This window comes from Bifidobacterium angulatum DSM 20098 = JCM 7096, from assembly GCF_001025155.1.
In the GTDB taxonomy this organism is placed as follows: domain Bacteria; phylum Actinomycetota; class Actinomycetes; order Actinomycetales; family Bifidobacteriaceae; genus Bifidobacterium; species Bifidobacterium angulatum.
This window is the reverse complement of record NZ_AP012322.1, coordinates 1,843,031-1,958,373: the sequence shown is the minus strand read 5'-3', so window position 1 is coordinate 1,958,373 and position 115,343 is coordinate 1,843,031. Positions and strand designations below refer to the sequence as shown.

The following is a 115,343-nucleotide window of genomic DNA, read 5'->3' as shown; positions in this document are numbered from 1 at the left end:
CGTTACCTTATGCCCCCCGTATTCGCCGCAATCGTGAATTGGGGCATGGTCGCTCCGGTGCTTATGGTGCAGCGCCCATGGACGTGGCTGACATCCATGTTCCTGCATGCGCCAAGCGTGCTGCATATCCTGTTCAATATGCTGGCACTGTGGTCGGTCGGTCCGATGCTGGAACGTATGCTCGGCCATTGGCGTTTTCTGGCGTTCTACCTTATTTCCGGTTTTGGCGGAGCCGCGGGCTTGATGGTATGGGCTCGCCTGACCGGCGACTGGGGGACCGCCGCGTATGGCGCTTCCGGGGCGCTGTTCGGCCTGTTTGCGGCGATGCTGGTGGTGTTCCGACGTGTGGGCGCGGATATTCGATCGATGCTGGTGTGGATGGCGGTGAACTTCGCCATGCCGTTCGTGATGGGCGGCATCGCCTGGCAGGCGCATGTGGGCGGGTTCGTGACCGGCGGGGTGCTGGCCGCGCTGTTGACGGCGGCCGTTCCGGGAACGCGGGGCCGCTCGCTGACCTGGCGCATGGGCGTATTCGGTGGTGCCGTCGTGGTGGTGTTGGTGGCCGTGGTGCTACTGTGCGCGCCGTCGCGTCTGTTGTGACAGGTTCGACTGGTGGCAGGAGCCGCTTGTCGCATATGAGGTTAGTTTCGATGCCCTGGCTGGTCTGAACGGCCGGGGCATCGCTGTATGCGCATTCGTACGGCGGTTGGAAACCACCGTCGCGTAATTACACACATGTAGTTTTCCACACCTGTGGAAAAGATTGTGGATAACCTGTGGGTAACTTGTGGGTAAGTGTGCTTTGGGTGTGGGTAACTGGTGGCCGGATAGTGGATAAGTGGTGGATAACATGTGGATAACTCGGTGTGGAAGTACAGAAAAGGCCTGAAACATAACGCTTCAGGCCTTTGTGGATAATGTGGATAATGTGGATAACATCTATCCGACAATCATCGCCACCACATTGTCATAAGGAAGCCGATCATGATGATGACGAAACCAACAGCCAGATTCCACACGCCGATGGCCGGAATCGGGAACTTGCCGGTCAGGTAATAGGCGACGACCCAGATCAGGCCGATCACCATCAGCACACAGAACAGGGGGACGAACCAGCGCGGATTCGACTTGGTGCCCTTAATGGACTCTTCCACGCGCTTGGTGCTTTCCGCCTGACGAGCCATCATGCGCTGCATCTGCGGGGTCATCATGTTCTTATCCGCAGTGGCGTTCAGCACGGCCTCGACCTGATCCATATCGACACTGTAATCGTCTTCGGAAGCTCTATCCGTATCGTCATCGGCAGCGTCGTCGATGAGATCGGTCTGGTCGGTTGCGGACTGCAGGTCCTTCTGCTCCTCCGCACCGTTTGCTTGCAGTTCTTCGTCAGCCATCAGTATTTGCTCCATTCAAGTAGGCTAGAAGTTATCATAGTGGCTACACTCGAAAGCAGCGAATAAGGCTTGCCCTATATCTCAAAAGATGTATGCGCAGCATCCGTATTGCCGTCGAAAGGTCGTGTATGAGCAGGCACAGCACTAAACACGGTGTCAGGCGCTCCATGGTGGGCAGCGTCGCAGTGCTGGTCGTCGTGGCAATCACCGGCTACCTGTTCGTCACCAATCTACGCGTGAACCAAACCAGCACCGTCTCGTCCGACACGGCCGGATTGGTCGAACAACGCGTCAAACAGGTCAACACCCTGCAAAAAGAAGTGAACGCGCTCAGCAACGACGTGAACACCATGACCAAACTATCGACCAACGACAACGAGCCCAACAACAAAGACGACGGCGGAGACTCCAGCACCGTGATGCCGGCCGTGGAAGGCCCCGGCGTAACGGTCACCCTGGATGATTCGCCGATGTGGAAACAGGCGGTGGACTCATCCGGGTCGTCGGCGGACATCGACAAATACGTGATCCACCAGCAAGACATCGAAGCCGTGATCAACGCCCTATGGGAAGGCGGCGCCGAATACATGAAGGTCATGGACCAGCGCGTGCTGTTCAACTCGGCGGTCATGTGCTCAGGCAACGTCATCTCACTGCACGGCAAAAAATACTCGCCGCCATTCACCATTTCCGCCATCGGCAATCCGGACGATCTCATCCAGGCTCTGGACGCTTCGCCTACCATTAAGATCTACAAGCAATACGTGAGTGCCTTCGGTCTTGGATGGAAGGTCGACCGGAAGAAGAACCTGCATTTCGATCAGTGCGCCAAGCTGCTGCAGCCATTGAAATACGCGAAGGCGGTAGGCGGCAGCCAGGAATCGGAATCGACGGACACCAACACGGCAAAGGGAGACGACGACCAGTGAAGCATGGAGCACAGCCGCAAGCACAACGCCGACCCGGCATCATGCGCCAGCTTATGGGCATAATAGCGGAGATACTCATCACCCTGGCCGTGATATGTGCCCTATACATCGCATGGCAGATGTGGTGGACCGGCGTGCAGGCGGAACGTGTGCAGGCGCAGACCCGCGAACAGACCAGCTGGTCCGACCCGGCTTCGGCAGCCAACGCGAAAATCGCCCAGGCACAGCAGGCAGACGCCCCCGTACAGCCGGAAAGCGCCAACTACGGCGATCTGGTGGCGCAAATCTACATTCCACGCTTCGGCCAGAACTGGGAACGCAATATCGTAGAAGGCACCGACGCCGCACAACTGGCCCGGCACGGACTCGGCCACTACACGGACACGCAGATGCCCGGGCAGGTAGGCAACTTTGCCGTGGCAGGGCACCGCAATGGCTACGGCCAGCCGCTGGGAGACGTGGACAAGCTCCAGACCGGCGACCCGATCATCGTGCGCTCGCAGGATTACTGGTACGTATACACCTATACCAAATACAAAATCGTGTCGCCCAAAGACACCGAAGTCATCGCCGCGAACCCCGAAAACCCGGGAGCCGCCGCAACAACACGCATGATCACCCTGACCACATGCGAACCCAAATACAGCACGCCGACCAGCCGATGGATCGTATGGGGCGAACTGAAATACTGGGCGAAAGTAGCCGACGGCATGCCACAGGAACTCGCCACCACCGGCAACGACGGCACAGTGAAATTCGCCGCCAACTCCACCGCATACCTCTCCCCGGCAGCCAAAATGGGCTCCCTCGCCCCCTACGTGCGCGGAGCGCTCCTCGCCTGGCTCATCTTCTTCATCGCGGCCGCAGTGGCCTGGCAGTGGCCGGCGATACGCGCCATCAGGCAAGGTGAGCGCCCGCAGCCCGACGCGAGCATCTACGGCACGCTGATGCGACTCCAACCGGGCGTGCTGCCCATCCGAATCCTACTGACGGCACTGCTGCTGTTCGCCGCCGCGGCATCACTGTTCGAATGGGGCTTCCCTTGGGCAGCGTCCCACATACCCATCATGCAGCAAATGAGCAACTACGTCGCATTGAACTAGTCGGCACACCGCCCGCACACACGCACACCAGCCGCCAAACCAAGCTTCCCAAAGGAGACACCATGACCGATTCGGCACGCATCCTCGTGATCGACAACTACGATTCCTTCGTCTACACCATCGTCGGCTACCTCAAGACGCTCGGCGCCACCGTAGACGTGGTACGCAACGACGCCATCGACCCCAGCGACGAAACCGTGACCGCGGACTACGACGGCGTACTGATCAGCCCCGGGCCGGGCGCACCCGCCGAATCCGGCGCCAGCGAAGACATGATCCGCCTATGTGCCAAACAGAACAAGCCGATGTTCGGGGTCTGCCTCGGCCTGCAGGCGCTCGCAGAGGTGTATGGATGCACCGTCAGCCATGCGCCGACGATCATGCACGGCAAAACCAGCCCGGTAGAGCATGTGGACGATGAGATCTTCGCGGGCATCGCCAATCCGATGACCGCCACGCGCTACCATTCGCTGGCCGTGGAACCGGACTCCGTGCCGGACACGCTGGAAGTGACCGCATGGACGCAAGGCGACCATATCGTGCAAGGCATTCGCGTGAAGAACAAGCCGATGTACGCCGTGCAATTCCACCCCGAATCGGTGATGACCGAAGGCGGGTACCGTCTGCTGGCGAACTGGCTGGCCGTGTGCGGGCAGACCACTGCAGTGGCCAATGCCGCAGGGCTTAAGCCGCGCGTCAACAAATAACGCCGATACGGCACCTATACGGCGCCATAGCACGCCGATATGAGTGATGCCGCCTGTTCCTCTATGGAAACAGGCGGCATCACTCATACCGGCCTTTTTGCGATTCTACATTGCAGCGATTGGAATCAGCTGTTGGAATTGTTGCCGGTATTGCCGTTCGTAGTGCCTGGAGTCGTGCCGCCGCCAGTGCTGCTCGACTTCGTGGTCAACGTGATGGTGGCGCCCTTATCGGCCTCACCGGAAGCAGGATTCTGGCCGATCACCTGATCGGTCTCATCGGTAGACCCCTGCTGCTTCACCGTGAACCCCAGCGATTCCAAGATCTGCTTGGCGCTGGAGAACGTCTGCCCGGTGACATAGGGAACCGTGACCTTCGGCGTGGGCTCCTTGCCCTTGGAGATCGTGATGGTGATCGTGGAACGTTGCGCCACCGACGTGCCGGAATTAGGATTCACGCTGATCACCATGTTCTCGGCCACCGAATCGGAATATGCCTCTTCGGTGATCACACTGAACTGAAGGCTCTGCAAGGACTTGATGACGGCATCCTTGGTCTGGCCGGCCAAGCCGTCCGGCACCTTGGTCATGCCTGAGGAGACGAACAGCAGAATCGACGTGCCCTTGGGCTGCGACGTGCCGGCGGCGGGATCGGTGCGAGTCACCTTGTCCTTGTCCACTGTGGCGCTGTCTTCGGAGTTCACACTGGTCTGCACCTTGAACCCATACGATTCGAGCCTATTGCGCGCCTCACTTTGGCTTAGTCCCTTCACATCGGGAATCTGGGCGTTCTGCGGGCCCGCGGAGAACCACACCTTGATCAGGGAACCCTTCTTGGCCTTGGCACCACCGGCCGGATTCTGCTTGGTGAACGTGCCGGCAGGCTCGGTGGAATCGTTGTCGGTCATGGCCTTGAACTCGAATCCGGCGGCTTCTATGGCGGCCTCCGCGCGATCCTTGGTCATGGACGAGGTGATGGTCGGCACGGTGACCATCTGCTCCGTCTTCGACTTGCTTGGATTCAGCAGGAACCACGCGCCGGCAATCACGCACAGCAGCACGATCACGCCGATCACCGAACCGATGATGATCTGCTTCTTGCGCTTGGCCTTAGCCGCCTGGGCGCGTTGCGCCGCACGGGTCTGCGCCAGCGTATTCGACGGCGAAACCTGCTGGAACTGGCCTGTCACCGGATTGAACGCCTGGGTTGCGGTCCCGCTTTCCCCCTGGTTTAAGGCAACGGTGGCAGCATCCTGTTCGGCCTGCTTGCGCGCCTTCATATTGGTCAGATCCGTGAGCGGGTTGAACGCGGCCGCAACCGGTTCGCCGCCGTTCATAAAGGTGAGGATGTCCTGCTTGAACTCGGTGGCCGTGGCATAGCGGTTCTGACGATCCTTGGCCATGGCCTTGGCGCAGATCGAATCCCACATCTTCGGCAGTCCGGGCACCACCGCGGAAGGCGGGGTCGCCACTTCGGACACATGCTGGTATGCGATAGCCACCGCCGAATCGCCGGTGAACGGCGGCTTGCCGGTCAGCATCTCATACAGCACGCAACCGGCGGAATACAGGTCGGAACGCATATCCACGGTCTCGCCGCGCGCCTGCTCGGGGGAGAGGTACTGCGCGGTGCCGACCACGCCCTGAGACTGGGTCATGGTGGCAACGGAGTCGTCCAATGCGCGGGCGATGCCGAAATCCATCACCTTCACGGCACCCTGATCGGAGATCATGATGTTCGCCGGCTTGATGTCACGATGAATCACGCCCATGCGATGCGAATACTCCAACGCGCTGAGCATGCCCAGCATCACCTGCGCGGCGTCGCGTTGCGACAACGGTCCGTTCACACGGATGATGTCACGCAGGGTCTGACCCTTCACATACTCCATCACCAGATACGGCAGGCGTTCGGACTGGCCGTTCTCGTCGGTGACCATCTCCTCGCCGGAATCGTAGATGTTCACGATATTCGCGTTGTTCATCTGGGCGACGGAATGCGCTTCACGGCGGAAGCGGGTCAGGAAGATCTCATCGTTCGCCAGATCGGCGCGCATAATCTTAATGGCGATTGTGCGGCCGAGACGGGTGTCAAGGCCGACGTGCACCTCGGCCATGCCGCCGCGCCCGATGAGCTGGCCTATCTGATAGCGACCGTTGGCCAGAGAAGAGGGCATGTTCATTGCTGCTCCTTCCAAAGATTATGTTTAGCGGGGGCGGAAGTGATGATGGATGGCAGATGCGGCGTGCTGGAAATCCTGCGCGGCATGCGCCCCGAGACGATGGTCGCCTCGTTGAGCTCGGTCTGCTGGTCGAGCAGTCGGCGTTCGATGCGGGCCAGGGTGCGGGAGACTACCAGCGCATCGGCAGGGCGGTCACGCGGATCCTTGGAAAGCATCGACATGATGAACTCACGCAACTGGAAATCCACGGCATCGGGCAACGGCGGCACTGTGTCGTTGACGTGCGCCGCGGCGATATCGACAGGCGTGGCACCGGTGAATGGGCGATGCCCGGCGATTCCCTCGTAGGCGACGACGCCCAGCGAGTAGATGTCGGACTGCGGTGTCGCCTGCTCGCCCTGCGCCTGCTCGGGCGAGATGTATTGCGCGGTGCCGACCACCATGCCGTCCTGAGTGATCTGCTCCTGATTGGTGGAATAGCTCACTCCGAAATCCGTGATTTTGACATCGCCATTGCTGCCGACCATGATGTTCGCCGGCTTGACGTCACGGTGCACCACACCATGGCTGTGCGCCACGAACAATCCTCGGGCCGTCTGGATAAGGATCGGCAGCAGCTGCAACGGATCCATACCGCCCGGATACTCGTGGTACAGATCAGCCAGCGACTTCGACGGCACATATTCCATAATGAGGAAGCCGATGCCGTCATGCTCGTAGTATTCAAACAGCGCGGCGATATTCGGATGCGCAAGATTGGCGGAATTATGCGCTTCCGCACGCAGACGGCGCAGTTTGGCCTCGGCGTTGGTGATGTCGGAACGCAACGCCTTGATGGCCACCGGGCGGTTCAGCTGGATATCCCAGCCCTTCCATACTTCGCCCATACCGCCTTGCGCGAGTCGTGCATCGAGACGGTATCGGCCGTGAATGAGTCGTCCTTCAACGAGTTTCATTGCTGCATCGCCTCCTGAATCATGGAACGGAAAATCGGGCCGGCCGCGTCAACACCATACCCGGTGGTGTTATGCACCACTACGGCTACGGCGATCTTCGGATCATCAGCCGGGGCGAAGCCCATCACCCAGCCGTCGATGGCATTGTTCGCAACACCGATCTGCGCCGTACCGGTTTTCGCGGCTACGCTGACGCCGCTGGGAGCCAACGACGGCGAATCCTTCGTAACCACCGATTTCATCATGGTGGTGAGCTTGCTAGCGGTATCGGAACTGAACGCGGTGCTCATCACCGAGGATTTGGTTTCGCTCAGCACGGAAAGATCATTGGCGCGTACGCGATCCACCAGCGTGGGGTGCATAAGCTTGCCGCCGTTGGCGATGGCCGAGGCGATCATCACGTTCTGCAACGGCGTTTCGGTCACATCGCCCTGCCCGATGGATGCCAGAGCAAGCTTGTCTTCGGTCATGGACGAGGGGAACACCGAAGCGGTGGCCTTCATCGGCGAGCCGGTCGACGACGTGCCGTCGACCACAACCGAACTGCCGAAACCAAGCTTGGTGGCCTGTTTGGCGATCGCCTCCTGACCGAGGCTTACGCCCAGCTGGGCGAACGCCGTGTTGGAAGAGTAGGCGAGAGCATCCTCGAGACTGATCTTGCCATTGGAACCGTTGGCCTGCCATTCCACGTTGGTCAGCTGTGTGACGGTACCGGGCAGCGTGTAGCTGGCGCCGGCCGGAATCTGCGTGTTCGTATCGTATTTGCCGCTTTCCAACGCCGCGGCGGCCACCACGGTTTTGAACGTCGAGCCGGGTGGGAACAGCTGGCTGGTCACATTGTTCACCATGGGGCTGGACGCGGATTGCGTCAGCCGGGCATAGTTTTCGTTCAACGTCTTGTTGTTGTGCGAGGTCAGCTCGTTCGGATCATAGCTGGGCGTTGACGCCATGGCCAGAATGCGGCCGGTCTTGACCTCCATGGCCACTGCGGCGCCGGACTGGGAGCCTAGTGCCTGGTAGGCCGCGTTCTGCAGCTTCGAATCGATGGAGGTTTCGATGGTGGCGCCCTTCGCCTCCGAACCGGTAAGCACCGATTTGATGCGCTGCCAGAACAGCGAATCGGATTCTCCCGACAGCAGCGAATTACGCGACGCCTCAATGCCACGGTCGGCACGCTGGCTGATGGAGAAGTAGCCGGTCACGGGCGCATACAACGGTCCGTTCGGGTAGGAGCGCTGGAATTTGAACGCATCGTTCGTCGCATCGGATTTGGCCATGATGGCGCCGTCGGACGTGAGAATGAACCCACGTTGGGTACCGTACTCGTGGTACAGCGCACGCACGTTGCGCGGGTCGGCATTCAGCTCGTTGGCTCGGATCGCGGTGATAATCGACGAGGAAAGCCCCAGAATGGTGAACAATACGATTACCGCGACGAACAATTGGCGCAGCATCTTGTTCATGATTGCGCACCTCCCTTTGCCCTGCGAGCGGTTTTGGATGCGCGTTCGGCTTCCCGTTCCTTCAATTCACGATCGCGCAGCGCGGCAAGCGCTTCATGCTGGAACGTTTCGGAAAGCGTCTCGGGAGCGGGCTTGTTCGCGGCGTTCGAAATGATAATCAGCAGTGTCGCCAACAGGTAGTTGGCGACCATGGACGAGCCACCTGCCGCCATATACGGCAGCGTAAGGCCGGTCAGTGGAATCACCAGCGTAATGCCGCCGACCACGGTGAACACCTGGAACGCCATGGTGAACACCAGACCGGAGGACAGCAGCTTGCCGAAACCATCCTTGACCTTCATGGCGGTGATGAATCCCGAGGCGATGATGATGATATACAGCAGCAGAATGCCGAAACAGCCGACCAGACCGAATTCCTCGCCCAACGAGGCGTAAATGTAATCGGAATTGGCGAACGGCGTAAGATACGGATGCCCCTGGCCCAGGCCGGTGCCGAACAGGCCGCCGGAAGCCAGACCGAACAGGCCTGTGACGATCTGATAGGACCCGCCGACGGCACGGTTGTACAACGTGTTGTCGAACGGATGCAGCCATGCCTCTACGCGTGCGCCGACATGGCTGAACAGCGAGGACGCCGCGACCGCTCCGGCGGCGAATGCAACGCCGCCGATCACAATCCAGCTGGCACGGCCCGTCGCCACATACAGCATCGAGACGAACATAGCGAAGAACATCAGCGACGTACCCAGATCATGCTGCAGCACCAGAACGCCCATCGAGGCGATCCACACGATGATGATCGGGCCAAGATCGCGGATTCGAGGCAATTGCAGGCCAAGGATCTTCTTGCCTCCGACAGCCAGCTGGTCGCGATGGTCGAACAGGTAGGCCGCGAAGAAGAACGCAAGGAACAGCTTGGCGAATTCACCCGGCTGCAGGGAGCCGAGACCGGGGATGCGGATCCAGATGCGCGCGCCGTTGATATTCTGGCCGAGCACGGGAAGCATGGGGGAAAGCAGCAACACCAGGCCGACCACCATGCTGACATAGGAGAACCTGCGCAGAATACGGTAGTCGCGCATGGCCACGATCAGTATCGAACTCAACACGATTGCCAGACAGACGAACATCAGCTGCCGTGTGGCGACCTCGGTGTCGTGCTCATGATCGATACGGGCGATCATCACCGTGCCGAGCCCGGTCAGCAGCAGTACGCAAGGTTGGATCACCTGACTCGCATACGGCAGGAAATGCAGCACCAGCCCCCAGAACACCAGCGACAGTGCGACGACCAGGCCAAGCAGCACCGCGAAATTCGTGGGTATGGTGCTGCCGGTGCGGGCGAACAGCTGGAAAAAGGCCATGCCGCAGATAAGAAAAGAGAACAGCAGCAGTGAAAGCTGGCGAAGACGGCGCATGATCATTGCTTGTCCTCGCTCTGCTTGGAGTTGGTCGAGCCGCTATTGCCGGTAGTGCCGCTCGAATCGTTGCGCTGCGATGAATCCTTTGCGCCGCCCTTCGAAGCGTCGCCGGAATCCTTGGAATCGCCGGAATTGCCGGCATCCTTGGTGCTGTGCAGCTTGTCGTTCTCGCTGCGCAGATACTTCACATGCGCCCGCGCCTCGTCGAGATTGTCGCGTGTAATGCCTTCGGTGAGTTCGTCGCGCCATGTCTGCGGAAGATCACTGGTGCTTATCGACGTGCGCTCCACCTCGTGAGACAGGCTGAACCCGAAAATATTCGTGGGAACGCCTTGGAAAATCGCCACTTTGCCGTTGGATTCGCCAACATAGTAGCGGGTTTGGCTCCACCGGTAGGTGGTATACCCTGCGCCCGCGCCGGCGAGCAGCAGCACCAGAATGGCAATGATCACGGTAATGCGCCTGTTGCGCTTATGCTTATGCGCGGTTTTGCGCTGCTTCTCCTGCTGGACCTCGATGGCTTTGGCCACCTGTGGGTCATTGGGGTCGGAAGACAACGCGCCATCGGCCTTCTGTACGATGGGAATCTCACCGGTATCAGGCGTGGATAGCGTGCTTTCCTCTTCGCGTGCCGCCGAAGGATGCGCGAGTTTCGGCTTGTCATCGTCGTCGTGACGCGCCTTACGCGCCTCGGAGGATTGCATCAGCGCCGCGGCACGCTGCGCGGGGGATCCTTCGTCGCGCAAGGCCGGAGCCGCAGCCACCGGTTCGTTGACGATATCCGCAATGGGTTCGAGGCTGGAGCTCGCCGCGCCACCGACAAGCGGGGTCTGATGCGGCAGGTCGAACGCATGCACGTCAAGAGCCAGGGTCGCATCCGCAATCACAGCCGTGACGTTATCGGTGCTTCCCGCACGCAACGCCATGCTCACCAAATGCTGCGCGCATTCGGTCAGATTCGACATGGACAACAAAGCGTCGGCAATGGTGGAATTCTCCAGCACGCCGCACAAGCCATCCGAGCACAACAGCCAACGATCGGCAGGATGCGCCTTCAGCACGGCGATATCGGGATGCGGGTCGATATCGAAATCGCCGAGCACGCGCATCACCACATTGCGCTGCGGATGGTTCTTCGCCTCCTGCTCGGTGATGCGGCCGGTATTAATCAGATGCTGGACATAACTATGATCCTGGGACACCTGGCAGAGTGCACCGTCACGCAGCAGATACGCGCGGGAGTCGCCGATATGGGAGAGCACCCAGTAATCGTCCACCAGAGCGACGGCGGTCACCGTCGTACCCATGCCGGAAAGCTTGCGCTCATGCCTCGCCTTGCCGACAATGGCGTCATGCGCCGCCATGACGGACGTCTCCATCATCGAGGCGATCGCGGCGACATCCTGCTCGCGATCCTCACGCTCGATATGCGCCAGCGACCGGATGGCGATAGTGGATGCCGTATCGCCTCCGGCATGGCCGCCCATACCGTCGCAGATGGCCACAAGATGCTCGCCGGCAAAAGAGGAATCCTGATTGTTCGCACGCACCGTGCCAACGTCGGACACGGTAGTGGAATATAGGAACAGTTGGCTCGTCGCAGCGGGGGAAGCCTGCTGCAATGGCAGGGTCTGCTGGGTGTCGTCAGTCATGCGCGTATCACCTCAGCTCGAAGGTCGTAGCACCGATGCGTACCGGCATGCGTGGCGGAAGAATCGTCGGAACGTTAAGACGCTGATCGTTGACGATAGTGCCATTGGTCGAACCGAGATCCTCGATGACCCACTGCCCGGATGCCGCATCAGGGTATATGCGGGCATGGTGCGAGGAAACGAATTCATCGTCCAACACCACGGTATTCGACGCGGAACGCCCCATGGTGATCGCCTCGCCGTTGAGAGGAATGGACGAGCCGACCAACGGCCCGTCGATAATCACCAGCAGTGTGGGTTCGTTGCCGGAAGCCGTTGGGCGCGGTGAGGAGACATTCGACCGTTGCGGTTCCGCCATGGCATTGGCTGTGGCGGAAGACGCCTGATGGGCGCGACGTTTCCGGCGCTGGCGCGAACGGGATGGGCGCGGGCTGAACGATTCGATATCCTTACGCAGGGACCGCACGGCAAGCCATGCGAACACCCATAACAGGATTAGAAAACCATATTTCAGCAGCGCAAACGTAAGTTCAGTCATACTAAGGCCTTGACGTCAGCGGCATCACTCCTGTTCCTGAGACGAAGCCCAGTAGAGGATGCGGGTACGGCCAATGGTGATGGTGTTGCCGTCCAGCAATGTGGCGGCGGGAACCTGATGGCCTTCGACATACGTTCCGTTGGTGGAACCCAGATCGCGGGCGATCACACCGTTGGGCGTGACGTCGATTTCCAAATGCTTGCGGGAAATGCCCGGGTCGTCGATAACGATGTCGCAGCCGGAGCCACGACCCAGAATCGTCTTCTCCTTAGTGAGCAGATACTGGCTGCCATTGATCTCCAGCAGCGGGCAATCCTGGCTCTGCTCGTCAGTGGTGACGGGAACGGCGTTGCCCTGCACGGATGCTGCGGTGAGCTTGAAACTTCCCTTGGCGAGATCGAGATCCTCCTCGAAAATCACCACAACAGGACCCACGAATGCATAATGCTGGCTGCGCGCATAATTGGTGAGGTTATCGGCAAGCTCATCTGCGAGCGTTTCGCTGCCCCACTGTTCGATATGGTCGAAGTCGGGTGTACTCAGCTTAAAGCGATACTCATTCGGGGCGACTGTACGGTCGCGGCCCACGGGCATGGCCTCGTTGTCAATCTCACGTTCCAGTGCGCTGGATAGGTCCACAGGTTGCAGGTCTTTGGAGCCGAACTTCGAGAACACTCCATTCACTGCGCCTTCCACGCTTTTCTCAAAACGGTCGAGAACGCTCATAGTCATCCCTTTCTATATCTTTCACCAGTGTACGCAATGGGCGCAACAGGTGCTAATTAATACGTTGAGGAATTGTGATTTTTTGCCGATGATTCGGTGGATTCCATGCTTGAAACGTTGCAGGCAGTCCGGAAATCGGGGAAGAACAGGCAGTCGTGGCCGACCTGGCGAAAAGAGCGGAAAATAGCCGTTTCTCTTCGGGAAATGCGGGTATTTCGCACGATAGGAGAGACCTGATAGGTAAGGTGGTGGTTATGAATGAGCAAGCGATTGACGAATACCCCCGTTTGAAGGCCCGCACCTTGCGTTTCACCTGCGGCGCCCCGCGTTCCGCGCAGGCGATAGGCGACGGTACGCGCGCCCTGTTCCTCCGTTCGGATGGGCCGGAAGACACCGTAACCAGCCTATGGATGAGCTGGTTTGACGATGCGGGTCAGCATCACGAGACGCTGATCGCCGACCCGCGTGTGCTGCTGGGCTCCAACGCGGACAGTGAGAACGTGCCAGCCGAGGAACGCGCCCGTAGGGAGCGTGCGCGTGAAGGCGGCTCCGGCATCGTCAGCTATTCGGTGGACGAGACGGGTTCACGCGTGGTGTTCACGCTGAACGGCCGCCTGTTCCTGGCTGAACTGGGCAATGTATGTAGCGCGGATAGCGCAGACAATGCGGGCGACGGCAAAGCCTCGGTGCGCGAACTGTGCGCCGGACGTTTGAGCGTCGAAGCCGGCACCGCACCCGTGCTCAACCCACGCATCAGCCCAGACGGCGAGCACGTGCTCTACACCACCGGCGAACGACTGCAACTGGTAAGCATCCGCGAATGGAAGGATGCCGACAACGGCGAAGCCGACGGCAACGTCACCCTGCTGACCGCCAGCGTCGAAGCGGACGATGACGATGACAACGACGATACCGTATTGTCCGATTCGGCCGAATCGGACAACCAGGGTGCGCAAACCGGCACGCACGAAGTCGCCAACACCTGGAAAGTCGGACTCGCCGAATTCGTAGCCGGAGAGGAAATGGACCGATACGACGGCTTCTGGTGGGGGCCGGATTCGCGCCAGATCATCGTCGAATCCTTCGACACTGCGCCCGAACCGATGTGGTACATCAGCGACCCCGCCAACCCAGGCAATCCAGCATCCGGACGCCGCTACCCGCGTGCACTGACCGCCAACGCCGACGTACACCTCGACCTGCTGCGACTCGACTTCGACGATCAGGGCCGTCACTCCATCGTTGCATTCCACGAAATCGAATGGGACTGCGAAGCCTACGAGTACGTGGCGCGCGTGGTATGGCAGAAGAACCGCTGCCCGCTGCTGCTCGTGCAAAACAGGCGCCAGAACCACGATCAGGTACTTGCCGTAGACGACAACGGCGCAACCTACCTGCTGGAAGAACATGCGAACGGCCAGTGGATCGACATCGTCGACGGACTGCCCGCACTCACCGACGACGGGCGACTCGTATGCGCGCTGAACGACATGGAAGCGAACACGAATCGACTGACCGTGGACGGCAAAGCCTTCACCCCGGTCGGATGGAACGTGCGCAGCGTGCTGGATGTGACCGATGGCGACGTGCTGTGCGTGGTGCAGCGTGATCCGGAGCTCGCGCCCGACGTGCCGGAAGCATGGCAGGAGACCGCGGAACTGCATGACGCCCGATGCCATGATGTGGTCAGCATCGACTACAACGGCAACGTGCAACCCCTGGTGGGAGAGCCCGGCGTATGGACCGCGTCACGCGGCATGCGCGGCGAAGTGGTCAGCGGCGGCATGATGGGCACGAATGCGACCACCATGATCCACGTGGCGCACCTGCCCGCAGTCCAAATGTCCGATTCTGGAGAATCGGACATCCAGACATCCCCCCAAGACTCCCAGATGTCCGATTCTCCCGAAAAGGACATCCCTACGCCATCCAATGTTGCTCAGATGACCGATTCGGCCGAATCGGACACCAGTGGCGCCTCCGATTCAGCACGCATGACCGATTCTGGAGAATCGGACATCCAGACGGGTGCAGAACAGGTATGGATGACCGATTCGGCCGAATCGGACACTCGGGATGTGGCGGCAGTGATCACCAGCAACGCCGCCGACCCAGGGTTCCTCCCCAACACCAGCTTCGCCACCCTGCCCGGCGAGCATCATCTGCTTGCCGCCATCACCATGCCAAGCGAAGCCAGCCCCTACGCGCATGCAGCCACCCTGCCCGTTCTGGTCAAACCGTATGGCGGCCCCGGCTTCCAGCAGGTCGTGTTCCGTTCATCCTTCTACTGGGACGCGCAATGGTGGGCCGATCAAGGCTATATCGTATTGACTGCGGACGGTCGCGGCACCACCGGTCGAGGCCCCAAGTGGGATCGTGAGATGTTCGAGGATATGAAGGGCGTCTCGCTCGCCGACCAGATCGAAGCGGTGAAGGCGCTGCCGCAGCTGGATTGGGAGAACGGCCCCAAGCCCGACCTTGACAAGGTGGCGATTATCGGCTGGAGCTTCGGCGGATTCCTCTCCGCGCTCGCGGTCCTCGACGCGCCCAACGTGTTCCATGCCGCCTGCGCCGGCGCCCCGCCTACCGACTGGACTCTGTACGATACCCACTACACGGAACGCTACCTGGGGCTCGATCCGGTCGTCTACGAACGCAACTCCATCATCGCCGACGCGCCGCGCCTCACCCGCCCGCTCATGCTTATCCACGGTTTTGCGGACGACAACGTCACCATCGCACACAGCCTGCGGTTGAGTCAGGCGCTGATGGCGGCCGGTCGTGAGCACACGTTCCTGCCGCTCACCGGCATCACGCATATGACCAACGACGAAACCGTGGCGGAGAACCTGCTGTTGCTGCAACGCGATTTTCTACGCAAGGCGCTCGCTGACTGACTCGCCGAATGGCTGCGGGCTGGCTGTGGGCTGGTTTATGAATCGGACTGGTGAACCGGATTGCAGGCCGGCCTGCTGGCTGAGTGCGAGTCGGCCTGCGACTGATGGGAGACGATTATGGAAGTGACCCTGCTCAAGGAGAACGATTACGCCGAAACCATGGCGAATACCGTCAAGCCGGCGCTTAAGGCATGTCTGACCGAAGGGCGTTTCGATCCCTCGCCTGCTGAACGCGGCGCGGGGATCAGGCCGTTGGGTGGGACCTTGCACTATCTCGCCTATGATGCCGCAAAGTTCGACGCGGAAAACAATCAGGGCGCTTCCGCCGGATTCCGCGGTTGCATCGTGTTGAGCCACGGGTTCACCGAGTTCGCCGAAAAATACGATGAAATGGTCTGGTATTTCCTGCTCGCCGGGTATTCGGTGTGTGCGATCGATCATCGTGGGCATGGCGCCTCCGCGCGCGACACGGATGACCGGTGCAACGTGTGGATCGACGATTGGCGTAGGTATGCGGCCGATCTTGCGGGATTCGCCGAAACCGTGGGGCAGGAATACGCGAACGGCCAGCCGCTGTACCTGTACTGCCATTCGATGGGCGGCGGCATCGGCGCTGCGGTGCTCGAACAGCATCCCGCTTTGTTCGACAAGGCGGTGCTTTCTTCGCCGATGATCGCCCCGCAGACCGGCATGCCGCTGTGGCTGGCCCGGCCGCTGGTCGGTGCGCTATGCGGCTTGGGGTTGGGGCGCAGGCCTGTATTCGGCAAGAAGGATTTCGATCCGTCCGCGCCTCTTGATCTTGATGAAAACCCGGGTGCCAGCGAGCCGCGTGAACGCTATTTCCACCGGTTGCGGTGCAACAATGTGGCGTACCAGACCTATAAGCCCGCATTCCAGTGGGTGCGTCAGGCGTTGAAGCTCAGTCGTGCCATACTTGCGCCAAATGCGTGCGGCAGTATCGAAACGCCGATCCTGCTGTTTCAATCCGGGCGTGACGTGTGGGTGCTCAACGAGCCGCAGGACAGGTTCGTCGAGCGTGTGCGCGCGGGTGGAAGCCCGATCGAAAAAGTCCGGTACGACGATTCGCTTCATGAGATCTTCTCCATGCCGAACGCGATACTCGGACCTTACGTTGAGCGGATTCTTGATTTTTTCGATACTCCGGCGCCAAGCCTGTAGCAGGGATTGGGGCAGTCTCGGCGGGCCTGTGATAGGGCATGGTGGTGAGGTTGGGACCTGGCATGCGGCAGCACGATCGACGCAGGTAATCTGCACGTCGCGCGCCTTGCATACAGTGGATGGCTAAATAGGGGGTATACCCCTCTATCGCAGGTGTTTTGTATCGCTTGTATCGTTCGTCTGAGCACGAAGAGAAGGGAATCTTATGCAATCGGCGAAAACACATCACCATAGCATTGCGACGGCAGCGGTCGCATTGGTTGCTGCATGCTCGATGCTTCTTCCGGCTGGGGTTGCATCGGCCGCGCAGGCTCCGGGGCTAAGCGTTAAGCAGGGCGCCGGTTATACCGCTACGAAGATCTCGCATCCGAACGCCGGTCTTGGCGAGAACGACGGCATCGTCAACGTGGACGCCAACGGCACGCCTACCGCCGCCGACGCGGATGCGGATCGTGGCCAGAATTATTCGTGGGCGTCCGTTGGCTATGGTGACTGGATGTATGTGGGCACGTGCTATTCGGCCATGGGCAGTACGCTTAAACTGATGGCCAGCAAGATGGGCACCACCTACAGCAAACTCAAGGCAGCACTTGATGTGGCGTTCAATGGTGAACTGTTCCTCGACAACGGCGAGAATCGCAGTTTGCTGCTGAAGATCAACACCGCTACCGGCGAAGTCAAGATCGTGGCCATGCCGGTGCAGAAATCCTTGGGCGACGACATCAATGTGAACGGGTATCGTGCGGCCATCGAATTCCACGACAAGCTGTATTTCTCCGCGGCCGCCACCGGCAAACCGTACCTGTTGGAGGTCGATCCGGCAACCGACGCGACCAAGATCGTCTACCAGTCCTCGCCACTGTCTCCGGCAGCCCAGAAGAAGGGCTACTCGGTCGGCATTCGCGGTCTTGCGGTGTTGGGCAACCAGCTTGTCGCCAGCATGATCGGTGATGACGGGGCTTACATCGTAGCCTCCTCGGATCCTTCCCAAGGCAAGGATTCGTTCAAGGTGATCGCCACGCAGAAGGATCTGCTCGACTATCCGGCATGTAGCTACGCCGATAACATCTTCGGCGGTGCGATCTGGGACATGACCGTATTCAATGGAAAACTGTACATCTCCGTTGTCACCGGCCGCGCGGGCACCAAGCAGTCGTTCGCGCTGTTCCGCGGCGAGCAGACCAACGACGGCAGCTGGAAGTACACGCCGCTGGTAGGCAGCCCGAAGGACGGCGCCCGCTACGACTATGGTTTTGGTGCCACCCGTTCCGGTGCGGCCAATCTGGTGGTGTATAAGAACCATCTGTATATCGGAGGGTATAACGATCCGATGGTGGCTTTGCCGGATGCGCTCAAAGGCAAGTTCGAAAACCTGTACAACGACATGGCCAACCCGGTCAACCTGTGGCGTATGGATGCGGACGAGAACTTCGAACTCGTGGCAGGCGAAGATAACAATAAGTACTTCGGCAATCCGATCGGAACCATCGACGGTGAGACCATGCGAGCCGGTCTTGCCGCGGAAAGCGATACGAGCCGCCACCTCAACCAGTACGTATGGCGTATGCAGTCGTATGACGGCAAGATGTATGCCGGCACCTTCGACATCAGCGACCTGTCCTACCCTGTGACCCAATTCGCCAACGGCGACATCCTCCACCGCACTCCGGAGCAGTGGAAGAAGCAGATCGAATACATCAAGAAGTTCCTTGAGGAGATCAAGGGCGACGGTTCCTCATCCGCGAACGCCTCTGCGGATGCCAAGGCCGGCATCGCCACGCAAAGCGCCGAATCCGATGCCTCCAATGGCGAGATCGCCAAGCTGGAGCGGATGGAATCCCTGATGGGCTCCATGCAGGAGGATCTGAACGCCAAACAGACCGACGCGAATGCCGATGGCATCGCCACGCTCTCCGCAGACAGCTATACGCTCGAAGACCGCATCCGATTCCAGACCATGCTTGAGGAACTGCTCAAGATCTACGAGTCCATCAAGCCCATGCTGCCGGATTCCGTCACCAGCGAGCTTGACAAATGGCTCAACCAGGAGAACGTCGACAACTTCGGCTACTTCGTGAACGTGTGCAAATACCTGCGTTCCGCAACGTCCGACAAGCGCGGCTGCGACCTGGTCGTCACCGCTGACGGCGTGAACTTCCAGACCATCACCCGTAACGGTTTCGGCGATAACAACAACCATGGTCTGCGCGTCTTTGCTGTGACCGATTCCGGGTTGAGCGTCGGCACCGCCAATCCGTACCACGGCACGCAGATCTGGAACCTGAACGACGGTACGACGGTGACTAGCGCCACGCTGAGCGCCGGCAATGCGTTCACCTACGATAAGTACGATGCTGCATCCAAGCGGCAGAATAGCGCCGGTCTGAACGTCGGCATCAACTTCAACGGCAACACCGTAAGCGATGTGCAATATGACTACGCGTCGCTCACCGCAGGCAAGGATTACGTTGTGAACGCGGATGGATCCGGCATCAGCCTGACCAGCACGTTCCTCAATGCGCAAAAGACCGGAAGCACAGGCTCTGTGACCGTCTTCTTCAACCGTGGTGCACGCGTGAAGTTCACGGTGACGATTACAGACGGCACGCCATCCACGCCACAGCCGTCGCCGAGCCCGGCAGCGCCAAGCAAGCCGGCGGCCGACAAGGCAGACAAGACCAGCGCCGGCAAGACCGACGGCACTACTGCCAACACCGGTTCCGCCGTATTTGGTGTGGCGTTTGCCGCTGCAGTACTGGTACTTGCGGCTGGCGTAATGCTGAAGCTGCGTCGCCGTGACTGACGCAGCGTTTTAGCGCCGAAAGGTTTGCGAGCGCGTGTTTCGGGCGCACGCCGGGAGGATTTCCGGCGTGCGCCTTTTCCATGGTCGCGGTGCTTGTGGCCGTGGTGCTTGTGATGATGACCCGATCATGCCGCTTGCGATGTTTCACACAATGTTTCACGTGGTGCTGGGCTGGTATGGTCAATGGCAGACCATACGTCATAACCGCACGATGCCGGCCTTGCGAGCACAGTTCGGTACCAGTGCCATACTGGCACTGTGAACAGGAGCAAGAAGACAGGAACATCACGCATCATCTCGTTCAGCAGCGACGCCAAATCCATATTGGTCGGCATGGCTTTGGTGCTGATCGGCGGGGCAATATGGGGGTGCAACGCCACAGTATCGAAACTGCTGATGAGCAATTACAGCGTGGACCCGCTGTGGCTGGCCTGCATACGTGAATTCTTCGCCGGACTCCTCTTTCTTATCGCAGGCGGCATCATGAGTCCAAACAAACTCGTCGGCGCAGCCAAAGACGTGCCATCCTACCCTAAATACCTTGCGCTCGCACTATGCTGCGTGCTCGTCGGGCAAGTCTCATATTTGCAATCCATCAACTGGACCAACTCCGGCACCGCGACCATTCTGCAAAGCCTGAACTTGCTGGTGGTACTTGCCTGGGTGTGCATCATGAGCCATCGCATGCCCCGCAAACGCGAGACAATCGGCGTGGCACTCGCTTTCATCGGCACCGTACTCATCGCCACCGGCGGCAACCTATCCACCCTGGCATTGCCGCCGCAAGGCCTGGCATGGGGATTGGCCAATGCCATCGCCACATCGGCACTATCGATCATGCCCACCGCAATGATCGCCAAATGGGGCAATTTCGTGACCAACGGCATCATGTTCCTGATCTCCGGACTGGTGCTATGCCCCTTCGTGCAGCCATGGGCGCACCTGCCGAAATTCGACGTGGCAAGCGTTTCGATGCTGCTGTTCACCGTGGTTCTGGGAACGTTCGGCGCATACGCGCTGTTTATGGCGGGCGTGATGCGCATCGGCTCGATTCGCGCGACCATGCTCGGCACGATCGAACCGGTGATGGCGACGCTGACCGCGGTGCTGTTCACCGGTGTGGTGTTCGGGCCGGCTGACCTAGTGGGCTTCATCCTGATCATCGTGATGGTGTTCCTAGTGCGCTAGGTGCGGGCTGCCGTGCTTGTCGGGTTGCCGGGTTGCCGGGATCTCTGGGTTGGCGGGATCTCTGGGTTGGCGGGATCTCTGGGTTGGCGCCGGGGATCGTGCTCTTCAGGTTTTCACCCTCCGAGTGTCCGATTCTCCCGAATCGGTCATGCAGGAGAGGAAAGCATATGCCAGGATGTCCGTTTCTGGTGAATCGGTCATCCAGGGGATAGGGAAGTGCGCTTGGATGTCTATTTCTCCCGAATCGGACATGCGGGGTGTAGGTCGTTACTGGCGGACGAAAAATTCCGGAAACGCGGGAAGTCTTGGAAATGCAACAAGCCGGACACCTGTTGCGGGTGCCCGGCTTGTGCGCTACTTGTTCTGGTATGTGGCGCCGTGTATGCGGTTGCATGCAGTCAAGACGATCTTGGCAGCTATACGCCGCTTCGTCAGTCTGCCGACGTCAGCCTTCGATGGCGATGCGATGCTTGGACTCGACCTGCTGTTGCTCTTGCGGCTTCGGCAGTTCCAGGCACAGCGTACCGTCCTTGTAGCTGGCGTGAATGTCGGAGTCCTTCATGTCTTCGCCAACGTAGAAACTACGCGAGCAGGAGCCGACGTAACGTTCGCGGCGCAGCCACTTGCCGTTGTTGTCCTTGTCTTCGTGTGCGCTGTCGCGGCGTGCGGAAACGGTCAGATACCCGTTTTGCAGCTCCAGGGAAATGTTGTCCTTCTTGAAGCCGGGCATGTCGATATCGACGGTGTATCCGTTATCGGACTCGCGCACGTCGGTGCTCATCATGCCCATCGACATGTTTGGGTCGCGCGTAATAGCACGGTCCATGTTGCGCCAACCCTCGAAGAACGGATCGTCGAACAGGTCGGAGAACATTGTGTCATTCATCAAAGCCGGAAACATTGCCATAATCGGTGCTCCTTAAGCAAAATGCGCGTTCTGCGCGCGGAGTAATGCGGCTTGGCAGCCGGCCGTGCGATTGCCGCTGCGGCGTCACCATCCAGCGACATCGGCGACCGGGTTCGTTGCTGCATCCGGAACCCTTCCGGGCTCCTGACCTTGACCTTTCACTCCACCCAACTCTTCCGGGCGACGATCATTCCGGAATTATGCTCACAGTGAAGTACTTGCGATTGCGCCGGCAAAGGGAATGGACGTTCCGTTCCGCGTATCCGTTTCTCCGGATTCGGATATGTGTAACCCTAAATCTGTACCCCCATGCGTCCGTTTCTGGTGATTCGGACACGCAAACTCACTAAGACGCACCCTGCGTGTCTGTTTCTGCAGATTCGGACATGTGGGGTTGTGTTGAGGGTGTGTGTTTGTCTTTTTCTCCCGAATCGGACACACTTGCGGCAGATTTTTAGTACATTTGTTAGATTTTTACGATTTTGAGCAAAGCAAAAGGGCTGGAATCGTTGGATTCCAGCCCTTTTCGGCTCGTGCGAGCGGGGGGAGTTGAACCCCCACGAGCATACACTCACTGCCACCTGAAGACAGCGCGTCTACCATTCCGCCACGCTCGCAGACAATCAACTAATTTACACCTTTACTATCTGTGATGCAAATCGGCGTGTCGCGATTGATGAAAGGGATACGCCCCAAGCCGGGCTAGGCGGCGTGCGCGGCCTTGTACTGGGTGCCCCAGTCTTTCATCACCTCGATGACCGGCTGCAGCGTCTGTCCGGTCTCCGTCAGCGAATACTCCACGCGCGGCGGCACCGGCGCAGATCCACGATCGTTCAGTCTGTGTCAATGCCGACGTCCTCGTCACACTTGGCGAATTGGCGGTGGCGTTGCGTTAGTTCACACTCAGCCCTTCGAACCGTTCTCGTAGAACTTCGCGAGCGTCTCGTCGCGGAATTCCTCGAAGTAGCCGCCGTCGATCGAGGCGCGGATGTCGTCGAGCAGCTTCACGAAGAATCGTTCGTTGTGGATCGTCGCCAGCGTGAATCCGTTGAATTCGCGGGCGCGCAGCAGATGTGTCACGTGGGCGCGCGTGTAGTGCGTGCAGGTGTAGCAGTCGCAACCCTCCTCAAGCGGCCCGAAGTCGAACTTGAACTGCGCGCGCTTGATGTTGTAGCGCCCGTGACGTGTGAAGATCGCGCCGTTACGCCCGCAGCGTGCCGGGGCCACGCAGTCGAAGGTGTCGCCGCCGTTCTCCACGCAGGCGAAGATGTCGTCCACCGCTGCGATGCCGAGTACGTGACGCGGCCGGTTTTCCGGCATTTCGTCGCAGATCCACGCGCAGGTGTCGCCGATGATGCGTTTTTCGATCGCGCCGCCGATGCCCACGCCGTCGAAGTCCAGCGAGGCGATCTGTGCGGCCGCATGCCGGCGCAGATCCTCGTAGTTCGCGCCCTGCACCACGCCGTAGAGCGCCTGGTATGGCTTGCCGAGGCGTTCTTCGGTGAGTCGCTTGTGCTCGGCCACGCAGCGCTGGGCCCAACGGTAGGTGCGTTCCACGGACTGTTCCTGGTAACCGCGCGTGTTCATCAGCGTGGTGAGTTCGTCGAAGGCGAACATGATGTCCGCGCCGAGCTTGTGCTGGATGCCCATGGAGATTTCGGCGGAGAAGCGATGCTGGTCGCCGTTGAGCGGGGATTTGAACGTTACGCCGTCCTCGTCCACCCAGGCCATGCGTTCCTTGCCTTTGGCGATCACTTCGTCGGATTTCATGCCGGTCACGTCCATGGCGAGCGTTTTCTTGAAGCCCACGCCCAGCGACATCACTTGGAAGCCGCCTGAATCGGTGAAGGTGGGGCCGTTCCAGTTCATGAATTTCGCCAGTCCGCCGGCGGCGTCGAGCACGTCTTCGCCGGGCCGCTCGAACAGGTGGAACGCGTTGGCGAGCAGGCATTGCGCGCCAAGATCACGCATTTGTTCGGGCAGGACGGCTTTCATGGCGGCCTGGGTGCCGACCGGCACGAAGGCGGGTGTGCGGATGTCGCCGTGCGGGGTGTGGATGATGCCGGTGCGCCCATAGCGTGCGCCACCGCGTCCTTTGCCGTCTGCCGCGTCGGGCAGGCGGGTGATGGTTTCGAAGGAGAATGCGCTGCGGTCGCCGGGTTTGCCGGGTTCCGCGCCCAGGGGGTGTTCCACAAGATCAGTCATGCGTTTTACTTTAGGCGAATGGGCGATACAACGGTGCGGCGGGGCGTGGTAGGGGCGCGGCGGAGGCGTTGTGGTGATGCTGTGAGGCGTATGATGGGCGGCTTTTCAATGGGTTGCGTGGTCTGATTCCGCGTTGAGGGGGCGATGATGGGGGAAGGTCCGCGGTGATGCTGGAAGGGTCGGAGGTTTTCGTTTGAGGATTCGAACGTGGTTTCCAACAAACGTTCAGGAAACATCCAGAACGGGTATCTTTACTCTTAGGTAGCAAACGCGTTGGCGATGAGCCTGCTGAAGGTCAGCAGCGGCCAATCGCATCGTCAACCTTCTAAGGAGCGAACATGGCTGAAGAGCAGAACTCCCCGAACATCCAGGATGATCCGCAGGCCACGCAGCATATCGAATCCGCGGCGACTACGCAGGCTGAGAATACGCAGGCTGAGGATGCACAGACCGAGCCGATCGCGCCGGTAGCGGATGCGCCGTCCGCCGACGCTGCACCGACTACGAATTTCGCAACCGCGCCGGCAGGCGATGCCGCAGCGCCGTCCGCATCCGAGCCGCAGGCTCCGCAGACCCAGGCGACTCCGGCCTACGGTCAGTATCGCCCGGCTCCCGAATACGGCGCCTACGGCCCGGTTCCGACTCAACCGACCCAGCCCGTGCAGGCTCAGCCCACGCAGCCGATCCAGCAGCAGAATCCCCAGCCGGCCCAGAACAACGGCAATCCGTTCATCATGCGCACCCCCTTCGGCGCACGGCAGAATCAGAACGGCCAGCCCACGCAGCGTTTCGGCATGTTCGGCGCTCCCGTTCCCCCGCAGAACGGTCAAGGCGGTCAAGGCGACCAGCCGAATATGCCAGGCCAGAACGGCCAGCCCGCAATGCCCGGCAGCAGCAAGAACAGCAAAGGCACCACAACCACCGTGCTCACCGCGGTCATCGCGGCAGCGCTGTCCGCGGCATTGTGCCTCGGCGTCGGCTACGCAGCAATCACCAGCGGCGCGGTGAAGGTCCCCACCACCAGTTCCATGGCGAACATCAACTCCAGCGAATCCGGTTCGGGCTCCGCCACCGCCAAGTCCGGCGAAGCACCCGACTGGCAGGCCGTGGCCAAGCAGGTCTCCGGCTCCGTGGTGGCCATCCAGGCCACGCTGAGCAACGGCGTGGCCAAGGGGTCCGGCGCGATCATCAACACCGATGGAGACATCGTCACCAACAACCACGTGATCTCCGGCGCGCAGAAGATCCTCGTCACGCTAAGCAACGGCCAGATGTACTCCGCCAAGGTCGTGGGCACCGACACCACCACCGATCTTGCGGTCATCAAGCTCGAAAACCCGCCGAGCGACCTGAAGGCCGTGAAATTCGCTGATTCCGACAAGCTCGCCGTAGGCGAGAACGTGATGGCGGTCGGCAACCCGCTGGGCTACGACGACACCGCCACCACCGGTATCGTCTCCGCGCTGAACCGCCCGGTCACCGTGATGGATGATGACAACAACAACATCGTCACCAACGCCGTACAGATCGACGCGGCCGTCAACCCCGGCAACTCCGGCGGCCCGACCTTCAACGCGGCCGGTGAAGTAATCGGCATCAACTCGTCCATCGCCACCGCAGGCTCCTCTGGATCCTCCGACTCCAGCTCTTCCGGCTCCATCGGCATCGGCTTCGCCATTCCGTCGAACCTCGTCAAGCGTGTGGCCGACGAAATCGTCAAGGACGGTTCCGTCAAGCATGTGGCACTCGGCGTCACCGTGAAAACCGATACCGTCGAAGCCGACGGCGTGACCCGCGCCGGCGCTCGCATCACATCCAGCTCCACCGGCAATGCCGTAGTCAAGGGCGGCCCGGCAGACAAGGCCGGCCTGAAGTCCGGCGACACCATCGTGGCGTTCGACGGCCATGCGGTCAACAGTACGGCCTCCCTGCTCGGCTTCGTGCGCGCTACGGCCCTTGGCGACAAGGCGACGCTCACCATCGTGCGTGACGGCAAGACCATGGATGTGGACGTGACGCTCGACCAGCAGGAGGATAAGGTCAACGGTTCCAACCGCACCGAATCGAACAGCCAGCAGGAGCAGAACCAGAACGGCCAGGGCGACCAGAACGGCCAGGGCGACCAGAACGGCCAGGGCGACTCCGGCAACGGTTCCGATGGTTCCGGCAACGGTTCCGACGGCTACAGCAACGGCTTCCCGTTCAGCCTGTGGTAAATCCCACGGGGTGTGCTGCGCCGCAAGCGGCATGAACAGCGCGCCTCGGCAGCAGCAAACCCCATATGGCAGAAGGCCTGCAACCATCAGCAATACGTGCCTTGCGTGACTTCCGGCGAAGTTGCGCAAGGCACTTTGCATTGATATCCTAGAGCGAACATGACTGTGAAACAGCTTGCCCATAACTGAACAACAACTGAATATGACAATCTTTACGCCGTGTATCGGAACGCAAGTCAGGAATGCATATCGCAAGCCGGCAACGCAGCCGATGGGTTAACAAGGCGTGACGCAATTCTGCGTTCGCGCGACCCGTAAGCCATATGCCGAACGTAGACCGATGCAGCGTAAGGAGCAATGATGAAACACGTATCGTCATTCTTTACCAAACTATTCCAGGCATGCAAACTCGTGCCAATGCTCCCCGTCACCGTATTGGCAGCCATTCCCGTGGCATTGCTGTGGAATGCACGGCCATGGAAACATTTCTTCTGGAGCGTGAACCCCTCGATCGGCCAGTGGATTGTGATCGCCATGGTCGTCTACACGGCATTCGACTCGCTCAAAGGCATGATCGAAGATATCCGCAAAGGGTACGTCGGCGTCGACGTGCTGGTGATCGTCGCGATCCTATCGACCATCGCCGTACGCGAATACTGGGCCGGCTGGGCGATCGTGCTCATGGTGTATTCCGGCGAGGCGATCGAGGAATACGCGCAAGACAAAGCCAAAGGCAACCTGACCTCGTTGATGGAGGCCGCTCCGGTCATCGCACACGTGGTCAACCTTCCCGGCATCGGCTCGAACGCCGGGCATATCAACGGTTCCGGCCGGCAGAATACCGGTGACTCAGGGTTCAGGTCGGTAGGCGAAGGCGAGATCCAGCAGATTCAATCCTCCAGCTCCCATTTCGAAACAGTGCCGGTCGACAAGGTGCGTATGGGTGACGTGCTCGTCGTATTGCCGGGCGAAACAGTGCCGGTGGATGGCGAACTGCTGTCCGACTCTGCAACACTCGATTTAAGCAACATCAACGGCGAACCGGTGCCGCGCGAGGTATTCGCCGGCGCTCGCGTGCTTTCCGGCGCAGTCAACGGTTCGTCCACGCTCACCATGCGTGCCACTCAGTTGGCGCGTGATTCGCAGTATCAGCGCATTCTCGGACTTGTCTCCTCTGCGCAAAGCTCGCGTGCCACGGTCGTGCGTGTGGCCGATCTGCTTGCCGTGCCGTTCACCGTGGTAGCGTTCCTGATCGCCGGATTCGCATGGATCTGCTCCGGCGTGCCGATGCGTTTCGCGCAGGTGCTGGTCATCGCCACCCCATGCCCGCTGCTTATCGCCGCTCCTGTCGCCTATATCGCCGGCACCGGGCGTCTTGCCAAATCCGGCATTCTGATCAAAACGCAGGAAGTATTGGAAACGCTGGGGCGTGTGAGCCATATCTTCTTCGACAAGACCGGCACGTTGACCGTGAAGAAACCGCAGGTGGTGCGCGTGGATATGCGCGGCGGTTCGCATACGAACGGCATGACAGGCGACGACGGACTCGACGAGGATGTGATCCTGCTGTCGGCGGGCGTGCTGGAAACGTATTCGGTGCATATTCTCGCCCAGGGCATTGTGAACGCTGGCCAGGATGCGGTTACACGCCTGGCCGAACGTTACGCCGACAGCGGCAGACGCCTGCCCGGCTCCGATTGGGACGGACATGACATCGAGCACCCGGTGGTCAAGGGCGTATCGGAGGATTCCGGCAAGGGACTGAGTGGCATGGTCAACGGTCGCATGATTCGCATAGGGCGGTATGCCTACGTCACCGAAGGCGAACATGGTGTGCCAACGAATCCCGCAGACGTGTTCACCACGCCGCTCGCCGCCGACGAAATGGCCACGTTCGTATCCATCAACGGCAGGCTTGCCGCGCGTATCGTAATGAAGGACATTCCGCGTGCCAATGCGAAGGAATCGTTGGAACGCCTGCGTTCCCTCGGTGTCAGGCGGCTGTCCATGCTGACCGGCGACAAGGCGGCGTCCGCCAACATCATCGCCAAGGAGGTCGGCATCAGCGACGTGCGCGCCGAACTGTTCCCCGAAGACAAGCTCGCCGCAGTAAAGAACGCATCCAAGGAGGAGGCGCCCGAACAGCCGTGGTGGGATCGGCTCATTCAGAAGCTGACCGGCGAATCGATCACCCGGTCCATCACCATGATGGTGGGCGACGGCGTGAACGACGCCCCCGTGCTGGCCTCCGCCGACATCGGCATGGCGATCACCGACGGCACGTCCACGGCCGCATCCGAATCGGCGCAGGTGGTCATCATGAACGACGATATCGCCTGCGTACCGCGTGCGATCGCGATTTCGCGCCGCACCAAGCGCATCATGCTGCAGTCCGTGGTCGTGGGCCTGTCGCTGTCGATCATCGCGATGCTGTGCGCCGCGTTCAACCTGATTCCGGTGGTGGTTGGCGCCTTCCTGCAGGAGGCGATCGATGTGGTGAGCATCCTGTGGGCGCTTACTGCGCTGATCGACAAGGACTGAGCGGAATCAGCGAGCCGTACCGGGTAATACTGAGCCGTACGGAGTAACACGAAGGGCACGTCCATTCACCATGATGGGCGTGCCCTTCGTTCGTATCGCAGTCTGCGGTGCCGGTTACAGCGTGGAGGCCGGCGAAATCTCACCGGCGATGGAGCGCGTCATCCACGTGCCGAAATCAGCCGCATCCACGCCCTGCGAGAGCAGGAACATCACCTTCGCATACGCTGCCTCAAGCGTCATATCGCCCGAACCGATCGCACCGGCACGCGCGATGGCGTCGCTCACCTCGTAATGTCCCAGCAACACCTCCGCCTGCTGGCATTGCGAGGCGATGATCACCGGCACACCGTCGTGCAGCGCATCGGCGATCACATCCGTCAGTCCCGGCTCGTCGCTTGGAATATCGCCTACGCCATATGCGCGCAGAATCGCAGCCTCCGGGCGTGGCGTGAGCATCGCCTCGAGACGTGCGGCGGTAATGCCCGGTGCCATGTCGATCACGGCCACATCATGCCGCGTATACGGCTTGGGATCCTTCCACCCTTCGCCAGCCAGCGTGCCGCCGGCATACCAGTGCCACGGCGTTCCGGTACGGGCCAGCGGGCCGGTCGACGGTGCGGAGAACCCCTCGAACGCCCAACTCGACGACTTGCTCACACGGTTGCCCGCGAACAGGTGATGGCCGAAGAACAGTCCGACACCGTTCATGCGCTCGCTCATCGCGGCGTTCAGCGCGCCGGTCACGTTGGCGGTGGCATCCGATTCGATTTTGCCCAGCGGGTGCTGGGAGCCGGTGAAGATGATCGGCTTGCCGAAATCGGTGAGCGCGTAGGAGAGCGCGGCACTCGAATAGCTCATCGTGTCGGTGCCGTGCAGCACCACGAATGCGTCGGCCTCGTCGCGGTGCGCCTTGAGATCGTCGATCATGGTCTGCCAGTTGCTTGGCGTGGCATTCGACGAATCGATCAGCGGATCAAGCTCGGTGAACGAGAACAGGTCGCTGTCCATATGCGCGTCCTCGAGCAGGCGAAGCAGCCAGCCGCGCATGTCCGCGCCAGGAATCAAGCCGTTGGGCGAATCGATCATGCCGATGGTGCCGCCGGTGTACGTGATGTGAATACGCAAGGTCTACCTCCTCGAAGTCTTGGCGAAATCATGCCGCCGTCCAATCGTCCGATTGCGGCCGAATCATGCGCAATCCGTAATGAATCGTACCGAAACGCGGCGAATCATGCCGAATACCCACGAAACGCAAGTGGACGGCGGGCCGTTACGCCTTCGCCGTCCACTGTACCGCCGATTCGGATACGCGAATCGTACCTGCCGTTTACTTGCCGGCGGTTTCCGTGGTTTCCAGCACGTCAGGCACGTCGTTGCCGTTGTCGTCCAGCATCCCGTCCATCAGATTGCCGTCGATGCGGCCGCGCACGTAGAACCAGCCGGCGACCATGGCTATAACGACCACGGCGAACATGGCCAGTGTCCAACGGCCTGCTGCACTCGTCAGATTCGACAGCACCACCACGGCGAAGAACACCAGGGAAATGTAATTCGTGTACGGGGCGCCCGGCATACGGTATGCGGGTCGGGTCTCCTTGCCGGCCTTGACCTTCCTGAGGAACGCCAGGTGCGTGACCAGAATGGCGGCCCACGTTCCGGCGATGCCGATACCGGCCAGATTCATCACGATCTCAAACGCGTCGGAAGGCAGCACGGCGTTCATCACCACGCCGATCAGGCCCAGAGCGGACGTGATGATAATGCCGCCATACGGCACATGATGCTTGTTCATACGGGCGGCGAACTTCGGGCCGGAACCGGCGATGGCGAGCGAGCGCAGCGTGCGCCCGGTGGAGTACAGGCCGGCGTTCAGGGACGAAAGCGCGGCGGTGAGCACGACCACCTGGATCACGTCGCCGGCGTGCGGAATGCCGATGCCGGAGAAGAAGGTGACGAACGGGGATTCGTTGGAGGAGTAGGCGTTGTATGGCAGGACGAGAGCCATGAGCACCACGGAGCCTACGTAGAACACGAAGATGCGGATGATCATCGAGTTGATGGCCTTGGGCAATACCTTGGCGGCGTCCTTGGCCTCGCCGGCTGCCACGCCGACCATTTCGGTGCCGCCGAAGGCGAACACCACGCCGAGCGTCAATGCGAATACGGTGGGGATGCCTTGCGGGAAGAGACCGCCATGTTCGGTGATATTGGCGATGCCGGCGTGCGATGAGCCGACCGGGGCGCCGGTGACGATGGCCCAGATGGCGATCAGCATGAATGCGATGATGGTGGCCACTTTGATGGCGGCGAACCAGAATTCGGCTTCGCCGAACATTTTCACGCTCAGCATGTTGAGCACGAACACGACGGCCAGTGCGCACAGGGCCAGCAGCCATTGCGGCACATTCTGGAAGGCCTGCCAGTAGTGGAAGTACACGGCCACGGCGGTGATGTCGGCCATCACGGTAACGGACCAGTCCAGGAAGAACAGCCAGCCGGTGATGTACGCGCCTTTTTCGCCCAGGAATTCGCGGGCGTAGGAGACGAATGCGCCGGAGGAGGGGCGGCGGATCGCCAGTTCGCCCAGCGCGCGGACCATGAGGAATGCGAAGATGCCGCATACCGCGTAGGCGATCGCCAGTCCTGCGCCACCTTGCGCCAGTCGGCCGCCCGCTCCGAGGAACAGGCCGGTGCCGATGGAACCGCCGATGGCGATCATCTGAATGTGGCGCGGCTTCAGATCCTTGGAATACCCGGAGTCGCTTTTGTCTTGCTTGACCGCGTTATGCGGTGTTGTGTCGCTCACTATTGTTCTCTTTTCTCTTTTCTCTGTGTTTCGCTGTGCTGCCTTGTGTTGCTTCGGCGTTGTTCCATAGTGCTGTTGTGCGCGGAAGAAGCAGTGGTGTGCCGTCAAACGTTCCATCATGGCAATAGCAGGCTCATTATAAGGATGATGCGCAACCAGTGTGATTACGGTGGAGGATTGAACGCTGTGATGCGCCGGTTCCTGTTGCTGACTGACGTCGCCGAGTGGCGGTTGGGGCACTATGGCAACACGTTTGCGTTTGACATGCCTGCGTATTGTGTGCTTACTGGTATGCAGAGAAGACTTCGGGACAACTATGGTGTGAGGGGCATGACATGGGAGCTGGAGTGACGAGCGGGATTGTGGGGGAGCCTGTGGCAGGCGAATCTCAAAAGTGTGTGGCGGGGCGGTTGCGACCTGTGCCGCGTGTGATGCGTTGCCACTGGCGTATCGCCGTGTTCGTGGCGTATATTGCGGTGGTGGCGTGCGTGATGGCGTTCCATGAGCCGTGGTTCGATGAGGCGCAATCATGGCTTATCGCCCGTGATGCGTCGTTCCGTGACATGCTGCTGGTGCGCCCGCATTACGAGGGGCATCCACCGTTGTGGTGGCTTATGCTGTCCGTTCCCGCCAAGCTTGGCGTGCCCTATGAGATCGGTTTGAAGGGCGTGCAATTGGCGTGCGCCGCGCTGATGGCGGGATTGCTGATATTCCGTTCGCCGTTCCCGCCGGTGGCCGTGGCGTTGCTGCCGTTCACGTATTTCATGTGCTTCCAATATGGTGTCACGTCGCGCCAGTACGCGTTGATGTGCGCCGCGCTGTTCATGGCGGCCGATTGTTGGAAAGACCGTGACCGGCATCCGTGGAGGCTGGTATTCGTCTTGCTGCTGCTGTGCTGCACCAGCAGCTACGGTATTGCGCTGGCCTGCGCGATGGCGATGGTTTGGGTCATACGCGCGGTGCTGCAGGCGAGATCCCTACGCGCATTGGTCGCCGACTTGCATCGTTTTGCCACATGGCTGGCGCTGATGGCCGCCGGTATCGTGCTGACCGCGTGCATTCTGCCATATCCTGACACGTTTGGCGCCACGCCGGGGGCGAACGGCAATTCGGGCATGGCGAAATTCCTGATGTTCTGGCTCGTGCTGCCATCGGAAAGTCTGTTCACCGCATTCGCCGGCGACGTGTCCCTGCATGGTATGCGACTGGGTGTTTTCCCGCTCATAGTGTGTGTGGTGCTGTCGGCGCTGGTGTGGGCCGTGCTGGTTCGTCTTGCGCACAGGCGAGGTGATCTCGATATTGTGCTGGTGCCATACCTGTTGTTCGCCGTATGCGCGGTGCGGTATTTCAGCCTGCACCACCTGGGAATCATCTTCGCACTGTTCGTTGCAGACTGGTGGATCATGCTGCGTGACCGTCCGCTCGACGCCGTCGACATGCCGGAACGGTCGCGCCTTTACATCGCCGGTCTGCTCAAGCGACATGACGGCTTGCAGCGTCGAGCCTCCGCCATGCGCAATACCGTAATCGCCGTGCTGCTGCTGCCGAGCCTATGCTGGAACGTTGCCGCCACAGCCTGCGATATGCGGTACGACTATTCGGGCGCGCGCGCCGTGGCATCGTTCGTCGAGCGCAACAGGCTCGACCATGATCGCTGGGTATCGTTCTGGCGGTATTTCCCCGAAACCACATGGCCGGACGGCAGTCATACTCCCCGGCAGGAAGACACGCATCGCTACAGTTGGGCGATGATCGCAGCCAACCCGTATTTCCCGCACAGATCGCACGGTCTGCTGGACTGCACCTACCGCGGTCGCTCCTACGAGCCGAATCAGGTGCCGTCCGCAGCGCAAATGAACCGGGAAATTGCGGCTTGCGCGGCCAAGGGGGAGCCGGAATTCGTGATCGGCGACACCGATTTTCCGGATTATTATTTTGGCCGGCTCAGGTACCGCACGCGCGATTATCGCAAAATCACCATCGCCACCAAACGCACGCCATGGAAAACGTGGGTCACTCCTGGCGATATCACCGCCTACGTGCGTACGGATATGCTGCGCGGTCTACGGCTCAGATAGGGGAGTGCGGTTGATCCCGCTGTGTATCTCCTGAGTTTCCCCTCATGTCCGCCAGATGTGCCGATATCCGAGTCTCGCCCGTGTTTGGCCACGTCCGGTAACCCGCGGCACCTGCACTCATCGGTCACTCGGAGAATAACGCCCCTATCGCCACCCTCGGCAAACCCACCCCGCAGAACCCCACAAGCGGTCATTCCCCGCCAAAATGACCCTTTTACGTTTCGACGGTTTGCGTTAGGCTAGAGCGCGTGACTGAGACTAACGAACTTCGTATTGCTGTAATCGGCGCCGGCCCCGCAGGCGTCTACTCCTCTGACATCTTCCTCCGCCAACTCAAGAAACTCGGCGACGAACTCGGCCTGGGCACCAAGGCCCGCATCGACCTGTTCGAAAAGCTGCCGGTCCCGTTCGGCCTGGTGCGCTACGGCGTGGCCCCCGATCACCCATCCATCAAATTCATCGCCGATGCGCTCGAAAAAACGCTCGACAACCCCGACATCCACCTGTACTGCGACGTGGAATTTGGCAAGGACGTCACCCTGGACGAATTGCTCGCCCGCTACGACGCCGTGCTGTTCGCCACCGGAGCCGTAGAAGACAAGCCGCTCGGCCTGCCTGGTGCCGACCTTGACGGCGTATACGGTGCCGCCAAATTCGTCGAATGGTACGACGGATACCCCACGGGCGCTCGCGAATGGCCGCTCGACGCCGAAAACGTGGCCGTGATCGGCGGTGGCAACGTGGCCATGGACGTGGCCCGCGAACTCATGCGCAACGCGGACGACCTCAAAGCCAAAACCGACATTCCCGACAACGTGTACGAAGGCATCAAAGCCAACAAGGCCAAGACGCTCCACCTGTTCATCCGCCGCGGCGTGGCCCAAGCCAAGTTCAGCGTGCAGGAACTACGCGAGATGGAAAAGCTGCCGGGCGTGCAGCTCATCATCAACGAGGACGACTTCGATCTGGACGACGAAACCATCGAAGTTGCCGGCCAGAACAAGCTGACCCGTCAAATGGTCGAAGAACTGTTCGCAATTCGCGAGATGGCCGAAGACATGGAAGACGACGGCGACGTCGACTACGAAGGCAACCCCGCCGATCGTAAATACTACGTGCACTTCAACTCCGCACCGACCGAAGTGCTGGGCGAAGACGGCAAAGTCAAGGCAATCCGCGTGGAAAAGACCGAGACCAGCGCCGATGGCAAGATGACCCGCACCGGCGAATTCGTGGATTACCCGGTCGAAGCCGTGTACCATGCCATCGGATACAAGCCGGCCACCGCGCCCGGCATCGCCTACGACGAGAAACACGCCCACCTCGCCAACGCGAACGAAGACGGCCGCATCACCACCGAAGCAGACGGCGGCGAAGTGCGCGAACGCCTGTACGCCACCGGTTGGGCCAAGCGCGGACCGGTCGGCCTGATCGGTTCCACCAAGTCCGATGCGCTCGCCATTGTGACCAACATGCTTGAAGATCTCGCCAAGGCCGCCGAGGGCGGTCGCGTGGCCGAGGATCGCGATCCCAAATCCATCGACAGGCTGCTGGCCGAGCGCGGCGTCAAGCCGATCGACTTTGCCGGTTGGAAGAAGGTCGACGCATACGAGCGTGCCGAGGGAGCGAAGGAAGGGCGCGAGCACAAGAAGGTCATCGAGCCGGATCAGATGCGCGAACTCGCACACGCGTGACGTGCGGCTGCGGCTTGTCGTCTGAGCGGCGACCGAGTTGCCGATAGTGGCACTTCCCAGACCGCGGATGTCCGATTCCCCCGAATCGGTCATCCGCGGTGCTGTATTGATGCCTTACTTGTCCGATTCTGGTGAATATGACATCCGGCGTAGATTTTCGCTGTGTGTGTCCGTTTCTCCCGAATTAGACAAGTAGGGGTACTGCATGAGGGTTCCGGTTGTCCGTTTCTCCCGAATCGGACATCGTGGCGTAGGCTGAGGCCCTAGGCGACGCTGCAAACATCAGCATGCAGCGTGCGCTACAGCTCCTTGCTGGTGCAGTATTCCGCGCTGTGTGCGTTCCGATGGCTCTCCGGGCGTATCCAGTAATCGTTCAGGATGGCGCTTTAGGCTGAAGACATGAATGCCAAAATGCGTGTACATGGCCATTGCAATGGCTTGAAGACAACGCTTCTTTTCGCGTTGATGTGGGCGATTATCATGCTCATCTGGCTGTGCACTGGTGCCAGCCGCAATACCCTCGGTATTTACGTTTTCATTGGTTTGGCGACTACGTTCGGGTCGTACTGGTTTTCCGATAAACTTGCCATCGCTTCTATGGGCGCACATGAGGTCAGTGAGCAGGAAGCGCCTCAGATCTATCAGATTGTGCGCGAGCTTTCCGCTCGGGCGGGCAAGCCGATGCCTCGCATTTATATCGCGCCTACCGAAAGTCCCAACGCGTTTGCCACCGGTCGTAACGAGCGTCATGCGGCGGTGTGCTGTACGCAGGGGATTCTGCGTATTCTCAATGGTCGCGAGTTGCGTGGCGTGCTTGGGCATGAGCTGATGCATGTGTATAACCATGACATTCTTACGTCTGCGATTGCGTCGGCCATGGCGTCTGTGATTTCGTATTTGGGTTATTCGTTGATGTATTTTGGCGGCGGTAGTCGTGATCGTGATGAGTCTTCGGGGCTGATTGGCGCGATTGGTGTGGTTCTTACCGCTGTTCTTGCGCCGATTGGAGCGTCGCTGGTGCAGCTGGCTATTTCGCGTACGCGTGAATATGACGCGGATGAGGATGGCAGTAGGCTGACGGGGGATCCGGAGGCGCTGGCTTCGGCGTTGAATAAGATTTCCATGGGTGTGGATGCTATGCCGATGCAGGCCACTGCGGGGAACCAGTCGGTGGCTGCCATGATGATTGCGAATCCATTCAAGGGCGGTGGTTTTTCCCGTTTGTTTTCTACGCATCCGCCGACTGCTGATCGCATTTCGAGGTTGATGCAGATGTCGCGGGAGATGCATGGTGCTCAGGTTGGTGGCACGGGGTGGCAGACGCAGGTGCCGATGCACTGAGTGCCGGGATGGGTCGTTGGTGCGTCGCGATGGAGAAGGAAACCTCGCGTATGTTTCACAAGTTGTTTCACGGTTGTTTTGCCGTGCGGTTTTGGCGGTGCGCTGGCGCGTTGCCTTGACACGTTGAACCGACATATTGATACATGGTGACGTATGAGTGGCGACCATTCGACGCATATTCCTCAACCTCGAACGGTACGCACCTATGACGTGCGCGTGATATGTGCGATTCATCTTTCGAGCAACCCGCCGTGCCGTGGCTATTTTGATGCTAAACTAACCACTTGTGCGCCAAAAGCGCCACCTCGCGGATGTAGTTCATCGGTAGAACGACAGCTTCCCAAGCTGTAGAGGCGGGTTCGACTCCCGTCATCCGCTCCATGCGAACCCTTTGAAGTCAATAACTTCAAAGGGTTTTCTTCTCCTTTCCCCCAGACGCGTTGCCTGCATCCTTGGTATCTTCCGTTCTGAACTTCCGGTTTTTTTCCCTCTGATTTTCCGTTCCTTTGGTTCCCCTACGTCCCCCTCTCTTTCTCTCTCTTTCTCTCTCTTCTGTATCTCTCCAGGTGTCCGATTCCCCCGAATCAGTCACATGTGGCTCGGATCTATAACCAGGGTTGCCCGATTCTCCAGAAAAGGACATCTTCGGCATAGGAATGATGCCCAATGTGCCCAATTCTCCCGAATCGGTCTTTCGCGGGATTCAGATTTACGTCAACGTGTCTGATTCTCCAGAAAAGGACATGCGGTACTACGGAATATGGTTTGGGATGTCCGTTTCCCCTGAATCGGACAAATATGCTGTTGAAATGGCAGATATTACATTGCTGGTTCGCGTTGCCCCAGTCTATCTGAACTGTTCGGACTGCCTAGGCCGTTATGTGGAAAGCTTTGTGGATGACACGCCGACCTGTGGATAACTGCCCGGAGTGTCGTCCACAGGCTCCGATCGAGTTGGCATCATAGTCGGATCATTTCATATCTTGTGTGCATGGATATGCAAACGAAAACTCAGCAAAGACTGAATGCCCTTCTTCAGTGGTTTTATGCGCGTCGCTGTCTTGCGTCGCCTACCGCTCCGAAGGATCGGCGCGCTCTCCAACGTCGCGTACGCAGCGGCAGCGTCGTCATGCCTTACAAAGGGCATTACATCGGTGCAGAAGAATGGAACAAGCTGTCGTATGCCGAACGCATCATATGGTCGTTGCGCTCCGTGTGCAGGAGATATCAGGGCATAGTGTTGTGTGGTCCTTCGGCGGCGGCAGTGCACGGTTTCACTACAAGTCTGAAGACTCAACGATATGTGCATATTGCGGTGAGCAAACGATCTCAGGCGGGGCGTCATGGCTTTATTTTCGCGCATTATTACAAGGATCCGCCTCCAACATGCGAAATAGACGGCATGCTCGTTACCGATGCGATGCAGACCATGATGGATTGTGGGCGAACTTTGGATTTCGTCAATGCGTTCGAAATATGTTCAATGGGGTTACGCAAGTGCGGGTTCGCCAACAAGGCGTTGCAGGGATTCGTGGGGAGGAAAAGAAGACTCTGGGGCATCATACGTGCACGATTTGTTGCGGAATGCGCGGACCCGCTATGCGAAAACGGTGGTGAAGCGGTGGCCGTGGCAGCAATCATCGAACTTGGTTATAAGCAGCCCCAAACGCAAGTGACGTTTACAAGCCCGTTGGATGGCCGTGAAATTCGCGGTGACTTCTGCTGGGAACGTGACGACGGTTCGCTTGTCGTAGGCGAGTTGGATGGGCGGCGGAAATACACTGATCCGGCTATGACCGATGGTGCTGAAATAAGCGAGGTGATCATGCGGGAGAAGGATCGTGAAAGTGAACTGAATATGCTTCAGATACCGGTTGTCCGGTTCCAAATGGAACATGTGCGGAAACGGGAGCCGCTACGGCAACGGTTGGAAGCCTCGCGTATACCCCACGATTCAAATGTTTGGCGCTCGCCGTTTGCCGGTTTTCGGTGCGTTGCCTACTAGTTATTTTCAGAGCGGGGGATTGAACGATATTCGTGTGCGAGACATGACTTGGGATAGTTAGCCCTATGAAACATGAGGTGAATAAGGATCCGGATCGGCCTAATCCATTAAACGGGCATGCGGTTTCATATAAAGGCACGGTTATAGGTTTGTCTGCGATTCTGTTGTGGGGCTTCATGGCGGGGCTGGTACGTATTGTCGCCGATAATTTCGGGGCCACGCTCGATTCCGCGTTGGTCTACACTGTTGGCGGCATGCTGTTGCTTGTCGTGCGCAAGCCGGCTCCGATTAGCGAGTATCCGCGTAAATATCTGCTTGTGGGCGGCGTGATGTTCGTGCTTTATGAAGCCTTTATTTCTCTGGCGATCGGTTTGGCCTCGACGTCGGTGCAATCCTTGGAAGTCAGTTTGGTCAACTATCTGTGGCCCACCTTACTGGTGTTGATGACTGCGGCGTTCTCGCATAAAAAGGGTGCGGTATGGCGTGCATTGCCTGGCGCCGTTATTGCGACGATTGGTGTCAGCTTGGCGGTTGGCGGCGAAGACTTTGACGTCAATGTTGCTTTGCAAAACATTGTCTCGAATCCTTTGCCGTATCTTATGGCGTTCGCTGGTGCATTCATCTGGGCGATTTATGCGACGGTGACGCCGTCAATGTCTAACGGATATGATGGCACAACAGTTTTCTTCTGCTGTGTTGCCGTAACGCTATGGATCATCCATTTCGTTTCTGGGCAAGGGCTGCCGGTGCAAGCCCCATCGGTATGGGGATTCGTGGCAGTATTTACCTGCGCACTGTCGATTGCAGGCGGCTATGCATGCTGGGGGTATGGCATGCTGCACGGCAATATGGAGACGCTTGCATTGGGCTCGTATGCGACGCCGATACTATCCACCGCATCAGGAACGGTGCTGCTTGGCGTTGCACTAGGTGCGCCATTCTGGGTTGGTGTGATACTCGTGGTGGCCGGCTCGTTGATCAATGTGTGGATCGACAAACGTGCCACCAAACACACCGCTTGAGTGTCCGATTCCCCCGAATCGGGCACTCAAAGTGTTCTCCGTTCTGCGTACTTGTCCGATTCTGGAGAATCTGCCATAGCGCCTGTAGCAGCATTGACCTGGCTGACTGTTTCTCCCGAATCGGCCAAGCATACGGTGCAATAACCCGTTAGATTGTCCGTTTCTGCCGAATCGGACAGCTAAGAGAGGCAGGATGTTCGCCGTTTGTCTGTTTCTCCCGAATCGGGCATCTAAGAGAGCCGTAGCATCTTGCGCTTGTCTGATTCTGGGGAATCGGACAACCAGGGTAGTGATCTGGCGAGGAAAGAGGCAGCCTGGCCCTTTGCCGGGTGCTCTGTCGGAGGCGAGTTTCCTCTCGGCTCACATCACCTTGGTGGATTCCAGGTTGCGGCTCACCCAATTGTTCAATCGGATCACCGGCTTGCGCAACACCAATCCCAGCAGCAGCGAAGGAATCAGGAACAAGGCGAGGTACACCATGTCGAGCAGGTATTCGTTGCCGTATGATCCGGCCATGGCGGCGTGCATGGCGTCGATGGCGTGCGGGAACGGTAGGAACGGGTACAGTATTTGGAAGAATTTCGGCAGTGTTTCGATGGGGAATGTGCCGCCCGATCCGGCTACCTGCATCACCAGCAGCACTACGGCTATGGCTTTGCCGATGTCTCCGAACGATACGGTCAGCGTGTATACGATGTTCGAGAACACGAGCGCGGCAAGCCATCCTACGGCGAGGAATTGCAGCGCGTGATTCGCCTGCACGCCTAGGAAGTACATGTCGCCTAGGCATACCAGCGTGCCTTGCAATAGTGCCAGCAGCAGGAAGATCGTGTAGCGTCCAAAATACTCGTGGCGCAGTTGCAATCCCCAGCGTGAGGCGTTTCCCGGGCCGGATGGTCCGGCAATGCGCGGCAGGGTATCACCCAATCCCAGCACATGCGCTTTTTCACGGTCCGAGATCGTTACTTTCAGCATGGCGCAGAGGATGATCGCGCCCACCCAGATGGACAGGATCGTGTAGAACGGTGCCATGGCCGAACCGTAGTTTGCAATCGGGTATACGGCTACGCGATGCAATGCGACGGGTGCGGAAATCAACGTGGATAGTGTGGATGCGTTGGATGTGGTCAACGATTTGAGCTCATTCGAGTTTTCCGCGCCATTGTCGCTTGAATTCATCGCGGTGATTAGCGTATTCAGCGTTGTGGCCGAGGAGTTGAGTTTGGTCGCTATGCCGTCAAGCGTGGAGCGGATGGATGCGATGTTCGTTCCCACGTTGCTTGTTACATCATTCAGACTGTCCGTTGTGCCGCTGAGCTGACTGATCACGTTGCCGGTCTGTGAGATCAGGGTGCTGACCGATGATGCCAATGCGTCGATTTTCGGTTTGACGTTTACGGAGTAGTCGTCGCGCACGGTGCTGATCGACTGTTTGGCGCTGGTGATCTGGCTGCGGATTTCCGCGTGCGATTGTGCTGCCGAGGCTGTGCTCTGCGTGATTTGCTTGGAGGCGTTGTCGAGGCGCTGCGCGAGTTTCTGCGTATCGCCTTGGGCCGCGGTCAGCAAGGTGATTTCACGGTCGATGGCGTCCAGCAGCGGCTGTTTGGCTTTGTCACTGTCGGGTAGTTGCTCCACCGACGTGCGCATATGCTGCAGGCTGGCGAGGTACGTATCGTATACGGATTGGCTTTCGGCGACCTGATCGCTCAGTGTTTTCAACTGTTGTGCGGCTTCGGCGGAGTCCTTGCCCAATGCGTCGAAGGCTTTATCCGCCTTGTTCGCCACCGCGTCGAGTGCGGACGAGGCCTGGTTGAGCGCGGTGTTTACGGAGCTGGTGATGCTCTTGCCGGCCGCGGTTAGCGAGGTGGCGCCTGATTTGCCTTGCTTCAGCGTGTTTTTGGCTTGTTTGCCCGCAACGGTTGTGGATTGGAGCAGCTGGTTTGTGGAGTCTACGATGTCGTTGGCCGAGCCGAGCAGCTGCGAGTATGAGGCTACTTGCTGCGAGGCGCCGGTCAGCGTACTCACCATGGTGTTAAGGTTGCTGTTGAGATTTTCCATGTACTGCGCCATTTGGGGGCTTTTGGAGTAGCGCAGTACGTTCGACGCTAGGTCGAGACCGACCTGGGCGATGGTTTTGGCGAAGGTCTTGTCGATGGTGTTGACCACGGTTGTGGCGCCCTGATCGGTGATATGCGGGGCGATGGGGTTGATTTTCTCGTTCAGATAGTATTTGAGCTGCGCGTGCTTGATGTTGGTGGAGAACAACGTCATCATGTCGGCGCTGAACTGTTTGGGGATGACGATCGCCGCATAATAGTCGCCTGATTTCACGCCGTCGATGGCCTTGTCACGGCCTACGAACTGCCAGTCGAGCTGGTCGTTGGCGCGTAGCGTGCTGATGATGGTCTCGCCCACGTTGATGCGTACCGGTACGAGTTCCGACTTGTAGCCTTTGTCGGTGTTCGCCACGGCGACTTTCAACGCTTTGGTGTTGCCGTAGGGATCCCAACTGGCCGCGATGTTGAACCAGGCGTATAGTGCCGGCACCACCACTAGTCCCATGGAGACGATGACGGCGATCACGTTGCGGGTGGCATGGCATATGTCCCGTTTGAAAATGCCCCAGATCAGTTTCACTGCTCGTCTCCTTTCTCGTGTGCCAGCGCATGCACGGCATGATGCATCGGCTTGTAATGCATGTCCGGCCGGAACAGCAGGTTCTCGTGCAGGATCGCGCTGCGGAATTCGTCTGCGCTCATCGCTTCTTCGCCAAGGAAGTTGGCATACCGTTCACGCAGATATTCCACCACAATGAGGTATACGTCGATCACGATGATCGAAATGATCCAGCCGAGCAGCATGGCGAGTTTCATCCGCGTGATGAACAGCAGTAGCAGGAATGCGAACGGCAGCACGGTGAGCAGCAGGAATCCTCCGCGCACCAACCGCGGGTATAGGCGGAAGAAGTGAAGCGCCCGCTGGGAAATGACTTCAGGGTAGTCTTCGGCGAACTGTTGCGCGGCGGCGGTGAACTTCAGCGGCTCCACAGTGCCTTCGTTGTGCTCGGTGATCATCAGATCGGTATCCGCCAGGCGGTTGTCGAACAGGCGGTTGAGGTTCAACGCCAGCTTGCGCACCACCAGACCGATGAACAATGCCGCAGGCAGGTACCAGAACAGCGAGAGCATGTCGAGCCAGTAGTGGTTGGCGTACATGCCGCCGATAGGCCCGCGCATGGCGTTGATGCCGTAGGTGAAGGGCAGGAACGGTTTCAAACGGCGGAAGAACTCGGGCATCATTTCGATGGGGTAGAGGCCTGCGGCGCCCGGTATCTGGATAATCACCAGAATCACGGCGATGGCTTTGCCGATATGCCGGAACGCCACGGCAAGCGCGTAGATGATGTTCACGTATACGAATGAGGCGAATACGCCGGCGAGAACGAATAGGAACGGGTGTTCGCATTGGATACCCAGCGCGAGATCGCCGATTGTGGCGATGATCGCCTGCAGGAACCCAACGGTGACGAATAGCAGCCAGCGTCCCATGTAGCCTTGGCGAGGCGTGTATTTGCGGATTTTCTCATCGCGGTCGACTTCAAGCTTGTATATCGCGACGAGCACGAACCCGCCGACCCATAACGCCAGGTTCGTGTAGAACGGGGTGACTGCGGAACCGTAGTTTTCCACGGGGTACAGCACTTTTTCATCCAAGTGCACCGGCTCGCCTACGAACGAGCCGATCTCATTGGCGTTCAGGCCGAGCATTTCGGAAAGCTGCTGGAACATGCGCGAACTGCTGAGCGAAGCCACGTCGGTGCGCGTGGTGCTGAGCTGCTTGCTGAGATTGGCAAGCTGGGTTTGCGTGCCGGCGAGGGTGGCGTTCGTCTGGCTGACGGTGCGTGAAAGCTGATCGAGCAATCCGTTGCCCTGTTTCAGTGTGCCCTGCAGCGTGGTGAGTGTTCCGGCCAACGAACCATTGGCTAGGCTCAGCGTATCGAGACCGGTGCTGAGATTCGGCATGACGGCGTCGGTGAGGTTTGCGCGTGCCTTTGCCATTGCCGCGGTGCCGTTGTTCGACAGGCTGGTGATGTCGCTGTTGAGCGCGGTTGCCGTGTTTTTGCCTGAAGTGATGATCGACGTGGTGTCATGGTCGAAGGCGTTGATGCGTTGCTGTTGGAATGTCAGCTGTTTGCGTGCTTCACTGATCTGAGTCGAAAGATCCTTATATGTTTGGCTGTCCGGGTCCAGGCCGCTGGCCTTCAGCGCGTTGTCCATGCCGTCGAGTGCTTCGCCGGCGGTGGAGTTGACGCCGCGCATGCTGCTGGACACTTGGCTGAGCGCGTCCTGCGTGGTGTTCAGACCGTTGAGCATGGTGCCGGTGACGTTGCCGACGGTGACTTGCAGACCGGAAAGCTGTGTGCTGCCGTTGTCGAGCGCGCCGGTCAGCGTGGTTGAAAAACGTTGGGTCTGTGCTCGTGTTTGGGCAAGCAGATCGGATGTGTTCGTGATGGTATCGAGCGCATCGTCGATTTCCGAGGCGAGCGCGGTATTGGTCTGTTTGGCCGAGTCGATGGTCGTGGTGGCTTTGTCGAGCGTGGATCGTGTGCCGCCTAGTTGTTGTTGGACGGTTTCCAACTGGTTGATGGTGTCATTCAGATTGTTGACGACGTCGCTTTGTGCCGTGTGCAGGCTGTCTGTGGTGTTGCCTGCCGCAGCTTTCACCTGTTTCGCCACGGCGTCGGCCACGCTGGACACGAATGTGGCGTTGATTTGCTCGTCGATGGTGGTTGCGCCCGTATCGGTGATTTTCGGGGCGATGGCGTTCATTTTTTCGTTGATATAGTACGTGATTGACGGCTGGTTTTTCTCGCCGGTCACCGTGCCGATCAGACTGGAGCTGAAGTCTTTCGGCAGTACGATCGCAGCATAGTATTTGCCGGCTTTCACGCCGTCGACGGCATGTTGTTTGCTGACGAAACGCCATCCGAGCTGACGGTTCGACTTGAGCTGGGTGACGGTTTGCTGGCCGGCGTTGAGATGACCGACCAGCGTGGAGGTGGTGCCTTCGTCCTCATTGGCTACGGCGACTTGAATATTGCCGGTATTCGCGTAAGGATCCCAGTTGGCCAGGATGTTGCACCATGCGTACAGCGAGGGGATGATGGCCACGCCCATGGTGACGACGAGTGCCACCGGATTCCTGAGGATCCTTTTCACATCACGAAGGAAGATGGCGAAGACTGTGTGCATCACACCTCCTGAACCCGTGTGTCGAGTGCGGCGCTGCGCGGGTGCATCGGTTTCTGCCTGCGCGGCTCCGTTGCTACCTAATCCAACGATCATTCTATGCCGTCCACTGGGACGTGCAAGCAAAGCAGCTGAGCAAATTACGCTATTTGACACATAAAACGGCACGAACCGACGTGTGAAGGGTTGCAGAGCATTTGCTGGTCGCATGGGTTTGCAGTGTGCTTCTATAATGAGCGGAATCAGGCGAATGAGCTGTCGCACAGTACGAGGGGAGAATCTGTTGGCATCACATGGCAGGCGTGTGCAATCGCGCGGAACGCGCAACGTCGTTATTATCCTGGCTTGTGTCGCCGTTGCGATTGGCATGGCAATCGTATGCGGATTGACGTTCTATCAGCAGGCACGGTCCGTCAAAAGCCATGAGAGCCAGGCGGTTGCGGCGCTGTCCGGTATTTCCGGTTCCGAAGTGCTCAAAGACGGGGGCATTTCGTCCACAGCCATCACGCAGGCCCAGGATCACACCGCCAAGGCGAAGAGCATCGCACACGGGCCTTTGTGGAGCATTGCCAGTGTGTTGCCGGGCGTAGGCAATGATGTGAAAACCGTGCGAGGCATGACCGAAGTCTTGGATGATCTGACCCAGCGGTCGCTTCCCACAATCAGCAGCATGTCCCATAAACTCGCCACCGCACAGTTGAACAGCCAGGACGGCGTGCTCAACTTGAAACCGCTTGTATCCATACAATCCGATTTCGCCACAGTGAGCACGCGGATGAAACATCAGCTGGACACATATGATTCCCTGCCCACGCCGAAAATCGGCATGATCGCCAACGCATACCGGCAAGGTAAGGAGCGTCTTGCCTCCATTGTCGGCACTGTCGATCATCTCAATAGCGTCATGCAGATGATGCCTGCGATTCTCGGGCAGAACGGTGCCAGAACCTATCTGATCGCCGTGCAGACTACATCCGAACAGCGTTCCGGCGGTGGTTTGGTGGGCTCCGTTGGCACATTGCAAGCCAACCAGGGGAACGTAAGTGTCGGTGAATTCCGTGCGGATGCTGAACTGATCAACGGTGGCAACGGCAATGCCGAGGAATACGCCGTATTCAACGGCCCTTTGGCGTTCTCGCTGGATGTCAGAGACACCTTCGCCGTTCCGAATCTTAAGCGTAACGCCGAAATGCTCGCGGCCACCTGGCAGCGTTCCCCTTACGCAAGCGAGGTCGATGGTTTCATCGCAATCGACCCCGTATTTATTCAGGAAATGGTGAAGCTCAATGGCAACGTCACCCTGCAGGACGGTACGGTGCTTACTGGAAACAACACGGCACAGTACCTGCTGAACACCATTTACAAAGATGTTCCCGTAGCCCAGCAGGACGCCTATTTCGAGTACATCGCGCAAACGGTGATGGACCAGGCGTTCAGCAACCTGAATGCCACGAAGATGATGGCCATGGCCAACAGCATCGGCGACCTGATCGAACAACGCCACTTCTACGCCTACACCACGCACGCGGACGAGACGAAATACTTCCAGGAATCCGGCATCTCTGGCAAGGAAAGCACCCCGCAGGTCGGCATCTACCTCAACGAGCAGAACCCCTCGAAGCTTGGATGGTATATCGACCGCAAAGCCACAGTGACCAAGAGCGCAACCAACAAGGACGGTTCAAGAAGCTACCACGTGAAGTACACGCTGACCAACACCCTGACCGACAGCGAGATAGCAAGTGCTAACACATACATCCTCGGCGGCGTGCAGAAAGGCGTCGAGAACAAGCCGGTGGCGGAGAGTGGAACTTCAGTGCAGCGTATGCTCTTCTATGCTCCGGCAGGCGGTTCGATCGGCAAAATCTCCTCAAAGGGGGATGTGCGCGACCAGCGTGAGACCACGATGGACGGCAAGCAGCTCACAACCAGCGTTGCCTATCTCGCACCCGGCGAAAGCGTGACCTTCGAATTCGATGTAACCACCTCGCCTAAGGCGACCGCCGAACTGACTATCGACCAGACACCGTCAGGCAAACTGCGCAACGAGGTCGATTACCAATATTGATCGCCGCGTCATCGCGAACATCATGAAGCCAAGCGCCCGGCAGCCGTATCACACAGTTGCCGGGCGCTTTAGCGATGGCGAATGTTGTCACATGACAAGTGGGATAGGGTCGGGCGATAATAGAGGCATGACTATTGCAACACCGGAACGTTACGCACAGATGCTGGACGCTGCCCGTCGTGGCGGGTACGCGTACCCCGCAATCAACGTGACCAGCACACAGACCCTGAACGCCGCCCTGCAGGGTTTCGCCGAAGCGGAATCCGATGGCATCATCCAAGTCTCCGTAGGCGGTGCCGCCTACCTGTCCGGCCAACGCGTGAACGACCGTGTCACCGGTTCGCTTGCCTTCGCGGCCTTCGCCCACGAAGTCGCGGCGAAATACCCCAACATCACCATCGCCCTGCACACCGACCATTGCGCCAAACAATACCTGGACGAATGGGTGCGTCCACTGCTCGATCATGAAGCCGAACAGGTGCGGCACGGTCAGGAGCCGACATTCCAATCGCACATGTGGGACGGTTCCACAGTGCTGCTGGATGAAAACCTCGACATCGCCGAAGAGCTTCTCGACAAATCACAAGCCGCACACACCGTGCTGGAAATCGAAATCGGCGCGGTCGGCGGCGAAGAAGACGGGCACAGCGCCGAAATCAACGACAAGCTCTACTCCACCCCGGCACAGGGCATCGCCGTCGCGCAACGCCTGGGACTCGGCGAACGCGGGCGTTACATGGCCGCCTTCACCTTCGGCAACGTGCACGGCGCATACAAGCCCGGCGTGGTCAAACTGCGCCCGGAACTGCTCGATGAGATCCAGACCACGCTCGCGCTCGCGGTTCAGGCCGGTGAGATACCCGATCCCTCACACACGCTGGATGTCGCTCCGGGCAAGCCGTTCGCCCTGGTGTTCCATGGCGGTTCTGGTTCCACGCCGGAAGAGATTACACAGGCTGTGAGCTATGGCGTGGTGAAGATGAACATCGATACCGACACGCAGTACGCGTTCAGCCGCGCGGTGGCCGGGCACATGTTCTCCCACTATGATGCCGTGCTCAAAATCGACGGTGAGGTGGGCAACAAGAAGATGTACGACCCGCGTTCGTGGGGACGCGAAGCGGAAAGCGCCATGGCCGCACGCGTGGTGGAGGCTTGCAGGCAGCTTGGCAGCGCGGGCAAGGCGTTGAAGTAGTGTGATGCCGCACGCGCTGTATAATGCATGCGGCGCGTGGCGGCACGGCGGGTGTGTCGCGTTGTATAAGACGAAAATGATGGAACTGACTAGTTTCAACGGCCGATCGGTGCATATCCGGCAGATATCCGGTAGAGGGCGCAGGGTAGTCTTTGTAAGGCCTTGGGTAAGGCTTTGAGGCGAAATCGCATACGCGCGGAGGTGCAACAACATGCCTGGAATTGTTTTGATCGGTGCCCAGTGGGGAGACGAAGGCAAGGGTAAGGCGACCGACCTGATCGGCACGAAGGTCGACTATGTTGCCCGCTTCAACGGCGGCAACAATGCGGGCCATACCGTGGTGGTCGGCGACGAATCGTATGCGCTGCACCTGCTGCCCTCTGGCATCATCAGCCCGAACGTGACCCCGGTGATCGGCAACGGTGTGGTTGTCGACCCCGAAGTGCTGTTTGAGGAGATCGACGGTTTGGAAAGCCGCGGCGTGGACTGCTCCCGACTGCTGGTAAGCGAAGCCGCACACGTAATCGCTCCGTACCATCGCACGCTGGACAAGGTGACCGAGCGCTTCCTTGGCAAGCACAAGATCGGTACCACCGGCCGCGGCATCGGCCCGGCATACGCCGATAAGATCAACCGCGTCGGCATCCGCGTGCACGATCTGTTCAACGCCAAGCACCTGCGCGACAAGGTCGAAGCGAGCCTGCACCAGAAGAACCTTATGCTGGTCAAGCTGTACAACCGTCGCGCCGTCGACGTGGATCAGACCACCGACGAACTGCTTGCGCTGGGCGAGCGTCTGAAGCCGTATGTGGCCAACACCTCCCTGGTGCTGAACAAGGCGCTGGACGAGGGCAAGAACGTGCTGTTCGAAGGCGGCCAGGCCACCATGCTGGATGTGGACCACGGCACGTATCCGTTCGTGACCTCCTCCAACCCGACCGCAGGTGGCGCCTGCACCGGTACCGGTGTTGGCCCCACGCGCATCAACCGTGTGATCGGCGTTGCCAAGGCATACATCACCCGCGTGGGCGAAGGCCCGTTCCCGACCGAACTGTTCGATGAATCCGGCGATTGGCTGCGCGAGCAGGGCCACGAGTATGGTGTGACCACCGGCCGCCCGCGTCGTTGCGGCTGGGCCGATACCGTGGTGAACCGCTACGCCGCCCGCGTCAACGGCTTGACCGATATCGTGCTCACCAAACTCGACGTGCTCACCGGTCTGAAGGAAATCCCGATCTGCGTGGCATACGACGTTGACGGCGAGCGTCACGACGAAATGCCGACCGATCAGGCCGCATTCACCGCGGCCAAGCCGATTTACGAAACCATGCCGGGTTGGACTGAGGATATCTCCACCTGCCATAGCTTTGACGAGCTGCCGGCGACCTGCCAGGCGTATGTAAAGCGCTTGGAGGAGCTGAGCGGCTGCCGTATCTCCGCAATCGGCACTGGTCCGCAGCGTGACCACATCATCCAGATCAACTCGCTGATCGACTGATTCCCGAAATCTGCGTGGCTACGATTGGTGCCGGCTGGCTTTGTGCCTTGCCGGCACTTTTCATTATGCGTGCGAAACATAGTGAGCCTACGCGCGCGGCCAAATCCTCCCAGAATGTCCGATTCCCCCGAATTAGTCAAACAGGCTCGGATCTGCATGACGCGGTTGTCCGATTCTGGTGAATCGGTCATGCAAGGAGGGTTGCACGGCGCATGGTTGTCCGATTCCCCCGAATCGGTCACACGATGTGTGCAGCTGGAGCTGCTAATGTCCGATTCGGCCGAATATGCCATGTATGGTCGGAATTAGTGACTGCGTATGTCCGATTCTCCTGAATCGGTCATCCATGAGGGGATCTGCGGCGCGTGGTTGTCCGTTTCTCCCGAATCGGTCAATCAGGCAACCAGGCAATCGGGCAATCAGACACCGGAGGATGCACAATAGCCATAAGGAGGCGGGCAAGCGATGGCAGGGCAGAATGATATGAGCATGGCGCAGCATATTGAGCGGATGATTCCGTTATTCAATCGTATGAAGTGGAAGATGGCGGCGATCGGCATTGGCGTCGGCCTTGTCTCTGGCCTGCTGGTGGTGTTGTACCGTCTCGGCATCGAGAACTGCACCCGGTTCGCGCGTTGGATGTATGCGCAGATTCGTGTGAATCCGTGGCTGATTGTTCCGTGGGCGTTTGCTGCGCTGGCGGTCGGCCTGCTGATTGCCTGGATGATCAGCAGTGAGCCTATGGCGTCGGGCAGTGGCATTCCGCAAACTGATGGTGTGGTGCTTGCCGGGTTGAGGATGCGGTGGCAGACGATTCTGCCGGTCCGTTTTGTCGGTGGCTTGCTGGGTGCCGCGTTTGGTTTGTCGCTGGGCCGTGAGGGGCCGTCGATTCAGATTGGTGCGTCGGGCGCGCAGTTTTTGTCGCATCGGTTGCGTGGCAGGCGTCGTGAGGACGTGCAGGAGCATTATGTGGTGACCGCCGGTGCGGCAGCTGGTCTGTCTGCGGCGTTCAGCGCCCCGCTGTCTGGCATGATGTTCGCCTTGGAAGGCATTCATCGTAGTTTCTCGCCGGTGATTCTCATGGGTGCCACCGCGGCTTCACTCACCGCCGATTTCGTGTCGAAATACTGTTTCGGCTTGCGTCCGGTGCTTGCCTTCGGTTCGATCGCGCAACTGCCGCTCGGTGAATATGTGTGGCTGATTCCGCTGGGATTGCTTGCCGGCTTGGTTGGTTCGCTGATGAACCGTTCCCTGCTCGGTTTCCAAACGTTGTACGGCAAACTGCCGGCGTGGAGTCGTCCGTTGGTCGCTTTGGCGATTGCGTTGCCGGTGGGTATTTGGCTGCCGGATGTGCTTGGCGGTGGCTCGAATCTTATTGGTATGGCTGAGCATGCCACTACCGGGCTTGGCATGTTGTGTGTGCTGTTTGTGGCGAAGCTGCTGTTTACGAGTACGAGTTTTGGTTCTGGTGCGCCTGGCGGTATTTTCATGCCGATTCTTGCCGTGGGTTCGTTGGCTGGCGGTATTTGCGGTGCTGCGGCGCAACGGTTGTGTGGTGTGAGCGGCGGAGCGGTGGCTGTGTTTGCGGTGTGTGTGATGACTGGCGTGCTGGCGGCTTCGGTGAAGACTCCGATCACTTCGATCCTGCTGGCTGTTGAGATGTCTGGCACGTTGACGCATATGTTGCCGGTCGCGGCGGTGGTGTTCATTGCCATGCTGGTTTCGGATGTGCTGCATACCCGGCCGATTTACGATGCGCTGTTGGAACGCTATATGCGTGCGCAGAAGTTGGATGTGCAGGCTCCGAGCGCTATAGGCAATGGTGTGTTGGAGTTGCCGTTGGAGATGGGGTCTCAGGCAGATGGCAGGCGGATTCGTGATGTTGATTGGCCGTCCGGCTGTTTGGTGATCGGGCTTCGTCGTGGGGAGCGTGAGATTGTGCCGCGTGGCGATACGGTGTTGCGTGGTGGTGATTATCTGATTGTGTTGTTCAGTGGTGAGGATGAGCGGACCGTGCGTTTGGCGTTGCATGATTTGTGCGATGTGGATGTGTGATTCCGGTGCATTGTTTGCAGTCTGATTGGCGGGTTTGGCGGTTTGGCGCTTGCCGTGCGGTTTATGTTCCTGCATGCGTGCGTTTGCATGGTGACTGTGTTGCGTTGGATGGGAATGGGCTGGAGTCTGTGCTCTGGCATTGAACCGTGTACACTCGGAACGGAATAAAGGCGAATGCATGGGCTGTGCGGGTTGTCGTATGGTTTTGCGGGCGGCGTGGTTTGAAGGATTCGGCCGGGTCAATGAGGTCGCGGCGGGATCGCGGCGTTTCCCGTTTCGCCGTGAAGTAGAGACGATTGAGACGAAAGCAAGCAGGTCGGATGGAATCACGGAAGAATGATGGGTGTGACGGTGGTGATGCTGTTGACGCCTGGCAGGGTGTGCAGCATCTTGATATGCCGGATTTGGATATACCGAATCTTGGCGAGATCACTTCGACGTTTGAGCCGGTAACCGATGTGGCTCCGCCTCATGCCGATGCTTCCGCATTGGTCGCGTCCCCGATCCCCTCAGTGTCCGATTCTCCCGAATCGGACACACGTGGTGGTACTGGTGGTGCTGGGTTGTCCGATTCTGCCGAATCGGACACTTTGGCTGCCGCGTATGCCGCCTCTGCCGCATCGCGCCAGCAGGCGAAGCCGGCGGCGTTCATCGCCCAGCCCAAGGAACCGGGTTTGTCCACGCAGGAGATGAGCGAGGTGCATGCTCGCTCCTATGCTGCGGCGATTCCGCATCCCACAGGTGCCGCTGCTGCCGAACAGCCGCCGCAGATTCCGCTTGCTCCGGTTAAGCGTGTGCAGGCGCAGTTCAATCCGCTTGCGGATCTGCTGTTGTATCTGGTGGTGTTTGTCGGCGGTTGTATCGGTACCGCTATGCGTTTTGGCCTTGCCGAGGCGTTTCCTTCGCCGCTTGCCCGCCGTGGTGTGCTCAGCGCGTTTCATGTTGCCACGTTCGGTGCCAATATGGTTGCGTGCCTGGTGCTTGCCATGGTCACTATTGGTATGTCGCATGCGTCGTGGCTGACTCGGCGTGTGAAGCAATTGGTGTCGAAGGGTGTGGGCTTGGGTGTGTGTGGCGGCTGTTCCACGCTTTCCACGTTGGGTATTGAGGAGTTGGCTTCGCTGCGTGGTGGCGAGATCGGTGGCACGGTGTTGTATGTGCTAGTCACGTTTGCCTGTGGTGCGTTGTGCTCGGTTCTTGGCGTTAAATTGGGTTTGCTGTTGACTGCTCGCCGGAAGTCTCAGGTGTTGCAGGAGGCGGTGCGGAATGCTATGCGTAATGATGGTGATTCTGGGCCGGTGATTGAGGGCGTGCCGCAGAATGTGGTTGAGCGTTTTGCTTCGGGGGATTCCACTGCTTCGGTGGATGCCGAGGCGCTTATCGCTGCGGAGTCTCCGATTGTGGTTGATAAGCCTGTTGCTGTGCCGAGCGAGTCGTCTGATATGCGTGTTGATGGTGCTATCAGCAGTGTTGGCGAGGGTGTGGCGACTGGGGTTCCTGCTTTTGAGCCTGCGCCTGTTACTGATGAGATTCCGTTGGTGGGTGATTTGGCGACCGGTGAGGTGGTCGAGGTTGCTGCGGCGTTGCCGATGCGTGGTTCTGGTTCTGCTGCCGGTTCTGCTGCTGTTTCCACGGGTGAGATTCCTGTGGTCGCTTCGGCTGATGCGTCGGAATCTCGTGACGGGGGGAGGGCGTGATGGCGACGTTTTTGATGGTTTGCGTGTTCGGCGGCTTGGGTGCGGTGACTCGTTTTATCGTGGACACGTCGGTGCGCCGTTGGTGGAAGAATCGGCTGTTCCCTCTGGCCACGTTCATGATCAATTGTCTTGCCGGTTTTTGCGCGGGCATTGCCGCGGCCGGGTATGTCAACGGCGAGGTGGATTATGCCACGCGCACGCTGTTTGTGGTCGGTTTCCTTGGCGGATTCTCCACGTTTTCCACCTTGATCAACGAGGTGATGGCGTTGCTTCGCGGCAAGCAGTTCGCCATGGCTGGGTTGTATTGCCTGCTGTCGATGGTGGTTCCGGTGTTGTGTACCGTAGCCGGCTGGGGTGTGGCCAGCCTCGCGTACTGAGGCGCGTGTCTGACTGTAGTTTAGACGCCATTGCGGCGTTGTCGGCTCTGCTTTGCTTACCTGACTACTAGGTGCGACCTACTGTTCCGCAGGCCACTGTTCGAACCAGTCGAGTAGCTGGTCAACGCTTGCGTCGCTCCAATCCGCCATGCGCGGGCCGCCGAGCTCGCGGTTGTATGGCTGGTCGAATACGACCACATGCTGGCCGACTTCACGCAGTACGGCGATGTTGGCGGGCGAGTCGTCGATGTGCACGGTGGCTTGGATACTGTCTTTCAGCCCGGCGAAGCAGAGCGACATGTAAGGAATGTTGTTGTCGTCGAGCCATTTGGCGGTGTCGGAGACGACGATGCGATGCTGCCCGGATACGAACAGCCGGTGCGTGACGATGCGGATGTACACGTGTTCGTCGGCCAGTCGTTGCAAGGCGTGTGCGACGCCTGGAATGGGCTGCATGGTCGCGTAGAGGTGCTCCTCTTCGGCTGCCTTGTGGGCTGCGATGTATTCGGATTTGCTGGCGAATGGCCAGCCGTCGTTGTCGGTGAGTGCGTATCGTGTGTTTGCGGGGATGGTCTGCGGATCCATACGGCCGTTGCGTACCAGGTAGTCGCGCATGGCGCCCGCATAGTCGGCGCACACGCCGTCCAGATCCAGGTTGAGTACCCGGTATCCGCTTATGCCGACCTGCTGGTTGGCGTATTGTTCCGGAATCGTTGGCGATGCCCCCATGTCACCCTCCATTTCACTGTTTCACAGTATGTTTCACACCAAGCTGCTGTCTGGTCGTTGGCCGTCCGTCGTTTTGACGAACCGTCGTCCTATGCCTCGTCGCGGTATCGGCTATCTGCAATCGTATCGTGCGTAATGCCGGTCGCAACGTTCCGCACGAATGGCTATACCGGACAGATCATCTACCTGCTATTGCCCTGATCCCGCTGTCATGGCATCGGTGGCGGTTAGTGTCGGCACCACCTGTTCCACAAAGCGGTCGCATTCGTTCCTATGCGTGGATGGGTAGGTGAATCGCACCGCACGGATGGCTCCAGCGGACACCATTTCGCGAATATAGGTGATGGTGCCGTTTTCCTCCCATGTCGCGGTGAACTCGCTGTCGAGTATCTGCTGGTAGGAGACCGAATGGCCGGCCGTGGCCTGCTTGAACGCGGAGATCACCGTTTCATGCAACGCGTTGTTCGACCCCCATGCGGCAATGGTCATGCCGGTCTGACCATCGGTGAACGTGCGCCCGTCACCGTCGGCTGATTCAGCCTGCCATGTGAATCCAGGCGGTATCGTGACCGCATAGCCGAACCGTGCATTGAGGTAACGCCCTTCCGCAGGCGGTTGCGTATCCTGTTGCTGCGCTGTGGCCTTCTTCGATGTCTTGCCCGTTACCGGTGTGGAATTCTGGCTGTTATTCGCAGGTGTCTCGTCTTTAGCGCCTGCGCTGCTCGAAGAGGAGCTACTGGCGTCTAAGCCCGAGACGGTGCCGTTGGCGCTCGCCATCATGCGTACGATGCCGACGCCGCTGAACACTACCACGATGCACGCCAGTATTGCGATTGCGATCGCGGTCACCGGGTGCCTGCGGGATTTGCCGGGATCATGGGCGCCATTCGTAGCTGTGGCTTTCTTCGTGAATTTGCCTGTGGAGCGCTTTGCGGCGGCTGGTTTGGATCCTTTCCCGCCGGCTTTGTCTTTGGCGCTGTTGCGTTTCTTCTTGCCGCGTTTCCCGCTGCCTTTTCTGCTGCCGTGGTCGCCGGAATCGTTGGCATACGAGTCGTTACCGTACTGATCGTAGGGATCGTATGCGGGCTCGTAGGTGCTTTGGCGTTCAAACTCCTGTTCGAACTCCTCCAACGGTGTCGTTGCGCCTTGCTGCGGGTATCCGGAACCGCCGTAGTTTCCCGTCAGCCCCTGCGGCAACGGCAACGTCGCCTGACTGCCGGTCTCCCACCCGCAGACGGCGCAGAATCTGGCGTTGGGAACGAGCGCCTGGCCGCATTGCTCGCAGAACTCTTCGGTCATTGATGTTCCCCTCTCGCGTGCTCGGTTCCCTTGGGTGTGCTGCGTCTCTCTTGGCTTAGGAATTACCTTGCCCTCCAGCTTAGCGAACACCGTGGCTCTGTGATCTGCGGTGTTACCGGGAACCTAGTGGGAAATAGCGGGAAGTAGCGGGGTGCTTTTCTATGTAGTGGCGCTGCTATTACCGACACCATTTGTGTGTTGCCAAAGTTGGGGGGGGGGGGGGGCTTGCTGCGAGAGTCACGAAAAGCGCTATTATTACATTAGTTTGTACGCTTTTACATTAGTTGGAGGTCTAGCGTGGTCTATCGCCAGGAAGAAGTGGTGAATAAGGTTCAGAGGCTACTGGCTGATGTAGAGACTGAGGTGGTGGAGTACAAATCCGCCAAGAACAATTTCGATTTCGATGATTTGGGGAAGTACTTTTCTGCTTTAAGTAACGAGGCCAATCTTCGCCATGCCGATGCTGGTTGGCTTCTCTTCGGTGTGCGCAACGATCGGACGATATGTGGGACCGGATACCGCAAAGAGGCTCATGAGCCAAGCATTGGCTTGCGTAAGCTGAAGCATGAGATGGCGTTGTATACCAATAGCGGCATGACATTCGAAGAGATATATGAACTGACGATAGATCGTCAGCGAGTGGTAGCCTTTCAAGTCCCTCCGGCCTTATTCGCGACGCCTACTACTTGGAAGGGCGTTCCTTATTCTCGTGAGAACGAATCCATCGTGCAGATGCCGGCTTTCAAGTTGACGGCAATATATTCTCAGGCTAGGCCCGACTGGTCTAGTCAGCTTGCGTATGATGCGAATATCGATGATCTTGATTCGGATGCTGTGGCCTTTGCTTGCGAAGAATATTCAAAGAAGTACGCGTCTAGACGACAGGCAATTGAGGGATTTTCGTCTGAAGAGATTCTGACAAAGATTGGGTTGTTGATCCATGGCCATGTGACCAATGCCGCCCTGGTGTTGCTAGGTAAGCCTGAATCCGCAGTTTTCCTTGGCGGAACCGAGCCACGCATCACTTGGACGCTGTATAACTCGGCAAATGATGTAGTTTCATATGAGCACTTCGAGCCCCCATTTATATTGCAGGTGGACAAGGTGCTTGGCAAGGTGCGTAACGAGAAGTACAGATTTTTCACAGATCCTAATACGCTGTTCCCCGAGGTGACGCAACGCTATAGTCCGGAGATTATCCGAGAGTTGCTGCACAATGCCATTGCACATCAGGATTATCGTTTATCGGGGAAAATCAACCTTCTGGAATACGAAGATCGACTTGTGTTTATGAATGAGGGATCGTTCATTCCTGGGAGCATAGATGCTGCACTGGCCGTTGGCTACAAGCCTCCGTATTACCGGAATTCCTTACTCTCCAAAGCAATGAGCAAAGTCGGTATGATTGATCAGAACGCTATCGGTATCAGGAATGTTTTCGAGATGCAGAAGAAGCGTAGGCTGCCGTTGCCCACATATGATTTGTCAGATCGATCTCGTGTATCAGTCTCGATCTATGGGACTGTAATTGATGAGAAGTATTCTCAGCTGCTTGCGGCTTACCCTAATTTGGATTTACAGAGTGTGGTATGGCTTGACATGATTCAGAAAGGGCTGGTGATAGAGAAGGATCAGGCCGCTTCGCTGAGGTCGCGTGGTTTGGTAGAGGGGCGCTATCCTCGTTTGATTATTTCATCAGATGTGGCGAATGCCATGGGCAAACAGAAAGAGTATGTGCGTAGCAAAGGCTTGGACAACAAAATATGCAAGGAGTTGATTTTGGAGCTACTTCGATCTAGGCCTTCTTCGCGGCTTGAGGTGATTAACGCCATTGACCATGCATTGCCGGGGACACTAAGTGCTAAGCAGAAGGGGGACAGAGTGAGTTATTTGTTGCAGAGCCTTCGGAAGCAAGGAAAAATCTACTCAGAAGGTGCCACTTCGGCAGCTAAATGGCATCTTCAAGAGTAAGCGGTTGCATTCTTAGCTTCTTGATCAACTAATGAATAGACTAATGTATTTTTTGCTGTTTTGGATAATTACATTATTTTATTAAAGGCTTGACATACAGCAGTTTTGAGGGAGATTGCAGGTGTTGATGAGCTAATGTAATTTTCTTAAGTTCAAAAAACACATTAGTTCGTCTGATGTTTGGCGAACTGAAGCAAGAAAGACTGGCTTCTGCAAATGAGGAGCTGATCTTTCTTGCTATATGTACATTGCCGTTATTCATGTTTTCCGGGTTGTGCAGTATTTGCTGTTTTATCGCCAGGGATGGCGGCTGTAGCCGAAACATCTCTTGCCTTGATTATTCGATGGAGCGCTTGTAAGTTTTGCTTTCATGATTTGGAAGCAGAGAGTCGCTAAAGAAGCCATTCCCGGGCATGAAAAAAGGGTTTTCGAATTGCTTCGAAAACCCTGCTGGCGGAGAATACGAGATTCGAACTCGTGAGGCTGTTACACCAACACGCTTTCCAAGCGTGCGCCATAGACCACTAGGCGAATTCTCCATACATTTCCTGCTTACGCACGAAACGCAACTCGAATAGAATACCTCACTTCGCACGAATATGCACGTTACGGCGTGTCTTATTGTGCCGTAGGGAAACCCGGCAGGGACGGGGAAGCACATCCATGCGGCAATTCGGCGAAAGATCCGGTTTGCGCCAGCCCCTGCCTAGAGGTAGTGGGACAATATGCCCTATGACGAATGGGAACGTTTTGAAGAGGAACGCAACGCAATCCACCAAACAGGCCGAGCCGGCCAAGCACGTCGAACAGGCACAGGCGGCAACGATCAGCAAGCTCGCCATGGTCATCACCACCTACAAGCGTCAGAAGCTTCTGGCGACGTTGTTCGATTCGATTCTCGCCCTGGAACAGGCTCCGTGGCGTATTATCGTGGTCGACAACGAGCAGTCCGATGAGACTCGCGGTATGGTCGAGGAGTTTGAGACCAAGGTCAACGACCAGTGGGGCAAGACCGTGGTCGATGGCGATGGCAACCAGTCCCGCGTGGTGTATGCGCCGCAGACCGAGAACCTTGGCGGCGCTGGCGGCTTCTCCGCAGGTGTGAAGAAGGCGTACGAGCTGGGTGCCGAATGGTTCTGGGTGATGGACGACGATGTGGCGGTATTGCCGGATGCCATCGCCAAGCTGGCACCGTGGACGAAGCGTCACGAGGTCATCCAAGGCAGCCGTTTCGATTACGATGGCGGTCCGTTCTACTGGCAGTATGATTTCCGCATCGGCCTGGGTATTCCGAACCCCATCGCACCGGCAGCGTTCGGCCCGGCCGGTTATCGAGTGATGAACACGCTATGCTTCGAAGGCGGCCTGTTCAGCCGTCATGTCGTCAAGCAGATTGGCCTGCCCGACCCACGCTTCTTCATCTATTGGGACGACACCATCTACGGTTACCGTGCCAGCAAGGTCACGCAGCCTATTGTCGTGCCGGACGTGATTCTGCGTCGTACGCGAGAGATCGGCAACTGGGATATCGCCGGCGTGCGCCAGTTGAACTCTACGTCCGACATGAACCGTTACCACATCATGCGTAATCGCGGCTACATGGCCCGCTATTTCATGGTGTACGGCGACTACCGTCCGTTCCTGTTCGCGCTCGGCACCATTGCCACCGCTGCCAAGGAGGTCATCAGACTGGTGGCCGTGGATCGTGAGCACCTGCGCACCGGCATCGTGCAGATCGCCAAGGGCTGGTGGGATTCGCGCAAGTTGTTGCACGACACTGAGTGGCGTCCGATGCCGTCGCCGTTGGACGACTGATCGGTCGAGGCAATCAACTGGTGTAGGGGCTCACCGTAACGCACGGCGAGCCCCTACCGGTTTGTAAAGGACTATATGAGAGCGTCGGATGTGACGTGAATCTGGTGACGGGCGTAAGCCCACGGCATGAAAGTGGAAATGGGTGTGAACTCGGAACAGACGGCAGACAATCAGTTTGAAGAGCTTGATCTCAGTGCTTTAGGCGCTCCGAAAGGCAACAGGCAGGCCGACGGCGCGGGTGATGCGAATACCGATGTGGGGGAGAAACGGCCTGGGCGCCTGGCGGTCCCGATATGCATGGTATTGGGCGTGCTGACGGCATGCATGGTCGTGGTTGCTTGGTTCCCCAAGGGGAGCGCGGCATGGAACTATCCGTTGCACGAAATCGACGCACCAGCCCACTATTACTTCATTCGTAAGATTTTCGATCAAGGCATCGGCGCGGCTACCCACCTGTGGCCGAACGACGCGTTCTACCCGCCCATGTTCCACCTGCTGGCCGCAGGGCTGATCAAACTTGCGGCAGTGTTCGGAGCGACCATCAACGTGTACACCGCCCTGAACGTGGTATGGATTATGGGAGCCGGGCTGATCTGGCCGGCCGGCATGCAGTTGCTGGCATCCTATTGGACCTGCCGGTCGCGTCGCTACCTGAAGCGCACAGGCCGTGCCGGTGACGCTGACCATGCCGGCAATGCGGATTGCGAGCGGAACCACGCCCGGAAAGCAGAACAGCAGCCAAACACAATGCGCAACGTGATCTTCCCCTGCATCATGGCATTCGCAGTGCCGTTGCTTTCCATCGCATCCTCCTGCTACCCATTCCAAAGCCTCGCCACCGGTCCACTGCTCGCATACGGCTTGGCGACAGCCATCCTCCCATTCTGGATCTACGCCACACTGCGCTTCTTCGACGCCATCGCAGGCCGGCATAACACCCCAAAACAACACTGGTCACATAACGGCATCGCCCGTTGGCTCATCACCACCCTGATCGTCGGCATACTATGCCTTATCGCACACCCACGCATCGCGTTCACCTGGCTGCTGTTCATCGTGCCGTTCCTGCTGCTGCGCCTGCCCTGGAAGCTGATCCTCGGCGCGTTCCTGTCCGTGCTGGCGGCCGGCGTGGCGTTCTTCTTCTACATGGTCTCGCACTACCAGTCCACCCGCTACTTCAACCCCGCCGACTGGTTCCACACCTATACGCCAAGCCGTAGCGTGCCGGACGCGCTGCGCATCTTCATCACCGACCAATTACCAGGCGCAACAGGCATTTTCGCCGCGGTAGTGGTGATCGCCGCATTCATCATCACACTGCTCGTCGCCATCGTGCCGCGAGTTGTGCGAGCCAAGCCGCTTACAGGCAAGCACTTGAGGGCGGACTACTCGTATGCGACCTACAAGCAACTCCGCAAAGACGCCATTTCCATGGCGATGATGGTGCTGCTCTTCGGGCTCGTGCTCGTCTGCTCCGCATCACTCACCGGTTGGTTCCCGAACATCGTGGCGGCAGTATGGTACCGCACCGAAGTCCGACCACTCACCATGATCCCGTTGGCTCTCGTCACACTGATCGTATTCGCGGCAAGCGCCATCAACGAGCTTTCCGCGCGGCACGCGGATGCGATCATCGCGCTGGTACTGGTGGTGGCGCTCGCCGTCGTGCCCCAGTTCACGAACGTGACGCGCACGCAGGTTGCCGATGCGGTGTACGCGAACATGCAGCTTACCGACGAACAGCCAGTCGAACAGCTTACGCAATCCAAATACGAGATCCTGGAAGACGTGGCACGCGAAGTGGGTAACAAGGCCGTGGTGGTTTCCGATCCGTTGAACGGATCGATGTACGGCATGTCGATATTCGGTACGAACATGCTGTACCCGATCTACAATCCGGCCGCTGAAAAGAACGGCGCGATCTTTGGTGCCGTGGAACGCGCCTTCGACTCGGGAGACGCCCAGTCAGTGCTCGGCACGGTATGCCCGATTGGAACCGATGCCCCGGAATACTTCCTGGCGATGGGCGAACAGGCACCAAGCCTGCAGATGTTCACCTTCAAGGAACAATACGACCCGTTCCACAAGGAAGACCTGATCGCCAAATACGTGAAGGACGGCACGCTGAAAAAGGTGCGCGACTACTCGAATAAAGGCGATTTCGCCAAGGGGTGGGCGCTGTACCGGTTTGAGTGCGGAAACTGAGATTGGATAACACTGAATCGGTATCGAACCGGTACTGAATCGGTACTGAATCGGTACTGACCTGGCAGCGATCGGCACAGACAAGCGCGGGCGGGGCGTCTACGGAAACGAGCCGCTCCGCCCGCATGTACTACGCGGAACCGCAGGTTTACGGAATCGCGATAATGAACGGGCTGGCCGGCAGCTGCTGCTTGTTATACAGCATGCTGGAACAATTCGGATCGCCACTGAACAGGTAACGCACCTGGGTGATTCGGTCAACATCATCCGACGACACCACCAACTGGTTCCCCCGAATCGTGGCCGTAGCCGGGCTGAACTTGCCAGATGCGTCCGCCGCTTCGAAGCCTTCCAGCTTCTCATCCGTAGACGAAGCCACCTTGGTGGCGCTCGCGTTCAGGCTGTAATCGGGTTTCATGGCCTGCAGGCCTTGCGCGGTGCCGTTCTTGAAGGAGATGGTGATGTTGCCTTTTTCGTCGCGTTCGGCGGAGGCGACGACCGGACCGGAAGGAACCGTGGTCTTCTTGCGCATGGCCTGCCACTGGTCGGCCATACGTTTGGCGAGAATCTCCTTGCCCAACGGGTGGATGGTTTCGGACGTGCCCTTGTCCGTGTCGATGGACACCGTCATACCTACGTTCCCGGTGCTGTTCAAGTTCGGGTTGTCCAAGGCGGAGAGCTGGGCTTGGCGCACGATCTGCGTGTACTGGTAGCCGGGCCAACGGGCGAGCTGCACGTAGAGGAACGGCAGGGACGCGTCGTCGAACACCTTGCGGTATTGGTTGATCAGTGCGGTGAACTGCGATTCGTAGGCCAATGCTGTGGCATTGTTGGCGGCATCGTTGCAGCCTTGGTACCACAGCACGCCGGCGACGTGGAAGCCCTGCAATGGGGCGATATGGTTCTTGTAGATGTCGCCGCCCTTGATATGTCGGCTGATGGCCGTGCCACCCCATGCGGTCTGGATGATGCCAATGGGGATGTTCGGGCTGGTGGTGCGCAGTTCCTGGGCGAAGAATTGCGCAAGGTAGCTGAGACGCTTGGAATTCTGCGTGGTGGCTTCCGACCAGGACGATTTATTCTCGTCCGCAACGGGGAATTGTACGGATTGCGCGTCATGCTGTGCCACGATGAAATGCACGTTTGGATCGTCGATGGTTTCGGGAAGATCCTTGTATTTGAACACTCCCTGCGGGCTGGCGTTCGGGTCGAGCTTAAGGTTCTTGGTGTTGTAATACTGGGTGTAGTTCACTTCCATATTGGATTGCCCGGCTGCCACGAACACATCACCCACATATACGTGGGCGAGGGTTTTGAGCAGTTTGCCGTCGTACCGCACTTCCAGCTTGTACGGGTGCTGGTTGGCAGGGACCTTGGGGATTTGAATGGTGAACTTCGCTTCGTGGCTGCTGGTCACCTGCCCGGAATACCGCTTGTCGTCCATGGAGAGGGATGCGCTGAGCTTGCTCCAGTCGATATTCGCATATGTGATGTTTTTCAGTTCACCGGTGACGGTGATCGGCTTACCGCGTTGGAATACCATGCCGTTCGAATAGTATGCGGGGAGCTTCACCGTGGCGGGAGTGCTCTGCTGTGCGGCGATTGCGGTTCCAGCGGCCTGAGCTGCAGGCGCATGTGCGACTACGCATAGGGGAAGAACCAAAGCCAAAGTGAGAAAAGCGCAGCAAACTGCACTGCGTTGTGTGCGAAACGATTTCATCGATACCCTTTTTCCATCCATATCATGCGAATGTATTTGTACCATAGCCGGGCAACGTGTGAAACGGCTGAAGGCGGCGGGTGGCGGTTCATGCTCGCTGTGAGAGGAATATGCGAGAGGAAAGCTGGCAGGTGCGGGGAAGGGCATGGTGCCGGTTAGGCTGGGAACGCTGTTGTGATGGATCGTTATGGGAGATGAGAAAAGCTGCAATGAGTGCGATGAGAACTGTGCTGTGTGCGATTGCCGCAACTGGATTGGCATTGGGTGGTGCGTTGCCTGCGGATGCCGCGCAACTGCATGATGTGAACATGGACGCCGTCACACAGGTGCGTTCCATCAGTGGCACAGATGGTGCCGAAAACACCATGCCGGGCAATCCTGAAGCGGAGCTGCCGGATACAATCGCGCAGAGCATCCCCGATGATGCGGAAGTCGTGTCCGAAGACCATGCGTTGACTGCGGATGGCACGTTGAAGGATCTTGCCACCGGTAAGATGATTACCGATCCGAACCTGGTGGGCACGCAGAGTAGTCAGCCGGACCCGTTGGCGAAAACCGACGGTGCGTCGTTCATCCCCGTTGAGGTGGACGCGGTCAGAACCAAGATCGAGAATGCCTCCAAGGCTCAAAGCGATGCCAGCCTATCCGCCGAAACAGCTCGGAGCAAAGCGACGGTACGGTTGGCATCGTTGCCGAATAATGAGTATGGCGCGTATTGGGGAACGTACAACGGTACACCGGCGTTCTTCGAATCCAACGGCAATCTGTTCGTGCAGCAGGCCAAGGGTGTGATCGACGTGTCGGAATGGCAGGGCGATATCGACTGGGCCAAGGCGAAGAGCGCCGGGGTCGAAGGTGCGATTATCCGCATCAGCTACGGTTGGGGCAACGGGTATGACAAGAAGGCGCTGCGCAACATCAGCGAATGCAAGCGGTTGGGCATTCCGTTTGGTATCTACATGTATTCGTACGCCGAGAATTCCGGCAATGCCGCTTCCGAAGGCGCCGACGTGGCATCGTTGCTGCGCAAGGCCGGCGTGAACCTGAATGACCTGCAATACCCGGTGTATTACGACCTGGAAGCGTGGAGCTGGACAGGCCACGCGCACCCGACCAGCCCGGCCGTGTACGACGGCATCGTGAACGCCTGGTTCAGCCAGCTGCGTAACGCGGGCTATAGCAATCTTGCGGTGTACTCCTACACCAGTTACCTCAACAATGAGCTCAACAGCAGCAACATCCACGCAAAAACCCGGTGGGTGGCACAATACAGCTCTCGCATGGGTTACACGGCATGGTCCAGCAACGATCGTGGCTGGCAGTATTCCTCGTCCGTGCGTGTCAACGGCATCAGCGGCAGCGTGGACGTAAATGCGTTTGGGGGCAAGACCTATGTGCAGACCGGCAAGTGGGTTTGGAAGGATAATCACCAATATTGGCAGGAAGCCGATGGGGCATATGCTCGCAATAAGGAGATATATGACGCTTCAACGGATGCGTGGTATTGGATCGATGCCGATGGCTCCATGGTGCAAAACAAGGATGTGTATTTGCGGTCGAATGGTGGCAAGTGGGTCAGGTATGACGAAAATGGAAAAATGGTCAAGGGCGAAGATTACCGATATGGCGGATGGTATAACTTCGATTCCGTTACTGGCGCAATGAGCAAGGGTCTTACGTATGTGAATTCCAGTGGCGGCAAGTGGGTCTACTACGATGAAGTCACCGGAAAGATGGTTTATGGAGAGAAGTATCTGAATGCCGATGAAACCTCTGCCGGCTGGTACTACTTTGATCCTGTGACGGGTAAGCGAGTGACAGGCGACGTGTACTTGAAATCGAATGGTGGCAAGTGGGTCAGGTATGACGAAAATGGAAAAATGGTAAAGGGGCTTCAATATCGAGACAAGTCCTGGTACTACTTTGATTCCACTACGGGGGCGATGGCTCACGGACGGACTTGGGTCCCGCAATGGAATGCCTGGCACTACTTTGATGCTGTGACAGGCAGGGGATGATTCATATAAAGTGAGGCGTTCTACACAGATGTGCAGAACGCCTCTCCTAATTATGCAAGGAATTAGCAGTCGTAGTACGGGTGGGCGTAGCCGCGGACGCCGTTGTAGGCATTACGCTCGGCAATGCTGCCATCGGAAGCATCCACGATACGAACTCGTCCGTTGGTAACCGAGGCGACGATTCCGGCATGGCTGGCGCTCAGTCCCTTTGCCCAGCCGCCAAATTGCCAGAATACAACATCGCCAGGCTGAGGCGAAAGATTGATCCTGCCACGGCTGGCATACCAGTCGTAATTATTATGAGGCCATCCGCTTTTTGCGCCATCGCAGAGGAAGATGTCCAAGCCTGCAGTGTGGAAGGAATACCAAACGAAAGACATGCAGGGACCGTAAGGGCAAATCAGTCCGCCATTGGCAGCGAGCGTACCGGGGCAATCAGGGTGTTTGCCGATTTGGGAACGCGCTGAGTTAAGCAGACGATTGACGATCTGTTGCTTGGAATACTTCGCACCGGTATAGGGATCGAAGAAGTAGTGCTTTCCGTTGATAATCAAACCACCGTGAACCATGCGGCTGGAAGTCGGATCGTAATAGACCCTCTTGTTCTTAAGGTTAGTCCATCCCTTGGCAAGAGCTCCAGTCGTGGTGTTCATGTAGTACCAGCCGTCGTTGATGCAATGCTCTCCGTATTGCATCTTGCCGGTGTACTTGTCGTAGTAAACCCATTTGTTGGCTTGACGAAGGTACACAAAATCGTGAGCCATGGCTCCGGTTTGCGGGTCGAAGTAATACCAGCCGGTATGACTCTCGTCGTAATGAATGTAGCGTTCCCCGTATTGCATCTTGCCCGTTGTCAGGTCGTAATAGACCCACTTGCCGCCGTTGGAGGAGATGCGGGTTATTCCCTTTGCCATTGCACCGGTGTTGGTGTCGAAGTAGTACCAACTGCCATATCGGTAATCTTCGCCCTTGACCATTCGTCGCTGCTTGTCGAAGCGCACCCACTTTCCATGGGAACGATCCGTGTTGCTGTTCGGAACGTATACATCCTTGTCGCAGGCAATGGAGCCATCGGCTTCCGCCCAGTACCAGGCATCGGAGCCCTTGTCGTAGAAGAACTTGGAATGAACTATTTGCCCATTCTCATACCAGTGGCTTTTGTCTTGGTCCCATCCGTTCTGAGGCGTTGTCGACGGAGAATCATTGGATTCGTCGTCGGTTGTCGATTCAGCCTTGGGTGTGGCGCTTGCCGCCGGGCTTACGTTCTCCTTGTTGTCTGCGTTGTTCGCTTCGGGCGCAGTGCCATCGTCCGTATTGTCGTTGTCAGACGTCTCGCTCTGAACATCGGTGTCTTCGGCGGCGCTGTTTTGCTCGCCAACAAGGCTGCTTGTGGGCTGGTCCGCGGCTGTATTGTCCGCAGCCAGTGCGATTGCTGGATATGATATGCCTTGTAAAACGGTAGCAATAACAAAACCGGCAGCGACTAAGGTTTTTCTTCTCATACCCCCCTATCTAAGGTATAGAGGTGATTATTGTGAGCAGTGTTGACAAATAAACAGAGGGCGTCATACCTCCCGCGTTTCGCCAGTGGAAAAGGCGTGGGCATGCGCAGAAAGTGCGAAGTGCATGGTTTCCCAGAGTTCGGAAGGGGCGCCGTCTTTATCGGGTTGCTGGTGTGGCATACACTGTTGCATATGACGAGTGATGTGAAGAACGGACAAAGCGCTTGGACGAGGCGTGAGCCGGTAATGGCATTTGTGATCCCCTGCTATAACGAGGAGGCGGCTCTGCATGTGACTGCGGATGTGCTGAGGGAGAAGATGCGCCAGCTCGAGAGTTCGCATGCCGTTGCCCAGGGCAGTTTCATCCTTTTCGTTGATGACGGGTCTTCCGATAAAACGTGGGATGTAATCGAAGCCTTGCATGAAGACAATCCTGCTCTGTTCCACGGTGTGAAACTAGCCCACAACAGAGGGCATCAGAATGCTCTGTTTGCCGGTCTGATGCAGGCATACAGGCTGGAGGTCGATGCCGTGGTTTCCATGGATGCCGATTTGCAGGATGATCCCGATGCCGTTGATGATATGGTTCGTGAATATCTTCAGGGCGCTGAGATCGTTTATGGTGTACGAGATAACCGTGACACCGATACTGCCTTCAAACGTGGCACTGCTCATGCGTTCTATTCCCTGATGAAGTGGCTTGGAACGGAAACCGTACCGGATCATGCCGATTACCGACTGATGAGCCGTGCCGCATTGTCGGCTCTGTCACAGTACAAGGAATCGAACCTGTTCCTCAGAGGTCTGGTCCCCTCGCTTGGGTTCAAAACGGCAAAAGTGTATTACAAGCGTGGAACTCGAGTGGCCGGAGAATCCAAGTATCCGTTGAAGAAGATGGTTTCCTTTGCGATTGAAGGCGTGACCTCCTTCTCGACAAAGCCGTTGACTATGATCACCGGTTTGGGCTTGTTCTCCGTGTTCGTCGGAATCGTAATGCTGGTGTATACCCTCATTTCCGTGTTCTCTGGCCACGCTGTCGCCGGATGGGGGTCGATGATGTGTTCCTTGTGGATTCTGGGCGGCTTCATTTTGCTGGCTCTCGGTGTTACCGGCGAATATATCGCGAAGATCTACCTCGAAGTCAAAGCTCGGCCTCGCTATATTATTGAACAAACACTCTGAGAAGATGAATTCCTCCATTTGGGGAAGATGGGAATGTTGCTGAGTGAATAAACAAAATGTTGTGTCCGGAGGGCGCCTGCTTTTCAAACGTGTACTCCCGAAGTGGCTTGTTGCGCTTGCTCTGGGGCTTCAGATCGCTGTTGTGGCGATGCTGCTTGTGCTGTCAATTTTCTTCACTGTCACGTTCAAGAGGGTCGGTTCGCAACTTGGAAAGATCACGGAGCAGGTTGATTATCACTCTGGCATACCTTCAGCGGTATTCATTGTCGGTACAATCATGCTGTTCGTCGCAATTGTGTTACTCTCGATCGGGATTTCAAAACTGCCGCGTAGATGGGTTTTTGTCACGCTTTTGGCATATGCGATGATAATCCAAACTGTGTGGATCGTTTCGCTGAGTTTGGTGACGTACACATATCCGGATTCACAGAATTTGATGGATGCTGCCAATGCCTTGTTGAGAGGGGATATCGGTCAGTTCAGCGCGGATTATTGCTCGGTGGGCAGTGTGCAGAAGGAATGTATCGGACGAGACATCCCAAGCGCTTATGCGTACTTCTCCTTCTATCCGTTCCAGAGTGGTCCGATGCTGTGGTATCTGCTGGTATTTGCTTTGTTCGGTTCGGGCAATATTCTCGCCTTCCAGATTGCCAGTGCCGTGGCGGTCACCGCTATGGTCGCGGTCCTATGGCGTTTGAGCGGCATGCTTGGGTTGGATAAGAAGGGATATGGTGCATTCACCGTTCTGATTGCAACATGTGTTCCTCTTATGATGTTTGCGGCTTTCGTATACCCTAATGCCGTTGGGTTTTTCATTACAATCTGCGGTGTTTGGATCATCGCGGAGGGGTTTCGTCTGCAAAAGGTCTGGTCTAGTGCGCTCGCTATTGCCGGGGGATTTCTTGTCTGCGGCATCGGCATCATCTTCAAATCGACATATCAGATAGTGGTTCTTGCCGCACTTCTCGCTGCCGTCTTCGCAGTCTGGCATAACCGTCGTATCTGGCAGCTACTGGTGTCTCTGCTTTCTGCAGTGATTACGTTTGTTATTTCCAAACTTCCCGTCGCGCTGGTTCAGTCTTGGACCGGGCAGAATTTCGGCAAGGGTATGCCGATGCTTTCTTGGATTGCCATTGGCCTGAGTCAGTCGGGGAATATGCCGCCCGGTTGGTGGAACAGGTTCGCTTTGGATGCCTTCGAACGTACAGGCAATGATTATGCTCTTCAATCGCAGATTTCCAAAGAGTTTATCCAAGGACGGTTATCGGAGTTCTCGCATAATCCCGGCGAAGGAATGCGCTTCTTCATCGGCAAGCTTGCGTCGGAATGGGCTGAACCGTCGTTCATGACGTCGCTGTATTCGGAGTTGGGTGAATCCTCAAGGCACTTTGCCGGGCTGAGCTCTTTCCTTCTTATCGGCGACGGTTCAGACATTCTGCTCCGGTACGAGAATGTCGCTCAAACCGTTATGTATTTGCTGGCGTGCATTGGTTTGATCGCTCTTCTCCGTTCGCTAATCAAAGAAAAGACAGTCGGAAACGATGCGGCTCAGGTTTTTGCACGGGTGCTGCTTTGCGCCTCGTTCATTGGCGGCTTTCTGTGCTATCTCCTTTGGGAGGCAAAGAGCATCTATACGTTCCCGTTCTTCCTGCTGCTGATTCCAATGGCAGCATACGGTATTCAGAAGATTGTGGATTTTGCCGGTAGCTTGAAACGCAAATATGCTGCTAAGGGGCAGTTATGAGAAGAAGCTTGGATGTCCGGCTGAAGCAGCTGATGCTGCTGGGGTTCTGTGCGGTTTCAGCTTTGTTGCTTAGCGCTTGCTTCGGCACGTCTTATGCCTTCGGTGAAGAAAATCCCAATGATTGGGGATCCTTCTCTGAAGCGTATAGTGAATCACATTCGATCAATGGTTGGGACACAAAAAAGGAACATTATTACGAAAAAGGCCAACAGGTCCGTTCCAAGGAAATATACGATGCCAAGGATAGGAATTGGTATTGGATTGACGAGAATGGTTTTGTGGCCCGCAACAAAGACGTATACCTTCAGTCCAATGGTGGCAAATGGGTACGCTATGACGCTGCCGGCCATATGGTCAAGGGTGAGGATTACCGCTACGGTGCTTGGTATTACTTCGATACTGCTACCGGTGCGATGGCGAAGGGCATAACCCACATTCCTTCTAATGACGGTAAATGGGTTTACTACGACCTGACCACGGGAAAGATGCTGTACGGGGAACGCTATGTGAACTACGACAAGAGCCACACCGGCTGGTATCACTTCGACGAGCACACTGGTACCATGTCCCATGGCTTTTATTTCAACTCGCCACAGCATAAATGGGTATATTACGACCATGCCTCCGGTCAGATGCAGTACGGGGAACAACTGATTAACGGGCATTGGTACGACTTCGACGAATCGACAGGTGCCATGCAGTATGGCTTTGTATGCCTGTCGAAAGACCAGAAGTGGGTCTTCTACGATCGTCAGATGGGCTGGATGCTGTATGGGGAACAGCCTATTGACGGAGCGTGGTATCTGTTGGATGTGCATACCGGTGCAGTGCAGTACGGTTGGCAGAGACTAGGTGGGAAAACGGTGTGTTACAGCTGGCCGAGCGGCAAGATACTGTATGGCAAGCAGAACGTGAATAACGCCACCTACTATTTTGACAACCGCACCGGTGCTCTCGATACGCGGCGGTCGGCTGCCATACCTAGTGATTACGTCGGATCCGCTGCAGGAGCGTTTGGTAACAAAATCAAATCTGGGCGGTATCGTTCCGTTCGCGTTCTTGGAGACAGTATCGCCGCTGGAGTGGGAGCGGCGAACACGTACCCATGTACGTCTCGCGAGTTGTTTCGGCTTGAGGGAGTCACCTATTATGAGCCGTCCCATCAGACGGATATGGCTACTAACAGCCTAAGGCATTATCTGGAATCGCGTGGCGTATCCATGACCAATGCCAGTGCGCCGGGCAAAGGTTCCTATTCGGGCTATAACTCTATCGGCGATGCGACTCTCGGACATGAGGACGCCGCTATCGTGCTGCTTGGAGCGAATGACCGATTGAGGCTTTCGAATAGCGACGATTTCAAGCGTGAAGCGGAAAGCTATCTGAATCGCATTGCCGCACGGTACGGGGCTGACAACGTATATGTGCTTGCCAACATCGATACGTTATCCGATCCCAGATCTCTCACCATGGGACAGGAGAATACGGTATTGCAGGATCTTTGCCGCCGGCACGGTTGGCGCTTCGCTTCGATGTATTCGGCATTCCGTATCGTAGGACGTCCGACGGGAATGCCACAGCAGGCGTTGTATAAGGACGGCATCCATCCGAATCGTATGGGGCAGGTTGTGATGTGGCGTGCATTGCAGCAATTGCTCGGCCTGTAATGTCCTATAAAACGTCTGGCAAGCGGTAGAGAGAACGAGCCAACAAGAGACTTGAGAGAGTATGCAGCGTATTAGATTTTTCGATATTGCCAAGGGCATAGCCATTTTGGCTGTGATACTGGGACACAGTGCCATTGAGACAAACCTGTTCGTACCACACCGCACGGCCCAGATTGTTCTGTCTATCTGCTTTTCGTTCCATATGCCCCTTTTCTTCATCCTTTCCGGATATTTCATGCATCCGGAAAGACGATTCCGTTGGATGAAGGAAGCGAAACAGTTGCTATTCACCTACGTGGTAACAGCATTGTGCGTGCTTGTCGGCGTGACTTGCATGGCGACGCTTGACCATGAGAGCAGGGCGATTGCCTTGCGGCAATGGGGCATGGCCGCGATATATGGAAGCGGCGATATCTCGAATCTTACACTCTGGCGGGTGGATTTGAGAATCGGCGCGATCTGGTTTCTGCTTGCGCTGTTTTGGGCTCGTCTGTTGTTGCATTGCCTCGCAAGGCTCCCCTACACCCCTGTCTGGGTGTCGCTGTGTTTTGCTGTCGGCTATGTTTCCGCACAGTACGTACTGCTGCCGTGGAGCATCCAAGCGGGAATGTGCGCGGCCGCGTTCCTCTACTTGGGGTATCTTGCCAAGAAATGCGATGTACTTGGCGTTGTGAAACGTTTCCCCTTCGCGTGGGCTATTGCGTTTATTATTTGGGTGGTCGACATCATGTTTTTCGGTGGCATGAGCATGGCCGTCAATAATTATGGTTCGCGCCCCGTTCTGGCTGTAATCGGCAGCATTGCGGGAACATTGTGCGTTGTCGGTATTTCGCAATTGATTGATCGAGTTCCGGCGCTGGGAAGCGTGTTGAGCAGAATCGGGCAGGCAAGTCTTGCCATTCTGTGTGTGCATCTGATTGAAGATGATGTGTTGCCATGGCAAATGTACCTTGGAACATTGCGAATGCTGTTCCCACAGATTCCGCTGGTTCTACTGAGCTTCATCGTTCGGTTGCCGATTGATCTCATCGGTGCTGCATTGCTGTATCACGTTCCGGTAATCAATGAGTGGTTCTATCCGCAGTTAGCAAAACGGAAATTTGAAGCAAGCTCTGGCATAAAGCATTAGCTTCAGTTAGTCCAAATGCCAATATGGGTGTGGGCCCTGTTCGGGAAGACATCTTCCCGAACAGGGCCCACACCCATATACTGAGGTAATTCGTCAGCGGGTAACTAGCGTGTCCAGCCTGTGCAGGAATGCTGCCATATCCTGTCGATATACGGGCGTCATGCCGCGGAATGTGCCGTCAGGGTAGCCTTGTGCAATGCCCGAGCCGCCCAGCCAGCGGATATCAGAAGCGTGAGGCGTCGCATCAGTCACGTCGCTGAAGTTCTGACTTGCCGCGCCGCTTCCCTTACCTGCCAGGAGTGTGAGCCTGTGCAGGAATGCTGCCATATCCTGTCGGTACACGCTCACCATGCCGCGGAATGTGCCGTCTGGGTACCCTGTAGAGATACCAGCGTGTGCCAGCCAGAGAATATCCTTCGCATGTGGAGTGTTGCGATTCACATCACTGAATCGATTCCAGTCTTTTTCAGTCGGCTTCCATGTTGCGGCATCGGTGATATTATCTCGTGCTGCGAGGCGACGCAGGAACGCTGCCATGTCTTGGCGTTTGACCGTATCCATGCCTCGGAACGTGTACGAACCGTCTTGTTCCTTCCATCCTGTGCTGATGCCAGCCTCGGCAATCCATGCGATATCTGCGGAATGCGGGGTGGATGAGGTGACATCACGGAACGTGATTACTGCCCAACGTGCATACAGCGTCACGTCGCCGGTCACGGCCTTGTCGAAGTCATACCTTGTGCCACCGTTTTTAGCGGTGTACCAGCCCTGGAACGTATAGCCCGTGCGGGTCGGATCCGCTGGCCTGTTGATTCGTGAACCGTACTGTACCTTCTGCGAAGCCACAGCGGAACCGCCGTTCGAGTCAAACGTTGCGGTATATGTGTTAGCAGTCCAGTGTGCGTACACGGTCGCGTTCGAGGCGCCCATCGCAGTACTCATATACACCTGGGAGCCGCCGCTCTTGGCGGTGTACCAGCCTTCGAATGTATAACCGGTGCGTGTGGCGGTCGGCATGGTTCCGTATGGGCTGCCATAGGCAACCGTTCTGGATGTTTCTGTCGGTTTGCCGCCGTTGCCGTCGAAGGTGAGCGTGTACGAGTTCACGGTCCAGTGGGCGTAGAGGGTGATGTCGCCGGTCACGGCCTGACCGAAGTCGTACTTCGAGCCTCCGTTCCTGGCCGTGTACCAGCCCTGGAATGTGTGTCCTGTACGGGTTGGGGCTGCGGGGCTGACGACCTTGGAACCGTACTGCACCTTCTGCGCATCCACGGCGGAACCTCCAGCCGAATCAAACGCCACGATGTAGGACTTGATAGCCCAGTGTGCATAGACAGTGGTGTCAGAGGCGCCCATGGTTGTTGCCGGAGAGACTTGGCTGCCGCCGTTCTTGGCTGTGTACCAGCCTTGGAACGTGTAGCCTGTTCGTGTGGCTGTAGGCAGTGTGCTGTACTGGCTGCCGTACTGCACTGTTCGGGATGTTTCTGTCGGCCTGCCGCCGTTGCCATCGAAGGTGAGCGTGTACGAGTTCACCGTCCAGTAGGCATACACGGTGGTGTTTGCGGCTCCCATGGTAGTGGTCGGAGTAACCTTTGTGCCGCCGTTTTTAGCGGTATACCAGCCGGCGAATGTGTATCCTGTGCGGGTTGGAGTCGGCAGTGTGCCGTATTGGTTCCCGTATTGCACTGTTCTGGTTGTTTCGGCGGGGTTCCCTCCGTTGCCGTCGAAGGTGAGCGTGTACGTGTTCACGGTCCAGTGGGCGTAGAGGGTGATGTCGCCGGTCACGGCCTGACCGAAGTCGTACTTCGAGCCGCCGTTTTTAGCGGTATACCATCCCTGGAACGTATAGCCCGTGCGGGTCGGGGTGGCCGGCTGCGTTGCAGTTGCTCCGACACGAACATTTTGAGACTGAACACTCGAGCCGCCATTCGAATCGAACGTCACAACATGGGATTGTGTCGCGTCATGCGCTGCGGATTGGCCGTTTGATGTATTGATGGTGTAGAACGTCGGGGCTTCCTCGGACGAAGACCACCAGTTGTCGGATCCGCCCGTGGTGTACCAAACGACATTGTCGCCCGCAACGATCGGCTGACAATCCGAAAGGGCGCCATTCATGTTGTAGACAGGGCTGACTGTATTCCCCTGGCCGTCAATAAACACATATTGAACGGGGCCATGCGTAGAGTCATTGGTAGCCGTTGTACTCCATAGCGCCAGGAACCGGTTTTCGTTGATCTTGACCAGAGCTGGATCCGTGGCGGTCGTGTTCCCGTCGAATTCGTAATTCGTCAGATATTTGATGGAGGCCTGCGATCCGTCAGTTGGCGCTACGCCGATCCATATGTTCTTGGCGCCGGAACTGCCGCCTGAATAGGCTTTGTTCTGATCGGTGATGGTGCCTGCTGCAATCAGGGAGGCACCATTATTTGCGGTTTCAAAGCCATTCAAGGTTGAGCCAGTGTAGTTATTGCCGGTTTGGCCTTTGAAGTTGATGAAATAATAAGCTTGTTTGCTTCCGCCTGGAGTGATGTCCTTGGCAACAATTGCACGGGGGTATGCATCACCATGGTCCGCGGAATAGATCTTCGACCCCGTTGAGACAATGAATTGGTTGAAGGAATGAGAGACATAACCCATAGGAGAGCTGTCGAAATTCCACACGTTTGTTTCCGAATCGATTTTGGACAGATCGGACTCGCGAATGCGGAATGTCATATTCGCCTGATGATGGTATCCATCGGATGTCTTATACATCTCATGGCATGTTCGGATCCACAGCTCGCCGTTCATCTCGGTCATGCGCAGCGAGCCTCCACTAAATGGGTCGTATGTATTGATGCCGGAATATTCCACATTGCCGAGATAATTCCAGTTCTTTGAATACTTTGTGACGCGCATGACGACGATGCTGTCACTATCGTTGTCGTTGGATTGCCCGGTGACCACGAAATTGAACTGCGAACCGGCGAAATATCCTCCCCAAATCACCTGAGTGGCACCAGTCGGCGTGTAAGTGGATGCTGTGATCTTTGCAGCGTCGAGAAAACGGTAGGAATCGCTGTAATGCTCGACATATAGCGCGTCAGATACCCATTCCACCCGTTCATAGCGGCCATCGGATAATTCCGTGAGATCGCTTTTTACGGTGCTCGCCCAGTTCCATGAGTATTCATTGGCCCATTTGTTGGTGGACAGCACCTGATTTTGCTGTGTTGCCGCCATTGCATTTGCCGGAACAAACAGCGAAGCAACAAAACACAGAGCGGCAAGAATTCCTATACCGCATCTTAGGTTTCTTTTTGTCTTCATAGTCATCTCCTCAGCAGAGGCAACAATTCAACATTTTCGTATGAGCATTGCAGATGCAAGTCGCTCAAATAAATGTCTCTTATTCCAAAGGGGGAATAAGTCTGTTGCTTCTGGTGATTTTACGTCGTAATGGCAAGATAGATAAAACGGTAATTTCTGATTCTGGTTATTGAACACTCTATGCAACGGTTTGCAAAATGACTATTGCAAGGGCGTTCCATTTTGAGCTGGCGCATTAGTAAAGGTTAGTCGAATCCGCTAAAATATCCCTTACGTTCGACTGAGATGTCGGATGAAGACGTTTGCAAACTGCTTAAGATACTGGCGACTGGGAAGAGCGCCATCGGAATCGCGGTTTGTGTTGAAACGTCTGGTTGTTTGTATAAGGAGGAAGAGGAATATGAAGTTTCCCCAGCATAGGCGCATTGGTTTGCGCCAGCCACGCGTTTTCTCGGCTGCTACGGCCGTGATATGCACTGTGGCCATGATTGCGGCCACATTCGTCGTCGCGCCATTCGCCATGGCCGATCAGGACGGCGGCATGCGCATCGAAATCGACGATTCCAAGTCGGTCGGCAACTGGAATATCTCTCAAAAAGGCCAGGTTGTCGATCTTGCCGTCGGGCAAAAAGTGCAGCTCAGCGTGTGGAACTATCAAGGCAGCGGCCAGCCGGTCAAATTCAATACCGTTCAGTGGTATATCAACGGCCAGCCGATTACCATGACCGAATACGATGATGCTTCAGGTCAATGGAAAACGGTCCAGCGTGATGCCGATGAATTCCATGCTGCAATCGGCCTTACCGACGATAACGGCGGCTTGACCGCTCTGCGTGAGGGTGAAGCCACACTTACCGCAAGGGGAGGCAAAAGCGGTGGGCCGATCGAGACCGCAACCGCGCAATTCAGAGTGCACAAGACCAAGTTCAAGCTTGTGCGCACTCTGGACTCCCAGGAAGTCACCGCTTCCGACACCACTCAGCTCACCGCCGGTGAGGATATGAAGCTGAAGTACTACCCCACATTCGATGGCGATGGTACAACGGCACAGAACAAGAAGTACAGCTACGAGTTCTCCACATCAATGTGGAACAACCCAAGCTCCTACCAGGAGAAGGACGGCAACAACAAGACCTATACCATCCGTGCAGACGGTTGGCGATCCTCCGGCTCCGCATTTGATTTCAATGGTCAGGAAAACCCCATGACCAATGAGGTGACGGTACGTGCTCTGATTAAAGGGCAGTCCACGATTTCCATCGGCGCGCTGTTCGTGTTCCGGCACAATGTCGCAACCACCAACCCGACTAGCGGGAAGACAACCTTCACACAGCAGACCGACGAGCTGGGCAATGTCTCCGCCGCCACAGTAGTGAACGCCTCCACACCGAACGTCTCCGTGCAATACGGTTCAAGCACCAGTCCCATCGAGGTACGCAGTGGCAGCACTCTTAACTTGGGTGTGGGTGAAATCATACAGTTCAGCTATGCGATCGCCCCGCTGCATACGGCATATGCCACGCAGCATTCCGCGCATTGGGATTCCAACAACAGATCGGTGGCGACCATCGATTCCGACAGTTCCCGTAAACTTACCGCCATCAATGCAGGCACTAGCTCCATCACCGTATCCATCGGTGGCGTACTATTCCCCTTCACCGCATCGGTGAGCGAGCCTAAACTGACATTGAGCTACCAGGGCAAACTGGCCAAACCGGTGGATGCCACAAACGGTACTGTTATGCTCACGGCCGGCGAATCCGCTGAGCTGACTCTCGGCTACGCACCACGACATGACTACACGTCGTTGAATTCCGTCTCGTGGACTTCCTCCAACACCAGCGTGGCAACCGTGAACGCTACCTCGTCGGTGAGCACTACCGGAGCAACGCCCAAGACCACCATCACAGCCAAGGCCCCGGGCACTGTGACCGTGACCGGCAATCTTGCCGGTCGCACCGTCACAACCACCGTCAAGGTGGTCGACGCCACGCTCGCCATCGTGCGCGACACCCATCAAGACACGGCTGACCGCAGTGATGATACGCAGGTTTCCGCTACCGGCAAGACAGTAGAAGTGACTCCAGGAGAAAACTTCAAGCTGTACACCAAGATCACTCCGGCACACGATTATGCGAGCTTCCCCAGTAGCGCGACACGCACCACCTGGGCTGAAGATGCACACGGTAGCGTCATCAAACTGAGCACAAGCGGAGACACTGCCATGATCTATGGCCTGAGTTCCCTGAACCAAACGAGCTCCAAGGCAACGATTACCGCTCGAGCCGGTGGCAAGGAAGTCACGACCACCATTGCCGTGGTCAAGCCCCAGCTTAAACTGACCGCAACCGAACGCGATGCGCAAAATCAGGACATCGTGAAGGATATGACCGGCACAGAATTCCAGCTTGACCGCAACAAGTCCAAGAGGCTTACCACAGTGGTGTCCCCGCTGCACAAGGATTACGCCAAGATGGACATGAGCAAGGTCTCGTGGACTTCCGATACGCCGTCCATCGCCGCGGTGTCGAGAGCCAGCGGAGAGTTCGCCGACGTGCAAGGCAAAGGTGAAGGTTCTACAAAGGTCAACGCATCCCTCGACAATGTGACCGCCAGCGCGACGGTGAAGGTTGTTATTCCAATCAGATCCGTTCAGACCCCCGCAACCGTCACAACCTATGCCGGCAAAGCTCCGAACCTGCCGCAAACCGTGCATGTTACATGGGACAACGGCAAGGAAACGGATGAGACCGTCAACTGGGACAGGATCCAAGCCGATCAGTATGCCAAAGCTGGTAGTTTCACCGTTAATGGCACTGTAAAAGGCTATTCCGGAACCGTTCGCGTGACAGTACGAGTACTGGGTATGAGAAGCTTCGATCCGGTCAACGTAGCCACCAAAACCGGCACCGCTCCAGTGCTCCCAGCCACTGTTAAAGTGACATGGACCGATGGAACGCAGACGACGGAGAAAGTGGCCTGGGATTCCGTAGCACTCAGCCAATACCGGAACCCCGGAACGTTCAAGGTTAACGGCAAACTCAACGGCTCCGATATCCAGGTGTATGCCACGGTGACCGTAAGTGCGTATGTCCTGACTTTTGATGCGAACGGTGGCTATGTCTCTACCGCATCACGTGGCGTGGCCTATGGCGATAGGTATGGCGATCTGCCGACCGCAAACCGTTCGGGGTATTCATTCCTTGGATGGTATACCGAAAGGTCTGGCGGCGAACAGGTGACGAAAAATAACGTGATGGGGGCGGCCGATGTGACCGTATACGCCCATTGGAAGGTGACCATCACATTCCGCGATGTGTCTTCGTCTACGCCTCATTCGGCGGACATTGCATGGGCCGCTGAGTCGGGCATTAGCACCGGTTGGCTTGAGTCGGACGGTTCGCGTACGTTCCGTGGCATGGATACGGTCAAGCGCCAGGATATGGCCGCGTTTCTGCGCCGTGAGGCGGTTCGCATGGGTGTTGCGGATGCGGTTTCCTGGAAGCCGACAGCTACCGATTGGGCAAGATTCCGTGATGTGAATCGTAATACTCCGCACGCAGAGGATATTCTCTGGCTGGCGCACGCTGGCATCTCCACAGGTTATCCGGATGACACCTATCGGGGTATGGAACCTGTGTATCGTCAGGATATGGCTGCGTTCCTACACCGACTTGCGTCTAAGGCTGGCAGAGGTGTCGGCGTACAGTCTCGCGGCTTTGCCGATGTGACAGATTCAACCCCGCATGCCTCCGATATTCGTTGGTTGGGCGGCTCCGGCGTTTCCACGGGTTACCCTGATGGCACTTATTGTGGCATGGTGAGTGTGTATCGTCAGGATATGGCTGCGTTCCTGCATAGGCTCGATGCGCTGAACTGATGATTTATGCGGACAGGTCCCGTCGAAGGAAGTGTTCTTCGACGGGACCTTTCTGTGTGTGGGGGGATGCGTCTTTCGGAATCGGTACCGTTGTAACAGACCTTTTGGGGACGAATTAATTGGAATGGATATAGCTGTGATGGAGATGAAAATGAAGCGCAGGCTACCGTTGCCGTATAGGATTGGCATTGCCGCAGCATCTGCTGCTCTGACGTTGGCAATGTGCTTATCTCCACATGCTGCGCGTGCTAAAGAATATCCGAACGAACTGCTATTCGGCGTTTTTACCCAGTCAAGGCTGAACTCGACGGATATGTTGTATGCAAGTCGAGATGGTGTGCATATGGAGCTAGTCGGCTCAGCATTTCGCGACAGTACCCCGGAATATGATTCTTTGGATGAGTCGGGGCGCGAAAGTGTTGATGGTCAATTTACGTTAGTGAATCCTTCGATTCTCTGGCATGACGGCCGCTTCTGGCTTTTGGGAAACCACCATAACTGTGATGCGAAGAGCAACGTATGCTTGGTTGTTTCGAGTAGCGATGATTTACGAACATGGTCTAAGCAGACGGTTGTACGTGTTCCTGTGGAGGATGAAGCCCCGCCGAGCAATGGTGAGGATTTTGATGCCGTCGCAGCCGATTGGGCTGAGGACCCTGTAACCCATACTGTCTATGCCGTCGTCTCTTTGGGGAATTATGGCGCATTCCACGGAAGGAACTCAGATGATATGCGACCATATCTCATTCCTTTCACTACGCTAACAGACGGTGGTATAGACGTCCAAAGTGCGAAGCGAATCCATTTGCCATACAAGGACGATCATGATCGAATCGATGGAAGCCTTTATTTTGAAAATGGGAAAGCTTTCTTTTCTGTTAAACGCGATGGCGTTAATAATGAATTATGGAGCATCGGCAATCTCGAACAAGGCAACGATGCGTCGAAATGGGCGCGAGTTGGATCGGATTTGGCACTATACCATGAAGCTCCGAGCCTGACATATTTCCACGGCCGGTATAGGTATTATTTTGACCGTTTGAGCGTGCATCCGTCCGGTCGGTCGGCAAAGAAAATAACCGGTACGTACGTTATGTCGTCCAAATCATTGTCGGAGGGGTGGAGCGATTTACAACAGCTTATCGCATATGACTCTGAAGGCACAGTCCTGTCGAAGTATGAACAGGGAGCGGCGAATACGGCCGATGGACCTCGGCATGGCACGGTGATTACACTTCGCGATCCGCGGGCCATTCGTATTGTGATGGACGCGCGAAATTCATGTTCGTGGACGGAGCCCATGCTGGAAGATACCGGATTCATCGATGTATATGCTCGATCGAGAATGCTCGGTGATTTCGATACGGTGGCTACGCCTCATGACGATGACATTGTATGGCTTGTGGATAAGCGTATTTCCACCGGCTATAGTGACGGCTCTTTCCGCCCTGGAACAAAGATTAAGCGGCAGGATATGGCTGCGTTTTTACGTCGCTTGGCGGTGCGGCAGGGTATAAGCGATGCTTCCTCTTGGAAACCCCGGGAAAAGGATTGGACGATTTTCTCTGATGTTGATCGACGTACTCCGCATGCCGAAGACATACTGTGGGCTGCCCATGCAGGTATCAGTACGGGGTGGCGAGAGTCCAATGGAGAACGTACATTCCGTGGCTCAACCGCGGTAAAACGTCAGGATATGGCTGCATTTCTGCATCGCTTGGCGTCCAAAAGCGCAGGCAATACCGGCGAGACTGTGTCGAAAAGTAATTTTACGGATGTGACGGCCACGACCCCGCATGCTGAAGACATATATTGGCTCGGTAAAACTGGCATTAGTCAGGGGTACAAGAATTCCGACGGCAGCTATCGTTTTGGATGTTCCACTGCGGTGTATCGTCAGGACATGGCGGCATTCCTTCGCCGATTAAGCGATATGCTTTCTTCTTGATGCGGTGCTAAACCCGTCCGCATCGATATGTTTTGACGAGGTAAGACACTCGATGGTGCCGAGATTGGCTTATTCCTGCCTCATGACTTTACCGGGCTTTCTTTCATGGGGTATATAAAAGGGGATAATGGTAGGCTTGGCTAGTCAGAGGATTTCTAGTTAGAAGGTGCCGTCTATGCTCGTTGACTTGAGTCGCCCAGTATGGAAGCCGTCTCTTGCTTCGTGTGCGATTTTGCCGCTTTTTGTAAAATCACCTTCGTACTCCGGGGTAGGCGAGGAATCGCTAACTCTTGGCCCGCATAGCTTTGCAGATTTTATGACATATTTCGGGGCTTTTTCGCTCAAAAAATGGCGTCTTTATACGGGAATCGAAGATCTTACTCCTGTGCTGGTAGTCGAATCCAGCGCTCCAGTGCATATCACCCTGACTGAGATGATCTACCGTCGTCTTGAGAAACGCGTTATCCATGAAGTTACGGTCGATCCTCTACGGACCCAGGACGGATGGTATTGTTATGCGATTCCCTACCCCGAGGGGCTGGATGCTCAGTTGGTCGCCTTTACGGTAACGACAGGTGATGTTCCCGCTACATTGCGAAATATCTCGTATTGCGCCGATGCGCCAAAGCGCCGCGACGTTCGTATTGAAGTCGTGACGACCACTTATCGCAAGGAACAGCAGGTCACGAATAATATCAATATGATTCGCGAAGAACTGCTGGAAAAGGGGGAGTGGGGAAAGCACTTTCACCTGACAGTGGTAGACAATGGACGCACACTGCCTGATTCGGTAGATGCCGGAAGCCCATCCATAACGGTTATCCCCAATGGGAATGTGGGCGGTGCCGGCGGTTTCGCCGCAGGAATGCTCCATGCTGCGGAATCTGGCTGGGCGACGCATGTTCTGCTGATGGATGACGACGTTACAGTATGCCCGGAAGCATTCAAACGGTCATTGCGGCTATTGGAATGTGCCAGTGATGAATATGCAAAGGCGACAATCGCTGGTGCCATGCTGTCTACCGCGAATTTTGAGATGCAGCAGGAAGACATTGGCATGATAACGCCTGAACGTAATCTCAGGCCATTTAAGCCACGGTTCATCATGGATCGCGAATACGATATTACGTTCAACGAGGAGCTTATACCCGCGTCTCATACAGAAGGGTTGTATTCCGCGTGGTGGTATTCGTGCTTCCCTGTAGAGCGCGTTACGGAGTACGGTCTGCCGATTCCGTTGTTCTACCGCAGGGATGACGTGGAGTACGCAACGCGTATTCAGGAGAAAGAGCCTCTGAAATTCATCACAATGAATGGCGTATGCGTTTGGCATGATGCATTTGATCTACGCTGGAACGCTGCTGTGGAGGTTTATCTCGCTACGCGCAACATGCTCATACAGGAAGCCTTCACACCTGATTCTCATTACAGCATGGACGCCATGATCCAACTCATGCGGGATAACCTGATCAAGCATGGCAGACGTTTTGATTATGCCTCCATGGAGCTTATCTGTGATGCAATTGAAGATTATCTTAAGGGGCCGGATTACTACCGTCACCCAGTTGGTGAAAAGCTGTTTCAGCAAGCACGAGTCAAGGCGGAAAAACTGGAACCTTTACAGCAGATTCCTGGTGCGCCTGACGCCATTGACATTGTTGAGCTGGAACAGAACGCCAACGATGAGAATGTTGTAGTTCCTCCAAGAGATACCGATACTGCTGCAGCAAGGCGCGGCGATATCGTCCATCGGATTCTACGTAAGGCGAAAAGGACGATTCGCTCGGGAAAGGTAAGCCCAGCGCCTCGGCAGGAGAATTTTGACCGTAATGAGCTGGCAATCATTCCTAATGATGGGTGGTGCCGGCCATGGCGTATCCTGCAACATGCTGGCAAGGCTCTCGCTGTTGATACAACCGGCCAGCGTGGGGCGATGCGAGTACGCGACGAACAGCGGAATGAGGAGTTGCGGAATCGCTTTGAACATTTGGCGCAGATACTGTCGGAAGATACGGCTGTTCTCGGGGCTTACCGGGAAAGCCGCGAGGAAATGACATCCTTCGAGTTCTGGCGCAGATATCTTGAGGAAGCGAAGCGATGAGAACGATGCTGCAGTCTCTGCATATCCATGCAAGAAAGAATTCAGAACGCGTTCGCCAGGAACAAGCGTCAAAGGCGTTTTACCTTATCGCCGAGCCGGGGTATCCGAACTATGGCGATGAGTTAATAGCTGGAGAATGGCTTACCCTGCTTGGCGAATATTATCCAGAAGTTCCGGTTGTAGTGGATTGCGCTCGGCCCGGGCCTGCTGCTGTGATTCTGAGAGATAGGCATCCGCATGCGATCTTCACGGATACCTTGCGTAGATTGGGTACGGAGAACCCTTTCCCCTATGACGGACCAATCGATGATATAGCTTGTTTCGTGAGCCAAGCGTTGGACGATGACGGTGTTGCGCCGAACTATGCGAGTGGCATCAGATTGCTGCAGCATGGCGTGCAGAGCATTCATATGCTCGGTGGTGGTTATATGCGTGGAGATTGGACCTGTAACTTGTCACGCATGGCCATTGGCCCGTGGGCACATGCTCGGAACATACCTGTAGCTGCAACTGGATTGGGTTTGATGCCTATTGAGGGCGATTCTCTCAGATTTGCCCAGCAGACGGCCAGGTCGTTTGATGTCTTTACCGTGCGAGACATTCCCACACAAGTTGCTCTGCGGGGAGAGCCTGCGGTCGATGTTGTGAAAGTGGCGCCGGATGATTGCTTCGTCAATGGTTTGAAGGATTGCTATGCGTCCCCCGAAGGGTTGCCTGACGTGATGGTGTGCGTGCAATCAGATTTTGTGGAAGAAGAAGCAGCGCTTTTCGAGCAAGTCAGACGTACTCTGGAAGCATGGGGAGTGAACAAGGATGATGCCATAGGCGTGGTGGAATGTAATCCACGAATCGATTACCCGATACTCCCGTACTTGGCGGAGAGTGGCTACTCCAATCTCCGTTTCTTCCCGGTCATTGATCTGTTGGAGAAGGGATTCCCCGCGCGTGCAGGGCAACGGTGGCTATCCACGCGGTACCATCCACATATTCTTGCAGCTGCAAAGGGGTGCTCAGGTTCGTTCATATCGGTGGATTCCGGGTATTACGACGTCAAACATGACGCTGTTATACGGATGGGATCCCACTGGACTAGGAACACGATAGGGGAGGAGGCTCCCTCTCCTGGTCAGGGATTTGTGCAGGGTGATCTGGTCAAGGAATACGCTGATGAGATCAGGCGTAATGTTCACGCTCTATACCCTCGCATCCCCAGCGCTGCCAATCGTTAGCTTCGCTTGAGAAATAAGGCGTGAGTGCCTCGGAGAGATATGGGAGCTGAACGCTTGGGCAGGTGTTTGGCTCGGTTCTGGCCGCGGAAACGCTGCGATTGTGAATGAACTGGTGGTTTAGACGGGATTGTACAGTTGTTCTTGTTACATTGGGAAGTTGACGCTTTGAATAAGGATGAGGTGGTAGGCGGATGCCGACTGTGAAATTTGCAAATATCCTTCTGGAGACGAATCCCCGTTCTGTCGCTTACCCGGCGCTGTACTGCCGCTCTGATCAGCCTGTTGTGTTTGATGAGCAGCTGGGCGAGTGGAAGATGTTTAACGCGGGAACCTTTGACTTCAGCACGTACTTTAACTCTCTGTCTGTGATGAAGCTGCAGAGGTATACGCGTGCGACGAGTTTCACGCTGCATCTTGAACTTAAGGGTGCCGCGTGCGAGGTGCAGCAGACTATGGGTGATGCGTTTGCCCATGATCCTCTACCAGTTGAGGGAGCTTCCAAAGCGTTGGGAGCCTCCGACGATTGGCAGGTTGTCGATCTTCCGCTTACCATCACCGACGATATGGTTATCGTAGGCTTCTTCATCAGAACGGAAGGCGCGGTCGCCATTCGCAACAGTTATTACGAACTTGGCATTGATGGCGAACTGAATGATGTTGAGCTGGTGCTGTCTACCACCACGTTCAAGAAGGAAGCGTTCATCGAACGCAACATCGGTCTAGTCAAGAATCAGATTATTAATTCCGGAGACCCGATCGCCGACCACTTCCATATGTACGTGATTGATAATGGCCGTACTCTTGATGCTGAGAAGCTGAGTGGTAATCGCGTTCAGGTTGTGCCGAACGATAATGTTGGCGGTGCCGGCGGTTTCACTCGCGGCATGATTACTGCCATGGAGCAGAACCCGAAGGCCACGAACATCCTGCTGATGGACGATGATGTTGCGGTCTCTCCGGAGAGCATCAAGCGTACCTATAACCTGCTGCGTATTCTCAAGCCTGAGCACCGTGAAGACATGATTAGCGGCGCGATGCTGAACTACGAGATCGGCGAAGATCAGTGGGAAGACATCGGCAATATGACTCAGCAGGGCACCTTTGCCGGTTGCAAGCCGCCGCTGAGGCTGACTTTGTTCGAGGATCTTGTGTACAACGAGATGTACACGCCGACCAAGTGGCAGAAGAACAACATGTACGCCGCATGGTGGTACTGCTGCATTCCGATTCCTGTAATCGAAAAGAATGGGCTGCCACTTCCTGTATTCGTCCGTTGTGACGATGCCGAGTACGGCATTCGTTGCAAGACAGGATTTATCAGCATGAACAGCCTGTGTGTATGGCATATGTCGTTCTTTGAGCGGTACAACGCGGCCGTGGAACGGTACCAGACCACTCGTAATACGATGGTTGCGCAGGCAACATGCGGCATGGCCCCGAAGGCCGACTTCATGCATGAACTGCACAATAATATCCGGCTTGAACTGAAGAAGTTCGGCTATGCCAACGCTGAATTGTGCCTGGATGCCTTCGAAGATTTCCTTAAAGGCCCGGAATTCATCAAGAAGCCTGGACAGGCGGAGAAGAGCTTCATGGCTGCAAACCGTAATAAGGAGCAGCTTGTTGATTTTGTTACTCTGCAGACGCAGATTGATGCCGATAAGGAACTTGCTGGGTTGCGCATCAAGGACATCGACCGTCAGCTAATTGACGGTGACAAGCCGCGTAGCTTGCCTGAGCGCCTGGAAGACCTCATCACCGACAACAATCAGCGCTACTTCAAGAAGGATGGCGCTGGCTATGCTGTCATCCCGCTGCAAGGATGGCTGTACCCGGCTGGCGCGATCCGCGGTAAGCACAAGCTCGTTGTACTTGACTGGTACAACCGCAAGGGCACCATCCGCACCAAGGATGTCAACCGCTATCAGCAGATCAAGAAGCGTTACGCAAGAGATCTTAAGTACTATAAGGCGAATATCGAACGTCTGCGCAAGGAATATGCTGCTGCGCGCAAGGAACTGACTTCGGTGCAGTATTGGAAGCATTACCTTAAGATGGACTGATCAATAGGTGTCTTATGAGGAGCCGCGGCTTGCCAGGCTCCTCATTTTTTATTTTTTGCGAAGTTGTTCGTTACGCAAAACATTCGAGCGTCTAGTGACTGGATAGTGCTGATTTCCGGTTGCATATCGTGATTGGGATAGTCACTGATAGGATACTGCCTGTGAAACAGTTGGCGAAAAGTTTAGCAAGCAGGTACGGATATGCTTGGACCGTACTGCGGGGTTTAGTAAAAACGGATTTTAAGCTGCGCTATCAGGGCTCTTTCCTAGGTATTGCCTGGTCGGTGCTGAAACCGTTGATGATGTTCTGCGTAATGTACGTGGTATTCGGCAAGTTTCTGCGTATGTCCGATGGCACACCAACATATCCTGTGGTTCTGCTTCTGGGCATCAGCTCGTGGCAGTTCGTAACTGAATCCACTAACGTTGGTCTGCGAGCGGTTGTAGATCGTGGTGATTTGTTGCGGAAGATTCATTTCCCTAATTACATTGTGGTGGTTTCCGCAACGGTTGGTGCTTTGATCAGCTACGCCATCAACTTGGTGGTTGTATTTGTCTTTGCACTTATCGCGCGTGTGCAGTTCACTTGGCGCGTTGTTCTTCTGCCGTTCAGCATAGTCGAGCTATATGCCATTACGTTGGCGGTAACGCTGCTGATGTCAACGATGTATGTCTATTTCCGTGATATTGCGCATATCTGGGAAGTGCTTCAGCAGCTGGTGTTCTACGGCATGCCTATCATTTATCCGCTTACCTTTGTGACTGATCGTGGTGGTTGGATTGCCGATGTGGCCCGCTTGGAATTGCTGAATCCTTTTGCCCAAACCATTCAGGACATTCGCCATAATTTCATTGCGCCGGAGACTCAGCCAACAATCTGGAATCAGTTCGGTAATTGGGGAGTGAAGCTTTTCCCCCTGTTCCTTACTGTTGTCTTGCTTTGGCTTGGCATTTATCTTTTCCGTCGTAACAGCCGTAAATTCGCGGAGGTCATGTAATGTCTGAGAAAAACGAGTCAGTAGAATTCGATTACTCCAAGAACCCGGTCGTCCTTTCGGCAACGCATGTCTCCAAAAGCTTCAAATTGCCGACAGAACAGGCAACCGGTCTGAAGCAGGCTGTTATTAATTGGGCCAAGGGCATCAAGGGCTATAAAAAGCAGACGGTACTTAAAGACGTCAGTTTTGAAGTGCACCAAGGCGAGTTCTTTGGCATCGTGGGTCGCAATGGCGGCGGTAAATCGACGTTGCTGAAGCTGATTTCTCAGATTTATTACCCCGATGAGGGCAGCATTCAGGTTCAGGGCAAATTGGTGCCGTTCATTGAGCTTGGCGTGGGATTCAATCCGGAACTGACCGGTAGGGAAAACGTCTACCTAAACGGAGCTTTGCTGGGCTTTACCAGGGAACAAGTCGATGCGATGTACGACGATATTGTCGAATTCGCCGAGCTTGACGAGTTCATGGATCAGAAGCTCAAGAACTACTCCTCGGGCATGCAGGTTCGTCTTGCCTTTTCCGTGGCGATCAAGGCCCAGGGAGACATCCTGGTATTGGATGAGGTTCTGGCCGTTGGTGATGAGGCTTTCCAACGGAAGTGCAACGACTATTTCACGGAAATCAAGAAGGACCCGACAAAGACCGTGATCCTGGTCACGCATGATATGAGTGCTGTCAAGCGGTATTGCACTCGTGCCATGTTTATCCAGGATGGTGTGGTTGCCGCGATTGGCGATCGTGAAACAGTCGCAGAGAAATACACTCTTGCTAATCTTGAAGCGGAAGAGAAGAAGCAGGCGAAGCGCAAGAAGATTATCGCCGAGAACGAGAATGAGTACCCCAATGGCTTGAATGCTCGTTGCCCGTTGCTGCGGACATATGGGGTTTCTCCTCTAATTTTGAAGAGTTCTGACACGTTCAAGTTCGCCGTTGAATATCAGTACGATGAGCCGGGCGACTTCTACTTGGCCATTGCTATGCATGATGTCCGGCGCGGAGGTATTACCTACGATACCGGCGCAAAGACCATCAAGATGGAAAAGCATGGGCATCAGACGGTGTATTTCGAGATGCCTTTGAACCTCTTCAATGACGGTGAGTTCCGTCTGATTACATCATTGCGTACTCCTACGCCAGGTGATGACAGCATGACGGATGCGGTGGCGGTGGCATTGGACGAGAATGCCTGCACCTTCGTGATTCGCGACGCACGTAATCGAAACTACGCCTTGCTTAGCGATAGGGCAATGACGATTACGCAGATCGATAAGCCGGAAGGGGAAAAATAGGGTGGCTTACCTAAACCACAAGGCGTAAGTTTCAACAGTGCCGGGCATCATGCATGATACCCGGCATTTTTTGCAGGATACAGGCTGATTAAAAGCCATTATGACATGCGTACAACGTCACACTACTATCCAACCTAAGTTGTACCCTTTTACAAAGGCATGACTTGGCATAGAGTGGCAAGTCACTGCTCCTTATGAGCATGTAGGGGGGTCTTTATGTGCTCAGGAAAAGAAAAGAAGTGTAGGAGAAAGAGTATGAGACGGAAGTATTTTGCGTCCATAGTGGCTGTTGCCATGCTTGCCGCAGGTGTTCCTTGTGCGCAGGCAGAAGAGCTGGATGCGAACACTGCCCAGACGACCGATAGCCAGATTGTTCAGAACGAAACTCAAAATAACGGCTCTTCCAACGAAGCAGCCGAAAGCGCGCTGAACGCTTCGGCAGATAATCAGATTGCCGGTCGAACGGTTGAAAACATTGATAAGGGATGGACCTTCTCCAAGAACGATGCAAGCATGGAAGGATGGACCTTTCCCACCGGCGCATCTGAGGGGACTATCGATCTGCCACATTCATGGGATTACGCGCACCCTACGATGTCGTATATCCCTCAGAACAATCGGAAAACCGTTACGTACAGCAAGCAACTGGATGTTGCCAAGTACCACGGAAAGAACCTATTCATCAAGTTCTATGGCTCGAACAAGAACACTACGGTGAAGGTCGATGGTCAGGAAGTGGGCACCCATGTCGGTGGTTACTCTGCTTTTATCTTCGATCTGACCAAGTATGTACAGGACAAGGACTCCGTTGCTCTCACCGTTGACGTGACCAATGTCGATACGGTTTCCATCCCGATTAACGTCGATTACACGCAGTTCTCGGGCATCTACCGTGATGTTGAGCTCATTGCGTTGCCCAACCAGTACATTTCCACCGAGAACAAGGGCAGCTCTGGCGTCTTTGTGGATTACAAGCTTAACGGCAACAATGCGTCCGTAAACACGCGAGTAGACGTTACCAACAAGGCCACGGAAGCTGCAAACCTTGTCCTGAAAACGACTATTTCGGATAATGCCGGAAATGTTGTGAGTGAACAGAGCTCTGATATCCAAGTTAGTGCTGGAACTGAATCCGCAGAGCAGAAGCTGGACCAGCAGCTCACCAACGTTCACCGTTGGAACGGACGGACTGACCCCTACCTGTATACGATGAACGTCTCCCTGCAGGATGCCGCCGGTCATGTGTTGGACACAGAGAGCACGAAGATTGGTTTCCGTACGTTCAAGGTTTCCAACGGTAAGGCATACCTGAACGGTAAACAGATCGAAATCCATGGCGTGGGCTACCACCAGGACCGTGAAGGTGTGGGCAATGCCGTTTCCCGTGATCAGATGGCTCAGGATATCGACACCATGCTTGATATGGGCGTGAACGCCGTTCGTACGTCGCATTATCCGCACGATCCTGCCTTCTACGAGATGGCCGATGAAAAGGGTCTGCTGGTATATTGCGAGATTCCGTACTACCTGATTTATTCGAAGGCGGATTCCTACAAGAACTCGATTACGAACCAGCTCACAGAGATGATCCGTCAGGGGTACAACTATCCTTCGATCGTTATGTGGGGTGTACAGAACGAGGTTCGTTATAGCGAGCAGTTCGCAAGTTATGGACCTGATTTCAAAGTAACCGAAGACGAGCTTGTTGCATTTAACTCTGCGCTTGTTGATCTGGCTCATCAGGAAGATCCCAATCGCTTGATCGTGCAGGCAAACATCGATGGTGCCGATGCGGTCAACACCTCCGCAAAGTGGAGTTCCAAGATTGATCTTACTGGCATGAACCTTTATGTCGGCTTCAAGAGTCCAGTGCGGAATGCAGATGCTGCTGGGCACAAGAAGCTCGTGGAATCGCTGACCAATAAGATGAACAACTATCAGCAGGTTCTTGGTGCCGATTCCATGATGCTTTCCGAATATGGTGCCGGTGCCAATATCGACCAGCATACGGAAGTGGACGGTTCTTTCTCTTGGAATGGTGCTTCGGATGCCAATGGCGATAAGCACTATGAGGAATATCAGTCCTACCTGCTGGAAGCGTACTGGGATTATATTCAGCACAGCACGAATGTCGCTGCAAGCTTCGTCTGGAACATGTTCGACTTCTCGTCGTACCGCAATGCCGGTGGCAAGGAACGCCTCAACACCAAGGGTCTGCTGTGCTATGACCATGTGACGAAGAAGGATGCCTACTACTTCTTCAAGGCGAACTGGAACAAGAGCGACAAGTTCGTGTACCTCACCAGCAAGCGATTCACCCAGAGGAACAAGCCCACTCAGCAAATCAAGGCTTACTCGAACTGCGATAATGCCGAGCTGTTCCTTAACGGCAAATCCCTGGGCGCTGGCACGAAGCAGCAGGATGGTGTTTTCGTCTGGGACAATGTGAAGCTTGCAGGCCAGGTCGAAAACTCAATCAAGGTTGTTGCTCATGATGGTTCTAAGACCTATGAGGATGCCGTTGATGGTGTGACCTATGGCATGCAGTTCGAGGATGTGAACGCGAATACGCCGCATGTTGAGGATATTCAGTGGCTTGCCGACAATGGCGTTACCGAGGGTTGGGTTGACAGCACTGGCAAGCGCACATTCCGAGGTATGGATACGGTGAAGCGTCAGGATATGGCCGCCTTCCTGTATCGTCTTGCCGGTTCTCCGGATTACACGCCAAGCGCATCCGACAAGAGCCGTTTCACGGACGTTACCGAAGACACCCCGCATGCCAAGGAAATCTGGTGGCTTGGTACCAACGGTATTGCCGAAGGTTGGGATGATGGTTCCTTCCGTGGTATGGATACGGTGAAGCGTCAGGATATGGCCGCCTTCCTGAAGAGGCTGGCCACCAAGAACCTTGGTGTTAAGGATTCTTCCTACAACAGGAACCCATTTGCTGACGTGAATAAGCGCACTCCGCACTACAAGGAAATCCTTTGGATGGCCGGAACCGGAATCAGTGAAGGCTGGACCGAGGCAAATGGTACGAAGACCTATCGTGGTATGTCGGATGTTGTCCGCCAGGATATGGCTGCGTTCTTGCATCGCCTCGGAAACTATGCGAATACCGGGAGCGTGGAGAGCTGAGGCTGTTCATATGTCAAGTCGCGATTGATCTGTCAAAGCTATTGATGCCGAACAGTGGTCTGTAGCCGGGAGCCGCACCCCGATCGGTGGTCTGAGAAAGTCGGACTGCAATCGTGGTGCGGCTCTTACCTATGCGTAATCAGGAGCTGTGGATCGGTACGTGTTGCACGAACACGGTGCGGTTCAGTTGCTTGCGTTTTATAGGGCGGTTACCTATCGTTGAAAATGAGCTAGCTCTTCAAGGAGAGAAGGGAAGATGAAAAGAAGATTACAGAGTTGTGTTGCGCTGTTGGGCGCTTTGTCTATGGCAGCTTCACTCGGGGTCCAGGTGGCATCCGCTGCCGAAACGGACTACCCGGATATGGAGGTCGGCGTTTTCTGGAACAGTGATTCAGACCGCTCCGATACGGTGTATATGTCGTATAACGGCGCTGATTTCCAGCAGATCAGTACGGCGTATAAGGCTGACGGCAATGGCAGTGCGCATGTCTCGGGGAAGCCGAACTACGTCAATGCTATTCATGATCCGAGTATCACGTATAAGGACGGCACGTTCTGGATTCTTGGCGGCTATGTGCAGAAGCAGCAGAACTTGGGATGGCGTTTCACCCCGATGATGGGATATTCCAAGGATCTGGTGAACTGGAGCTACCCTAACAGCGGCAGTCCAACGAACCTTGCTCCTTCGGTAATGCCTTATACCAATGGTCTTAAGGACGGCCAGTACGATTCCGCAGGAACCGACGGGTTCGTTGACAGCCACGGCGATATGTGGATCGTGACCACTCTTGGATACTATGGCGACTTCCATGGAAATGCTCAGCATGACTATATGTACCCCTACATCGTCAAGGTGTCAGGGTTGCAGCCTGGAGCGGATCCCGCAGTCGATCCGGGAGCTCAGCCGAGGCTAAGCTACGGCAGTTTGAATCCGATCAAGCTTCCTGATACGAAGACCAGCAACTGGCTTGACCCGTCATTGTTCGAAAAGGACGGTGTGTACTACCTCAGCATCAAGAAGAATGGTGTCACCAATCAGATTTATTCCATCGGCGATCTGTCTCAGGCTGGGAATCCTAAGGCATGGCGTTTGGTGAACGATAATGTCGTGACCGGTTATGAAGGTCCGTCCCTGACGTATTACAACGGGCAGTACTTCTTCTATACCGATAAGCTCAAGGACTATCCGTATGGTAAGGCTGATGGAACTGCCGGCACTTTCGTTACGCAGTCGTCGAGTTTGGCCAGCGGATGGCATAGTACTCGCCGTATTACCACGACCAACGTTGATGGACGCAGCATTCCTAACCGTCATGGAACAGTGGTAACCGTTACTGATCCGGTGGCGAAGAGAATCGTCTGGAATGCAAGAATTCGTGCAGGCTATGGCGAATATAAGCCTGGAGCAAATGGTTGGGTAACGGAAAGCGGTAAGCATTACTGGTATGACAATGGCGTGAAAGCTGTCTCCAAAGAGGTATACGATCCTGCAAGTGATGCGTGGTACTGGTTTGATAAAGACGGTTCCCTTGCTGTGAACAAGGACGTGTATATCCCTGCGGGCAGCAAATGGGTCAGGTATGACAAGAACGGTCATATGATCAAGGGCGAGGATTACCGATATGGCGCCTGGTACTACTTCGATCAAACGACCGGCGCAATGACCAAGGGCATGAAACACGTTTCCTCCAACGGCGGGAAATGGGTGTATTACGACTGGGCGACCGGCAAGATGGCGCACGGCGAGCAGTACGTGAACTACGACGCTCAGCATACCGGCTGGTACCTGTTCGACCAGCACACCGGTGCCATGTTCCACGGCGACACCTATGTCCGCTCCAACGGCGGCAAATGGGTTAGGTATGATTTCTCCACCGGAAAAATGGTCAAGGGACTAGATCGTCACGATAACTCGTGGTACTACTTCGACAAGACCACCGGCGCTATGCAGAAGGGGCGGGTCTGGGTTCCTGAATGGAATAACTGGCACTGGTTTGATTCGACCACTGGCCGCGGCTGAGTTTTGCAGCGTGAGATAGACTGGTTTTGGTGCGATTGCTGGTTGTGATTGCATCAAAACCAGTTTTCCATAGTAGGGGAGGCTGTTTTGCCGCGGCATTATTCTGGGAAGCGTCAACGTGACCTGAAACATGTGGAGCCTCATGCCTCTGGTTATATTTCCTTGCTGTACTGGATCGGCACAATCACAACAGGGTGCATTCTTATTTTCTGTGGCAAACAGCATTGTTTTAACGATGCAATGGCGCATTGGGCCAGAATCCTGCAAATCAGAGCGGGGAATATAATTCCGGTATTTTCTGATGAATACCATGATTGGGTGGTTTACCGTGACCACGGGAAGATAATAACCTTCAACAACACTGCGGTGAATGCTCCCTTTGTCTATTTCCCCAGTCTTATTGTGCGCGGGAATTTTCGCGTATCGAGTGTGGCAACATTGATCTGCTCGGCCACTATTATTGCCGTGGCAATATGGGTAGCCAAATCTTATGTCAATATCATTCTGGCTATAGCGATTCTTCCTACCACATTTTTTTCAATGATATTCCCGACAGCTGATGCCGTCACCAACAGCTATTGTCTGCTGTTCATTGCGGTTGTTCTGTGTTTGTATCAACGGGATGACATGTTGCAATACTGGCATATTGCTCTGCTCTGCATGATGGGAGCTCTGCTCGGACAAGTCAAGATTACCTGTTTCATCATCGCATTATTCGTATTGTTCTTGATTCCTAAGGCTCACGGATGCGTAAAAAAGATCACCTTGGCGCTTCCTGCTCTCACTGCTTTTGTCTCCATGTGGCTTTGGCGGGCGAAGACCTCGCAAATAGCGGTTGCCCCGAATCGTGTTCCATTGGAGAAGACGCACGAGCTTGAGGGGCAGCTACTGCAATCTCCCTGGAAAATATTTCTGCTTATCGGCCGGTCGTTGTTCAAGCCTATGGATTTTGATACTGAGAAGATTAATGGGCAATTGGTGAATTCAAGAAGAAATCTTCAGTTCTTTACAGGAACGGAAGAAATTCAGTTGCCTTTAATCGTTATGGCTCCAGTGCTTATCGCTATTATGATGCTTCTGATTGTGCATATGAGCTATAAAAATATAAATAAATTGCAGGTTGGATTAATAGTATTAATTATAGTTCTGTATTACGTATTATCGTGTGTGGCAATGTCAATCACATGGGTTGGAAATGTAGATGTATATGCTTCGGGATTGCAGAACAGGTATTTCATACCGGTATTGCCGCTTGCTGCGCTGTTGTTCCCCAACTTTATTAGGGATGAAAATATCAATCGCAGAGTATTAGCTATTTCTGTGGCGGCTTTAACGGCATTTTCATATATCGCTATAGCGATTACGTATGTGATTCAATGGAAATGATTCTTGGAAGAAAGCGGAGGTATCTCCGGATTCTTCCAAGAATCATACGGAATCATACGGTGGTTGTTATCTACTTGGCATACCAATGCGGGGTGTTGTTCCCGTTGCGGCATTCGCAGACGATAAGTGTACCGTCGCCATCGATACGCTGCTGGCCCTTTTCGCTCTTCTTGCAGAATCGACCACGGATGTTTTCTCCTCCGGTATTTCCCGGATTGTTATTGCCTGAATCCTTGCTAACATAGCGGCCAGAGACGGAATCAAAGGTCGCATATGAGTTCCATTCGGGCACCCACACGCGTCCATGCGCCATGGCGCCAGTGGTCTGGTCGAAGTAATAGTAGGCTCCATCCTGATAATGCAAGCCCTTGATCATCTTTCCTGTTACTCGGTCATAGCGAACCCATTTGCCGCCATTGGATCGGATATAGGTATCGCCGTGGAACATGGCACCGGTGTACTGATCGAACAGGTACCAGCCGGTATGCTGCGCGTCATAGTTCACATACTGCTCGCCGTGCGCCATCTTGCCGGTCGTCCAGTCGTAATACACCCATTTGCCGCCATTGGATCCGATATACTTCATACCTTTGGCCATAGCGCCGGTTGTCTGGTCAAAATAATACCAGCCGCCATATCGGCAATCCTCGCCCTTGATCATATGGCCATTGGAATCGTACCTAACCCATTTACCACCATTGGAACGCTGATAAACATCTTTGTTGCGTGCCATTGTTCCATCTGCGTCGAGCCAGTACCAGGCATTACTGCTCGGATCGTAGATTTCCTTTGAACGTGCCATGGTACCGGAATCGAACCAATAATGCTCACCATCCTGAACAACCCAGCCAGTGTATTCGGGATATGGCGGTGAGACGATCTCTTCCGCATTGGCTGAGGCAATGGGTAAGGCAAGCATCGAAAGAGTTGCGGTTATGGCTGCGATGCTTCGAATGATTTTCTTTCTGAGAATCATGATCATCATCTCCTTTGTACTGATGTACGTACGCGCTTCTGATTTTAGGATGGGAATGTCATATAAAAAACCGGTGTCGCACGGTTATTCGGATTCGAGCAAATCCTGTGCACTGACTATGCAGACGGATTGTCCAAAGTGCGAGGCAGCCACTACGATGAGTGGATGAACGCACATGGTGATAGGAGAGGATGCATGAATCAGAAGGCTTCTATGAAGAATGCCGGGGCAAACAACACCTGGGAAACGGTTATGCGTGTTGTGTACCCGGTCAAGGACGCTGAGCAAACTCTCCCGCTGTATGCGCTTGATTGGACTCGTCCGCATGTTGCGGAGACCACGCTGGACTCCCGTATTGACATGCGCCGTTTGGAATTCGGCTCCATGAATCAGTCCACATTGCAACGCTTGCTTCGCAATGCCGGGTCGTCTGCAGGAGTGTCCTGCGATTCGTTTGAAATTGCGGGGCGTACCTCTATAACCCTGAAAAATCGTGGTCACATGTCTGGATGTGCATTCTTCAACGCATTCCCCACTGCATATTGGCGCCGTTGGACCAGTGTAAAAACGGTGCGATTCGAAGCGACAGTTCAGGGAAACTCCAAAATCAGCGTATTCCGTTCCACAGGTCGTGGACTGATTTATCCGGTTTCGACGAAGACGACAACGGCTTCGGAGTCTGAAACTCGTGTATGCATAGACGTGCCGATGACAGGTCTTATGGATGGTGGTTACTTCTGGTTCGATGCGGAATCGCTTGATGGTTCCGTGACCATTGCTGATGCTACATGGTCTGTACCCCGTGAGGCGCGTACCGCTAAGCATGAGACAACCCTGTCTATCGCCATCACGACCTTTAATCGCGCCTCATATTGTATGGATCAATTGCGTACTATCGCCGGTGCTTCGGCATTGCGCGAACGTTTGGATACAGTGTATTGCACGGATCAAGGCAGCGACTTAGTTAAGGATCAGAAGGACTTTGATGAGGTTGCCGCTAATCTAGGCGAACAGCTTACATACATTCAGCAAGCGAACTTGGGTGGTTCTGGAGGATTCTCCCGAGGCATGTATGAAACGGCTAAGGCCGGTGATAGTGATTTTGTGCTGCTGCTGGACGATGATGCCATCAGCGAACCGGAATCGATTCTGCGTGCAATCCAATTCTCTGATTACACGGTGCGACCAGTTCTTGTCGGCGGCGGCATGTTCCATTTGGATAATCGCACCATGTTGTATACGCAAGGTGAGCGGATCAATGCGCAACGAATGTGGATGTACCCGTCCAAGAGCATGGGATACAACCATGATTTCTCTGTGGAACCGCTCCGTGACTCTCCGGATCGTCATCAGCGCATCGATGAAGACTTCAACGGGTGGTGGATGTGTCTGATTCCGATTGCGGTTGTGAAGAAAATCGGTCTCTCCATGCCGGTGTTCATCAAATTCGATGACATTGAATATGGTCTTCGTGCCAAGAAAGCAGGATTTCCCACAGTCTGCCTGCCAGGCGTGGCCGTATGGCACCAAGCATGGCATGACAAGGATCCAGCACGTTCGTGGGAGGAATACTTTACTGAGCGTAACCGTTGGCTCGCGGCATTGTTGACGTATCCGGATAGGCCACCTCGCATGTTGGTGGAGACCTTGTATGGTGATGCCAGTCTCGGGCTTCGGTTTGTGTACTCCGCCATGGCATTGCATCATATGGCGCTAAGGGATATTCTTCGAGGCCCACAGTACCTTGTAGATTGCTTGCCGACGAAACTTGGCGAAGTGCGTGAACTGCGAGCAAAATATCCCGATGCTCAGTCCAAGGAGAGTTTTGAGGAGTTCCCTGAGCCAGCTGGTGAGGTTGAACCGCCAAAGAACCATCCATCGACTATGAAAAGCCGGTACAAGGCGGCTGTCGGCCTTATCGCGAAGAGCTTTATCAAGAAGGCCAATCCCGATAAAGCCACTCGTCCGGATGCGGCCATCCCCGCACGCGATGCTGCCTGGACTTGGCTTGCCTTTGACCATGTCAATTCAGCATTGGTGACCACGCCAGACGGTAATGGGGTGGCATGGCTAAAGCGAGACAACAAACGTTTCCGTAAGAGCATGATGGAAGGATATCGGCTTACACGCAAGATTCTGAAGAATTGGAAGCGATTGTCTGCCCAATACCAGTCTTATGGGATTACCTCCATGGAGACATGGGCAAGAATCTTTGGAGATGAATAACTCGGAGTATGGATCGGCTGCGTTCATTCGTGGTATGCGAGTATCATGAACGCGAAACGCACATTGGCAGTGTGCATTTGCAATTGAACTGACTGTTTTGGAAGGTTGTTTTTATGACTGGTGCGGTGGAATATCCGGATCTGGTGGTTGTGGGTGCGGGCCTGTTCGGCCTGACCGTGGCGCAGCAGGCCGTGGAGCACGCGGGCGCGAGGGTCGAGATCATCGACGTGCGCGACCACATCGGCGGCAACGCGTACAGCTACATGGACGAGGAGACCGGCGCGGAGATCCACAAGTACGGCGCGCACCTGTTCCACACGTCCAACAGGCGCGTGTGGGACTACGTGAACCGTTTCACGTCGTTCACCGGCTACGTGCACCGCGTGTACGCCACGCACGACGGGGAGGTGTACCCCCTGCCGATCAACCTGGGCACGATCAACCAGTTCTTCCACGCGAGCTACACGCCGGCCGAGGCCAGGGCCCTGATCGCCGGGCAGGCCGGCGAGCTGGCGGGCACGGACCCGCGGAACCTCAACGACAAGGGCATCTCGCTGATCGGCCGTCCGCTGTACGAGGCGTTCATCAAGAACTACACGGGCAAGCAGTGGCAGACCGACCCGAAGGACCTGCCCGCGGGCATCATCAGCCGCCTGCCGGTGCGCTTCAACTACGACAACCGCTACTTCAAGGACACGTGGGAGGGCCTGCCCGCGGACGGGTACACCGCGTGGATGGAGCGCATGATCGACGACCCGCGCATCCACGTGACCCTGGGGGCCGACTTCTTCGACGGGTCCCAGCCGTTCAACAGGAAGGACCTGGCCGCGGCGGGCGTGCCGGTCGTGTACACGGGCCCGGTGGACCGCTACTTCGACTACTCCCTGGGCGAGCTCAAGTGGAGGACCGTGGACTTCAGGGAGGTGCGCTACGACGAGGGCGACCACTTCGGCTGCCCGGTGATGAACTTCTCCGACGCGGACGTGCCGTACACGCGCGCGATCGAGTTCAAGAACTTCAACCCGGAGCGCCGGGACTCGCAGAACCCGGACAGGACGGTGGTGTGGGAGGAGTACAGCCGTTTCGCGGAGCGCGGGGACGAGCCGTACTACCCGATCAACACGGAGGCCGACAGGGAGCTGTACGCGCGCTACGAGGCGCTGGCGGAGGCGGAGCCGCTCACGGTGTTCGGCGGGCGTCTGGGCACGTACAAGTACTACGACATGCACCAGGTGATCGACACGGCGTTGACCGCGTACGAGGAGCGGGTCGCCCCAATGCTCAAGAAGTAGGTTTACCCTACGTAAAGAAATAGGCTGTACAGCATGCTGCACAGCCTATTTCTGTATGAAATACATTAAGGAACCTTGGTGAAGCCCGTGCTCTTAAGGTAGTTCTTTCCGATGGTCTGATCGTATTGAACCAGCTTGTAGTCCTCAAGGAGTTGTTGTGCCTTGCGGCTTACTTTGGTGGCCTTGATCCTATTGCCATTCTGATCCAAATATGTTGCTTTGCCTTGGCCGATGCCGCCGTTGGAACCGATAACGCGACTCATAGCCGGAATCTGCTGCTTCAAGTCGGTCAGCATGGCAAGATACGGCGAAACCTTGGCATTCATATGCTCAGCGGCCAAAGGCATGAAATAGTTTGAAGAAGTGTAGGCGGTTGTGCTGGGATCGACTTTGGCCCCGTGCGAAACGGAAGCGGAATTCGACCAAATGAAGTAATCCGTTTCATGCAAGACGGTCTTATTGTTCTTATTCTCATCCGCAGTGGCATAAATACCTGGCAAGTGATCGCCGTAGAAGATCACCGTAATGGGCTTATCCATCTGGTCAAGCTGATTAAGGAAATCCGCTGTTTCCTGGTCGGTCCAGTTGATGCCCTTGGTATAGGCGTCGATATTGTATTTTTTGCTCTCAGACAGCCCCTCAGATATGTCGGCATCAACAAACTCGTTATTGTCGTAGAAATCGCCATACGGCATATGGTTCTGCATGGTTACCAGCTGCAGGAACTGAGAATCGTTGGAATCCTTCTGCTTATCCAGCAAATCGACAACGCTCTGATAGGCTTCGCTGTCGCTCACGTAAGGGGACCGGTCAATGCGATCGGTGTGCTTCAGTGGAATCTTGCTATCAAGCGTGTATAGATACGAGAAGCCAAACTTCTTGTAATTGATATTGCGCAGATACATGCTTTGCATGAACGGATGCACTGCAGTGGAACCCTTTGTTCCGTATTTCTGCGTCCAGATCTGATTGAACGAGTACGGGTCGGACTGGTTCGGCACCAACTGCTGATAGGGGACAATCAAGGAATCATTGAAGTTTGCGAGGTTCAGACCGGTCAATGCCTGATATTCAATATTTGCTGTGCCGCCACCATAGCCAGGAGAAAGCATAAGACCGGAAGTCGTGCTGTTCTTGATGTTCCGGATATTCGGTATCGGATCAGTTGTGAGGGTTATCCCCGGTACACGAGTGGGGTCGGAGAAGGTCTCGGAGAGAATCATAATCACCGTATTATCGGTGAGCTTATTCTGACGGGTCTGATTGATAGATTCCGCTTCTTTGGCATATTTCTGGGCGAGAGCCTCCATGGTCTTGCGGTTGTAATCGTTCGGCTTATCCATGGCCTTGATCTTTGACAGGCTCAGGAACGTAGTGGCAGGACCATTGGCCTGAGCGTCGCCCAAGGCATTCCAGAGTTGAGGCGTATAACCATTGTCTTCGGCCCACTCATACGTTTTCGAGCCGGGAGTTCCAAGACCGATGACATAAGAAGTCAGGAACGCGACGCTGAGTACTGCGGCAAGGATGCGTGATGCGGTTCCTACAATGTTCTTGACATTTGCGATTGGGCGGCGCCAAGAGCAATGGATGAAACGCCTGCGCTTGTCCAATACGAAAAGAACGAGCACAATAATCGCGAACCACACCACAAATTTGATGGCACCATCGACAAACCCTTGGCTCGACTCCGGCACGAACGACATGATGCTACCGGTATCGCCTCCGGAAATAAACGTCAAATCCGCTGGAATAATCGGTTCGTTACGGAGCTGCACTTTGATGCTGTTTGCTACGCCAAATGCGGTTATCACAACACCGAAAACGAGAGTGGCAATCCAGAACCTATTGGTTACGAAAACCAGCGCGAGATAAATCAGAGCCAAACCAACAAAACTGACAAGGCAGACGTTTTTCTGCTCAACCCACATCTGGCTGATGAATCTGGTGACCTGCCCGGCCACGCTTTGAAGAGCTTTAGCGGTGTCGTCAACCACTTCGTCTTTGCCGTAGGAGGGTTCGGAATACATGCCCCATTGCAGGAAAATGACCTCAGCGGAAGTGAGTATGAAGAACACGATGGCGTAGAACGCATAGGAGAACCTCATGCGTTTGTTCCACAAAGAATCGGGACTCCGAAAGAAATCAATGATGAAGCGTATTGCTTTGAGATTAGTGAACGCGTGCCATGCTGTGCGTACGGGAGTTGTGATGCTGCGCCATGCCGTACGTGCAGGAGCTGCGGCAGTGCGAATGCGCGATGCGAAGCCTCCGTTTTGTCTGTTGTCCGGATCGTTTCCGGAATCCTGACTGGTCTGATTGTCTTGTTCGGATACAGCGTCCTGTTCTTTGGCATGTTCTTGTTCGTCTATAGAGTCCTGCGTTGCACGGGTCTCCTGTTCCTGAGCTACTTCCTGCTCGGTCTTGGCCTCTTGTTCTTCGGCATGTTCTTGCTTATTCATAGTGTCTTGTTCCATAGCGGCATCCTGCGCTGCTGTTGCTGCCTGCTTTGCGTCAGCGTCTTCTCCGCTTTTTCCGGTTTCGGCAGGGGTCTGTGCGTTCTGCTCACTCTCATCGTTGGGCGAAGGGATAGGAGTAGAGGGGGTGCTGCTGTTAGAGGATTCGGATTCCGCAGTTGTGTCCATGTCCTCGGGTTCATTCTCAGGACTCAGCGCTTGCGAATCGTCAAACATCATTGGCATCCCTCATGTCATGCCCCGTTGCTTTCGGGCTCGTACTCCGTTAATCGACTACGCAATAGTAGTCGTGCCGGTTGGACGAACGCATGTCTGAACAAACGCTTAATGACTGCTGAGGGGGGCTTGAGCGCAGTATACAGACCATGCGGCCAAGGTAATGCCGTCAGTGATCTCTCCGTTTGCGATCATGCGCTGCACTGTTGTGGCAGGTACCCAACGCAAGCTGGCAAGTTCCCAATCGGAATTTTCAACGTGTTCGGTATAGCTGCGGGGAACCGTGATTCTCGCAACGGCGATGTCATCGCGTAATACGCCGGTATCGGCGTGAATATGCTGCAGAATCGTTACTTGACTGGAGGAAACATGCATTCCAGTTTCTTCGGCAAGCTCGCGGATAGCAGTACGAATGGGGCCTCAGTCTCCTTTGCCATTCCACGTGGGAACTCCCACGCCCACTGCTGCGTGGCGACTCGCCAATGGCGGGCAAACAGAAAAACGGAGTTACCGTGTTCGTCTGGCTGTTCCACGATGCAAACAGCGCCGGGTCTGCCGTTCTTTACGGATGCCACATGGAACCGTAGATGCTCACCTGTTTCACGAACAATTGCCGTGCTCTTCATCACTGAGAAATCAGCACCGCCATGCTCGTGGAACACCTCGCGCTCCGATTCGATGACGAGAGGCGGCAGGGCATCCTCGACCGGTACAACAGGTTGCCGAACATGCTGGCTGTGTTCCTGTGCTGCATCCATCTGTCAATCTCCTATAAAGTTACGTTCGGCGTTATTTTGCGCAGCATCAAGCGTAGCGATAGTACACTCGAACAAGCATTCCTCGAATGTGTCGGCACGGCCGGAAATGGTGATCGAAGGGCCATCCTTGTACGACTTGTCTAGTAATGCGTTTACTGTGCTCGGGCCTAAAGCCAAAAAGAACACTCCGTCACATACTTCAACATCGGTGAACATGATCTGCTGGCAGTACAGGTATGCGGTGCGGAGTATTCCCGCGAAATATGTGGCGAATTGCGTGTGCTCGTTCAGCAGATTCTCACAGACGCGACGCTCATGGTCCTTGTGCCAAAGATTCTCAAACACAGTCGATTGCGCTAATGGGGAATTCTGCTCATCTTGGAACGCTTCGGCGAGTAATTTCCGCCATGCCCGTTTCTGCTCGGTGGAATCGAAGTTGGTGACCATGATGGCACGCGGTCGCAGTGTGGGAAGTCTCTGGATGACGGCTGGATGTTGTGCTCACAATCATTGATTGTAGCGACGGTTTTGTGCGAGCGATGCCTGTTCTCCCCCCTCACTGGCCCTGGCGCCTGTAGCGTTCCTCGGTCGCGGCCTTGGCGGGCTCCCACCAGGCGCGGTTGGCGGTGTACCATTCGATCGTCTGCCTCAGGCCGGACTCGAAGTCGGTGTGTGTGGGCTTCCAGCCGAGCTCGGTCTGCAGCTTGGTGGAGTCGATGGCGTAGCGGCGGTCGTGTCCCGGGCGGTCCTTCACCCAGTCGAACGCGTCCTCGGCTCGGCCCATCATTTTCAGGATCATGCGCAATACGTCGATGTTGTTCCGCTCGCCGTCCGCGCCGATCAGGTACGTCTCGCCGATCCGGCCCTTCGTCAGGATGGTCCACACGCCGCTGGAATGGTCCTCGGTGTGGATCCAGTCGCGCACGTTCTCGCCCCTGCCGTAGAGCTTCGGGCGCTGCCCGTCCAGGATGTTCGTGATCTGGCGCGGGATGAACTTCTCCACGTGCTGGTACGGGCCGTAGTTGTTCGAGCAGTTCGAGATCGTGGCGCGGATCCCGTACGTGCGGGTCCACGCGCGCACGAGCATGTCGCTCGCGGCTTTCGTGGAGCTGTACGGCGAGCTCGGATGGTACGGGGTGTGCTCGGTGAACCTGGCCGGGTCGTCCAGCGCGAGGTCGCCGTACACCTCGTCCGTGCTCACGTGGTGGTAGCGGATCCCGTGCTCGCGCACGGCCTCCAGCAGGCGGAACGTGCCCTCCACGTTGGTCCTGAGGAACGGCTCCGGGTCCGCGATGGAGTTGTCGTTGTGGCTCTCGGACGCGTAGTGCACGATCGCGTCGTGGCCCGGCACAATGCGCTCCAGCAGGTCCGCGTCGCAGATGTCGCCCACCACGAGTTCCACGCGGTCCTCGGGCAGGCCCGCGATGTTCTCCGGGTTGCCCGCGTACGTGAGCTTGTCCAGCACGGTCACGTGCACGTCCGGGTGGTTGTTCACCACGTAGTGCACGAAGTTCGAACCGATGAAGCCGCAGCCACCGGTCACGATGATGTTATGGGGAGTAAACAGTTCTTCGGTCATAGTGCATGAACCATATGAGTGCTTTGACGTCGGCATTGCTTATGATGCCTGTGCCAATCGCAGTAAACTGATGGTCAGTGCTTACCTTGGACTTTGCGCACGGCAACTTTCATAAGCTCGCGCTGCTTCGAACCAATAGGTGCTAGCACATCCACATATTTGCGGATTGGGCTGTCCTCGGCAATGGCGCGCTCGTGGTGCTGTGGAGGCTCGATGCCGGCAAGCAATGCCATCATCTGCAAGGAGAACGGCGTCTTGCTCGCATAGTTCCAATACAACGGCCCGAAATCGCACCACGGGTTCTTCCACGGCTTGTCGTAATCGGCATAGTGCACAATCTTCGGAGATTTACGCGAATCCATGTATTCCTGGAACATACTTGCCGGAGCGAAATCGAATACGCCGTGTACTCGCCCGCCGCAGTCGTGCATCACATTCCAGGCATAAGGCAGATAGGTGACCGATCCTTCGCATTCCATATTGAGAATGTCCTGGTCGTTATAGATGAAGCCCGGCTGTTGTGCGATTTCCAGCCATTCATGCACGGAATGGATCTCACGCATCTTTTCCAGATTCATCGCCAACACACCGGCCTGGAAATACCCGTAGGGCTTCGTCATATGCAATTGATGCTTCGCATATTCCGCGCGTTCACCGTTCTTCATATTCAGATTGCCGATGAAATCAATATCCGGCACGGCGCCGATCGCATTGTTACCCAGATCAGTGTCATACAATTCCGAGATATCGCCGTTCACCACCATGTCGCAGTCTAAATACAGCACCTTCTTGTAGAAGGGGAGAGCCTCCTGAATGATGAAGCGGTAGTAGGTTTCGATGCTGATATGCGCGTTGTTGGTGGTGAGATTGAACCCGTCGATGGCACGGCTTACGTCGTAGAAGCGCACGGTGGCATTCTCGAATTGCGCGAGGAAATCGGTGATGTTCTGCTTGTTCTCCGCCGAGATGTTTCGTTCCAACACAATCACGTCATAGTGGCGTTCGCACGATGCGTTCTTCAACATCGAATAGATGGTGGTGGTGAGCATCGGCACATAGTTGTCGTCGGCGGCGAACAGCACCGGCACGGTGAAACGAGGATTCGTATCCAACGGTTCCAATGGGGAGAACGGTTCCGGATTGGTGAAATGCACGCACTGCAGGCGTTTGATCTTCCAGTTCGCGCCGGTGCGCTGCTTGTGCGCGAGGAAGATGTTGAGCAGACGCTCGGAAAGATGACCAGGGGTGCGCAGGGTCTGCACATCGGCGGCGGAATGATCCCAATGCGCGGTGAACTCGCTGAGAATGGGGAACAGCCAGGAGCAGTATTCCTGGAATATCGCCTTTTTCATAATGAACATGTTGCAGAAGGCCGCACGGGTGCCGTTGAGTACGGCGTCGGCATCTTCACGATAATCGGGGTGCATCGCGCATAGCACATCGTACATGTGACGCAGATCCTTGAGCTGCAGATGCGGATCTGCGTCCCAATGGTCTTTGAGATTAGTGAAACCGTCGAATTCGCGCACATTGTTCAACGGCGTGGTGATGACATCCCAGCCTTCCACCGCCTGCGCGATGGCAGCATCGTCAAGACCGTATTCGGCAATGGATTCGGCGTTGATGGCGGTGTCGATAATCTCGCCGTAGCTGTTCTGCTTGTGCTCGGTGGTGGTGAAGTCGAAATAGCGGAGGTAATGGCAGAAGCCGTAATAATCGGCGTCGGCGTTCTTCCAAGCCCAATACTGTGCAGTGAGCTCGCAATACATGGGGTTCTTTTCGGAGATATTGTCTCCGGTGTTGTCATGCAACGTGTTCTCGAACAGCGGTTTGCCTGCGGCCTCCGCATTCGCGGCTCCGACCTGAATGGGCAGAATACTAGCGCAATCGGGGAAGACGGCCGGCTTATGCGCCGAAACGAAGATTTTGATGCGCGATAGCTGCGCCGACTGTGCTGGCTGCAATGGCTTGTGCGTAGGCAATGGGTGCTCCCGTCCTTGCGAGGTTGACGTAACAACAGACTGCCCACCAGCCTAGCGCGAGTAGTGGCTGTTCAGGCATATGGCGTTGCTCTCTGAAAAATTTTCGCACATGATAACCCGGGTTGCTGCATTGCCTGCATATTTTCGGCGCCCCCAGCCGCCGCCTGTCGCTACACTGATAACCATGCATTCGTTCCGAAAATCCCGGAGAAGGTCACAGCAACAGTCCCGAAACATGTTTCACGGGATGTTTCACGCTGCCATTCGCCGTGCCAGTGCCGTTGCCACCCGCCGTGCAATCGCCGCACTCGCCAGCATCGCCGCCATCGCGGGCCTTGCGGCATGCGGGCAGTCCGCCGACACCCGCACGCACATCTCCGTATGGAGCTGGGAACCAAGCATGGAAACGGTCGTGCAACGATTCGAATCCGAAAACCCGGACATTGCGGTCGACCTGACCAGCATCTCCGGGTACGACAACCTGAACACCGCCATCCAGGACGGTTACAACATGCCGGACGTGGCGCAGATCGAATACCACGCCCTGCGTCAATACGCGGTATCAAGCCAGCTACTCGACCTGACCGGCAGGGTAGGCTCCGACTTCGGCAGCTTCTACACGCCCGGCACCTGGGCGTCCGTGCACCTGGCCGACAATGTATACGGCCTGCCCATGGATTCCGGCCCCATGGCCTTCTTCTACAACAAAACCGTGTTCAATGACGCCGGCGTGGACGCCACCAAAATCAGAACATGGGACGACTATTACAAGGCCGCCAAAAAGATCAAAGCCACCGGCGCCTACATCACCGCCGACTCCGGCGACGCCAGCTTCTATGACGCCATGATCTGGCTCGCGGGCGGCAAGCCATTCGCCACCAGCCAAGACGGCAAGAACGTAACCGTCAACCTCACCGGAGACAAAGGCGTAAGGAAATTCACCGCGTTCTGGCAGAAAATGATCAACGAAGACCTCATCGACACCCGAAACGTCACATGGTCGGACGGCTGGAAACGCGGGCTCGGTAGGGGCACGATCGCGTCCGTGTTCTCCGGAGCGTGGATGACCTCGCTGCTGCAATCCGATGTTCCCGGCAGCGCAGGCCTGTGGCGCGTAGCGCAGATGCCGACCGCTGACGGCAAACAAGTGACTGCGGAAAACGGCGGTTCCGCGATATGCGTGCTGCAATCCACACGCAAACCGGACGCAGCATACCGTTTCGCCGAATTCGTGGCGCATAACGCCGAAGGCATCAGCGCCCGCGTGGACGGCGGCGCATTCCCCGCCGACCTGCCCACATTGACCAGCCCCGAATTCCTCAGCCGTACCACCATCAAAGACTCGCGTGGACTCGACATCCCCTATTTCGGCGGGCAACAGTTCAACCGCGTACTGGCTCAAGCCGCGAAAAACGTGACGACCGGCTACCAATACCTGCCGTTCGAAGTGTATGCGCGTAGCGATTTCAGCGCGACCGTGGGCACAGCATACCGGTGGGCGAACTCGTGGCAGTCTTATGTGAAACGGCAGAAAGCCGTGAAGGAAGGGCTGCTTGACGATGACGGCAAGCCCCTGAAGCCATTCGATAAGCCGACCGATAAAGTCACGTTGAAACAGGGCATAGCCCTGTGGGAGAAAGACATCAAGGAATACGGTACGAATCAGGGCTTTACCGTGCAGTGAACCGGCAAGCGACGCTCGCTGCATAGCGCCTGCTGCGCCACAGTGCGCTCACCGCACGTTGCGCTTGTAAATCAGCGCCATGCCCTTGAAAATCAGATCCGGATCGTACACGTCGATCACATCGGTATCATCCTTGAAAATCCGACCCAAGCCACCGGTCGTAACCACCTTGAACGGTTCGCCGATCTCCTCACGGAACTGTTGCACGGTACGCTCGATGCCGCCAAGGAACGTGTAATACAGGCCGGCCTGCATGGCGGAACGTGTGTTCGTGGCAAGAATCGACTTCGGGCGCACGATCTCCACCTCAGGCAGCTGCGCGGTCTGCCCCCACAGCGCTTCCGCACCGGCACGAATACCCGTGGTGATATAGCCGGCACGGATCGTGCCCTTGCCGTCGACGTAATTGAACGTGGTCGCCGTGCCGAAATCGGCCACCAGCACCGGGCCCCCATACGTGTAGTACGCGCCGACGCAATCGGTCAGGCAATCGGCGCCCATGGTCTTGGGATCATCCATATGGATGTTGATGCCGGTTTTGATGCCCGGGCCCACGACCATCGGCTCGAAACCAAGGAACTTGATGATCGAGGCGCGGAAGGAATGCATGACCTTCGGCACTACCGAGCAGACGATCACATCCTCCACATCACGCCGCGTATACCCGCTGATCTGCAGGAACTGCGAGATCATCACCGTATATTCGTCCGACGTGTGCAAGGCCTTGGTGGTGATGCGGTAGGAGCCGACGATGCGCTCGCCCTCCAGAAAGCCGATGACGATGTTGGTGTTTCCGATATCTACGGCCATCAGCATGGCAGTGTTCTCCCTTGGTTCGGTTGCCGCGCGGCTGTACGCCACGTTGCGTTGTTCACTACTGAGAGTGTACGCCTCTTCCGGAGTACGGTGGCGATAGTGCGGTGGCGATTCAGGCGGTTGCGCGCAGCGAGGCAAGACGGAGCAGCAACTGGCGGGCCAGATCGGTTTTGCCCATTTTCCGCCACTTTTCGACATTCGGCTGTTGCGGCGCCTGATCGGTTGAGGTATCGCCGCAGGCGGGGGTGAGCACGGTCACCACATTCGTGTCCGTGCCGAAACCGGCGCCGGCGTCGCGCAGATTGTTCGCCACCAGCATGTCGCAATGCTTGTCGGCAAGCTTTTTTGCAGCGTTCTCGATAAGGTTCTGCGTTTCCATGGCGAACCCGCACAGCACTTGCGATCCGTCGGTGCGCTTGTGGGCGCCGACCCAGGCAAGAATATCCGGGTTGGCTACCAGTTCGATCTGGATGCTGGAACGTCCGGCCTTCTTGATTTTCTCGCCGGCCACCTCGCTGACGCGGAAATCGCCGACCGCCGCGGTCATCACGATAATATCGGCAGTTTCGTAAGCTTGCTGCACCGCCTCGAACATCTGCCGTGCGGTGGTCACATGAATGGTTGTGATATTCGGTTCGGCAGGCTCGGGCAGACTGACCGGGCCGCTGATCAACGTGACGGTTGCGCCCAGGGCCGCCGCCTCATGCGCGAAGCCGTATCCCATCTTGCCGGTGGAATGATTGGTCAGGAAACGCACCGGATCCAGCGGCTCCTGGGTCGGTCCGGCCGTGACCAGCACATGCAGACCGTGGAGAGGCCGGGAATGGTTGCCCGTGCTGTTTGCGTTGTCTACAGTGTCGCCTGTGTTGTCTGCGGTGTTTGCGTTGCTGGCGGGGGAGTTCTGGCCTGGCACCTGCGTGGTTTCGCCCAGCAGCTCGTCTACCGCCTGCTCGATCACGGCTGGTTCCTCCATACGCCCTTTGCCGGTATCGCCGCACGCCAGATTGCCGGACCCAGGCTCCACAATCGTCCAGCCAAGCTCCTTGCATATGCGCAGATTGCGTTGGGTTGCCGGATTCTCGAACATGTGCACATTCATAGCCGGGCAGAGCACCTTGACACTGCCGGAATAGGCGAGAATCGTGGAGGTGAGCGTATCGTCCGCCAGCCCCGCGGCGATGCGGGCGATGATGTCGGCGCTGGCCGGCGCGATGACCAACGCGTCCGCCCAGGCGGCATCCGCGATGTGGTTGATGGAGGCGGGAACGGTGGGGTTGCTGGTCACATCGCCTTGGATGGCGGCGGCTGTGACGTTCGGGAACATGGCGGTCCGCGTCTGTGTGTGCGTTAGCGAGGCGAAGGTGAGTGGGGTGACGAACTGTTCCGCCGCCACTGTCTCAATCACACGCACCTTGTGACCTGCTTTGGTCCAGTCGGATGCCAGATGGCATGCCTTGAACGCTGCGATCGATCCCGTGACTCCCAGAAGAATATGCGCCATGCCCGCCAGTATACAAACCGTCGCAAACGAGTGGGACCCAAGTTCATCTGGCTCATCTCATCTGGATTGTCGTCTGCCCTGGTTCGGATTCGACCGTCTTGAGGTATGCGACGGCGGGCATGGCTTCGGGCGCCGGTTCGCCAGATGCTTGGCGAAAGGCTTACCGGTTTTGCTGAAATGCGCTGACGTAATGTGTACCGTTGTGTACGAATGTGTACCGGTACGTTGGCGCATGGGAGAAGAAGGGATCAACGTGTCATGCGCCCCTCGTAGTACAGGGTTTCACGCAGATTGCCGTCGATCACGCCCGCGAAATGCTGCTCGTGCTTGGCCACTGCGGGTGAGCCCAAGTCGCTGGCGTTCTGGTATGCGGCCTGATGATATCTCAGCCAATGGCTGAGCTCCTGCCCTTCCGAGGCGTTCGGCACCTGTGCGGCGGCATATGGGTTCGGCGAAGGAATGATCACGCCATCCTCCACCATTTGCGGTGCGCTGGGCGTTACCGTGCCGCGAACGGTCAGCCAGTGTTCCGTCTGCGGATTTTGCGCGCCGTCCAACGCGGCCACCAGCTCGTCGTTCATTTCGATGCTGGTCACCCATGTCTTTTCGGGAATCGGATGATTCGCCACCGGGGAGCCTGCCGTCACCACATGCCGGATGTTGAACTCGTCGGCCCGGTCGGCGGCGATCTGCGCCGCCACGATGCCTCCCTGCGAGTGTCCGATCAGCGCTACGGAATCATCGGGCTGAATACCCGCCTTGCGCATCGCCTCCACCACCATGCGCGCGCTGTCCGCCTGTTTCCGCTGCTCGGCATCGTCGCTCATCAGCTCGATGTTCTGCTCCCATCCGAATGGTGAATCGGCATGCCCATCCGTGCCGGGAATAGTTACCAGCCAGGCGTTCGTGCCATCCTCGCGTTCGTAGCGTTGTACGGCGATGGTGGCGTATTGCAGTCCTGACCCCAGCTTGTATTTGTCTTCGCCGAGCCTGCGCAGATGCTCCAACGATTCCGCCACGGAGGTGCTCGGGCCGACCATGTCCACGGTTGAACGCACGCGGCGAACGGTCAGGGTATTGCCCTGCGCAAGATCTTTTGCAGGGGCGGAATACTTGCTGATCTTCCCCGCCGACTGGTTCACCTCATCCGTGGAGAACAGGCCCTCGATGAGCGACGAGCCGGCGATCAGCGAGCCGATTCCGGAAAGATAGGCCTCTTGAAACGGCGCAGTCACCCAGGATGCCGCCGATGGTTTCGGCTTGCCATCATTGATCCAGCTTGCGCCCAGTCCGCCAAGAATCAATCCGAACATGCCCAGCGATACCCAGCCGGGAGCCGCCTTGGTCACGGCTTGGCCGGTTTCGTTGAACGCCTGACGGGCTTTCCAATCGGCTTCGCTGTACAGACTGTGCGCGCGAACCAGCAGATCGGCCATGCTGCGCAGCTTCGAACCGTCGGCATCGCAATGCCTGGCATTTTCGGTGCACAGCGAGATAAGACGTTCGTAAGGGAGCGTGCCGTGTGCGGCCGTGGGCGCTACGCCTACTCTGGTGCCGCCCATGCTGCTTGCGCCGGCGAGCGCCATCGTGGAGGTGGGGGAGGCTGGAGTGGAGGAGGCGGCGATGCAGCTGGTAATGGTGTTTGATAATGGTGTGGCTATGGGAACTGTGATGTTGCCTGATAATACTGGGCAGAGTGGCACGCTGGTGCGGTCGCGGGCGAGGTCCATTGCTGCTTGCCGCCAGGCGATGCCGTGCGCGATGAGTTTGCCGCCGGCATCGTCCAGTGCTGTGGCCACGCGGCGGTAGTCCTCTTGTGTGGCTGGTGCTAGTTGGTGCCCGCCGTATATGTATGACGTGACCTGCCATCCCATCATGCGCCTCCTTGCGGTGTGGAGACGTGTGCGATGTGCGCGATTTGGGCGGTGGAGCGTGCTTCGTCATCGTGTGTGCTCAGCGAATTGCGTATGGTGAGCAGGCGGTCTCGATAATGGTCGGCTGCTTTGCCTGTCCAATCGATGCTGTGTGCCGTGGCTAGGGTTTCGCGTATCGATCCGTGGATGGACGCGCTGCTGGCGGCGAGTGTGATGATGCGCTCGTGCCCTTGTGCTGCGATGTTGAGGCATGGGCAGGTGGTGGCTGCCGTTGCCTGTGTGGTGGCGAGGAGCGATGTTGTGTGGTGGCCGGAAAGTGATGTGATGCTCATGCGTTCATTGAACGGGAGGCGTTGGTGTGTTGTCCAGCTGGATGGGGGTGTGTGGTCGGAGCCTTCGGGTTTCGTCACAGGTTCGTCACAAGGTGCTGGTCGTGTGCCGTTGTGTTCAGTCAGCTGTGGCGTTTTTCTGCGGTACTGGTGACACATGCTGTGACTGGAGTGACAGAATATGTCACTCCAGTCACAGCATATGTCGCAAACCCCGCAGTAACTGTCATTAACACTGCATTGGTTGTCGCAAACCCCGCGGTACCCGCATGAGCCGCGACTCGGTGCCACTGTTCGCTGCCTCGCCGCGCCACCGGTCACCAGGGTTTGGCGGTCTGCTGTTTCTTGTTGCCTTTGTCGGTCTGCGTGTTTGTTGAGGGGTTGGTGTCGGTGGATTGCTGGTTCGCTTTGAGCAGTTCCTCCACCTGCTTTTTCTGTTCGTCGGTCAGGCCGCTGGTGTCGTTGGCTGTGGAATCCTTGGTGCCGTTGCCGCCCTCGACGCCGTTGGTGTCGGAACCGGAGTTTGCGGAGTTGCCGCCTTGCTGAGCGGCGAGCTCCTGCTTGATGCGTTGGGTGAGTTTGAATGAGACTGCCGCGTTGGCGCTGATCGCCTCGCGTAGTTGCGGTAGCAGCGCGAGGTTGAGTCGTGCGGCGTCTTCGAATTGGGCATCGGTCTGCTGCTGGCTGGCGTTCAGGGCGTCGAGGTCGGCATCGCTGCGTGCGGCCTGCTTGAGGTTGCTGTTGAGCGAGGCTGTCGCCTGGTTGAATCGCGCGGAGGCCGATATGTTCAGGCCGGTGAGTACGGCGAATGCGAGCGCTATGACGGCGATTGCGATCATTACGATGCGTATGGCGAGCGATGCGCGCGCTTGGACTGTGGGCGCATGTGATTCGAGGGATACTGCCGATCCGACTATGGCGTTGCTGGTGCCGGTGGTGTTGTTGGCGCTGGTGGTGCCGGCCTGTGTGTGGGCTGTGGTGTTGCGTCTCATAGCAGTCTCCTCGACATTGCGATGGTTGAGCCCATTTCCCAGGCGATGAGTATGAGCGCTATGGCGGCCAGCGGCCATACTACGGGGTTGGTTCGGGTGCGTTGTTTGGCGGTTGCGCCCACGCTCCACTTCTTTGATGCTTCGGCGGATCGGCCGTTCGCCATGGTGTTTTGTGCGGATGTGGTCACCATGCTGCCGCCCAG

At 56.6% G+C, this 115,343-nt stretch carries 75 protein-coding genes and 3 tRNA genes (2 of these 78 running past the window's edge); 43 read left to right on the top strand and 35 right to left on the bottom strand.

What is annotated here, in order from left to right; translation table 11 throughout:
* On the top strand, positions 1–600 hold the 3' portion of the coding sequence (locus BBAG_RS07800) for a rhomboid family intramembrane serine protease (RefSeq protein ID WP_003825199.1). The gene continues 120 nt to the left of window position 1, outside the view; the window shows 600 of its 720 coding nt (coding positions 121–720); its start codon lies off the left edge, out of view; its stop codon occupies positions 598–600.
* A 350-nt stretch (positions 601–950) separates the two neighbouring features.
* Here BBAG_RS07800 and crgA read toward each other — a convergent pair whose 3' ends face one another.
* A complete protein-coding gene (gene crgA, locus BBAG_RS07795; RefSeq protein WP_033508730.1) occupies positions 951–1,394 on the bottom strand; it encodes a cell division protein CrgA in 444 nt (147 codons plus the stop codon).
* A 128-nt stretch (positions 1,395–1,522) separates the two neighbouring features.
* Here crgA and BBAG_RS07790 point away from each other — a divergent pair, with 128 nt between their 5' ends.
* The 3 genes from BBAG_RS07790 (at position 1,523) to BBAG_RS07780 (ending at position 4,133) form a co-directional block, all read left to right on the top strand.
* A complete protein-coding gene (locus BBAG_RS07790) occupies positions 1,523–2,323 on the top strand; it encodes a DUF881 domain-containing protein (protein ID WP_033508772.1) in 801 nt (266 codons plus the stop codon).
* The gene (locus BBAG_RS07785) at positions 2,245–3,426 is read left to right on the top strand and encodes a class E sortase (protein WP_407921671.1); all 1,182 of its coding nucleotides are present in this window, start codon (positions 2,245–2,247) and stop codon (positions 3,424–3,426) included. The genes BBAG_RS07790 and BBAG_RS07785 overlap by 79 nt, the downstream gene beginning before the upstream one ends.
* A 62-nt stretch (positions 3,427–3,488) precedes the next feature.
* A complete protein-coding gene (locus BBAG_RS07780; protein WP_003825192.1) occupies positions 3,489–4,133 on the top strand; it encodes an anthranilate synthase component II in 645 nt (214 codons plus the stop codon).
* 125 nt (positions 4,134–4,258) lie between these two features.
* Here the strand turns inward: BBAG_RS07780 and pknB are convergent, their stop codons facing one another.
* The 7 genes from pknB to BBAG_RS07745 are packed head-to-tail and all read right to left on the bottom strand — an operon-like array spanning position 4,259 to position 13,069.
* Positions 4,259–6,313, bottom strand: coding sequence for a Stk1 family PASTA domain-containing Ser/Thr kinase (gene pknB, locus BBAG_RS07775; protein WP_003825189.1), 2,055 nt, complete (start codon positions 6,311–6,313; stop codon positions 4,259–4,261).
* Positions 6,310–7,269 carry a serine/threonine-protein kinase gene (locus BBAG_RS07770; RefSeq protein ID WP_003825187.1) on the bottom strand — a complete coding sequence of 320 codons (960 nt, stop codon included), beginning with the start codon at positions 7,267–7,269 and terminating at the stop codon, positions 6,310–6,312. The genes pknB and BBAG_RS07770 overlap by 4 nt, the downstream gene beginning before the upstream one ends.
* Positions 7,266–8,732, bottom strand: a complete 1,467-nt coding sequence (locus tag BBAG_RS07765) for a peptidoglycan D,D-transpeptidase FtsI family protein (protein ID WP_003825186.1) — start codon at positions 8,730–8,732, stop codon at positions 7,266–7,268. The genes BBAG_RS07770 and BBAG_RS07765 overlap by 4 nt, the downstream gene beginning before the upstream one ends.
* Entirely contained in the window at positions 8,729–10,156 is a 1,428-nt protein-coding gene (locus BBAG_RS07760) for an FtsW/RodA/SpoVE family cell cycle protein (RefSeq protein WP_003825184.1), read from the bottom strand. Before BBAG_RS07760 ends, BBAG_RS07765 begins: the two co-directional genes overlap by 4 nt.
* Positions 10,153–11,805, bottom strand: a complete 1,653-nt coding sequence (locus tag BBAG_RS07755) for a PP2C family protein-serine/threonine phosphatase (protein WP_003825183.1) — start codon at positions 11,803–11,805, stop codon at positions 10,153–10,155. Before BBAG_RS07755 ends, BBAG_RS07760 begins: the two co-directional genes overlap by 4 nt.
* Positions 11,806–11,812: 7 nt before the next feature.
* Complete coding sequence (locus tag BBAG_RS07750; protein ID WP_003825182.1) at positions 11,813–12,343, bottom strand: FHA domain-containing protein FhaB/FipA; 531 nt, start codon at positions 12,341–12,343, stop codon at positions 11,813–11,815.
* Between the two features lie 24 nt (positions 12,344–12,367).
* The gene (locus BBAG_RS07745) at positions 12,368–13,069 is read right to left on the bottom strand and encodes an FhaA domain-containing protein (RefSeq protein WP_033508724.1); all 702 of its coding nucleotides are present in this window, start codon (positions 13,067–13,069) and stop codon (positions 12,368–12,370) included.
* Between the two features lie 254 nt (positions 13,070–13,323).
* On the opposite strand from BBAG_RS07745, the gene BBAG_RS07740 reads away from it, so the two are divergent.
* The 4 genes from BBAG_RS07740 (at position 13,324) to BBAG_RS07725 (ending at position 21,136) form a co-directional block, all read left to right on the top strand.
* Positions 13,324–15,966 carry a S9 family peptidase gene (locus BBAG_RS07740; protein WP_003825176.1) on the top strand — a complete coding sequence of 881 codons (2,643 nt, stop codon included), beginning with the start codon at positions 13,324–13,326 and terminating at the stop codon, positions 15,964–15,966.
* Between the two features lie 117 nt (positions 15,967–16,083).
* Positions 16,084–17,145, top strand: coding sequence for an alpha/beta fold hydrolase (locus BBAG_RS07735; RefSeq protein ID WP_003825175.1), 1,062 nt, complete (start codon positions 16,084–16,086; stop codon positions 17,143–17,145).
* Positions 17,146–17,419: 274 nt separating this feature from the next.
* The gene (locus BBAG_RS07730) at positions 17,420–19,948 is read left to right on the top strand and encodes a X2-like carbohydrate binding domain-containing protein (RefSeq protein WP_003825174.1); all 2,529 of its coding nucleotides are present in this window, start codon (positions 17,420–17,422) and stop codon (positions 19,946–19,948) included.
* A 333-nt stretch (positions 19,949–20,281) separates the two neighbouring features.
* Complete coding sequence (locus tag BBAG_RS07725) at positions 20,282–21,136, top strand: DMT family transporter (RefSeq protein WP_050754784.1); 855 nt, start codon at positions 20,282–20,284, stop codon at positions 21,134–21,136.
* Positions 21,137–21,581: 445 nt separating this feature from the next.
* On the opposite strand, the gene BBAG_RS07720 is transcribed toward BBAG_RS07725, so the two are convergent.
* The 4 genes from BBAG_RS07720 to tgt all read right to left on the bottom strand — a co-directional run bounded on the left by BBAG_RS07720 (position 21,582) and on the right by tgt (position 24,248).
* Positions 21,582–22,043 carry an Hsp20/alpha crystallin family protein gene (locus BBAG_RS07720; protein WP_003825169.1) on the bottom strand — a complete coding sequence of 154 codons (462 nt, stop codon included), beginning with the start codon at positions 22,041–22,043 and terminating at the stop codon, positions 21,582–21,584.
* Between the two features lie 534 nt (positions 22,044–22,577).
* Positions 22,578–22,660, bottom strand: a tRNA-Leu gene (locus BBAG_RS07715).
* A gap of 85 nt (positions 22,661–22,745) precedes the next feature.
* Positions 22,746–22,856, bottom strand: coding sequence for a winged helix-turn-helix transcriptional regulator (locus BBAG_RS08400; protein ID WP_272944773.1), 111 nt, complete (start codon positions 22,854–22,856; stop codon positions 22,746–22,748).
* A 90-nt stretch (positions 22,857–22,946) separates the two neighbouring features.
* Complete coding sequence (tgt, locus tag BBAG_RS07710; RefSeq protein WP_003825163.1) at positions 22,947–24,248, bottom strand: tRNA guanosine(34) transglycosylase Tgt; 1,302 nt, start codon at positions 24,246–24,248, stop codon at positions 22,947–22,949.
* Positions 24,249–24,586: 338 nt separating this feature from the next.
* On the opposite strand from tgt, the gene BBAG_RS07705 reads away from it, so the two are divergent.
* On the top strand, positions 24,587–26,464 hold the full coding sequence (locus tag BBAG_RS07705) for a S1C family serine protease (protein WP_003825162.1): 1,878 nt from the start codon (positions 24,587–24,589) through the stop codon (positions 26,462–26,464).
* 360 nt (positions 26,465–26,824) lie between these two features.
* Positions 26,825–29,005 carry a heavy metal translocating P-type ATPase gene (locus tag BBAG_RS07700; protein ID WP_033508713.1) on the top strand — a complete coding sequence of 727 codons (2,181 nt, stop codon included), beginning with the start codon at positions 26,825–26,827 and terminating at the stop codon, positions 29,003–29,005.
* A gap of 114 nt (positions 29,006–29,119) precedes the next feature.
* Here the strand turns inward: BBAG_RS07700 and BBAG_RS07695 are convergent, their stop codons facing one another.
* Together BBAG_RS07695 and BBAG_RS07690 are read right to left on the bottom strand one after the other, a co-directional pair.
* Positions 29,120–30,130 (bottom strand): asparaginase, encoded by a 1,011-nt coding sequence (locus BBAG_RS07695; protein WP_033508711.1) that lies wholly within the window; start codon positions 30,128–30,130, stop codon positions 29,120–29,122.
* 202 nt (positions 30,131–30,332) lie between these two features.
* Complete coding sequence (locus BBAG_RS07690; protein ID WP_033508708.1) at positions 30,333–31,811, bottom strand: amino acid permease; 1,479 nt, start codon at positions 31,809–31,811, stop codon at positions 30,333–30,335.
* A 431-nt stretch (positions 31,812–32,242) separates the two neighbouring features.
* Between BBAG_RS07690 and BBAG_RS07680 the strand changes: the two genes are divergently transcribed.
* The 6 genes from BBAG_RS07680 (at position 32,243) to yddG (ending at position 39,951) form a co-directional block, all read left to right on the top strand.
* Positions 32,243–33,889 carry a hypothetical protein gene (locus BBAG_RS07680; protein ID WP_003825149.1) on the top strand — a complete coding sequence of 549 codons (1,647 nt, stop codon included), beginning with the start codon at positions 32,243–32,245 and terminating at the stop codon, positions 33,887–33,889.
* Positions 33,890–34,137: 248 nt separating this feature from the next.
* Positions 34,138–35,583: an FAD-dependent oxidoreductase gene (locus tag BBAG_RS07675; RefSeq protein WP_003825146.1), complete on the top strand. Its 1,446-nt coding sequence runs from the start codon at positions 34,138–34,140 to the stop codon at positions 35,581–35,583.
* A gap of 399 nt (positions 35,584–35,982) precedes the next feature.
* Positions 35,983–36,924, top strand: coding sequence for a zinc metalloprotease HtpX (gene htpX, locus BBAG_RS07670; RefSeq protein ID WP_003825141.1), 942 nt, complete (start codon positions 35,983–35,985; stop codon positions 36,922–36,924).
* A 307-nt stretch (positions 36,925–37,231) separates the two neighbouring features.
* Positions 37,232–37,305: transfer RNA gene (locus BBAG_RS07665), tRNA-Gly, on the top strand.
* Positions 37,306–37,915: 610 nt separating this feature from the next.
* Positions 37,916–38,929 carry a hypothetical protein gene (locus tag BBAG_RS07660; RefSeq protein WP_003825138.1) on the top strand — a complete coding sequence of 338 codons (1,014 nt, stop codon included), beginning with the start codon at positions 37,916–37,918 and terminating at the stop codon, positions 38,927–38,929.
* A 65-nt stretch (positions 38,930–38,994) separates the two neighbouring features.
* Positions 38,995–39,951: an aromatic amino acid DMT transporter YddG gene (yddG, locus tag BBAG_RS07655; protein WP_003825136.1), complete on the top strand. Its 957-nt coding sequence runs from the start codon at positions 38,995–38,997 to the stop codon at positions 39,949–39,951.
* Positions 39,952–40,311: 360 nt separating this feature from the next.
* Here yddG and BBAG_RS07650 read toward each other — a convergent pair whose 3' ends face one another.
* A complete protein-coding gene (locus BBAG_RS07650) occupies positions 40,312–42,582 on the bottom strand; it encodes a YhgE/Pip domain-containing protein (RefSeq protein ID WP_081443780.1) in 2,271 nt (756 codons plus the stop codon).
* A 2-nt stretch (positions 42,583–42,584) separates the two neighbouring features.
* Positions 42,585–45,203: a YhgE/Pip domain-containing protein gene (locus BBAG_RS07645; protein WP_003825133.1), complete on the bottom strand. Its 2,619-nt coding sequence runs from the start codon at positions 45,201–45,203 to the stop codon at positions 42,585–42,587.
* A 364-nt stretch (positions 45,204–45,567) separates the two neighbouring features.
* Between BBAG_RS07645 and BBAG_RS07640 the strand changes: the two genes are divergently transcribed.
* The 6 genes from BBAG_RS07640 (at position 45,568) to BBAG_RS07615 (ending at position 54,090) form a co-directional block, all read left to right on the top strand.
* Positions 45,568–47,268: a DUF4012 domain-containing protein gene (locus BBAG_RS07640; RefSeq protein ID WP_003825131.1), complete on the top strand. Its 1,701-nt coding sequence runs from the start codon at positions 45,568–45,570 to the stop codon at positions 47,266–47,268.
* Positions 47,269–47,395: 127 nt separating this feature from the next.
* Positions 47,396–48,463, top strand: coding sequence for a class II fructose-bisphosphate aldolase (fbaA, locus tag BBAG_RS07635; RefSeq protein ID WP_003825130.1), 1,068 nt, complete (start codon positions 47,396–47,398; stop codon positions 48,461–48,463).
* A gap of 211 nt (positions 48,464–48,674) precedes the next feature.
* Complete coding sequence (locus BBAG_RS07630; RefSeq protein ID WP_003825129.1) at positions 48,675–49,961, top strand: adenylosuccinate synthase; 1,287 nt, start codon at positions 48,675–48,677, stop codon at positions 49,959–49,961.
* Positions 49,962–50,444: 483 nt separating this feature from the next.
* Positions 50,445–52,016, top strand: coding sequence for a ClC family H(+)/Cl(-) exchange transporter (locus BBAG_RS07625; RefSeq protein ID WP_407921670.1), 1,572 nt, complete (start codon positions 50,445–50,447; stop codon positions 52,014–52,016).
* Positions 52,017–52,336: 320 nt separating this feature from the next.
* Positions 52,337–53,713, top strand: coding sequence for a FluC/FEX family fluoride channel (locus tag BBAG_RS08180; protein WP_003825125.1), 1,377 nt, complete (start codon positions 52,337–52,339; stop codon positions 53,711–53,713).
* Complete coding sequence (locus BBAG_RS07615) at positions 53,713–54,090, top strand: fluoride efflux transporter FluC (RefSeq protein WP_003825124.1); 378 nt, start codon at positions 53,713–53,715, stop codon at positions 54,088–54,090. The genes BBAG_RS08180 and BBAG_RS07615 overlap by 1 nt, the downstream gene beginning before the upstream one ends.
* Before the next feature lie 78 nt (positions 54,091–54,168).
* Here BBAG_RS07615 and BBAG_RS07610 read toward each other — a convergent pair whose 3' ends face one another.
* Together BBAG_RS07610 and BBAG_RS07605 are read right to left on the bottom strand one after the other, a co-directional pair.
* Positions 54,169–54,819 (bottom strand): 5' nucleotidase, NT5C type, encoded by a 651-nt coding sequence (locus tag BBAG_RS07610; protein ID WP_152595325.1) that lies wholly within the window; start codon positions 54,817–54,819, stop codon positions 54,169–54,171.
* 189 nt (positions 54,820–55,008) lie between these two features.
* Positions 55,009–56,118 (bottom strand): zinc ribbon domain-containing protein, encoded by a 1,110-nt coding sequence (locus BBAG_RS07605; protein ID WP_003825121.1) that lies wholly within the window; start codon positions 56,116–56,118, stop codon positions 55,009–55,011.
* A gap of 297 nt (positions 56,119–56,415) precedes the next feature.
* Between BBAG_RS07605 and BBAG_RS07600 the strand changes: the two genes are divergently transcribed.
* Complete coding sequence (locus BBAG_RS07600) at positions 56,416–58,089, top strand: RNA-binding domain-containing protein (protein WP_003825120.1); 1,674 nt, start codon at positions 56,416–56,418, stop codon at positions 58,087–58,089.
* Between the two features lie 451 nt (positions 58,090–58,540).
* Here BBAG_RS07600 and BBAG_RS07595 read toward each other — a convergent pair.
* Positions 58,541–58,628 (bottom strand) — tRNA-Ser (locus tag BBAG_RS07595).
* Between the two features lie 301 nt (positions 58,629–58,929).
* On the opposite strand from BBAG_RS07595, the gene BBAG_RS07590 reads away from it, so the two are divergent.
* Together BBAG_RS07590 and BBAG_RS07585 are read left to right on the top strand one after the other, a co-directional pair.
* Entirely contained in the window at positions 58,930–59,904 is a 975-nt protein-coding gene (locus BBAG_RS07590) for a glycosyltransferase family 2 protein (protein ID WP_047750324.1), read from the top strand.
* 138 nt (positions 59,905–60,042) lie between these two features.
* A complete protein-coding gene (locus BBAG_RS07585) occupies positions 60,043–62,109 on the top strand; it encodes a G-protein coupled receptor (RefSeq protein ID WP_231855867.1) in 2,067 nt (688 codons plus the stop codon).
* A gap of 148 nt (positions 62,110–62,257) precedes the next feature.
* Here the strand turns inward: BBAG_RS07585 and BBAG_RS07580 are convergent, their stop codons facing one another.
* Positions 62,258–63,778 (bottom strand): sialate O-acetylesterase, encoded by a 1,521-nt coding sequence (locus BBAG_RS07580; RefSeq protein ID WP_231855866.1) that lies wholly within the window; start codon positions 63,776–63,778, stop codon positions 62,258–62,260.
* A gap of 260 nt (positions 63,779–64,038) precedes the next feature.
* On the opposite strand from BBAG_RS07580, the gene BBAG_RS07575 reads away from it, so the two are divergent.
* The gene (locus BBAG_RS07575; RefSeq protein WP_033508687.1) at positions 64,039–65,847 is read left to right on the top strand and encodes a GH25 family lysozyme; all 1,809 of its coding nucleotides are present in this window, start codon (positions 64,039–64,041) and stop codon (positions 65,845–65,847) included.
* 62 nt (positions 65,848–65,909) lie between these two features.
* Here BBAG_RS07575 and BBAG_RS07570 read toward each other — a convergent pair whose 3' ends face one another.
* Positions 65,910–67,349, bottom strand: a complete 1,440-nt coding sequence (locus BBAG_RS07570; protein WP_003825115.1) for a CHAP domain-containing protein — start codon at positions 67,347–67,349, stop codon at positions 65,910–65,912.
* 246 nt (positions 67,350–67,595) lie between these two features.
* Here BBAG_RS07570 and BBAG_RS07565 point away from each other — a divergent pair, with 246 nt between their 5' ends.
* From BBAG_RS07565 to BBAG_RS07550, 4 genes are all read left to right on the top strand, one after another.
* Positions 67,596–68,531, top strand: a complete 936-nt coding sequence (locus BBAG_RS07565; RefSeq protein WP_193352305.1) for a glycosyltransferase family 2 protein — start codon at positions 67,596–67,598, stop codon at positions 68,529–68,531.
* A gap of 43 nt (positions 68,532–68,574) precedes the next feature.
* The gene (locus BBAG_RS07560; protein WP_003825112.1) at positions 68,575–70,275 is read left to right on the top strand and encodes a hypothetical protein; all 1,701 of its coding nucleotides are present in this window, start codon (positions 68,575–68,577) and stop codon (positions 70,273–70,275) included.
* Complete coding sequence (locus BBAG_RS07555; RefSeq protein ID WP_003825111.1) at positions 70,272–71,942, top strand: GDSL-type esterase/lipase family protein; 1,671 nt, start codon at positions 70,272–70,274, stop codon at positions 71,940–71,942. The genes BBAG_RS07560 and BBAG_RS07555 overlap by 4 nt, the downstream gene beginning before the upstream one ends.
* Before the next feature lie 61 nt (positions 71,943–72,003).
* Positions 72,004–73,071 (top strand): acyltransferase family protein, encoded by a 1,068-nt coding sequence (locus BBAG_RS07550; protein WP_003825110.1) that lies wholly within the window; start codon positions 72,004–72,006, stop codon positions 73,069–73,071.
* Positions 73,072–73,164: 93 nt separating this feature from the next.
* On the opposite strand, the gene BBAG_RS08175 is transcribed toward BBAG_RS07550, so the two are convergent.
* The gene (locus BBAG_RS08175) at positions 73,165–76,296 is read right to left on the bottom strand and encodes an InlB B-repeat-containing protein (protein WP_003825109.1); all 3,132 of its coding nucleotides are present in this window, start codon (positions 76,294–76,296) and stop codon (positions 73,165–73,167) included.
* Between the two features lie 487 nt (positions 76,297–76,783).
* Between BBAG_RS08175 and BBAG_RS07535 the strand changes: the two genes are divergently transcribed.
* From BBAG_RS07535 to BBAG_RS07490, 10 genes are all read left to right on the top strand, one after another.
* On the top strand, positions 76,784–80,263 hold the full coding sequence (locus BBAG_RS07535; protein ID WP_003825108.1) for an Ig-like domain-containing protein: 3,480 nt from the start codon (positions 76,784–76,786) through the stop codon (positions 80,261–80,263).
* Between the two features lie 139 nt (positions 80,264–80,402).
* The gene (locus BBAG_RS08230) at positions 80,403–82,211 is read left to right on the top strand and encodes an S-layer homology domain-containing protein (protein ID WP_231855920.1); all 1,809 of its coding nucleotides are present in this window, start codon (positions 80,403–80,405) and stop codon (positions 82,209–82,211) included.
* A gap of 175 nt (positions 82,212–82,386) precedes the next feature.
* The gene (locus BBAG_RS07525) at positions 82,387–84,312 is read left to right on the top strand and encodes a glycosyltransferase (RefSeq protein WP_033508686.1); all 1,926 of its coding nucleotides are present in this window, start codon (positions 82,387–82,389) and stop codon (positions 84,310–84,312) included.
* A complete protein-coding gene (locus tag BBAG_RS07520; RefSeq protein WP_003825105.1) occupies positions 84,309–85,541 on the top strand; it encodes a polysaccharide pyruvyl transferase family protein in 1,233 nt (410 codons plus the stop codon). Before BBAG_RS07525 ends, BBAG_RS07520 begins: the two co-directional genes overlap by 4 nt.
* A 191-nt stretch (positions 85,542–85,732) precedes the next feature.
* Complete coding sequence (locus tag BBAG_RS07515; protein ID WP_003825104.1) at positions 85,733–87,604, top strand: glycosyltransferase family protein; 1,872 nt, start codon at positions 85,733–85,735, stop codon at positions 87,602–87,604.
* A gap of 161 nt (positions 87,605–87,765) precedes the next feature.
* Positions 87,766–88,602, top strand: a complete 837-nt coding sequence (locus BBAG_RS07510; protein ID WP_033508685.1) for an ABC transporter permease — start codon at positions 87,766–87,768, stop codon at positions 88,600–88,602.
* Positions 88,602–89,891: an ABC transporter ATP-binding protein gene (locus tag BBAG_RS07505; RefSeq protein WP_003825101.1), complete on the top strand. Its 1,290-nt coding sequence runs from the start codon at positions 88,602–88,604 to the stop codon at positions 89,889–89,891. Before BBAG_RS07510 ends, BBAG_RS07505 begins: the two co-directional genes overlap by 1 nt.
* Before the next feature lie 255 nt (positions 89,892–90,146).
* A complete protein-coding gene (locus tag BBAG_RS07500) occupies positions 90,147–93,032 on the top strand; it encodes a glycoside hydrolase family 2 TIM barrel-domain containing protein (protein WP_003825099.1) in 2,886 nt (961 codons plus the stop codon).
* 304 nt (positions 93,033–93,336) lie between these two features.
* Positions 93,337–95,052, top strand: a complete 1,716-nt coding sequence (locus tag BBAG_RS07495; protein WP_003825098.1) for an N-acetylmuramoyl-L-alanine amidase family protein — start codon at positions 93,337–93,339, stop codon at positions 95,050–95,052.
* Positions 95,053–95,184: 132 nt separating this feature from the next.
* Positions 95,185–96,438: a DUF2142 domain-containing protein gene (locus BBAG_RS07490; RefSeq protein WP_231855865.1), complete on the top strand. Its 1,254-nt coding sequence runs from the start codon at positions 95,185–95,187 to the stop codon at positions 96,436–96,438.
* 70 nt (positions 96,439–96,508) lie between these two features.
* Here the strand turns inward: BBAG_RS07490 and BBAG_RS07485 are convergent, their stop codons facing one another.
* Positions 96,509–97,423: an N-acetylmuramoyl-L-alanine amidase family protein gene (locus BBAG_RS07485; protein WP_003825095.1), complete on the bottom strand. Its 915-nt coding sequence runs from the start codon at positions 97,421–97,423 to the stop codon at positions 96,509–96,511.
* Positions 97,424–97,609: 186 nt separating this feature from the next.
* Between BBAG_RS07485 and BBAG_RS07480 the strand changes: the two genes are divergently transcribed.
* Positions 97,610–99,640: a glycosyltransferase gene (locus BBAG_RS07480; protein ID WP_047750180.1), complete on the top strand. Its 2,031-nt coding sequence runs from the start codon at positions 97,610–97,612 to the stop codon at positions 99,638–99,640.
* Positions 99,641–99,753: 113 nt separating this feature from the next.
* Positions 99,754–100,932 carry a UDP-galactopyranose mutase gene (gene glf, locus BBAG_RS07475; RefSeq protein WP_047750179.1) on the top strand — a complete coding sequence of 393 codons (1,179 nt, stop codon included), beginning with the start codon at positions 99,754–99,756 and terminating at the stop codon, positions 100,930–100,932.
* A gap of 65 nt (positions 100,933–100,997) precedes the next feature.
* On the opposite strand, the gene BBAG_RS07470 is transcribed toward glf, so the two are convergent.
* From BBAG_RS07470 to BBAG_RS07450, 6 genes are all read right to left on the bottom strand, one after another.
* On the bottom strand, positions 100,998–103,628 hold the full coding sequence (locus tag BBAG_RS07470; protein WP_003825092.1) for an LTA synthase family protein: 2,631 nt from the start codon (positions 103,626–103,628) through the stop codon (positions 100,998–101,000).
* A gap of 105 nt (positions 103,629–103,733) precedes the next feature.
* Positions 103,734–104,000 carry a hypothetical protein gene (locus BBAG_RS08905; protein ID WP_161786198.1) on the bottom strand — a complete coding sequence of 89 codons (267 nt, stop codon included), beginning with the start codon at positions 103,998–104,000 and terminating at the stop codon, positions 103,734–103,736.
* Entirely contained in the window at positions 103,976–104,383 is a 408-nt protein-coding gene (locus BBAG_RS07465; RefSeq protein WP_003825091.1) for an NUDIX hydrolase, read from the bottom strand. Before BBAG_RS07465 ends, BBAG_RS08905 begins: the two co-directional genes overlap by 25 nt.
* Before the next feature lie 3 nt (positions 104,384–104,386).
* Positions 104,387–104,830: a hypothetical protein gene (locus tag BBAG_RS07460; RefSeq protein WP_003825090.1), complete on the bottom strand. Its 444-nt coding sequence runs from the start codon at positions 104,828–104,830 to the stop codon at positions 104,387–104,389.
* Between the two features lie 109 nt (positions 104,831–104,939).
* Complete coding sequence (gene rfbB / locus BBAG_RS07455) at positions 104,940–105,962, bottom strand: dTDP-glucose 4,6-dehydratase (RefSeq protein ID WP_003825089.1); 1,023 nt, start codon at positions 105,960–105,962, stop codon at positions 104,940–104,942.
* Positions 105,963–106,036: 74 nt separating this feature from the next.
* Positions 106,037–107,944: a DUF4422 domain-containing protein gene (locus tag BBAG_RS07450; protein WP_231855864.1), complete on the bottom strand. Its 1,908-nt coding sequence runs from the start codon at positions 107,942–107,944 to the stop codon at positions 106,037–106,039.
* 247 nt (positions 107,945–108,191) lie between these two features.
* Between BBAG_RS07450 and BBAG_RS07445 the strand changes: the two genes are divergently transcribed.
* The gene (locus BBAG_RS07445) at positions 108,192–109,628 is read left to right on the top strand and encodes an ABC transporter substrate-binding protein (RefSeq protein WP_050754763.1); all 1,437 of its coding nucleotides are present in this window, start codon (positions 108,192–108,194) and stop codon (positions 109,626–109,628) included.
* A 48-nt stretch (positions 109,629–109,676) separates the two neighbouring features.
* Here the strand turns inward: BBAG_RS07445 and BBAG_RS07440 are convergent, their stop codons facing one another.
* The 6 genes from BBAG_RS07440 to BBAG_RS07415 all read right to left on the bottom strand — a co-directional run.
* Complete coding sequence (locus tag BBAG_RS07440; protein ID WP_003825086.1) at positions 109,677–110,444, bottom strand: type III pantothenate kinase; 768 nt, start codon at positions 110,442–110,444, stop codon at positions 109,677–109,679.
* A 112-nt stretch (positions 110,445–110,556) separates the two neighbouring features.
* Positions 110,557–111,945, bottom strand: coding sequence for a bifunctional phosphopantothenoylcysteine decarboxylase/phosphopantothenate synthase (locus tag BBAG_RS07435; protein WP_003825085.1), 1,389 nt, complete (start codon positions 111,943–111,945; stop codon positions 110,557–110,559).
* A 248-nt stretch (positions 111,946–112,193) separates the two neighbouring features.
* Complete coding sequence (locus tag BBAG_RS07430) at positions 112,194–113,819, bottom strand: PGAP1-like alpha/beta domain-containing protein (protein WP_033508959.1); 1,626 nt, start codon at positions 113,817–113,819, stop codon at positions 112,194–112,196.
* Positions 113,819–114,151 (bottom strand): hypothetical protein, encoded by a 333-nt coding sequence (locus BBAG_RS07425; protein ID WP_033508958.1) that lies wholly within the window; start codon positions 114,149–114,151, stop codon positions 113,819–113,821. Before BBAG_RS07425 ends, BBAG_RS07430 begins: the two co-directional genes overlap by 1 nt.
* 314 nt (positions 114,152–114,465) lie before the next feature.
* Positions 114,466–115,140 (bottom strand): DUF6466 family protein, encoded by a 675-nt coding sequence (locus BBAG_RS07420; RefSeq protein ID WP_003825081.1) that lies wholly within the window; start codon positions 115,138–115,140, stop codon positions 114,466–114,468.
* A protein-coding gene (locus BBAG_RS07415; RefSeq protein WP_033508956.1) for a vWA domain-containing protein crosses the window boundary here: on the bottom strand, positions 115,137–115,343 show its 3' portion. 885 nt of this gene lie beyond the right edge of the window; the window shows 207 of its 1,092 coding nt (coding positions 886–1,092); its start codon lies beyond the right edge, outside the window; its stop codon occupies positions 115,137–115,139. Before BBAG_RS07415 ends, BBAG_RS07420 begins: the two co-directional genes overlap by 4 nt.

What these genes read in the sequence shown, in the direction of transcription:
- BBAG_RS07425 (WP_033508958.1), bottom strand. Translation starts at nt 114,151, where the DNA reads ATGAGCATCACATCACTTTCCGGCCACCACACAACATCGCTCCTCGCC.
- BBAG_RS07435 (WP_003825085.1), bottom strand. Translation starts at nt 111,945, where the DNA reads ATGGCGCATATTCTTCTGGGAGTCACGGGATCGATCGCAGCGTTCAAG.
- BBAG_RS07585 (WP_231855867.1), top strand. Translation starts at nt 60,043, where the DNA reads ATGGGTGTGAACTCGGAACAGACGGCAGACAATCAGTTTGAAGAGCTT.
- htpX (WP_003825141.1), top strand. Translation starts at nt 35,983, where the DNA reads ATGAATGCCAAAATGCGTGTACATGGCCATTGCAATGGCTTGAAGACA.
- BBAG_RS07730 (WP_003825174.1), top strand. Translation starts at nt 17,420, where the DNA reads ATGCTTCTTCCGGCTGGGGTTGCATCGGCCGCGCAGGCTCCGGGGCTA.
- BBAG_RS07790 (WP_033508772.1), top strand. Translation starts at nt 1,523, where the DNA reads ATGAGCAGGCACAGCACTAAACACGGTGTCAGGCGCTCCATGGTGGGC.
- BBAG_RS07770 (WP_003825187.1), bottom strand. Translation starts at nt 7,269, where the DNA reads ATGAAACTCGTTGAAGGACGACTCATTCACGGCCGATACCGTCTCGAT.
- BBAG_RS07745 (WP_033508724.1), bottom strand. Translation starts at nt 13,069, where the DNA reads ATGAGCGTTCTCGACCGTTTTGAGAAAAGCGTGGAAGGCGCAGTGAAT.
- BBAG_RS07430 (WP_033508959.1), bottom strand. Translation starts at nt 113,819, where the DNA reads ATGGGATGGCAGGTCACGTCATACATATACGGCGGGCACCAACTAGCA.
- tgt (WP_003825163.1), bottom strand. Translation starts at nt 24,248, where the DNA reads ATGACTGATCTTGTGGAACACCCCCTGGGCGCGGAACCCGGCAAACCC.
- BBAG_RS08230 (WP_231855920.1), top strand. Translation starts at nt 80,403, where the DNA reads ATGGAGATGAAAATGAAGCGCAGGCTACCGTTGCCGTATAGGATTGGC.
- BBAG_RS07520 (WP_003825105.1), top strand. Translation starts at nt 84,309, where the DNA reads ATGAGAACGATGCTGCAGTCTCTGCATATCCATGCAAGAAAGAATTCA.
- BBAG_RS07725 (WP_050754784.1), top strand. Translation starts at nt 20,282, where the DNA reads ATGGCTTTGGTGCTGATCGGCGGGGCAATATGGGGGTGCAACGCCACA.
- BBAG_RS07480 (WP_047750180.1), top strand. Translation starts at nt 97,610, where the DNA reads ATGAATCAGAAGGCTTCTATGAAGAATGCCGGGGCAAACAACACCTGG.
- fbaA (WP_003825130.1), top strand. Translation starts at nt 47,396, where the DNA reads ATGACTATTGCAACACCGGAACGTTACGCACAGATGCTGGACGCTGCC.
- BBAG_RS07470 (WP_003825092.1), bottom strand. Translation starts at nt 103,628, where the DNA reads ATGATGTTTGACGATTCGCAAGCGCTGAGTCCTGAGAATGAACCCGAG.
- BBAG_RS07485 (WP_003825095.1), bottom strand. Translation starts at nt 97,423, where the DNA reads ATGATGATCATGATTCTCAGAAAGAAAATCATTCGAAGCATCGCAGCC.
- BBAG_RS07420 (WP_003825081.1), bottom strand. Translation starts at nt 115,140, where the DNA reads ATGAGACGCAACACCACAGCCCACACACAGGCCGGCACCACCAGCGCC.
- BBAG_RS07505 (WP_003825101.1), top strand. Translation starts at nt 88,602, where the DNA reads ATGTCTGAGAAAAACGAGTCAGTAGAATTCGATTACTCCAAGAACCCG.
- BBAG_RS07755 (WP_003825183.1), bottom strand. Translation starts at nt 11,805, where the DNA reads ATGACTGACGACACCCAGCAGACCCTGCCATTGCAGCAGGCTTCCCCC.
- BBAG_RS07460 (WP_003825090.1), bottom strand. Translation starts at nt 104,830, where the DNA reads ATGGTCACCAACTTCGATTCCACCGAGCAGAAACGGGCATGGCGGAAA.
- BBAG_RS07465 (WP_003825091.1), bottom strand. Translation starts at nt 104,383, where the DNA reads ATGGATGCAGCACAGGAACACAGCCAGCATGTTCGGCAACCTGTTGTA.
- BBAG_RS07590 (WP_047750324.1), top strand. Translation starts at nt 58,930, where the DNA reads ATGGTCATCACCACCTACAAGCGTCAGAAGCTTCTGGCGACGTTGTTC.
- BBAG_RS07550 (WP_003825110.1), top strand. Translation starts at nt 72,004, where the DNA reads ATGCAGCGTATTAGATTTTTCGATATTGCCAAGGGCATAGCCATTTTG.
- BBAG_RS07700 (WP_033508713.1), top strand. Translation starts at nt 26,825, where the DNA reads ATGAAACACGTATCGTCATTCTTTACCAAACTATTCCAGGCATGCAAA.
- BBAG_RS07735 (WP_003825175.1), top strand. Translation starts at nt 16,084, where the DNA reads ATGGAAGTGACCCTGCTCAAGGAGAACGATTACGCCGAAACCATGGCG.
- pknB (WP_003825189.1), bottom strand. Translation starts at nt 6,313, where the DNA reads ATGAACATGCCCTCTTCTCTGGCCAACGGTCGCTATCAGATAGGCCAG.
- crgA (WP_033508730.1), bottom strand. Translation starts at nt 1,394, where the DNA reads ATGGCTGACGAAGAACTGCAAGCAAACGGTGCGGAGGAGCAGAAGGAC.
- BBAG_RS07780 (WP_003825192.1), top strand. Translation starts at nt 3,489, where the DNA reads ATGACCGATTCGGCACGCATCCTCGTGATCGACAACTACGATTCCTTC.
- BBAG_RS07615 (WP_003825124.1), top strand. Translation starts at nt 53,713, where the DNA reads ATGGCGACGTTTTTGATGGTTTGCGTGTTCGGCGGCTTGGGTGCGGTG.
- BBAG_RS07740 (WP_003825176.1), top strand. Translation starts at nt 13,324, where the DNA reads ATGAATGAGCAAGCGATTGACGAATACCCCCGTTTGAAGGCCCGCACC.
- BBAG_RS07565 (WP_193352305.1), top strand. Translation starts at nt 67,596, where the DNA reads ATGGCATTTGTGATCCCCTGCTATAACGAGGAGGCGGCTCTGCATGTG.
- BBAG_RS07705 (WP_003825162.1), top strand. Translation starts at nt 24,587, where the DNA reads ATGGCTGAAGAGCAGAACTCCCCGAACATCCAGGATGATCCGCAGGCC.
- BBAG_RS07765 (WP_003825186.1), bottom strand. Translation starts at nt 8,732, where the DNA reads ATGAACAAGATGCTGCGCCAATTGTTCGTCGCGGTAATCGTATTGTTC.
- BBAG_RS07515 (WP_003825104.1), top strand. Translation starts at nt 85,733, where the DNA reads ATGCCGACTGTGAAATTTGCAAATATCCTTCTGGAGACGAATCCCCGT.
- BBAG_RS07440 (WP_003825086.1), bottom strand. Translation starts at nt 110,444, where the DNA reads ATGCTGATGGCCGTAGATATCGGAAACACCAACATCGTCATCGGCTTT.
- BBAG_RS07750 (WP_003825182.1), bottom strand. Translation starts at nt 12,343, where the DNA reads ATGACTGAACTTACGTTTGCGCTGCTGAAATATGGTTTTCTAATCCTG.
- BBAG_RS07445 (WP_050754763.1), top strand. Translation starts at nt 108,192, where the DNA reads ATGTTTCACGCTGCCATTCGCCGTGCCAGTGCCGTTGCCACCCGCCGT.
- BBAG_RS07555 (WP_003825111.1), top strand. Translation starts at nt 70,272, where the DNA reads ATGAGAAGAAGCTTGGATGTCCGGCTGAAGCAGCTGATGCTGCTGGGG.
- BBAG_RS07500 (WP_003825099.1), top strand. Translation starts at nt 90,147, where the DNA reads ATGAGACGGAAGTATTTTGCGTCCATAGTGGCTGTTGCCATGCTTGCC.
- BBAG_RS07610 (WP_152595325.1), bottom strand. Translation starts at nt 54,819, where the DNA reads ATGGGGGCATCGCCAACGATTCCGGAACAATACGCCAACCAGCAGGTC.
- rfbB (WP_003825089.1), bottom strand. Translation starts at nt 105,962, where the DNA reads ATGACCGAAGAACTGTTTACTCCCCATAACATCATCGTGACCGGTGGC.
- BBAG_RS07605 (WP_003825121.1), bottom strand. Translation starts at nt 56,118, where the DNA reads ATGACCGAAGAGTTCTGCGAGCAATGCGGCCAGGCGCTCGTTCCCAAC.
- BBAG_RS07640 (WP_003825131.1), top strand. Translation starts at nt 45,568, where the DNA reads ATGGCAATCGTATGCGGATTGACGTTCTATCAGCAGGCACGGTCCGTC.
- BBAG_RS07535 (WP_003825108.1), top strand. Translation starts at nt 76,784, where the DNA reads ATGAAGTTTCCCCAGCATAGGCGCATTGGTTTGCGCCAGCCACGCGTT.
- BBAG_RS07760 (WP_003825184.1), bottom strand. Translation starts at nt 10,156, where the DNA reads ATGATCATGCGCCGTCTTCGCCAGCTTTCACTGCTGCTGTTCTCTTTT.
- BBAG_RS08175 (WP_003825109.1), bottom strand. Translation starts at nt 76,296, where the DNA reads ATGGCGGCAACACAGCAAAATCAGGTGCTGTCCACCAACAAATGGGCC.
- BBAG_RS07630 (WP_003825129.1), top strand. Translation starts at nt 48,675, where the DNA reads ATGCCTGGAATTGTTTTGATCGGTGCCCAGTGGGGAGACGAAGGCAAG.
- BBAG_RS07575 (WP_033508687.1), top strand. Translation starts at nt 64,039, where the DNA reads ATGAGTGCGATGAGAACTGTGCTGTGTGCGATTGCCGCAACTGGATTG.
- BBAG_RS08905 (WP_161786198.1), bottom strand. Translation starts at nt 104,000, where the DNA reads ATGCATGTTTCCTCCAGTCAAGTAACGATTCTGCAGCATATTCACGCC.
- BBAG_RS07525 (WP_033508686.1), top strand. Translation starts at nt 82,387, where the DNA reads ATGCTCGTTGACTTGAGTCGCCCAGTATGGAAGCCGTCTCTTGCTTCG.
- BBAG_RS07720 (WP_003825169.1), bottom strand. Translation starts at nt 22,043, where the DNA reads ATGGCAATGTTTCCGGCTTTGATGAATGACACAATGTTCTCCGACCTG.
- glf (WP_047750179.1), top strand. Translation starts at nt 99,754, where the DNA reads ATGACTGGTGCGGTGGAATATCCGGATCTGGTGGTTGTGGGTGCGGGC.
- BBAG_RS08180 (WP_003825125.1), top strand. Translation starts at nt 52,337, where the DNA reads ATGGAATCACGGAAGAATGATGGGTGTGACGGTGGTGATGCTGTTGAC.
- BBAG_RS07570 (WP_003825115.1), bottom strand. Translation starts at nt 67,349, where the DNA reads ATGAGAAGAAAAACCTTAGTCGCTGCCGGTTTTGTTATTGCTACCGTT.
- BBAG_RS07625 (WP_407921670.1), top strand. Translation starts at nt 50,445, where the DNA reads ATGAGCATGGCGCAGCATATTGAGCGGATGATTCCGTTATTCAATCGT.
- BBAG_RS07680 (WP_003825149.1), top strand. Translation starts at nt 32,243, where the DNA reads ATGCGTTGCCACTGGCGTATCGCCGTGTTCGTGGCGTATATTGCGGTG.
- BBAG_RS07660 (WP_003825138.1), top strand. Translation starts at nt 37,916, where the DNA reads ATGGATATGCAAACGAAAACTCAGCAAAGACTGAATGCCCTTCTTCAG.
- BBAG_RS07645 (WP_003825133.1), bottom strand. Translation starts at nt 45,203, where the DNA reads ATGCACACAGTCTTCGCCATCTTCCTTCGTGATGTGAAAAGGATCCTC.
- yddG (WP_003825136.1), top strand. Translation starts at nt 38,995, where the DNA reads ATGAAACATGAGGTGAATAAGGATCCGGATCGGCCTAATCCATTAAAC.
- BBAG_RS07495 (WP_003825098.1), top strand. Translation starts at nt 93,337, where the DNA reads ATGGCAGCTTCACTCGGGGTCCAGGTGGCATCCGCTGCCGAAACGGAC.